Source organism: Flavobacterium hungaricum (genome assembly GCF_015182285.1).
GTDB lineage: Bacteria > Bacteroidota > Bacteroidia > Flavobacteriales > Flavobacteriaceae > Flavobacterium > Flavobacterium hungaricum.
The window spans coordinates 57,672-173,014 of the sequence record NZ_PRDM01000006.1 but is presented as its reverse complement, the minus strand read 5'-3'; the positions used below and the strand labels follow the sequence as shown (position 1 = coordinate 173,014).

Here is a 115,343-nt window from a genome sequence, read left to right as displayed (position 1 = left end):
GGGCACACTGCCATTCGAGTTTCTGATTCTGCAAATAATATTGACTTGGTTTACAATTACGGAGCTTTTGATTTTAGAACGCCCAATTTTGTTGCCAAATTTGCTAAAGGTGATTTGCAATATTTTATTATCACTCATCCTTTCCCAGATTTCATTGCAGAATATAACGAGGAAAAAAGAAGTGTTTATGAGCAGGAATTACAGATCTCTTTAGCTTCTAAACAAAAAATATTTGACAACTTAAACAAAGCGTTGTTTTCTGAAGAACGCTATTATACTTATAAATTTATTGACAGAAACTGTACTTCTATGGTTGTTGAGGTAATCAATAAATCATTGGGAGGAAATGTAATTACAAAAAAAGGCGACACTACTATTTCTTACCGATCGATTTTGTTTCCTTACTTCGATGGCCATTTTTACGATCAGTTAGGGACCAGCATTATTTTTGGAACAAAAGTAGATCAGCCGGGAAACACCATTTTTCTGCCGTTCGAGTTAAAGAACAGCTTAGAAAAAACGAAATTTCAAAATCAATCATTGGTTTCTTCAAGTAAAACCTTAATTGAATTTGCAAAAGAAACTCCGAAATCTTGGTGGAATAACATCTACAGTTATATCATCCTTTTACTTCTTGTGGTTTTTGCAAAAAATAAAACTCTTGACAAAATCTATTTCGTGATTTTAGGTTTAATGGGAATCTTTTTTGTTGTGATGGGATTTTATTCGTATCACCTAGAATTAGAGATGAATTATAATGTTCTATTATTCAGTCCGTTTTTGTTGTTCTTAGTTTTATTTTCAATCCTAAAAAACAAAAAATGGACTTATCGATTCTCGCTGATACATTTTGTTTTTTTAATCGCCTACTTTTTATTTTTGATTAACAAAGCGCATTTCTTTATTATGCTTCCGTTGATCATAACAAGCGGTGTCGTTCTGGTTCGTACCGCAATTCGCAACAAAAAACCAATTCCGATTATTATTTAAAAATCTATTGACCGCGGTAGAATAAAACTGTGGTTATGGTTTTAAAAGTGATACTTAAATCCAGAAAAACGCTTCGGTGTTTTATGTAATACAGATCGTATTGCAGTTTAATCAAGCTTTCGTCTATTGATTCTCCGTAAGAATAATTTACCTGCGCCCATCCAGTAAGCCCTGGTTTGATAACATGACGCGTTTCGTAAAAAGGCATAACACGTGCAATTTCTTCAACAAAAAACGGGCGTTCTGGTCTTGGGCCAATTACGGCCATATCGCCCTTTAAAACATTAATAAACTGCGGAAGCTCGTCTACTCTTGATTTGCGTAGAAATTTTCCAAATGGCGTTATTCGTTTGTCATTTGCAGAAGCAAAAACAGCACCGTTTGTCTCAGAATTCTCTGTCATGGTCCTGAATTTGTAAATCTTAAAAACAACTCCATTTTTGCCTACTCTTTCTTGAGTATAAAACAGGCTGCCTTTGTTGGCAAATAAATTTAAAAAGGAAATAATTGGAATAAAAATCAAGCAAAGAAAAAGACCTGCAAAGGAAAGTAAAAACTCCATAAGACGAATCTGAAGCAGATACAAGCGATTATTATTACTTCTGCTGAAAGGGAAAAATCTGTAAAAATCTCTTTCAATGTAATGTACTGGAATTCGCTGTGTTTTGCTTTCGTAAACTTGTGTGTATTCTCTAATAATATAACCTGACTCCAGCAGATGGAGTAACTGCTGGTATAAATCTGCTGTAATTCCGTCTGTTTTTTGAGAAGCAATTACAATTTCCGAAACGTTATTTTTAACTGCAAAATTTACTAAATCGCTTTTCTTAATTTCTTTTACATAAGAAAATTCCAATTTCTCATTCGATAGTGAATCCGAGTTAACGAATCCGACAAATTTATAATGCGGATCTACGTTTTCAAGACCCAAAACCAATTCTTCAACTTGGCTTTGGTCGCATATTAAAATTACATTTTGCGAAAAACGAATTGAGGCTAAGAAAAAAACATAAAAAAAACGCCATACTAATAAGGCGCTCAAAACTGCAAAATAAAAAATAACAATTACCAAACGCTGTTTAGGCAATTCTGGAGACAAAACAGGAGTAAACAAATAAACGGTAACGCTTACTATTGCAGTAAGAATGGTGCTTCGCATAATCTGCAGCTGGTTACTTGCTGTCTGGAGATTATACATTTCGAATATGGTTCCGAAAGAATAGATATAAACAATTAAAAGCAGTGGTTTAAAATAACGTAATCCATCTAAATCGAAATATTGATAGTCGAATAAAATGCTCAAAACAAATAGTGCCGATAAAACAAAAACGGCGTCAAAAACAGAAAGCAATACTTTCCTTTCTGAGATTTCAAAATGCATTTTTTTATTAGAAAACATCTTTAAATTTATTTTTTACTACTAAGATTCGGGGCAAATGTATTGTAAAAAAAATGAAATTATTCCATTATTTTCTACCCCTTTTCAGGTATTTTTACCTGTACAGATAAGAGCGTCAAAGCATAAATAAAAGCTGGTGCAGCAGTACGCATTGCAGCGTGATTTATAGTTAAAAGCCAAAAAATAAAAAAAGACAGAAAATACAAATGCTGTATATTGTCTGTGTAGAGAAGTATTGGGGTCAAAAACAAGAGTAAAAAGGCGAAAATTCCCAAAATACCATGTTCTGAAAGTAATCTTGTAATCTCATTATGTGACGCGACTTCTTCTTTCATAATTTCTAATCTTTTAGACTTACTCATTCCTGCTCCTACTCCAAATATCGGATTATCTAAAAAGAGCTTTATCTCAGCATCCATAATTTCTTCTCTTCCTCCTATTTTATCTTTCTTATCTCTTCCTTTGGCATCTTTGTTTGCATATCTTTTTTCAATAAGACCTCCAGTTTGTATAGAACTATATGTCCAAATTCCGATCCCCATTAAGGCTGTCAAAACAAATACTATGGTGAATTTACTTTTGCCTCTTGAATTAGAAAAATAATACAATAACGCTAAAAGACAAATAATCATCACTATAGCAGTAATAACACCTCCTCTAGAAAAAGTAACAATACCGCGATAGCTGACAAAAATTAATAATCCACCATTAAGCAAAAGCTCTATTTTTGATTTGGAAAAGAGAATTAATTGGGAGAAAAAAATAAAGATACCCAACCCAAGAACAGTTGATACTTGATTGGGGCCAAAACCTCCCGAAGTTTCAAAATTGGATTGCGTTCCTGTAACGACATCTCTTACACTTGGAGTATATAAAAATAAATATACGGTGATCGTAATTATAGGAAGGCCTGCCGAAAGTAAAATCTTCTGTACGGTTTCAAAAGAGATTTTTCTTCCATAGGTATACATCGCGCAAATCGCTAAACATACAGGCCCTGAAAGATTGAAAAAAAGAACTTTTTTTACATCTATTGAAAAATCTGAAGTGGTTGTAGTTATAAATACGGCAGGAAGTAAAAGGAATAAAAAAATCAAATAAATTAATCCGTTTTTTGAAAAATTACTATAAACCATACCTTGCAGCATGAAGAATATTACCAAAAACTTTACATATTCATTATTAAAATTTCCTCCTGTCATCCTGAGAAAAACCTCCGCTCCTATTAAATAAGATGCAACATAAAGTACTTCATTATTTTTATTCTGTTTCTTGTAAATAACATAAAAACCAATAACTGGAATTAAAATCCCAAAAAGCTTTGATAAAAATGGCAGTACAAAAACTATCAAAGCAATTAATGCATGAATAGCAATTAATCCTATGTATGTAAGTTTTTGGTTTTTCATTTGATTATCTTACTGTACTCCAACAATATTGTTTCAATAATTTTATCTTCATTATAAATATTTTCTACAACTTGTTTCAAGTGGTTTGCAAATTTGTTTCTAAGCTCGTTATTATTTATAATTTTCTGCATCTGAAGAATTATTTCCTGTTCATTAAGCGGGTCAAATAATAGCCCGGTTTCTTCATTTTTTATAATTTCAGAGCAATATCCCGCATTTGTAGAAAGTACTGGAAGCCCTGCACAGCCATATTCGATCAAAGTTACAGGAAAACCTTCAAATATTGAAGCTAAAACTCCAATTGAGGCTTGCTGCAGAATAAAATTAATATCACTTTTACTTCCATACAAAAAAACATGACTTTCTAAATTATGCAATTTTATAAATTCTTTTAAACTTGACGAATATAAATCCAAATAATCTTTACCTATCAAATGAAGACTCCAGTCATTTTCGTATAATTTAAGAGCTGTAAAAGCTTTTAAAATACTGATATGATTTTTAGGTTCTTTTAAATTAGCGAGAAAAACTATTCTTCTCCCTTCGGTTCCTTTTAAATAGGTATTTTGGTTTTGGTTTTGGTCTTTTTTTAAAATAAAATTTGGAATAAAAACTACATTTTTACATCTCAAATTTTCTAAACTCCACGCAGCCAGCTGCCGATTAACAGAAAAAATAGATGCAAAAAAAATGGAGAAATAAACTAATACTCTATTTTGCTTTTTTGATTGTTTGATTCTGGAACCGTAGTGATCGTGCCAAACAATTTTGATCTTAAATAATGTAAGTTTTACCAGTACAGCAATAAAAAAAGACGAACTATGAGCATGAATGACTTCAACTTTATTTTTTTTTATAAATTTTCTCAGTCGAAAGACCGCATTTATGTCAAAACTTTTGGTTCTGTTTAAAAACAAATAAGAGACCTCCTGCCTGATTTGCTCCAAGAGCACGCCTTCTCGGCGCGTTGAGATCAAGCCAGAAAATTCGATTTTTTCCGAAAGAGCATTAGCATAATTTACTGCCATACGTTCTGCTCCGCCAATTTCTAAAGAATCTATAATTTGAACTATTCTCATTTATTTCTTTTTCAACAAAATATTGATGCTTCCTGCCATTAACTCCTGATCATTGTATTTTTTAAAATCGGAATGAATATTTAACTCTTTGAATTTTTTATAACTTTTAGATTCTGTATTGATTTTATCGTGCTCAAAGTGAACAATTTCAAACTGGTCTCTAAACAAATCCAAATATTGCGGAAGTCTCAATCGATTATGATAATCAAATTTAGTTTGAATTTTATCCCATTCTTCCTGACTATATTTTAAAAAATCTTGAAGCGAAAGAGAAGAATCACTATACGCTCTATGATCGCTCGGAGATATAAGATGTAATATATAGCTTCCTGATTTTAAACTAGAAAATAAAAAATTATGTATTTCACGTATATCGTTAGGAGGAACATGCTCTAATACAAATCTGGACAATACTAAATCTATATCTTGAAGATTTCCGTTACAAATATTCGTTTTTGGATAGTACGAAACTCCTTTTAACAAAGGATACTTACTTTCAGATTGAAGTTCAAAAGCATCACGCTGCTTATAATACTCATTAAGTTCTTTAATCTGTTTTAAATTATAATGTTCATTGATATCATAGGTATCTACATGTTTTACTCCACCTTCAAGAATTAATTGATATGGAAAAACAGGCACCCAGCCTGAACCTAATTCACCAATTCGTATACCATCAAGACTTTTACCATTTTCTTTTAATATTCTAACAACTGTTTTATAAGTGCCATAAGCCGCATTTATTTTTTTATCAATTGTTAACTTACTGGTGCTATTTTGCAAAAAATGATATAAATTATATCCTATTGTATTGGGTAAGATGGAAAGAACCTTAAATATTCTTGTTTTTGTTGAATGCTTCATATTTAACTATATCATTTCTTTTATTTCTTTTTGAAAAACGTCTAAAGTATATTCTCTAGACCAGTCTGCTGCTTTTTTATTTTTATCTTTATAAACAGCTGTTTCTTCTAAGATGTATTCTATTTTTTGGCAATCTTTTTCTAAATCCATTTCTAAAAGTATGCCTCTATTCTCATTATCCAACATGTAAGGAATACATGAAACCTTTGTTGCTATAGGCACACAACCCCAGAACATTCCTTCGGCTATTGCTTTTGGCCAGCCTTCACTAACAGACGGCAATATAACAAAATGACTTTTTTGATAAGCTTCTTTTATTGTTCTCCTATCATGATTCCCTTTTAAACTAATTTTCATTCCGAGATTATTAGCATTAACATAGTTTAAAAGCAAATCACGGTTTATTCCTTCTCCGTATAAATCTAAAGAAACATTATAACCCTTTTTAATAAGTGCTTCAATCAACTTTACAGCATAAAGCGGATTTTTACCATCGGTTAAGCTTCCTACAAAAATGAATTTTATGCCTAAATTAAAATCGTCTTTTTCGATTACTTCTTTTTCAGATTCTAAATAACTTGCAGTAAAAAAAGGTTTTATATTTTTTGATTGTTTGTCCCAATTTCCATAAACTAAAACCTTCATATTCTTAGTTAAGAAAGTGTTGGACAAAACTTTTTTTTGTAATTTATAAGTCCATGGCTGTTTGCTTTCCGGATCCCAATTACCAGCATACTTAGCCGTTTTTGTTTTTGAAGGAAAAAAAACCTGAACAAAGCAGCCAATTAATCCCATGTTTCCCGGACATCTCAAATGAATATGATCTGCACGATTCATTTCTATAAATATCTTGTAAAAGATAATCGGTAATTTGACCAGTGAGGTTATTCTGTTTTTTAATGTTGTAAAACTAAAATCTGGAACTTTTTTAAAAGTAAGATTATTACAATCATATGCAGAATCAATCGGAGTAATGTCTCTAGAGGCCAAGGGCGCAACAATTGTCACTTGATCTGCAAATTTGATCCAGATATTCATTTCATTAATATAAGGGGAATAACCATAATATTGGTTGTTTTCCTTTGTATGAATAACATTGGTAATGATAAGAAAATTACTCATTGTCTTTTTTAATTAAATTTTTAAAGAAAGACACATCTCTTTCAACCGCTTGTTTCACTTCGTAATTATTTTTAAAATGATCAAAACCGCTTAAGGCTAATTTATTTCTCAATTCAGGCTGCAAGATTGCTGTTTTAATTTTAGCACTCAAATCATCAGCATTGTTGGTCTGAAAAAGTAGACCGGTTTTATCATTTTCTATAATTTCTTTGATTCCAGTATTATTAGATCCAATTACTAAGGTTTTCATACTCATTGCTTCTATTACCGTGTAACCAAAAGCTTCTGCTAGGCTCGGAACAACAGACAAATATGATTGTTTAAACATTTGTAATACTTGGGTCTTAGGGAGATTGCCTTTAAATATAACAGACTGCTCTATTTTCAAATCGACAATCATTTTTTTTAGATTCTTTTCTTCTTCACCACCTCCAATAATCATTAATTCAAATTCAGGAAACTGCGAATGAATCTTTGCAAAAGCTTCTACGAGGACCTCAACACCTTTAGATTTATGCAGTCGACCGACATAAACAATTAATTTTGAATCTTCAGAATTAGTTATTTCTATTTCCGAATACAGATCTTTAACCGAATTTGGCAAGACTTTTATCTTTTTACTGGATACACGATAATTCTGTTCTGCATCTTTTTGGGTTGCTCGAGAATTTGCAACAATATTGGTTGCTAATTTAAAAATCAATGATTTTCTTAATAACAATAATTTTTGCTGCTTAAATTGTGTGGTTAATGTACTTATCCAAGCAATTCTAATTTTAACACCGTATAAGAATCCAACAATCAAAAATATATTAACAGATCCAAAAACTGAGATAGTTGCAACTGGTTTGTACTCTCTCATATTTTTATACAAAAAAATACCATCTTTTAGTTTTGTTGGTCTTTTGGACGGCCAATATTTCACAATAATATTCTCGGATAAAGAAATCAAATCATTTCTTTTTGTATCTGAAAATACAATTACTTGAAACTCATCCTTAAACTTTTCAGCCAGCGTGGAATAATAATCTGAAATAGAACTACTTCCTAAAGAAAAAGAAATAAAAACTGTTTTCTTCATATTTGTCTCGGCTTATTAAACAGCAAACTTATATATCCAGCAATTCTACCCATTGTTTCTGTAAAAGCTTTTTTACTTTCCACAGCACCACTTAATACGTTTGTAAATCTAATTATTGCTAATAAAATCGTAATCATATTCCATTTAAATCGATCGTTAAGACTTGGGTTTGGATTTTTGATTCGCCAGACGTACCATCCATTTCGAACCACCATTTTACCATATTGATATTGATTTGGACGTCCTGAAGGTGCATGATAATGATTTAGTTGCGCTTTTGTATTGATCACATTTTTACCATATTGTAAAGCTCTAAGGCTAAAATCTGCATCTTCATACAATCCATAACCTTCAAAAAATTTAGAAAAATGAATCTTCTCAAAAACAGTTCTTTTAAAGGACATCGACATGCCAATCAATAAATCAACTTCATAACTTTTTCCTGTTAACGGAAATCCGCAAGTTCTCCCATGAGAAAAAGCAGGCATTTTTCCAGGACCAAGATTTGAGGCCAGTCCTAAATAATTTCGAGCTCTATTTCTTAGTCCTTCTTTATAAATATAATTTTCAAAAAAATAGTATTTATTTTTATTAAACATTATTTTGGAATCGTGGGGTTTCCATTTATTTTCGTTCAACGCTACACCGCCTACTCCTACAACTTCAGAATCTAACTCAAAAGTCTTAATAATTTCTTCAAAGTACCCTTTTTCTAAAACGGTATCATCATCTAAAAAACAGACTATCTCAGTTTCTACAGCCAATTTTGAAACACCAAAATTTCTCTGTTTTGTTAAACCACGATCTTGATCCGAAACCAAAAAATATTGAACCCTTTTAAATTGATTTTCTTCAACAACTTTTTTTGATTCTTCGTTACTAGAACCATCAATTATTAAAATGTCATTGGGGTATAAATTTTGTTCTTCAACCGATTTCAATAGTTGTAAAAGCGAATCAGGACGCATGTATGTACAAATAACCAAAGAAAAATTCATCATGCTTTTTTTAGTTTTAATTTATCTGACCAATAAATGCTTTGTTTCCATTGTTTTTCAAAGTTCTTAAGATAGATTATCGGATTTTTAATCTTTTGAACTTTATAAAATTTGAAAAACAGTATCGTTTTGTAGCATTTTATTTGTTGCTGCGATAAATGTAATTGCATGTTCAACATAATTGTAGGTGATGGTTTTGGCTGTATTTCATCATTATCCCAAGCTAAAATTGGTTTAACTCTAAAACCGCCTATTGGTGCTTTTAAGTGCAATATTTCTAAATTAGGAAAATAGATAACATCTACTCCCGAATTACGAATCTGCATGCCAAAATCAGAATCTTCTCCGTAGCCAAATTCAAATCTCATATCAAATTTAACGGTATCTAATAAAGATGCGTGTATGAAACTATTTCCTGAGCCAAAAATCTGTGCTTGACTAATAATCTTATTTTCCTTAATTTCTTTTGGCTGCAAATAGGAGGTTGATAACGACTTTATTCCATAAGACTTTAAATTAGCCAATACATCCTTTAATAAATTCTCATCAAATCTATTATCATCATCGTTCAAAAATACCCATTCACTTTCAATTAAAGACAGTGCGGTATTTCTAGCGTTACAAACACCTGTCTGATTTGTAAATATGTGTTTAATTTTAAATGGCCAATTTTCATTTTTAATATAATCAAGCTCTGAAACACTATTTTTATCAGGATTTTGCTCGACTATAATTACATTTTCTGGTAAATGAACCTGTCTGGACAAATCCTTTAAAACGTCGTATAAGTATTTTTTTCTTCCGATTGTTGGAATTATTACATCAATCGTGTTTTTTTCTACAACCTTATTTATTGATTCAACCTTAATATTTTCTAGTGAATTACTTCTTAGATTTCTTTTTCGATAGACAAAACTTTTTAAAAGAGGAAAAAAAAGTGTTTTTCTTTCATAAACCAATAAATTCAGAAATAATAAAAAGACCCATCGAGTTCTGTAATGCTGCTTAACAAACTTAAATAAGACATCCCAATTATCTTTGAGTTTGTTTTCTTTCTCCAGAAAATCTTTTATCAACAATGGTTCAGAATAACACAAAAGTCCTTGGTCCATACCGAGTTTCGCCATAGAACACAGAAAATAATCAAAATCATTATCTAATGTAATTTGATTTTTTAAAGCTGACAAAACCGAGGCATGAACACCTCCCGTTTTGCTGCTCATAATCCATGTAGGATAACGAACTTTTTTATTGATTTTTATGTACGGAGATTGTTCTACGTAGCCTATAGCATCAGGTAAAAAATTACTTGAAATTAAGTTGAAGGAAGCCAGTATTTTTTTGTGATGAAAAATAACAGGCAGAGCTTCATAATTTAAATTGTCTTTTAAAGATAATTCACACCACAAAATAAGTTCATCAGGATATTTCTCTGCCAGAGTAAACAGTGCTTCTGTTATTGTGACATTTTTAAAAGCAATAGAGTCTTGATTATTTTTAACCTCTACAACTAAATTATTTTTATGATAAATAACTACCATCTTTAATTTTTTGAGGTTATTATTCTTTTATAAAATTGAATATTTTGCAGTACGACCTTATTAATATCAAACTTTTCTTCAACTCTTTTTTTAGCCATTTTACCAAGTTCTAAAACAAATTTATCATCTCTTAAAATCTGGCAGATCCTTTCAGCATACAAATCATGATCTGAAGGATATACCAAAAATCCACTTTCTTGATCTACAATTAATTCTTGGGCCCAGCCAATATTACTGTTTACAACTGCTTTTTGCATTGCCATAGATTCTATAGTAACCATTCCTAACGTTTCTGCAAAAGTTGGAAAAACACAAACATTTGCCTTCTTAATATAGTTTTGTATTTCTTGATAAGGAATTTTTCCTGCGTATTGAACCGATGGCAAATCTTCAATTTCAAATTTTTCTTGCATTAAAGCCCATGTAGAATCACTGCCGGTCTCGATATCGGCCGAATCACTTCCAATCAAAATTAATTTTGCCTCTGGAAAATTCTGGCGTACTTTATTGAAAATCTGTGGCAGTTCTAAAACTCCTTTTTTTCGAATTAAAGTACCGATGTATAGCATTATTCCTTTTTCGAAAACTTCTGGAGACTCATTCGAAAATTTTTCCAATTCCAAACCATGATGAATCGTCTGAATTTCTTTGTTTCTAATTTTAAATAATTCTTTAGAAACGTTACCCGCAAAAGTTGTTGGTGCAATAAAAGCCTGTGCCCTTTTTACCGAAGTTTTTTCAAACCAAAAATTTTTCTTCTTTTGCGGTCTTTTTTCCAAATGACAGAAATAAGTATCACTTCCGTGAAAACGAATTATTAATGGAATCTTAAACTTCATAAAAGCGGTAATCCCTGTCCAATCAGGTGCTTCAATAAGATCTATTTTTTCTTCCTTAATTACTTTATTACAGTAATTTTGAATGTATTGACGATGAAAATACCACCCAAATAATTTAAATTTTCTGCCTTTTATTAAATGAAGAGTTACATCATTTTCGACAATTATTTCTTCTGTTTGCTGCCCATAAACAAAAACAGTAACTTTTACTTTTTCTTTACTTAAAGCAACCGTAAGGTTTTTTATACTCGTTCCAATTCCAGCGGCATGTATTACTTTTGAGTGTGGAAATTCGGGGGTCAAAAAAGCTATATGCATCTATTTCTTAAAAAAGTCGTTTAAAATTCTAGCTGTAAACTTTTTAGCGCCGTCACTTGTCATATGGCCGCAGGAAGAAAAATATTTATTCTCGACCACTGCATTTTCATAATTATGAATTTCAGGATAAGCTTTCTGTACCTTATCAAAATAATTCATTCCAATAACATTTTCGCACATTGGAGTCATAACTGCAATAAAATTGATGTTGTTCTCTTTACAGATTGTTTTTATTTCTTCGTAATACTTATTGTGAGGAAGCGGGTTTAAATTGACAATGTTATTTTTCATATTGCCATTTTTATGCTTTTCTAATGGATAAAAGCCTAAGTTATCTAATGCGTTTGTTTTTTTACCAATTGCAGTAAAAAAGGTCTCTCTCACTCCAATTTTTGTCTCATACTTTATAAATCTATAAAAAGGAATATAATATAATTCTTTAAAGTTTTTTTGAGATTCAAAATGATCTTTGATTACTTGCGAGTTATGAATATAAGGTAAAAATAAGGACGCAATTCCTTCCGCTTCACGATCATTTGAAAGATTCAAATCTGCTTCTAGAATTACATTTTTTATTTTGTAATTTCGTTCTATCATTAACTTTAGCATCAACGAAGCTTCAAACAAATGACCGCCGCTCATCCCATAATTGAAAGTTTTTAATCCCTTATCTTCGAACATTTGAGATACAAAATGATTGTTCGCTCTAGAGGAACCTAAAATAATTACATCAAAATTTTGAGCTTTCGAATTTATAACATTTTCAACTTTGCCTCTATTTTGAGATTTCATATATACATAAGTATAAAGCCCATCCAGAAGTACAGCGCATAGAACTATTATTACAAAAACTTTAGCGATATATAATAAAAACTTCTTCATTAGAATTGAAAATAAATAAATTCTTTATAATCTGAATACGTTCCAAAAGCAATGACTGCAGTTATAGCCAGAGCCATTTTTAGTAAACTTCTTTTTCCTGACAAAGGCTCCACTTTAGTACGATTGTACCATTCTACCAAAACAAATACTGCAATCATAAGAATGATTTCATAATTATATCGTTCGTTATCCAGATATTGAAGACCAAAATCTCTATTGGTAATTATTCTTTTTAAATATAAAAAGGCATCAGAAATTGTTCTGGCCCTAAAAAATACCCAGGCAATACAAGTCAATAAAAAAGTCGTCAGAATACTGAATAATACTTTTACAGAATCTAAGTTCCATTTCAGAACAATAGCGTCAATATTATTTCTATTGCTATCAGACAATAATAAAGGAAGAAAATAAACCGCATTTATAAATCCCCAAACAATATAGGTCCAATTGGCACCATGCCAAAAGCCACTGACAATAAAGATGATAAAAGTATTTCTGATTTTCATCCAAAGTCCGCCTTTACTGCCTCCTAACGGAATGTATAAATAATCTCGAAACCAAGATGAAAGCGAAATGTGCCAGCGTCTCCAAAATTCTGCTATATCTCGTGAAAAATAAGGATAATTGAAATTTCTCAGTAAGTCTAAACCAAATAATTTGGATACTCCAAGAGCAATATCTGAATATCCTGAAAAGTCTCCATAAATTTGAAAAGCAAAATAAACTGCTCCTAAAACTAGTGATAAAGAATTAACCGAAGAGTAATTATCAAAAATAGCATTTGCATATACAGCGCAAGTGTCTGCAATGACCACTTTTTTTACCAAACCCCAAACAATTTGATAAACGCCTTCTTTGGCTGTCTCAGCATTAAATTCCCTTTTTATTTTAACTTGTGGTAATAGATGTGTAGCACGTTCTATTGGTCCTGCAACTAAAAGCGGAAAATAACTTACGAAAAGCGAATAATCTACAAAATTGTGTTCGGCTTTGATTCTTTTATAATAAATATCAATTACATAAGACAATCCGTGGAAAGTATAGAATGAAATTCCGACAGGCAGAATTACTTCTATTAAAATTGGACTTGCTTTAAATCCTAAAGAAGTAAACATTTCGGCAAAAGAAGCCGCGAAGAAATTATAGTATTTAAATATTCCTAAAAATCCCAGATTGACAATAATGCTTAACCAAAACCAGAATTTTCGTTTTTTATCTGAATCGGAATTTTCTATCTGAATTCCGGTATAATAATCCAGAAAAGTAGAAAAGACCAATAAAAACAGAAACCTCCAATCCCAACAGGAATAGAAATAATAGCTGGCAATAATTAGTAAAGCATTTTGCGTACTTTTTGTTTTATTGAAAACAAACCAATAGAGAAAGAAAACTATTGGAAGGAAAATGGCAAATGCCAACGAATTAAAAAACATAAATAATTACTTTTTTAGAATACTGCTTAAGCTTTCCCAAAGTTTTGCAGAAGCTTGAGTTGGGTTTGGGCCAACGATAATTTCAAACCATTTTTTACTTTCGAGAACACTTGACGCTTTTCCATCAAGAATATCTTTTACAATCAGTGTTAAATCTTTTTTATCTCGTACCCATAGAGCTGCTTCCTCAGAAGGTTTTGATCTAAAATGAATGTATTTGTAATTTTGTCCAATATCTCTAATTCCTTTTTTTAATTGCGGCTGTTCGTAATCAAAAAAGAGGCACGACTTATCATGAGCAGAAAAGTCAAACACCATTGAAGAAGCAATGTTTCCAACAAATTCTGTATACTCACAAATGTTTGACTGCAAGGCAAAATCTTCTTTTGTCGGCATAATTTCATTCCAGTTTTGTCCAACTGGTGTCCAAAGCGGATCAATACTTATAATTACATCTTTATACAATTCTAAAATTGCATCGTAACGATCTGTAAAGTCTACAGGGCATTTACGATAAATAATTCCTAAAGAGTATCCTTGGTTATTTAATTCTCTAACTGTCAATGCTAGGTCTTCAAGATAATATTGGTCAAGCGGAGAAGTCACGATATCATCTCCTGAAAAGCAGATGTATTTTTTGTCAAGATCCAGATTATGTGTTTTGTAAAACTCTTCTCTTGTCTGCAAAAGACTTGTATCAAAATGGCTTTCGAATTGAGGGGTCCCTGTAACAAATACTTGACTTTCGTTCACATACGGACAATACATTAAAAGCTCTTTCTTCATATAGTCACTCCATACAAAATAGTAATCTGTTTCTATTAAAGTTGTGGCTTTAGGAAGATTGTCCCACGAAAAAATAAACGTTCCAGTTGGAATCCCTAAATCCTGCGCAGCTAAAATTGATGCTATTGCTTGTGTCGGACGCGGGTTTGTACAGAAAACAAAATCGGGTTTGTGTTCTTCCAGCTGTTTTTTACTTTCTTTATATTTATTTGTGTTACGCTCTCCTTTTTTTATTTGCTGCCTAACCCATTTAATTCCTTTTTCATTAGAACCAAAAAATGTTAGGGCATCAACCATTAAGCTTTTAAACAGATTAGAAGCGCCTTTATAGGAATGAGGAAAATTATAAGTATTGTAAACTACTTCTTTAAACTTTTTATCAAAAAAATTCAACTCCATTCGCTTTCGAGCACGAGTATAAACCGTGGTCAATGGATGCAATGATTTTTCCTGAATTTTTAATTCTTTGAACCCTAGCTTCTCCTTAATAGAAAATGGGGTATTATTCCAATACGTGATATCAAAACCCTCTTTCTCTCCAATTTCTTTAAAAGAAGTTAAGGCAAAATTGCGAAGTCCTACTCCGTCTGGTAAAAAAATAAAAATGTTCTTTTTCATTTACAATAAAAATCATTCAGAAAACTGTTTCTCAAAACAGCATTATTTAAAAGGACAAACTTTCATAAGCCCATCACACAATTCCTCAATTTTTTGTTTTTGAGGAAGATTTGGAAATGCATTAAAAAGTGCTTCCATTTGTTCAGAAGAATAAGCGGTTGTTTTAATTTCCGGTTTATAAAAAGGAATCTCAACAGATTCCATATAATCCTGATATTTTATATCATCTCCAAAAACCTTATCCGAAAATTTCTGCCACACGGCAGGAATTCCGTAAGCGTGTGCCATAATAATTCCGTGAAGAGAAGATGAAATAATTTTTTCACACTGTAGAAATTCAACTGTTTTTTCTTCAACATCATTAGTCATCATATCGATAAGCAGTACTTCTGGGTTATCCTTGAACCATTCCTGTACTTGCTTATAATCATTGTAATGAGGTACAAAGCCAAATTTGTATTTCTTTTCAATTTTTGGATTAAAATATCGAGGTAGCAATAACGCTGGATCTCCATAAATCTCCGGCACATCGCAGCCAAGTTCTACTAGATATTTTCTTGTTTGAGGGCCTCGAACAGCTAGAAAAACGGCTTTTTTTATTTTTATTTTTCTATCTATGATACCACTTCCCCACACAATACATTTATGATTTACATTTCCTAAAATGCTTCCAATAGTTACATAAATAGGAAATGCAAAGTCCAGTATTGAAAACTTTTTAGGCCAAGCAAAAACAACTATCTTTTTGGAGATTTTTTCTACTAGATATTTTCCAAGAACATCTCCATAATTTTCTTTGGATTTGCCTTGTATTACCTTTTCGTTCCACCAAAAAAGTCTGATTTTGTTTGAAAAAAGCATAGCTCTAAACCTTTTTATTTTTCAGTTTATCTCTCTGAACTTGTTCAATCGGTAAAATATCAGTCGTTTTATAAGTCAATGCTTTGTATACAGCATCAAGATCACGAGTTAATTTTCTTAATCCCATTGGTTCAAGAGAAGCCGCATGGTCTGTTCCCTTCCACGTTCTATCAATTGTGTAATGTCTTTCGATAATATTGGCTCCCAAAGTATAAGCCGCAATATCTACAGCGATGCCTAAGTGATGTCCAGAAAAACCAATATGTTTTACTTTGTCTTCGTATTTTTCTCTCAGTAAATTAATGTCCAATAAACAAACATCCTCAAACGGAACAGGATAACCAGAAGTACAATTGTATAAAACTAAATCTTTATTTCTTCCATTTTCTGTAAAAAAGTCTACTAAGATATCTGCTTCGCTCTTTGTAGTCATTCCCGTAGAGATGTGAATTTCTCCTTTGTAATTGTCACAAAGCCACTTTAACATTTCATAATTATTATTGCAAGCCGAAGGAATCTTAATAAACTCTGGATTCAAAGAAGCAATTTCTTTTGCAGAAGTAGTATCCCATACCGAAGTTGAATACGTGATGCCAATTTCCTCGCAATATGCTTTTAATTCACCATGCTGTGTCACATCAAACTCTAAAAATTCTCTATGCGCTCCATAAGTATCTCCATAAGAATTTGAAGCATTAGGGTGTGGTGCATCGTACTGCTCTTCGGTAAGAAGTTCTCTATTGTTACGTTTTTGGAATTTTACGGCGTCTGCGTTTCCGAAAATTTTAGCGATTTTAATCAATTCTTTGGCTATTGCCATTTCTCCTTTATGATTACATCCAATTTCGGCAATCACGTAAGGTTTTTTAAATTCCTTCATAACGTTTATTATACTTTAATAAAATTTCACAAATTTCTCTTATTGCACCCGCTCCAGATGCATGGGTCAGCACATAATCTGCATTAGCTTTGACAACATCTGTTGCATCAGAAGGCGTAAAAGACCAGCCTACACTGCAAATATTGGCCAAATCATTTACATCATCGCCTGCGTACGCAACGGCGCCAAAACTACTATTTCTCTCGGAAAGAAAATGTGTTAAAAAGGAAAATTTATCCTTAACACCCAAAAAAGTTTGTTTGATCTGCAATTTCTTCATTCGCTGCGCGACTAACTCTGAGTTTTCAGAGGTCATTACAACTACTTCAACCTGATTTTGACGAAGAATTTCTAAGCCCATTCCATCACGCATATCAAATTTTTTGGCTAGTTCGCCCTCTTTATCATAATAAACGCAGCCGTCTGTAAAAACTCCGTCAACATCTAACACCAAATAGTTGATACGTTGATGCACTTTTCTTTTTTTCTGACGGTCTGCTAATAATTTCTCCACGATTTCCCAATCCGACAAACTATCAATTTCAACCAAAGACTCTTCCGGCATTTTTACTAAACCAATAGAATCGCTTACTCTGTTCTTCGATTTTAAAAATGCTTCTTTTGTGGTAGCATAAACAGCTCCGTTTTCTATTAATAGTCCTTCGAAATCTTGACGTCTTGGTCTATTAAAAACATCATAATTACTTGGAGTACCGTCTGAATTCCAGATAAAACGATGTGTATTAACAACAGTCAATGCCGATTCCTTTTTATTAATAAGAATTTCGCCTAACACTGCGTTAATATCTGCAGCACTTGTCATTGGTGAAGTTGCCTGCAATAAACATAAAATATCGAAATCATTTTGTATCTGTTCTGCAAATTCCAGCATGGCACTTTCAGTTGATGCAGTGTCAGATGCATTTTCATCATTTCGTAAAAGTGTTTTTACTTTTGGCGACCATGAATATTCTCTTTTAATATATTCTATGATTTCGTGATCATCTGTAAAAACATATACTTCATCTAGTTCTGAAAAAATAGCTTCTCCTAAAACCCAAGAGAAAAGAGGTCGTCCAAGCATCTTTTTTTTATTCTTTCCAGGAATCCCTTTGGAGTTTTTACGAAGTGGTATTATCGCGGTTTTTTTCATAATATTCTTTATTTCAAAATCAAATATAATTTAAAAGTGGTTATTTATTTGTCATTAAAAAACTTTAAGCTTTATATAAAGTCTTTTAAGTGATGACTAACTTAATCAGCCTGAGACATAACTTCCAAACTTAGTTAAGTTTAATATTTTAACAATACACAGCGCTATCAGTAAACATAAAAATACAGTCAAAGGGATTCCGACAAAAGGTGAAAACAATAATCCATTAATTCCAATATTTTCCAATGTCCATAACACTAAAACATGTGTTAAATAAATACCGTAGCTATATTGGTTAATTTGACTACAAATCCAGTTCTGTTTTCTATTGAATAAATCTGAAGATCTAAAAAAAAGAAAAAGACCTATCGAACTTATCAAAACATTCAAACTAAAAAAATCATATAATGAGGTATTGAGTTTCTTCTGAAAAATAGTTAAAAAACAAGTTCCAATAAAAGTCATTAAAATTCCGAAAATGAATAATACTAATGAAGTAAGTTGGAATTTTCGAATATTTTTTATTTCAATAGTAGAGAGATAATATCCTAATACTAGATAACCTGTATATTCAGAAAAAAAAGATAATTCTATATTTGGCATAAAAGCCCCAATCTTGAAATTTTTCACTAATAAAGTTACAAACCAAATAATCAGAAAATAATGAATTTCTTTTTTCTTAGCTCTAATTACCCAAAAGTTAAGAATCGGCACAATCAATAACAATCCTAAAAGCATATAGATATACCATAAATGATAAGCACTGCCAAAATAAACTGATCTCACTATTTTCTTGATAATTTCTAAAAAAGATGCTGTTTTATAAAAGTCTGTTTTAATAAAAATGACGTACAATGCATAACATATACTCCAGAATATAAAAGGCAGAAGAATTCTGATTACCCTTTTCTTGAAAAACTGTCCTATCTCTAGATTTTTATTAAATAATAAAGCTCCTGAAATCATCACAAAAACCGGTACACAAAATCTGGAAACAGCATCAAAAAAATTAGCCGTATTCCAAGCAGAAAACGTTAATGTTTTGTAACTGCTTACTAAGGGTGAAGATGCATGCAGAAATATTACAGCAACTGTGCTAAAAACCCGCAGATAAGAAATCCACAATAAATTCGGTTTTGTTTCCAATATTCTATATTTTTCTAGTTATGACAAAGGATTAAATACTTGCAGTTGAGGAGATTTTTTTTCTTTATTTTCAATAGCCACAATTAAATTTTGGCATTCAGAAACAAAATCAGGTTTTTCAAAATCTATAAAAAAAACCAAATCTTCGTCTAAATATTGCTTATAAATTTCAAGCCCCAATTTGTTTATAATTAGAGTTGGTATATTCATCATTCTGGCTTCAATTAAACTGCCCGAATAATTTGTGATATGTAATATTGACTCACTCAGCATTTCTGGAAGCGGTTTCTCTACCGAATTCTGAATTGTTACTTTTTCTTTGATTTCATTAGCCAAAAGAAATTGTTCCATATTTTCTTTTGATACTGAATTTCGCGGGTGTAGTCTTAAAACCCATTCATAACCTGTCTTTTTGATTAATGAAATTATTTCCTGAGTCACCATTTCTTCTAAACTAGAAAGATGCAGTGTGTAAAGTATTTTTTTCTGAGATTTTTCAGCATCTTCTTTTTTATTCAACCAATATGATACATATGGCTGGCCAATTACTTTTGATTTTATGTTAGTTGTATTTACTGCCCATAAATCTATATTTTTTTTTGATTCTTCATCCCAAGTCCAAAACTCTTTTACAACAGTATTAAAACCATCTTTAGGGATTTTTGTCCAATTACTAAATGCCATGTTATTTATTTGAGAACCATGTTGCAAATCGACAGAATGAAGACCTCTTTTATTTGCAGACACAATTGCTGCCGTCAAATCGTCTAAACCGTAATATCCTAAAAAAATAATTTTTTCAGGCTGAATTTTTTTAAATAGAATGTCAAAAAATCCTCTGGCAGCGTTAACTTTATTACTCCACTTTATTAGATTAACTTTTTCTATGCTGATTGCTTTCAAGTTTAAAGAATCATAAAAATCTTCAAATCCCTCTAAAGCATAATTCTTTTTTTTATTGTCAAATTTAGAAGTAAGGTTTTTAATTTTTTTATAAGAACCTAGATATTTTTCTAAATTGATGATTGCATTATTATTAAAGTTTTCTTTGTTTATTTTTCTGTATTCAATTGTATAAACATCATTTTCTAAATTATGTGTTTTAATCATTGAATCATAAAATCGATTAAAATACTTTCCTTTGTAAAGGATACGGTGATAATGTGCTCCAAAAAAAATGATTTTCTTTTTCTTTAACTTCAGAAAAAAGAAAACTAAAATAAAATAAGAACTTAGTAATTTAATAAAATGTTTCAGATGTTTTAAGAAAATAATTTTCTCAGCATGTTGCTTATTTTGACTATTAACTGCCGAAGTCGAAAATAATCTGCTTAGAAAATAGGTATAAATTTTAATGCGTATATACGGCCAAACATGAATCTCATTAATAATCCATTTGTCTACCGGCCATTTTTGTTCTATTTCAAGTATCAATTGCTTGATTTCTTCTTGAGACGAAATATTAGTCTGCAATTTATTTTCTTTTTTAATTTTTTATTTATGTTATTTATTGGCTAAAATCTTTCTTTCAATTTAACAACAATTGATTGTATCGTTCTACGACTTTGTCTTTTAAATAAGAGTATTCTAACGCTATATAATTTTTATCATTCGATTTGTATTTTGAAGCCAGCATAACTCCTTTTAAGATCAAATTTTTAATCTCATCAATATCATCGCAATCTTCAATTAACAGCCCGTTTTCTTCAGGGGAAATAATTTCCGCAGTAGCGCCTCCGGGATTAGATTGAATGGGAAAAACATCCATGCAGACAGCTTCAAGCATTGTATTCGGAATTCCATCAGAATTGCTGTTTCCAATATACAAAAGCGATTTCCCCATAAGTTTAAGAACTTCTGTATGTGTAATTTTTCCTTGAATCTCAAAATTAGATTGTTCCTTCAAGGTTGAGTGGTCAACATATTGGAAGGTTTCGATATCTGCTCCAAATACTATAATTTGATAAGCCGAAAGAGATTCTTTTATCAATGCAACAGCTTTTAGAACTGGAATTGCGCGTCCAGATCTTCCTTGAAAACCTTTTATTAAAATGATTTTACGTTCTTCTAACGGCATCTTATAAGGTTTCATCTCTTCCAAATCAAATCCGCCTCCTCCAGGGAATACCCCTAAAAAATCTCCATCAAAACCATATTTTTTTGCTATTTCGAAATCTCTTTTACAATCTGTAAACAGATAATTAATACGAGGTAGGACTCTTTTTATATCATTTAAATATTTTGATTCATTTTGAAAATAAAAAAGATCGCTTCCCCAAGACGAATAAATCCATTTCAAATTTTTGTATTTCTCCATTACTGAAATAATTGGAGTACATGATAAATAGAGTGCGAAACTATGCACTAAGTCGGGTTTTATTTCCTCTATATATTTCTCAAAAACCTCAGCCGTATGATTTTCATTAATCTTTTGAACGTTTTTATAGAGTAATGGAAATTTGTTTTTAAAAAAGGTCCTGCCTGGATAATTCCATTTTAGTTTCCAATTCAATTTTTGAGAAACCCAGCTGATTCTTTCGATTCTACCGCTCATTCCGGAAACATCGAACCAAAATACTTCATGTCCCGAATCTTCTAGCTGGCTTACCCACCTAAAAAAATGGAGCGAGGGAATGGATACCATTACGATTTTCATTCTGTAAGATAAATTTTGAGTTCAATAATTCTATTTTTTTTATCAAACGAATATTCGTAAGGAACATTTCTGTAGTGAAAAATAATTTCTTGTAAAATGAGATCGTTTACAAAATCCATCTTCAAAAAATTAATATATTTTTTCCCTAAATATTTCTTTACAACCTCTTTAGACTTAGTCTTTTCATCTACATCTTTTATTGTGACAGAGAGAGTTTTATTGTGAAAATTAGCCAATTGAGCTATAAAAGCCGTTAACTGATTAATTTCTGGTAAAATGTCAAAAGAAAAATCAAAGTCTCTTTTTAATTTTTGATATAAATCATTCTTTGGAAAAAGCCCCCATTGTTGCTTTTTATTGGCAATAGTTTGATTTGTCTGCTGTCCAATTTTTAAATAAGAATGATTAATTTTCTCTAAACCTGAATGATATGCATCAGTGCTATTAATACTTCTATATTGTTTAGGATGCCATTGATGAAGTACTAATACTTCTGAATCATAATAATTAATGTTAATTCCTAAATTTTGCAATCTTACATGTGTATCGGTATCCTCTGCTCCCCATCCATGGTAAAATTCATCAAATCCGTTTATTTGTTTTAACAGATCTGTTGGATACAAAGTCATTCCTGTTGCTTCTTTATTTGAATTAAAACTAATTTGATAATCTTCAAAATTGCAATTTCTTTGACTTTCCTTTTCATCTAAAAAACCTACTTGAAAATATACGGCTTCTCTTTCTTGTTTAATATCATACAATTTTTGAATGAAACCGTTATTAAAAATCATATCAATATCGGCTACAAAGAAAAATGGTGTCTGACACTGTTTCAAAGCTATATTTATTGCTCGCGATTTATTCCAAAGCTGATGCTGAACAGGACATGAAATGAATTTTATTTTTGGAAATTCTAATAATAGCTCGTTAAGTTTTTCCAAATAGTTTAATTCACTTCCGTAATCCACTAAAAAGCAACAAAAGTCATCATAGTTTTGCTGTATTAGTGATTGAAGACAGTTTTTTACTATATGTAAATCACGGTTTCGATTGGTTAGAACTACAGTTAGCATAAAAATAATTAGATTATATTTAAATTTTGTTTAGAGAGTTATAATCTGAGAACATAAAATTTTCCCATTTTAATTTGTTTGTTTTATAAACTTGGTCAGAAATGAGGCTGATTATCAAAGAAAATAATTACAGATACTAAATTAAAATTCACGAAAAGTATTTTTATGTTTTAATAATCTGTTTATTTAAAATCTGATAATTGTTTCTCATTTAGTCCTTTACTTTTGAGTATAAACCTTTTAATACGTTTTTGCTTTATTATTTTTTTGAATACTTTTTCAATCATTAAATTAAAAAACGGTATTGATTTTAAAACCTGTAATTGAAATTCTTGTGTTTGTTTTTTATCTTCCTCTTTTAACTTATTATATTTTTCAAGCATCCATTTTTCAGCTACATTTCCTAAGTGGTAAGCAAAGTTTCCGTATGTTGACAGCCGATATCCTCCAGAATTTATAACTGGTAAATCGGTATACAAATATTCGCTGTCTCCGCCTAGTTTATACAAACTATTTTTTTTTGGTGTTTTTGCAAATATCTCTCTCTTATAGGTGCAGACAAAATGTGAACTTCCTAAAACTGCGATAACACCATTTTTATTTTTTAAAGTTGCTATAACATCTTTATACTTTTCATCAAGCCACGGCCAGCCAATACTATTAGCAAATAAAGTCATTCCTTCTGGGTCTTTAACTGGTCGAAATTTAAGTTTTGATGAAAAAAAATAATCAAACCAAATATTACTGGTTAATTTAAAATGATTTCTAAATACAGGAACTGGGCTTACTGCTCCAGCTTTTGGGAAGGCTTTAAAAACTTTTAAAACCTCTTCTTCCCAATTATTATCAAATAAGACATCAGCATCTGTAATTGTAATTAAACGTTCTTGAGCCGTACGCAATGCTTTTAAAATGCTGTTTATCTTACCAATATTTTCTTTTACTACAATAAGTTCATCTATAAGGTTTTGTTTCTGTAAGTCTATTAATTTTGTGTTTACAGAGTCGGAAGATCCATTACTTACAACACTAATTTTTATATTGGAAAATGAAGTTTTCTGAACCGAAGTTAAACAATAACTAAAAATTGTAAATGCATCTTTATAATAACCTTCTTCTTCAGGAATAAATAAAGGGATTATTACTCGATGATTTGAATTTATTTCGGGTAGTAAAACGTCTTTAGAAAGATTTGTTCCTTTTCTCATCTTTACGATTTTATACTTCTTATAGTAAACAATATTATCTGTTTAATAAAGAGGAAATACTCTCTAAAAAGCTTCTTTACAATATAAAATTTTGAAATTTTTAAAAAGAAACCATACCGCTTTTTATTGTTCAAATAACATTTATTAATCTTACAGTATAACTCATCCAATTCTGATTGTGAAAAAGAAGCAAATTTGTTATTTAATAAATAAAAATAAAAATAAAATGTTGCAGTGTCTTTTTGTTTATCATATAAAGAGCTCCCTGAAATACTTAACGATGAAACTCTCACTTGCACAATTGATTGGTTAATAGAATATACATATTCAAAATTAGAAAATTCTAAAACTGCCAAAATATCCGAATACCATCCTAATGGGAAATCTTTAAATCCAATAGTATGTATTTGATTCTTTTTAAAAACATATTCACTCAAAGAACTTCTCGATCTACGAAATAGAAAATCTGTTGATTTTTCGATTTCTGGATGATTATATATATTAGAAATTATCTTTCCCTCTGTATTTATTTTCTGAGTTGCAAAACGAATTACGTTTATTCCCTCATTTTCTACAGCATTTATTTTTTCGTAGAAAGATTCAATTACATTTTTAGACAAAATGTCATCATCTCCTAAAATTAGGACCCAATCCTCATCATTACTTAATGCAATGCATCTTTCCCATTGCTGTGTTAAAGAGATGCTTCCTAAATTTTTTTCAAATTTATGGTACACAAAATCTAAACTCTCTTTATATCTCTCTAGTAATTCTTTTGGATTTTCTGGACTACTATCGTCACCAATATATATTTTAAATCTTTTATCAGTTTGACTTGTTAATGATTTTAAAACATCATCAAAAAAACTGATTTTATAGTATGGTATAACTATAGCAATTTTATTCTTATTCGTTGAGTTCATCTAAAAAATTTTCTTCTTCTTATCAAAACTTAATAGTTTATTTAAAGAATTAGTCATTCTTTCTGAATCACTTCTAAATTTATTTCTACCAGCTTTGCCTTCAATATATAAATTAGGTATGTGATGAATTAAGTTATTTTCGAACTCTGAAATACAGATCATCTTTTTCATTCCTCCATAGAGATAAACATCTGTATTGACTTTGCATTTTACGCTATATTTGTTCTGTCTATCTACTTTTAAACCTAATTTTTTTCTCAACTTTCTTTTGATCCTAAAAATCAAAGATTTTTCATCTACTAATTCTAAAAAATTAATTTTTTTTCCAATTCGCAGTAATTGATCTTTTGTTAAAATAAATGTAGCTTGATGTACATTAGAAAAATGAGCGAATTTTTTTGTTCCATATACTTCTACTGATTCAAAATCCCAATTAAAATCATCATGATACCCAGGATAATATTTTCCCGATGCATCTTCCTCAAATTGAATTAAACCTGAAATTCTATTTTTGGGTAAAATTTGAGAATATTCTATATGTTTATCAATATGCTGCTCTAAAAACAAATGATCATTTTCTCCATAAATAAACAAATCAAAATTATTTCTATTCTCCCAAATTATTTTTCTGCAAGTCAGAGGCAATAATTGGTAATCATCTAATTTAATGACATTTACCTTATCTACGTTATTGATATTTAGAGGAATATTAGAATTTACAATAATAGTTACTTCGTAATTCTCAAAGTTTTTAAGAGCTTTGGTAACTTGTTCTAAATAAGAAATTTGTTCGGATCCATAATTGACAAGAACTGCTAATATACTTTTCATATTTTTGGACTTTAAAAAATTAGAGATAGTAATAAATTATAAACTTGAAGCATATCTATACTTTTCAGTTACTATTACTAAAACAGTCTTGATTCCTATGTATGTTTCTGTATAAATTTTAATATTTTTTTCTTTTAAAATCTGTAATAATTCTTTTGCAGTATCTTGTTCTCCTAATCTATTGAAATCGTCTAAAAGAATAATAAACTCATCATTTAATTTAAAATTTTCGGCTAATTTAACAATATCATACCTTGAGAATCTTTCAGATCCAAAGGGACCATCAACAATATATAAATCAAATTTTTCTTGAATTTCAGAATCTAAATTTTTATATGAATTCGTTTTATAACCTTTAACTTCTATTTTTTCTAATGGACAAACTTTTATTAAAGTATTGTTTGAAACTTTATTATTTAGCTTAAAAGCATCTTTCCATTTTTCGTTTTGTTCAATAATAATATGTTTAGTTTCAAACAATGTATTATCAATAAAACTCATCACAAATTTAGAAGATTCCCCTAAGCCGAATTCTAAAATTGATTTTGGCTTATAATCATTTAAGACACGATTTAAAACATAAAAAAAAGAATAATTCCCTGCCCATCTTCCAATATTAAGAGGTAACTCTTCTAACCATTTTTTACCTCTAATACTATCATGATAAATATGTGCCCATTCTAACTCTTTGTTCTGCAGGATAATTTCCTTTTGAAGATTTTGCTTCCCTCTAAATATGTTTTTAATTTTTTGAATCATTTGTAACAAACATTAAAATCCATTAATATTTTACTTTGAACATTTGGCACTTTGTTGCCTGTATTATAATAATCACCTTCAATTACCTCAAAGCTGTAAGCGTTTTGAATATAGTCCGACAGTTCTTTGTCAACTTCCATGTATAAAGTTATGTAGTACTTACCTTTATTCAAATTAAGTTTATCTATTGTAAACTCTATAAAATTAAAATCGTCAACTTGCTCTTTTGTTTTCAAAAAATCACTAATCCATGCTATTCTCTGCCCAAAATTATCATCCAATCTTAAGTCAAATCTTATATTAGTATTTTTAATTTTTGCAGGGTTATCCAGTTTGATTTTAATTGTAAAAGGCATTCCAACTTGAGGAAGAGTAAATTCACTATTACCAAAAACACTAAGTGTTTTAATTTTAACAATTCCATTCCCCTTTCTATCCGTCCAATTTTCAAAATCCTCAGAATCGGCACCGTCATTTAAGTAATGAAGTATAGAATCTTCAATATTGCCATTAAAATCAATTTTTCCATTTTTTATGACAATTCCACGTGTACATAGATTTTGAACCGCTGCCATATTATGACTCACAAACAAAACCGTTCGTCCTTCTCCCTTAGAAATATCCTGCATTTTACCGATAGCTTTTTTCTGAAATTCAGCATCACCAACTGCTAAAACCTCATCTATTACCAAAATTTCTGGTTCTAAAAATGCTGCAACAGCGAAAGCCAAACGAACTGTCATTCCAGAACTATATCTTTTAACTGGTGTATCAATATAACGTTCGCAACCCGAAAATTCAATTATTTCATCGAGTTTAGAAGCAATTTCTTTTTTGGTCATTCCAAGAATAGCACCATTTAAAAAGATATTTTCTCTTCCAGTCATCTCACCATTAAATCCAGTCCCAACTTCAAGTAATGAAGCTATTCGTCCTCTCGATTTTATACTTCCCGTTGTTGGCCCTGTCACTTTTGATAAAATTTTCAGTAGAGTAGATTTGCCAGCACCATTTTTCCCAATAATGCCAAGAACTTCTCCTCGCTGTACTTCAAAATTTATATCCTGCAAAGCCCAAACATAATCTGAAGAACCTTTAACAGCTCTATCATTTGCTTCTCCAACTTTCAAATAAGGGTTTTCTTTTCCTCGGACTTTATGCCACCAGCGATTTAAATCATGACTTAATGTTCCTGTACCTACTTGGCCTAAACGGTATTGTTTAGAAATATTTTCGGCTTTTAATATTATATCTTTTTCCAATTTTGAATTATATAGTAATGAAGTAATTTTTAAACAGATATCATCTCCACAATTAAACTGTATCGATAAAGCCTTTTTCTGTTTTATTGAACATCAAAAGACCAAAAAAGAAAATAATAACAGTTACAAATAGTGTATAAAGTAGTCCTAAAACAGAAATTTCGCCAACATTTAAAAGCATATATCTGGTGCTTTCAACAACATATGCTAAGGGATTATATTCTACGATCCACCCAAACTTTGGTAATTTCTCTTTTAGTAATTCCATTGGATACATTACTGCAGAAAGATACATTAGTAATTGTATTCCGAAGCCTAATAAGTGACTAAGATCTCTATATTTCGTGACCATTGAAGAAATGATCATTCCTAAACCCAGTCCTAATAATCCCATAATTATAATAAGAAATGGGAAGAAAACTAACGAAACACTAATTTGAAGATTTGCTCCCTTAAAGAGAAATAGAATATAGAATACAATAAAAATTAAAAATTGTATTCCAAATTTTATCAAATTTGAAATAACTATGGAAAGCGGTGTTATAATTCGAGGAAAATAAACTTTCCCAAATATTGAAGCATTAGTTTTGAAGGTATCTGAAGTCCCTGTTAAACACGCCGTAAAATAATTCCAGATTGTAATTCCTGCTAAATTAAACAAAAATGGCGGTACAGTCCCAGTGTCGATACCTGCCACATTATTGAAAATAATTGTAAATGTAACAGAAGTGAATAAAGGTTGAATTAGATACCACAACGGACCTAAAACAGTTTGTTTATAAACTGTAATTACATCGCGTTTTACAAAAAGAAATAATAAATCTCTATATTGCCAGACTTCTTTTAGATTAAGGGTAAAGAATTTGTTTTTGGGCGTTATTTCAAACAGCCAGTCATTAGGATTTGGGGTGTGGTTCATTTGTTTGATTACTACATGGTTTTGTAATAGTGTCGATCTAGTTATTTAAGTATCAAAACTTAAATTAACAAGATTTTTACACTTTATACTTTTTTCTAAAAATAGAAAAAGGCGTTTTAAAAAAAACACCTTTTTATTAGTAGAAATTTTTGCCAAATGTAAATTATTTATCGAGAACTTCAAATGTAGAATTCATACTTTTAAACTCAGGAACAATTTTTTTCATTTTCGTAACAATATCGTCGTTATCATAGAAATCTGCAATTCCGATTAATTCATCAACATCTGTATGCAGGTTCTCATATTCATCTTGTATTTCCTGCGCAATCATAATCTTGTTGTGATAAGTAGGAAGGGTTTTAGAAGTATCATTTAATAATTCTTCATACAATTTCTCTCCTGGTCTTAATCCTACAATTTTAATTTTTATCTCTTTATCTGGAATAAAACCAGCCAATTTGATCATTTTTTTAGCAAGATCTATAATTTTTACTGGTTTACCCATATCGAATATATAGATTTCGCCTCCATTACCCATTGCTCCAGCTTCAAGAACCAGCTGACAAGCTTCCGGAATAGTCATAAAATAACGGATAATATCTTGATGGGTAATCGTTACAGGCCCGCCTTCTGCGATTTGTTTGGTAAATAATGGAACTACAGAACCATTTGAACCAAGAACATTTCCGAAACGAGTAGTAATGAATTTTGTACCGCCTTCAATATTTTCTTTTTGATTTTTTAGAAATAGAGATTGTACATATTTTTCTGCAATACGTTTACTAGCTCCCATTACATTACTCGGATTGACTGCTTTATCCGTAGAAACCATTACAAATTTCTTTACATGATATTTACAAGCCAGATCGGCAAGATTTTTAGTCCCTTTAATATTGGTCTGGATGGCTTGAGACGGATTTTCTTCCATTAAAGGCACATGCTTATAAGCCGCAGCATGAAAAACTACATGAGGATTATATGTTTTAAAAACTTTTTCCAAAGCTTTTTTACTTCTAACATCTGCTATGACAGCCACAATTTTTGTGCTAAAATTCATGCTTTGGGTTTCTAAACATAAATTATGAAGCGGTGTCTCAGCATGATCCAAAATAATTACATTTTTTGGATTAAAACTCAAAACCTGTCTCACAATTTCGCTGCCTATTGAACCAGCAGCGCCAGTAATTAAAATTGTTTTTTCTTTTAACTGTTTCGAAATAGACTTACTGTCTAGAACTATAGGCTTTCTCTCAAGAAGGTCTTCAATCTGAATATTTTTTACCTTTTGGGAAATCTCTTTTTGATTTTCCCAATCCGATATTAGCGGAACAGTATATACTCTATAATTAAATTCTAAACATTGATCTACAATAATTAATTGTTCATCCTTCGTTAAACTTTTATCTGCTATAATTACCCCTTCAGCAGCAACAGATCGCATTAAAGCCGGAAGCTTTTTTCTCAAAATCAAAATAGGAAGATCCAGCATTCGCTTTGATGCGTTTTGATTGTTTTTATCTACAAAACCAACAATCTTAAATCTAGAAGGTGTTTCAAATTTTAATGCATTGGCTACAGAAATTGCATTCGCATCTGTACCGTAGATTACTGTTCGAATCAGCTTATTTGATGTTTTCTCTGAAAAATACATCTCAAAAGTCTGTTTAACTATTACGCGATACAAAAATAATCCGCAGAAAGACAATACCAGATTAATAAAAAGAGCAGTATTTAAAAAAGCTTTATGCCCTGTATATAGTTCGAAAACCAAATTAGCAAACAAGAAAAAAACTAAAACTGACATTTGAGAAAACAGCAGTTTTATAGCGTCAATATAAGATGAATGCCTTATAATACCTGAATAGGTTCTAAAAAGCCAAAAGAAAAAAACATTTACAAAAATTAACCCTCCAACAAAATAGAAATCGTGCGAAGTAATTATATACCCAATGGCAGTACCGTCAAAAAGCATATAAGTAAATGAAAAAGAAAAAAGCAAGACCATTACGTCTATAGCAATAATAATCCATCTAGGCAGATAGCTTAGGTTATTAATATTGGCACGCAGATTTCTAGGCGAAAATGCGCTATACAATAAGGAAGTTATATTATTTGGTCTGTCTGAATTCAATTCTTTTTTTTTTAAAATCTGTAAACTATACTATACAAAAATACAAAGTAAATATTTTAAATGACTGTTTGGTGTTTCAAATTTAAATTTTAACACCCTTTTTCTTTTGTTTTAAAAAATCCAACAAATAAGTTCCATATCCAGATTTTAACAACAATTGTGCTAATTTTTCAAGTTGTTCATCATCAATAAATCCTTGTCTCCATGCTATTTCTTCTATACATCCAACTTTTAAACCTTGCCTTTCTTCAAGAACCTGAACAAACTGCCCAGCTTGCATTAAGCTATTAAAAGTTCCAGTATCGAGCCAAGCAGTTCCTCGACTTAAAATACCAACTTTTAATTTTCCTTTTTCAAGATATACTTTGTTAACATCTGTAATTTCATATTCTCCTCGTGCAGATGGTTTAATATTTTCAGCAATTTCTACTACAGAATTATCATAAAAGTACAACCCTGGAACAGCATAATTTGATTTAGGTTCCAGAGGTTTTTCTTCTATAGAAATTGCATTTTTATTTTCATCGAATTCTACAACACCATATCTTTCTGGATCTGCGACATGATAAGCAAAAACGACTCCTCCTTCTGGATCTGAGTTGTCTTTTAATAATTGCTGCATATTTGTTCCAAAAAAAATATTATCGCCTAATACTAATGCTACTTTATCAGAACCAATAAATTCTTTTCCAATTACAAAAGCTTGAGCCAATCCATTTGGATCCGGCTGTTCAGCATAACTGAATTTACAGCCAATTGAATTTCCATCCCCTAAAAGTTTTTTAAAATGGGGCAAATCATGAGGTGTTGAGATTATTAAAATTTCATTTATTCCAGCCATCATCAAAGTTGACAATGGGTAATAAATCATTGGTTTATCATAAACTGGCATTAACTGTTTACTAACCGCCAATGTTAATGGGTGTAATCTTGTTCCAGAACCTCCGGCTAATATAATTCCTTTCATAAATCTTAATTTTAGATCTTAGATATAAATTTCTTAAACGAATATGTTGGAAATTTAAATCGGAAGATTTTATATAAACATATTTTTTAAACTTTTCTTATAATCTGGTATATCTAAATTATAAGATATTTTTATTTTTTTCTTATCTAATAATGAAAATTCAGGACGTTTTGCCGGAGTTGGATATGAAGCTGACGGTATACCGCCAACTTTGCAATTATATCTTCCTAATTCTTTTATAGAAACTGCAAATTCATACCAGCTAATTTCCCCTTCATTTGAATAATTATAAATACCTGGAAACCATTTAGAAAATTTCAAAATATCAATCATTGCCTGAGCCAAATCTGCGGCATATGTTGGCGAACCAATCTGATCATTTACCACATTAATTTCATCTCGTTCCTGCATCAATCGCTGCATTGTTTTGACAAAATTGTTTCCAAATTTGCTATAAACCCAAGAGGTTCTAATAATAATTGAATTTGGATTTTCTTTCAAACAAGCTAATTCACCTGCCAATTTACTTTCTCCATACACATTTATCGGATTTGTTTCAGCATCTTCATTTAAAGCAACAGAAGAAGATCCATCAAACACATAATCTGTAGAGACATGAATTAGTTTTATATTATTTTCAAATGAATAATTAGCGATTATTGCTACAGCGAGATGATTGATTGTAAACGCCAGGTCTTTTTCAGTTTCAGCTTTATCGACTGCTGTATAAGCTCCACAATTAAATATAATATCAGGTTTAATTTCTTCTAACTGAACTTTCAATAAATCTAGATTATCCAAAGTTATTTTTGTTCTGTCTGCAAAAATCCATTCAAATTCCGGATACGATTTTGACAAAACTGCAAGCTCAGAACCGAGCTGCCCATTTGCTCCTGTAACAAGTATTTTTCCCATTAGAACAAACTATTACAATTCTCAATAAATGGAAGAACCTGATCTTTTTCTGAAACGATTGCATCATTTAAATCCAAACCCCAATCAATATTTAAAGAAGGATCATCATATTTAATTCCGCCCTCTGAAGCTTTATTATAAAACTGATCGCATTTGTACATAACAGATGCCGTTTCGCTGATAACCGAAAATCCATGAGCGAATCCTTGTGGAACTAATAATTGCTTTTTATTCTCAGCAGATAATAAAACACTAAATGATTTTCCATAAGTAGGAGAATCTTTTCTCAAATCAACTGCAACATCAATAATTTCCCCTTCTAAAACACGCACTAATTTCGTTTGTGCAAATGGCGGATTTTGATAATGTAAACCTCTTAAAGTTCCTTTTTTGGAAAATGACTGGTTATCCTGAACGAACTCAATATTAATCCCTAAATCTTCAAACTTAGTTTTACTATATGACTCAAAAAAATAGCCTCTTTCATCACCAAAAACTGTTGGTTCAACAATAACTAAATCTTTTATAAATGTTTCTTTAATCTTCATGTTTAATTTTTCTTCTAATTTTATTATACAAAGAAGTTTTCCACTACTTCTTTTATTCTTTTTTTATCCTCTAAAGATAGATTTCCCGATGGAAGACATAAACCTTTTTCAAATAAACCCTCAGCAATATTTTTACCATAATAGGGATATTCTTCAAAAATAGGCTGTAAGTGCATTGGCTTCCAAAGCGGGCGACATTCGATATTTTCGTTTTCAAATGCCATTCTTAATTTTTCCCTATTTATATCTTTTTCATTATGATAATCAACTAAAATTGTTGTCAGCCAACAATTCGAAAAAAAATCCTGATTCGAATTTTCAAAAACAGTAAGTTCTTTAATGTTTGTGAAAAGTTCTTTGTAAAAAGAATTTATTTCTCTTCTTTCTTGGATATTCTTTTCTAAAATCTCCATCTGACCAAGACCGATTCCTGCGCAGACGTTACTCATTCTATAATTATAACCAATCTCACTATGCTGATAATGAACTGCTTTGTCTTTGGCCTGAGTTGCAAAAAACAATGCTTTTTCTTTAACAATTGCAGAATTTGATATTAATGCTCCCCCACTTGAAGTTGTTATTATTTTATTTCCATTAAAAGACAAAATTCCTATTGTACCAAATGCACCACAATTTTTACCTTTATAACAACTTCCTAATGCTTCTGCACTATCTTCTATTATTGGAATGTCATATTTAGCTGCAACAGCATGCACTTCCTCAATTTTATATGGATTTCCGTAAAGATGTACTGCAATTATTGCTTTCGGCTTTTTACCATTTTTAATCCTATCTTCTATTGCTATTTCTAAAAATTCTGGGCAAATATTCCAAGTTTCTTTTTCGCTATCTACAAAAACTGGTAAAGCTCCTTGGTATAAAATTGGATTTGCTGAAGCTGAAAAAGTCATACTCTGACAAATAACCTCATCTCCAGCTTTAATTCCCAATACAACTAAAGCCAAATGAATGGCAGATGTTCCTGAATTTAACGCTGTAATAAATGATTTTTCTCCAAAATACTTCTCTAAAGTATTCTCAAACTCCTTTACATTCGGTCCTCCTGAAGTAATCCAGTTGGTTTCAAAGGCACGTTGAATGTAATTCTGTTCAGAACCGCTTTGTCTGGGTAATGAAAGATAAATTCTCTTATTATCCATTTAATTTCCAATAATTACTTTCATATCGCACATCATCTTCACTAACCTTTGTAAGTGGTAATGTTGAAAACGAAATTAACTTTGAATTTGATTCTAAAGATTCTATAGCATTAGCATATCCTGCTGGAATATGAACAATTTTACTATCTGATTCTGAAACCAAAATTGTTTCAATTGGCAGATCTTTAGATGGATTTAGCCAATCATCTATTTTTACAAAATAAATTTTGAAAGAACCTGTCAAACAGTAAAAATTTTTCGCATCTAATTTATGCCCCTGCCAAGCGCGAATCGGGTTTTCATCAGAGTTACTTATAATATAGAATCTTTCAATATTTTCAAACGTAAAATCATTTACATACGAAATACTGCCTCTATGATCTGAAAAACTTCCTCCCTGAATTACTTTTGGATTCATGCTTTTGCTTTTACATTATATTTATTCAACAAGTAAAATTTGGATGAGTAAATCATTATCAATGGAACAATAACAATAACAAACAAAACTATATCGTTCACTTTTTGATAAAGGGTTATAACTAAAAAAGAAATTCCTGTCTGAACCAAAGCATAGTACAACGAAACAAGTCTGTGTTGTATTTTATACTCATTACTTAAAATCTGGTAAAGGTGTAAACGGTGCGCTTCGAAAATATTTTGTTTTAGATATAAACGATGAAAAATAGTACAAACAGCATCAGCTCCGTAAACTGCTAAAAATAAAAGCCAGATTAGAGAATTTGTATTCACAATAAGTTTTAAAACCAAATAAATAATCCAAAACGCAATGGCAATACTTCCTACATCACCAGCAAAACATTTGGCTTTTTTTCTGTAATTGAAAAACAAAAATACTAAGCTTGCAATCATGGAATACATTATAAAACTTCCATCAACAAAAAGCTGGACTTTTGTATTAACATATAATAATGCTCCCATTACAGATAAAGTATACAAACCGGTTATACCGTTTATACCATCCATAAAATTATAGGCATTGATTAAACCTATAGCAAGAATATAAGCCGTAAAAATCTGCCAGATTGGTAAAGTATTAAAGATTCCCAGATCCAAAAAGATCAATGAAATGGCCAGAAAATGAATTGAAATCCTAATTTTATTTGACAGACTCTGAATATCGTCCCAAAAACTTACCAAACTTACCAATGTAATTCCGGCGAAAAAAAAATAATTGTTTTCAAGATGCTGCGCAAAATAAATCAAAGAGGCAAACCAAAAAATGATGCCTCCTCCTCTTAAGGTGATTTCTGTATGTGAACTTCTTAGATTTGGTTTATCAATGATATTAAAACGATCAGCCACTCTAAAATAAAGCAACATTAAAATCATTAAAATAAGACCTAGTAATACGTATTCCATATTTTAAATGAGATTACTCCCAGTTTGTATCTTTTATTTCGTCATAAACTTTTTGTATACCTTCTTCTAAAGAAGTTTTTGCTTTCCAGCCAAAACCGTTAAGTTTAGAAACATCCATAAGCTTACGAGGTGTACCGTCTGGCTTAGAAACATCAGTTAGAATTTCACCTTCAAATCCAACAATTTTTTTAACTAGAACTGCCAGATCTAAAATTGAAATATCTTCTCCTACTCCAATATTTACAAGTCCTTGCTCATTATAATTTTTCATTAAGTACAAACAAGCTTCTGCTAAATCATCAGCGTGCAAAAATTCTCTTTTAGGACTTCCAGTTCCCCAAATTGTTACAGACGCATCACCATTCCTTTTAGCTGTAATAAATTTTCTGAGCATTGCTGGCAATACATGAGAATTCTTTAAATCGTAATTGTCATTTGGTCCATACAAATTTGTAGGCATTACTGAAATAAAATTACAGCCAAACTGATCTCTATAAGCATCACACATTTTGATTCCGGCAATCTTTGCAATTGCATACGGTTCATTTGTTGGCTCCAATTCTCCTGTAAGCATGTATTCTTCTTTTAGCGGCTGAGGAGCCATTTTAGGATAAATACAAGACGAACCTAAAAACATCAGTTTTTTAACATTGTTTAAATATGCCTGATGAATTACGTTATTTTGAATCATCAGATTTTCATAAATAAAATCACCTTTATAAGTATTGTTGGCAATAATCCCTCCGACCTTAGCTGCAGCCAAAAAAACATAATCTGGTTTTTCTGTTTCAAAAAAATTAGCGACAGCTTGTTGATTCCTTAAATCTAATTCTGAAGAAGTTTTCAAAACAAAATTTGTAAATCCTTCAGATTTTAATTTTCTTAAAATAGCAGATCCAACCATTCCACGGTGACCAGCTATATATATTTTATCTGTTTTGTTCATAATGTATTTCTAACTAGAAAAGAATATCTATTATTTAATTAATATCTAACAGCCGATCTTACCTCTTTTATCATTTTTTCTTTTTGAACATACTGAAGATCTGATGCTATCATTTCTTTCACTAATCCTGCCAAATCATATTTAGGAACCCATCCTAATTTAGTTTTAGATTTTGTTGGATCACCAATAAGTAAATCTACCTCTGTTGGGCGGAAATATTCTGGATCTACAGCGATAATCTGTTTTCCAACTTCAATTTGATAAGCAGGATTACTACAAGAAGCAACATAACCTTTTTCATCTACCCCTTCTCCTCTAAATTCCACTTCTATTCCTAGTTCAGCAAACGACATTTTAACAAAATCACGTACGTAAGTAGTTTCTCCCATTGCAATCACATAATCTTCAGCAACGTCCTGCTGTAAAATACGCCACATTGCTTCTACATAATCTTTAGCATGTCCCCAATCACGTTGTGCATCTAAGTTACCTAAATATAAACATTCTTGTTCTTTAAGAGCAATTGATGCAGCAGCCATTGTAATTTTACGAGTCACAAAAGTTTCTCCACGACGTGGAGATTCATGATTGAATAAAATACCATTACAAGCATACATATTGTAAGCTTCGCGATAGTTCTTAGTAATCCAGAAACCGTATATTTTTGCTACTCCATAAGGTGAACGTGGATAAAAAGGTGAATTTTCATCATATAATCCTTTTTCATTTTTATTTTCAGCTAAACCACCATATAATTCAGACGTCGATGCTTGATAAATACGTGTCTTTTTTTCTAGGCCTAAAATACGTACAGCTTCTAAAATTCTTAAAGTTCCGATTCCATCAACATTAGCAACATATTCTGGAGAATCAAAAGACACTTTTACGTGGCTCATCGCACCTAAATTGTAAATCTCATCGGGCTGTACTTCTTGAATAATTCTAATAACATTTGTAGAATCTGTCAAATCTCCATAATGTAATTTGAAATTTACATGTGCTTCGTGCTGATCTTGGTAGATATGATCAATACGTTGGGTATTAAAAGAAGAAGCTCTTCTTTTAACACCATGAACCATATAACCTTTTTCCAATAATAATTCTGCCAAGTAGGAACCGTCTTGTCCTGTAATACCTGTTATAAGTGCTGTTTTCATTTTTATATTTTTTATAGATCTTAAATCTAATTATATTATCATTTTTTATACTTACAAGCTATTATGTTGTAAATGTTCTAAGACTTTTTTTGGATTCCATCCTACTGCTTTTCTAGCTTTTGTATCATCAAAAGTTAAATCTGAAGTAATTTTTTTTAGTTTCGAAGAATTTATTGGAGATTTTTCTCCTAACAAATCACCAATAATCCCAGCCAGTTTCGCAATAAATATGGGCATATTCAAAGGAGTCTTTTTATTTTTTTTCATCGAAATAACTGTACTTAATTCATAAAAATCAGGATGATAACCATCTGTAAGATTGTAAATACCTCCTGTATTAGCAATCTTAAGAATAAATGCTGCTACATCTTGTGCCAAAACCATACTTTTTTTAGCTTTTCCGTTTCCAATATTAAAATAATACCCCTTATCAATTGCATTAATCATTGCGCCCAAATTACCTGGAGGTTTTTCACCAACTAACAGAGGCAAACGTAAAATCGTACAAATGATATTGTTTTCTTTACACCAATTAATGACAAGCTTTTCCGATTCAACTTTACTCAAGCCATATGGATCCACTGCCTGTAAAGGATGGTTCTCATCAATATTTTTACCAGAATTTTGTCCATATACTGATACAGAACTTATAAAGACAAATTGTTTTGGAATACCTGTTTTTTGTAATCCTTTTAACAAATTAGACGTTCCTTCAACATTCACATCAAAAAATTGCTTTTTTTCGACCGAAGTTTTTGGAACACTATGCGCTTTTCCTGCAGCATGTATAATTAAATCAAAAATTTCCTTAAAATCCGGCACTTCATTCTCAAGTGAAATTTTATAATCTGAATTTGTCCGAGATAATGTAATTAAATTGTCTTCTAATAGTTCATTTTTTATAATTGAGCCTAAAAAACCAGTTGATCCAGTAAGAAGTATTTTCATTAGAGTTCTTTAATATTTTTAAACATAATCTTTGTTTATTTTCAACCAGTCAAATGATTTATCATCAAAAAACAATTCATTTAGCCATCCTGAAATAGACATCCTATCATATAGTTTTTGATCAATATCTTCAAAAGGCAGATTAAAAAAATTATATTCCAAAACAATATTTCCTCTATCTATGATATAAATATTATTTTCGTTATAAAAAGGATATCTTTTAATATCAAAATTTGTTGTTATAAGCTTTTTACCACTACCTAATGCCTCAAAAACTCGCATTGTAAGACCCCTCTGATTAGGATGGTTTATATCCAAAACGACTTTTGACTGCTTATATAATTCGATTATTTCTTGATGTTTTAAGCTAGTGAAAGAAATTTTATTGTATTTAAATTTCTTAAAAGATGAATCAAATAATTTAAAAAATAAAAACACTAATCGGCTAGGAGAATAATAAAATGCAAAACTTTTAAGCTTATTTTCATCGCACCATTTAGCTGTTTGCTCACTAATCACATATCGGTCAGAATGCGCAGTACCAATAAAAAGCAAATCATACTTTTGATCCTCCTCATTCTTTAGTTTATAATAGTCATCTGAAAAAAACAATGGTCTGAAACTAAGATTATAACTTTCTGCATCTTTAGAGTCAAATGTATATTTTCTATTGAAATTTTGTATAATATTAATTCCATTTGGATTGTTTTCAAAAGAATCAAAAGTATAGTATAACAAAACAATTTCAGGGTTTAGTACTTTTAATTTATCTATAAAATACTGTGGAACCACTTCTCCTTTTATTAAAAAGAAATAGTCATACTTTTCATTTTTAATTCTTTGTAAAATGCTATTGTAATAATTCGAAATTTTAACATTATATAAATCTCTTTTTAACCTAATTATTCCTTTACTAAATATTGAATTACTGGGTCTTTCATCATAATAATCTACAACAGCACCTAATGATCTTAACTTATCAGCAATAATATTTTCATAATTAAAAAGCTTAACAGAAAAAAAAAGTATCTTTTTATTTTTAAAATTTTTATTGTCCATTATTTAAACAAGCCTTTCTTTTTCATTTCATCTAGAGATACACTTAACTTATCTTCTTGAATTTCTTGTTGGAGTACCCAAGCTGAAAATTTTTGAATACCTTCCTTAAAAAACACTTTCGGTTCAAATCCTAAAAGCTTTTTAATTTTGCTTAAATCAGCAAAATTATGACGAATATCTCCTAATCTAAATCTACTTGTAATGGTAACTGGAACACTAATTCCATATGCCGTTATTAAAGAATTTGCCACTTCAAGAACGTTAATTGCTACGCCTGTTCCAACATTAAAAATTTCACCATTTGCTTCGTCTTTTTCAAGTCCCAAGATTGTTGCTTTCACTACATCATCTATAAAAACAAAGTCTCTACTTTCTTTACCATCCTCAAATATCTGAATTCCATTATTGTTTCTAATCTGGGTAGAAAAAATAGATAGAATACCCGTGTAAGGATTTGATAATGATTGCCCAGGACCGTATACATTCTGATATCTAAAAGCGACAGGTGCAATTCCAATTGTAGGGCAAACAGTCATAATTATTTGTTCTTGGTTCTGTTTGGTAATTCCATATACTGATGATGGATGAATTTTTGATGTTTCATCTGTTGGTAACAATTCAAGTATTTGATTGTCTCCATAAGTCAATTCAAAATTACCTTCCAGCATATCTTTTTCCTTTCTATGATCTGGATATACTATCCCTAATTCAGGATGTTTATATTTTCCCTCACCATAAATAGAACGAGATGAAGCCACAACAATTTTTTCAATCGAATTTTTAGTATTAGCTAAAATATCCAACATTATTGCTGTACCCTGTATATTTACCTCAGTATACTTTTCAATACAGTACATAGATTGACCAGTACCTGTTTCAGCTGCTAAATGAATAATTGCATGTTGGTTTTCGAGTGCTTTGACCCAGTCTTTTCTAGAGGTTACTGTACCATGAATAAAGGAAACTTTATCTTTTATACTTTTAAATAATGGAGATGTATTTTCAGGATCATCGCCATGTATTTGTTTTGAAAGGTTATCTAAAACTGTAATTCTATAACCTTTATCTATTAATTTAAGTGCTAAATTACTTCCTATAAAACCTGCGCCTCCTGTTATTAAAATATTTTTCATTTATTTGTTGTTTCTTAAAAATATACTTTTCTAATTTAAACTATTAAACCTATCATAAAACTAATCTTTTTAAGATTGAACTAAAGCTATTAATTCTTTTGCAGATTTGTCCCATGAAAATTCTTTTACTGTTTTTTTTCCATTTTCAATATATTTTTCACGTTTGTCGTTATTATCAATAAGCTCAATTAGTCCATCCTTTAATTCTTTTATATTTCCAGGTTCAAATAACGAAGCATTAAAAGTATTAAAAGCATATTCTCTTACGCCTCCAGAATCACTTGAGAGTATAACCATTCCACAATGTAATGCCTCAAGGGGTGGTAAACTAAAACCTTCCCAAAGTGAAGTTGAAATAAAAATATCTGATTTTTTAAATGTATTTGCTATTTCATAATCATCTTGCGGTCTTATTATAGTAAACTCATTTAGATCAAATCTTTCTAATTTATCTGTTGATATTAAAAATACATCTGATATTCTACTTTTAGTTTTATCAGGCAGATTCGACCACATTTCTAAAAAATCATCTAATTTTTTTAAAGGATGATCCCTAGCTATTAAACTTATTGAAAGTTTATCATCTATTTCTTTTTTCTCTCTTTGCAGATTATTAAAAATTTTTTTATCAACAGCAGGATGGATAATTACTTTTCGAACATCTCTTTGCTTACTAACTTCTACGAATTTTTTATATGTAAAACTTGAATTAAAAGCATACTTCAACTTCAACTTATAGTTCAATAATGTCAAAAGTTTGAATATTGAAAGAAAAAGTCTGTTTTTTAAAACAAATAAATCATCATAAATCCTATAATCATCCGCCTGAATGAATCTAACAATATTATTTTGATATTTTCTTGGAATTGTCCACAAAAAAACAGACAAAATTGGATCAGATATAATTATAGTTACGTCGCTACTTTTTAAAACATTAATAATATATTTAAATAGGAGATAACAATTAAAAAGCTTTTTATACATATTTGCTGCAAGCTTTCCAATGACTTTGATTTCTATATCTGCTTCAATTTTATAATGATTAATTTCTGCTGAATTATTTGGGTAAACAATTTCTAGTTTATGTGTCCCAAAACGAGAAATTGAATTTGATAATTCAACAAAAACTCTATTTCCGCCCCCATTTTTAAACTGAGGCGTTACAAATATTATTTTTTTCATAATTAAAAACGCCTATATTAAATAAAAAAACCGATAACGAAACTATTAACATACCGAAAGGAAATTGATGAATGGGAGCAAACATAGCCATCTGAATAAAAATAAAGAAAACTATAAAGCTATATTTAATATATAAAGATTTGTACAAGCCATAATAATATAGACTCTTCATCAAGTAAAAGCTAATTAAAATAAAAAACAATAGGCCGCCAAATGGACCAAAAATGCTTCCCATCATTAAAAAAACATTAAATGATTTTGATCCTAATGCCGAACCACTTTCGGTTGAATGTGATTTATCCCAATAATAGCCATTTCCAAAAACACCGCCTTTCAAAATGTTATTTACTGAAATATGATATGCCTCTATTCTCCCTTGGGCTGAATCATCCTGACCAGAAAATTTAAGCACAAAAAATGATGCAATGTCAGTTAATATAGGAATTAACATAATAAAAATTAAAACCAACAAAAAAATAAATGTTAATATAAATCTTGAAGAAACTATTCTTAAAAATATTTTTCTTTCTATAAAAAAAGTAAAAGTAAAAGTAAAAAATAAGTATATGATAAAAGCTAAATAGGTATTTCTTGTTACTGAAAACAAAAACCCTAATAAATAGAAAGGAACTAAATATAATAGCTTTAACATATTAGGAACCGTCAAGATTTTCAAAAATATTAATACCATTCCAAAAAAAATAAACTCACTATACCAAGTCGTTTCAGAGAAGAAAGCACTTGGTCTAATATTGAAATAATCCAATTGAAAATTTGAAATAAAAAGCAAATTTGTAAAAAATTGGAATATGCCCCAGAACATAATAAAAACTGTAATTGATATAATATAATCTAATATAAAATTATATTTTTTAATATTCTTTCTAAAAAAATGGTTCAATATTAAAATTAATCCAATGTAAAATACCCAATATTTTATATTGTTAATTTTTGATACAAAATCTTCTATTAATAGAAAATAAATTGACCATAAAAAGAGAACAAATCCAATAATATACTCAACAATGAATTTTCGTTTAAAAACAATTCGAAAATTAAGTAAAAACTCAAAAAAAGAAATTAGGTATATTATTATTAAATAGAAATACCATATTCTGATATTGTAATCTGAAAAATAAAATATTTCACTATCAAATGCCAATAAATAAATTGTTGCAAAAATTAATCCTCCTTTAATACCAAATTCTTTATAAGAAGAAGCGATTATTAGTAAAGAAAAAAAAACAGAAATAGGAAAGGCTAAAGAAAACCCTCCAAACAGCAATATAATGAGGTAAGAGAAAAAATTTAATAGAACAAACTTAACCGGATTATTCAACATTTTTTTTTCTGTTATGTATAAAATATATTTTACAATATCTTAAAAAATAAATGAAGCTGTCAAAAGGCAATTTGTGATAGTCTTTATTATTTTTTCTAAAATCAATTCGAACTCTCATTTCATCTTTAATTGAGGCGTAATAATTCGATGATAAATTATTTCCATCTAATCTGAAATCAGCAATATATTCATTTATTACAATAGGATCTCCATATTTTTTCCATAACCTCAAGAAAAAATCATAATCCATTGCATATTTATATTTTTGATTAAATTGAATATCCATGAAATTTTTCAAACGAACCATAGTCGATTGATGCCTAATTACATTTCTTATTATCATACCATTCCAAGAAATATTATGGTATGAATCTTTTCGAAAGATTTCGTCAGAACTATTCTGAAATCGTAGATATCCTGTAACCCAAGAGGTTGCAGAGTTCAATATTGATGCTTTTATAAGCTTTTCCACTGATTGATTATCCGTAAATGTATCATCAGCATGAAGATATAAAATCCAATCTCCAGTAGCCAATCTTGCTCCTTTATTCATAGCGTCAGAGAGTCCTTTATCGGGTTCTGAAATTGCAATATCGATTTTAGATTTGTACTTCTCAATTATATCTAATGTACCATCTGTTGAACCTCCATCAACTATTATATATTCAATATTTGAATATGTTTGATTGATAACACTCAAAATAGTCTTTTCTAAATAACGCATCCCGTTATAAACTACTGTAACTATCGAAATTTTCTCCATAAAAATTATTTATTCAAAACTTTGTTTATTATTGCACCAAAAAAATCATTTTTAAACACTAAATATCCTAAGACTAGACAATGAATAATAAGCAATAAGATTCCTGCATAAAGATCAAATTTTAACCAGACTAACATAATGCTTAATACTATAGAAAGTGATGAAAATAACTTTAAAATAAAATCTGACTTATTTATAGCGCTATTTTTTAAATTAAATTCTTTTTTGAATTTATATATAAGGAATTCTGAAGATATAATTATTGCAAAACTTATTGGTAAAACAACAAACTCATTAACCAGAAATTTACCAACCAAATAAAATAATGCTATATTAATGAAACTAGATAAAATATGTGAAATAATAATATTTTTAAGTTTCCCTAAACCCATTAATATTGAATATGCCCCACTTGCAATAATATTGCAGTGATAAGATAGACAGAGAAGAACTAAAATTGATAGGTATTGACTACCATTAGTTTTATCTAAGTAATTGACCAAAACAGAACTAAAACATATAAGACTGCTAAAAAGCAGAAAACTCAGCAGAGAAGCTCCTCTATTTATTTTTGCAAACATTCCCCCCACATCTAAGTTATTTTCTTCACTGCTTTTAGAGACTGAAGGAGTAATAACCTGAACCGCACTAACAATTAAAACTCTAATTTGTGTTACTGCTCTAGAAACTAGATCATAAATACCAACAGTAGAAAGATTAAAATATTTGTTTAAAAAATATTTTGTTATAGGATCAAAAATTAAAATTGATAAAGATATCGCTTGAAAACCCTGTCCATATGTCAAAAATAATTTTATGAATGATTTGTTATAATTCATAAAATCAAAATCAAAGAGATCAATTTTTTTGATAATTACAAATGCACATAAAAACAATAAAACTGATTGAATAAATTGGGCGAGTAAAATACCTTTTAATCCCAAAATGCGAACTAAAAAAACAGCAGCAAAACAAAAAACAATTGAACAAAAGATAATAATCTTATTTCTCACAAAAATTAATTGCAACCCATCAATCGCAGACAATAAAACCGATGTAATAAAATTTACAAAAAAAGTAAGTAATGAAATACGAAATAGAGTAACATATCGTAAATCAATTGTATTAACATTAAATAATAATTGCAAAATTTTATAAGAAAAAATATATCCGCAAATAACTAAAAATCCTCCGAAAAGTATATTAAAAATTAAACCATTAAATATAATTCCACTAAAGGATTCCTTATCGTTTTTTACACTGTAAATAGGCGTATATCTCAATACACAACCTGAAACTCCAGACCCAAAAACAGATATAGCTATTGGTAAGGATGTAATAATTGACCAAACACCGAGCTCAGTTTTGCCTAAGTTGTGAAGTATCTGATAGTATATTACAACATAGCATAAAGTAGATAAAATAATTTGAAATATCGAAAAAATACTGTTTTTAACAATTATACTTTTTATTTTAAACATTAAATAAATAAATTTTTAAAAGTTAAAATTTTCTTACCAATGACAATGATGACAAAAGTTTTTTTAAAAAGTTAATCATCTTTCTTTTTTTTGAATAATTAACTCCTGTAGATCCACTAATTCCAGTAATATATGGCAATATTGAAATTACATTTAATTTATTATGGTTTTGAAGTGCTAAAGCATAAGCGTGTTCTAAAAAAAAACCATCATAATCTTTAACCTTTAAATATTCATTTTTTAAAATTGATTTAAAAGAATTAAGATTGGCGAAATAAAAATTTGTAAAAACACAGCTAATTTTATTACTTTTCCAAAAAAAAGAGTAGGAGTGATCAAATGCAAAATCAATATTTTTTAAAGCGATAAATTTTTCAATATTTTCCACAAATAGCTTACCAGTTATTTTAAAAAAGTATTCGTGTTTTTTAATATATATGCTGTTATTTAATATATAATTCATGATCTCTCCTTCACCATATCCTTTTCCTAGTTCTTCTACTTTTTTTGTATCTCCTTTAAATGACAAAACTTCAACAACTTTACCCAATTCAAAAGCTAATGAAACTATTTGTTCAGAATAAACATAGCCAGAATTATCACAGATGATAATCGTTTCGAAATTAGATTCTATAATCCATCTTTTTAATGCTGCGACATGCAATTTTTCACGCTCTTTCACATCATCTAGTTTTACAAAAGAAGAAGACGGATTAATACAAGATGTAATAATTAAACAGGGGTTCATAATTTATTAATAAGGTTAATTAAAAATCTGTTTTATTATTAAAAATAAAATTGTCAAAAAACCAAACAATAATGCCCCTGTAATAATTCCTTTTATTTTTCCAAAATGTTCGACAGGTAATGGCAAAATTGGTCTATCAACAATTTGAATTAAAGGTGTTTCCTTGCGCAAGGTGACTTTAGCAATCTCCGATTGTTTAACTAACTCTGTCAAAATCGCTGTATTAGCTTGTACATCAACTTGTCGTCTAGCAGAAGGAGTACGACGAATATTAAGTGCTGGATTCAAACCAAAAGTATTATCATTGGCAATAGCAACACCTGTAATTGCTCCATTTAGTTCTCTTCTAATTGAATCTAACTGGAATTCTAGAATATCCATATTCATTCTAGCTTTCTTACTTTTCGTCTCAACATAAAATTCTGAAACTTGGCCTACTAATGCTTCACAAAAAGATTTTGAGAACTGTTCATCATTTGAAGCCACATCTATAGTTATTATAGCAATTTTTTTATCTTTCTGCGCTACAGATAAGTTCCCTTTTGAGATGTTCTGGTAAATCACTCCCAAAATACTATCCTGAACTCTAGTAAACACTAGCTTTTTATTATTTGGAATAAAATTTACTTGCTTAAGTTTAGAATCTCTATCCCAATTTTCACGCCAACCAGCATTTTGAATATACATTTCTGCTAATGAAATAACTTTACCATCTTTACTTACTGGTTTTAATAAAGTTTGTACCACCATTGTTCTTGATTTAAACAATTCTGTAAGGTTTGATCCTGTAAAAATACTTCCTCCGCTTCCTCCTAAATCTATTCCCAATGAGCTGGCTAACCCTAACGCACTACCTAATCCACCACCGCCTGCTTTTTCATCTTCCAGAGCAAATGATAATGTTGCTGTATAAACGGGCTTATTTGAAATAGAATATATTAACCCTAATAAAGCACCTAAAAAAATAGAAATAGCAATGACAATACTTTTTGAATATAAGTACTTAAGCCATTCTTTTGTTTTTTGTTTTAATTCCTTTAACGATATTTCATCGTTTTCTATAGATGTTTTCATTATTTTTTATTTAAAAGCAGTAACTATTAATAATGCTAGACTAGAAATTACGCTTCCAATACCAACCCATTCACCAGCAGTCATTTTCTTTCTTTCAGGTTTTTCGGGTACAACAATTTGTGAATCAGGCTCTACTTTTGGGTATGATCTAAAAAATAAAAATGAGGTTGTTACGTCTGCTTTTCCATTGGGATAAATTATATAAGCTTTACGTTTCCATCCTTTATTATCAACCCCCCCAACAGCATTTAGATAATATTTAAATCCTTTACCACTTCTGTAAGGAATTTCAGAAGTCAATAAAACATTCCCAGTAACTTTTACCCCTTCATTATAAATCGATACTTCGATTTCATCACCTGGAAACAAAGTAACATTTGAATAATGATTTTTATCTTTTACAATTTTTTCCCAGTTTACAGGAATTGTTGCATATTTTAACTCTTCCTTTAATTTCTTTGTTAATTTATCTTTTATAGTATCACTTTTTGCTAAATTTAAATCAATACTTTCTAACTTTTCTATTTCTTCTGCTTTAATCGGCCTCTTAATTTTCATTCCGTCAAGGTTAGCAATAGAAGTTAATCCTCCTGCTCTCATTACGACATTGTACACCGTTTCTTTTTTATTAGCTAAAACGTATTTCCCTGGATAACTCACTGCACCACTTATTGTTACCATTTGTGGCTTCTCATAAACTGCCATCCTTCTAATATTAATGACATCAAAAGGCTTTAACACAAAATTTTTAACCTGCTCATTATTATCCGCAGTAATTTCAAGTTCTACTAATTCAACTCTTTTTGGATCTGCATCATCAATTTCATCTGATTTAACCATTCTGGCAATCTCAACTCTTTTTGATGCTGAACCAGTCAAGCCTCCAACTTGTACAACCAAATCATTTAAAGTTAGATTTTCATAGTATTCATATTCTCCAGGATTTTTTACCTCTCCATCAATTGTAACTTTATATTCTTCTCTAAAATCTAAAATCGAATAAACCGTAACAATATCTTCTCTCTTCAATTCTATATCTGCGCTTAAATCTCCTGACAAGGCAGCCTCTAGATTAACATTAACAATTTCCGTAGTTAAATCTGTTTTCAGACGAATAATTCGCGCACGTTTACTGTAGGCATCTTCTTTTAATCCTTCTGCTCTTGTTATAAGATCAGAAACTCGCATCCCATCTGTATAAGAATAGTAATCTGGTCTAAAAACAGCTCCTTCTATTTTTATTCTATTTTCAAAACGATTTAAAATTTTTGTAATTCTAAAAACATCGCCTGATTGCAGTTGATAAGATTTATATTCGCTTTCATTAATATCATGAACTTTGAATTCCTTTCCTGTTTTTTGAATCACATTTACTGATGCTGTATATGCAAACTCATTAAATCCAGAAGCAAAATTTAATAAATCAGAAAATGATTCCCCTTTTTTCATTTCGAAGATTCCTGGGCGTTTTACTTCTCCTTCAACTGTAACTCTATGACTGTAGGCTGGAATTCTGACGACATCATTTTCTTTTAAAGCGACATTATCAGATTGATCTCCTTTTACTAGAAATCTATAAATGTCAATATTTTTATAAACTTTATTGTTTCTAATCAATTCTATATTTCTATAGCTGCCATTTTTCCCTGGACCGCCTGCTAGATGTAAAGCATTATATACTGTCGCAAGTGAAGAAATCGAATAATTCCCTGGCTGTTTTCCTCCTACAATGGTAACTTTAATCGTTCTAATTTTACTTAAACTTACACTTACCTGCGACTGACCGGCTCTAACTGTACTGTAAACTCTTGCAATAGCACTCTTAATTTTTTGAGTTGCCGCTTCAATTGACATTCCCGAAACTGTTATTTGCCCAACATAGTCAATAGTAACTTTCCCTTCAACACTTACTGGTAGATTTCCATTATACTCTTGCACTCCATAAACAGAAACCTGAAGTTCATCTCCAGGACCTAAAACGTAGTTGATTGGAGTAGCCATCTTTAAATCCGATTCAAAATTAAGAGTAGGATTATCAAATAGTTCTGATCCAAAAATAAGTGCGTTTGCAGAATCTTTTACTTTAACATTCTTAATGCTTTCTTGTTTTCTTCCAAATTCGGATTCTTTTTTTTCAGTTGTCTTCGCAGTAGTTTTAGTACCTACGCCATTTTTCTTTTCGTATTCTGTTAATTTTAATTTTAATTTATTAAAATTAGCCTGAGTCATTCCCTTTGACAATGCCATCGGTTCAACCTGATCTATGGTTGCATTATTACTTTTCAACTGTGCACTGATTTTAGCTAAATCATCATCTGATAAATAATCAACATTCACAGTACTTAAGTCTTTTGACTTCATTAAATCTTGTGCATTCACACTTAAAGACATACTAAGCGTAAAAAACAAGAAAAAAACATATGTGATTTTTTTCATAAATCTAAGAATATTGTTTTTGATAGTATTCTTTATAAGCTCCCGAAGTAACATTTTGCAGCCACTCTTCATTATTTAAATACCAATTAATTGTTTTTTCTAATCCTTCTTCGAAAGTAACAGAAGGTTTCCATCCTAATTCTTTATTGATTTTAGATGCATCAATTGCATAACGTAAATCATGACCAGGTCTGTCTTTTACATAAGTAATTAATTTCTCAGAATCACCCGCATGACGTCCTAATTTTTGATCCATAATCTGACACAGCAGTTTTACCAAATCAATATTTTTCCACTCGTTAAAACCTCCAATATTATAAGTCTCGTGATTTTTTCCTTTATGGAAAACCAAATCTATCGCAATAGCATGATCTTCAACAAAAAGCCAATCACGAGTATAATTCCCATCTCCATAAACCGGAAGAGGCCTATTGTTGATAATATTATTTATAAATAGAGGGATTAATTTTTCAGGAAAATGAAATGAACCATAATTGTTTGAGCAATTTGTTAAAACATAAGGCAGTCCATAAGTTTCTCCGTAAGCTCTTACAAAATGGTCTGAACTTGCTTTTGAAGCGGAATATGGTGAATTTGGATCGTATGGAGTTGTTTCGGTAAAAAGTCCTTCAGCTCCCAATGAGCCATAAACTTCATCAGTACTAATGTGATAGAATCTTTTCCCTTTAAAATTATTTTTCCACTGATTCTTTGCTGCATTCAAAAGATTCACTGTTCCGATAATATTTGTTTTTACAAATGCTAAAGGATCTTCAATAGAACGATCAACATGAGATTCAGCTGCTAAGTGTAAAACTCCATCAAAGTCATGAAGATTAAATAATTCGCTGATGAAAGCTTCATCTACAATATCACCTTTTACAAAAGTATAATTTGATTTATTTTCAATATCTTTTATATTCTCCAGATTTCCTGCATATGTTAAAGCGTCCAGATTAAAGATATGATATTCAGGATATTTATTTACAAAACGTCTTACAACATGTGAACCTATAAAACCAGCTCCCCCAGTTATTAGAATTTTTTTCATTTAAGTTTAATTTTAATTTAGTAATTCTGAGTTTATTTTCTCTAATTCGCTGTAAATATCCTTTACATCCTGCGAATTTTCTTTTTGTAAAATTAAATTAGCTGAATCAGTATAAACAAAAATAGTGTTTTTTACACCTAAAAAGGTGGTGTGCTTATCGCAGCCAATCACCATATTGCCATTGGCATCTACTGGATGTCCTTTTGCAGCCAAATAATCGTAAACTGATTCAAAAGATCCCAGATCTGACCATGAAAATGATGCTGGAACCACTTTTATCTTTTTACTGCGTTCCATTACGGCGTAATCAATACTTATTGATGGAATTTCCATTGATAAATCGAAGTCTAAAAAACCATCTTTACTTGCTTCCCAAACTCTTTTTGATTTTTCATAAACATCTGGTTGAAATTGCTTCAATTCTTCTAAAAGAACACTAGCTTTAAAGCAAAACATACCACTGTTCCATAAAAAATTACCTTTTGCAATAAATTCTTTTGCTGTGGTTTCATTAGGTTTTTCACGGAATGAAATTACTTTATCACCTTTTGCTTCAATGTACCCATAACCAGTTTCTGGTTTTGTTGGAATAACTCCAAAAGTTACAATAAAACCATCATTAGCTTTTGAAACTGCCTCGCTTATTGCTTGGTTATAATTTTCCATTAAATCAATAATATGATCCGAAGGTGTAATAATCAATATATCATCTGGTTCTGACGCAAATGCTGCAAAAGCAATAGCCGCTGCTGTGTTTCTAGGTGTTGCTTCCACAATATTGATGTAGGAAGTATTGGTTTTATCCATTACATCACCACTTAACTGATGATTGTCAATATTTCCAACCACCATTACCTTATCAGCCAAATGACTATTTCTTTCAACTGTCATCTCAAATAAAGATTTTCCGTCAAATATCTCAAGATATTGTTTTGGTCTGCTTTTACGCGAAAGCGGCCAAAGACGACTCCCAACTCCTCCAGTAAGAATAACGTGTGTTACTGATTTATCTAAACTCATATATTTACTAAATAGAAAAAAGAAATTTTGAACCTAAAGCCTGTTATCCGCTATAGATCCTAAAACTCCTTTTATATCATAAATTAAACTTTTTTCTTTTTGCAAAATTGGAAAATCTAATTCTAAAAATTTTGAATGGGAAACTCCTAGCACTATCGCATCAAATTTATTTTCAGGAACAGTGTTTAATGTTATTAAATTATATTCTTTTTTTACATCTTTCGCATTTGCTAGCGGATCAAAAATTGTTACAGCTATTCCGTAATCCTTTAATGCTTTTACGACATCAACTATTTTTGTATTTCTTACATCTGGACAGTTTTCTTTAAAGGTAATTCCAAGCATTAAAAGATGTGCGCCATTAACTGAAATTCCTTTTTTGATCATCAACTTGACAATTTGTGAAGCAACGTATTCTCCCATACTGTCATTTAAACGTCTTCCTGCCAGAATTATTTCTGGGTGATAACCAAACTCTTGTGCTCTCTGTGCCAAATAATAAGGATCTACACCAATACAATGCCCACCAACAAGTCCAGGTTTAAAAGGCAAAAAATTCCATTTTGTTGCAGCTGCGTTTAATACTTCTTGTGTATCAATATTCATTAAATTGAATATTTTTGCCAATTCATTTACAAAAGCAATATTGATATCTCTTTGTGAATTTTCAATAACTTTTGCTGCTTCAGCTACTTTTATAGTTGGTGCGAGATAAGTTCCCGCTGTAATAACTGATTTATATAATGAATCTACTTTTAAACCTATTTCAGGCGTTGATCCTGAAGTAACTTTTAAAATTTTTTCTACTGTATGTTCTTTATCTCCCGGATTTATCCTCTCCGGTGAATATCCTGCAAAAAAATCTTCATTAAATGTAAGTCCTGAAACTCTTTCTAAAACTGGTACGCATTGCTCTTCAGTTACTCCAGGATATACAGTCGACTCGTAAATAACAATATCTCCTTTTTTCAAGACTTTACCCACTGTTTCACTAGACTTGTACAAAGGTGTCAGATCTGGACGATTATTTTTGTCAACAGGTGTAGGAACAGTAACAATATAATAATTACAATCTTCAATATCTTTAATAGAGTAAGTACAAAACAAACCTGTTTTTGTAGTAGAATCACTTACTAAAACTTCATTTAAAATAGCTGTTTCAACTTCTAAAGTACTATCAATTCCAGACTTTAAAGAAGCAACTCTTGATTCATTTATATCAAATCCAACAACTGAATATTTTGTAGCAAATAATCGAGCCAAAGGCAGTCCAACATAACCTAGCCCAATCACTGCAATTTTTATATCTTTTTTCAAATTCAATTCTCTTTTTAATTTACTCAATTACGTCAATTCACGGCTTCGCCCTTCCGAGTCACACAACAGTAACACAGATACCTAAAATTAATCATTTCGGCAAATATAGCACAATAAGTCTAGTAATTCAATACGCTTTCCCGTAATGGTCAAAAAACAACTGATCTTTAAAACATCAATCATTACAACTTACTATCAATCAGCCTGTAAAAATTTACTTTATAAAAAAACAGAAGAAAATTTTCCAAAAAAGGCTATTTTCTTCTGTTTTTTACTTTTATATTTTATTTATTTATATTTTATTTTCAAGACACAGCCTAATGTTTCTAATACAAGAATATAATAATTGCTAGAGACTTCTTGAACGATTGCTCTCTGATTGGCAAATGCTCCAGATTCTAATGTAATTTTATCACCTACTTGAATTGGTGAAACAGAAACCTCACTTATATTAGGAGCTTTTAAACTTGTTTTTATAATTTCAATTTCTTGATCTTTTACAACCGCAGGTTTTCCTAACCAAAATAAATATCTAACTACACCAGCAACTTGAAAAACACTGTTTCTTTCAGCTTCATTTAAATGAACAAATACATAAGAATTAAAAAGCGGCACTTCGACTTTCTTCTTACGGTCTGACCATTGCTTTAACTGTATAATTAAAGGACAGTAACAATCAATTCCCAACTGAATCAGTTTTTCCGCAACCTTCTTTTCCCATTTAGGTTTTGTGTATACAACATACCAATTCATATCCTTCAATTTAAATTGAATAAAAAACTTTAATCTTATTCTATTCTTTCATCTTTTATGAAATTCATGGTATTAATTAAGAACCAATTCTATTGTAAACAAAACCAATAGCTTCTAATTCTTTAGGGTTTAATATATTTCTTCCATCAAAAACAAATGCTGGTTTATGCATTGAATCATAAATCTTTTTCCAGTCATAAGTGGTAAATTCATCCCATTCTGTCAAAATTGCAACAGCGTGAGCTCCTTTACAAGCTTCATAAGCATTATCAAACGCATTTAAATAATCTTTATTATCTGCACTTGGTCTTGTTTCTAAATAATCTAAATCATTCAGCATTTTATTTTTGGAAACTTTCGGGTCATAAACAGCAATTTTTGCCTGCTCATTAATCAAATCGTCTGCGACATATATAGCTGCCGATTCACGGGTATCATTTGTATCTTTTTTGAAAGCCCAGCCTAAAAAAGCAATTTTTTTATCGGCTACTGTATTGTATAATGTTTGGACAATTTTATTAGAAAATCTTCTTTTCTGATGATCGTTCATAATAATAACCTGCTCCCAATAATCAGCCACTTCATTTAAACCGTAAGTTTTTGCAATGTAAACTAAGTTCAAAATATCTTTCTGAAAACAAGAACCTCCAAATCCAACAGAAGCTTTAAGAAACTTTGGACCTATTCGGCTATCCATTCCAATAGCTCTTGCTACCTCACTAACATCAGCACCCGTTTTTTCACACAATTCAGACATCGCATTTATTGAGGAAATTCGCTGTGCTAAAAAAGCATTTGCTGTTAATTTTGATAATTCTGAAGACCAAACATTTGTTGTTAAAATTCTATCTTTAGTTACCCAATTTGCATAAACATCAACCAAAGCATTAATAGCCGTTTCTCCTTCTGGAGTTGTATCACCGCCAATTAAAATACGATCAGGATTAAGTAAATCTGTAACGGCAGTTCCCTCTGCTAAAAACTCTGGATTAGATAATATTTGAAATTGAACGCCATTTCCCGTATTATCTAATATGCTTTTAATTGCTTCGGCCGTACGTACAGGCAAGGTCGATTTCTCAACTACAATCTTATTTTGTTTTGCTACTCTGGCAATTTGTCTTGCACATAATTCTATATATTTCAAATCAGCAGCCATACCTTTACCTTTTCCGTAAGTTTTGGTTGGCGTATTAACCGATATAAAAATCATTTCTGCTTCATCTATCGCTTTATCAACTTCTGTAGAAAAAAATAAATTTCGACCTCTAGCCTCAGCAACTATTTCTGACAATCCTGGTTCATAAATCGGAATATTATCTGTATTTGGATCATTCCAATCTTTGATTCGCTGCTCATTCAAATCGACAACCGTAACCTTAATATCTGGACATTTCTGAGCTATTACTGCCATAGTTGGACCTCCCACATAACCAGCACCAATACAGCAAATCTTTGTAATTTTCATTTATATAACTATTATCTTGATCGTTTAATTTTAACTATTTTAAATTCTTCCAATACCAGCTTATCGCTTCTTTTAGCCCTTCTTGCAAAGAATATTTTGGTTCGTATCCTAAATTTGTTTTTGCTTTTTCTATTGAAGCTAATGAATGCGGAATATCTCCAGCACGATTTTCTCCATGTATCACAGGTACGTCTGCAATTTTTGAGTCAAACTCAGACAAGTATTCTTTGAGATAGCCAACCAGATCATTCAGAGTATTTCGATCTCCAAAAGCGGTATTGTAAACTGTGTTAACAGCTTCCTTGTTCTGGCAGTTCATTGCAAGTTCATTCATTTGAATTACATTATCAATATAAGTAAAATCACGAGAATGATTTCCATCACCATTTATTACAGGACTTTCATATTTTATTAATTGCGAAACAAACTTAGGAATTACAGCAGCGTAAGCTCCATTAGGATCTTGCTTTCTTCCAAAAACATTAAAATATCGCAATCCAATGGTCTCAATTCCATATGTATTACTAAAAATCTCCGCATAGAGTTCGTTCACATACTTTGTAATAGCATACGGAGACAACGGCTTGCCAATGACTTCTTCTACTTTTGGCAGACCTTGAGAATCTCCATATGTAGAAGAACTAGCCGCATATATAAAACGTTTTACTTTTGCGTCTCTTGCTGCAACCAGCATATTCAAAAAACCAGAAACATTTACATCGTTTGTTGTAATTGGATCATTTATAGATCTTGGAACTGATCCAAGCGCTGCCTGATGCAGCACAAAATCTACTCCCTCCACAGCAGTATTGCAATCCGAAATATTTCTTATGTCTCCTTCAATCAATTTAAAATTAGGATGACTAATAAAGTCTTTTAAATTATGACGATGTCCAGTTGAAAAGTTATCCAGACAAATTACTTTATCACCTTTCTGCAAAAAGTACTCAGATAAATTTGAACCGATAAAACCTGCTCCACCAGTAATTAAAATTGTATTTTTTGCTTTATCCATAATTATTTAATCTTTTTTAATTTTACTAAAAAGGGTTTTCCAAAAGCCTTTTTTTACTTCTTCTTCATGATAGCCGTTTGAATAAGCTCCATAACCGTATCCGTAAGCAGCACCATATTTTGCTTTATTCTGATAACCATTTAGAACAATACTTGCATTATTCAATTCCCCTCGCTTAACTCTGTTATTCAACAACGTTATCATATCTTTTTTAGTGTAATTCTGTCTCACAATATATAATGTCACATCTGCAAACTGAACTAATTCTAATGCATCTGCAACCAAACCTACTGGAGGAGTATCTAATATAATATAGTCGTACTTATGTTTAAGCTCATTAATCAACTCTGACATTGCATCGCTTAAAATCAATTCTGAAGGATTTGGAGGAATTGGACCCGAAAGAATTACGTCGAGATTTGCTATTGGAGTCTTATTGGTAATTTCTTCTAAACTATTTTGTCTAATCAAATAATTTACAACTCCTAGAGGAGTAGTTAATTTAAACTCATCTGCTAATCTAGGTTTTCTTAAATCTAAACCAACAATAACTGTTTTCTTTTCGCTTAATGCAAATACTGTCGCAATATTTATAGAGCAAAATGTTTTTCCTTCTCCACTAATAGAAGAAGTTATCATTAAAGTTTTAGAACCACTCAACTGCTGTTTTTTGTACAAAAACTGAAGAGAAGAACGTATTCCTCTAAACGCTTCTGAAAGAGCTGACTTAGGCTTATCAAATACCGCAAGGCTAACTACGTCTTTATTTACACCCACAACCCCAATAATTGGGATTTGAGTTAATTTGGCAATATCATCTGTGTTTTGAATCGAGTTATTAATAAAAAATATTCCAAATACAAACAATAGCGGAATTAATATACCTAAAAACAACGCCATAACATAATTAACTGATGTTTTTGGCCCGATTAAGCCTCCTCCTACATCTTTTGCTGGATCGATAAAGTGTATATCTGATAAGTTAGAAGCTTTTACAATTTCTGCTTCGTTTCTTTTTTGCAAAAATTCACTGTAAATATTATCATTTAAATCATACTTTCTTTTGATCTTCAATAACTCTTGTTGTTCTTGAGGTAATTTTCTAACTGCACTTTCAGCTTGTCCAATTTTCGAATTCACTAATGACAAATCATATAACAACGAAGCTTTTGCCGAATTAATATTTTCTAAAAGAACATTCTTTAGGGCAACCATTTGATTATCAAAATCCCTAAATATTTTTTCACTTTTTACAGCATAAGCCATTTCCGATCTTTGAGTAGACAGCGCTATTAGCTTACTTACGCTCGATACAATATTAGGATCTTCTATTCCAGCTACTGAAGGAGCTGGTAATCTTGAATAATCATTACTATTATTTAAATAGGATTTTAACGAATTGTAATAAGCTATCTTTCTAGTAACCTGATCTTTTTCTACATCAAACCCCATTATTTTATTTGAAACTCCCGCTCCGCCTTGTTCTATCTCATAAATATTTTTATCCTTCTGAAACGACTTTAATTCGTTACCTGTTTGTTTTATTTGAGATTCCATTGCCACTAATGTGCTATCAATAAAACGAATAGTATTCGTAGCAAATTGATTTTTACCATCAAGCTGTATTTTAATAAGCATCTTTACGGTCGAATTCAGATAATCGACCATTCTATATTTATTAGTTCCCTGCATTGACAAAGTTAATATAGAACCACTGCCTTTATCTCCATCAATATTTAAGCCTTTATACCTTGAAACTGTTCCGTCAAAATCATTAAATTTTACGAAATATTCTTTTCCGATATAACTACCAGGATTATCAGTTATCTGTAATTTCCAATTTAAAAAAGGCATTACTACACGTTCGCCTACTTTAAATCTTCTAATTAGATTTGCAGGTTGTACTGAAACTGGTGCGTAGGTGTTGGTGCTGTAGGTAATTGTTGAAACCGAATTGTTTTCAAATAAGATTTGAATCTGATACTCATTTGCACTTAAAAACTTAATTCCTATTAATGCATTTGCAATCTGCGGTTTCGTTTTATCAATTTCAACATAAAAAGGAACCTGACCGTATGAATCAATTAGGTTGTATTTACCCTGTTGCAGGTAATCGATATAAAATTGTAGTTTATCTACTACCCTTTCGTTATGAGACCTTGATTGTAAAATAGTAGATATTCCATTTACTTGGTCCGAAATCCCTCCCCAATTAAAAACTAAACTAGTATTGGAAGTAAAAAAAGGGTTACTTTCTTCTTTTATAGAAATCATAGTCTGCATTGCGTAAATTTTTTCTTTACGAATGTTTACTTGATAGGCAATTGTAAATGTTATAATTAAACTAATTAAAAACCATTTCCAATAACTAAGAATTTTCATCAGAAAACCTTTAAAATCAAAATTGGAATGATTTTCAAAAATCGAGAAATCTTTTATATCTAACATCTTTTAAAGGTTCTTTTAGTTTTTGATAATTAGATATACTGTAGTTGCCAAAGATAACAGTGTAATGATTGTTCCAATTGACTGAATTCCTGTTTGTCCTGTACCCCAAGTTTTTTGTCTTAAAGGTTTTACATAAATGTAATCGTTAGGCTGTAAATTGTAAAAAGGCGATTTCATTACGTTCACATCTGTCAAATCTAATTCCTGCATCTGTACTCCAGTCGGATTCTGGCGAATTACTGTCACTGCACGTCTATTTCCAACAGTGGTGATATCTCCCGAATTGGCAATGGCTTCCATGATATTTACATTTTCTTTAAACAACATTTTTGTACCTGTGCTTCCTACTTCGCCATTAATCGTATATCTGAAACCTCCTAATTTTACGTTCACAAAAAGATTTGCTTCGCTCTTAAAATATTCTTCTAATAATTTCTTTTCTATTTTAATACGAACTTCTTCTAATGTAAAACCAATTACATTTATTTCACCTAAAAGCGGCATTCTAATGTTTCCGTGGTCATCTACAGTAAAACCATCAAAATAAAGTGTAGATTCAGATTTAGCTGTACTTCCAGATCCATTTTCTGAAGTATTAAAAATCGAAACTAATTTTGGATCACTAGCTTTTATATTGATACTTATAATATCGTTTACCTGTAACCTATAAGGTTTTAAATCTACTTCTTTAACATTATTTTGTTCGCTTGAAGTGTCTTTATCCTGCAGATAAACTAATTCTTTAAGAGGAATACAAGAAGTAAATAGCGAACTAATTAATAGTAAGATATAAATGCTTTTTTTTGTCATCAGTTTAAATTTGTCGCAAATATAGCTTTTCCTTTAAATTTCAGGAAATCTAAGTTTAATTTGGGTTTAGTTAATTATTTTTAAATGTTTTTTCAAACGGAACTCTATGCAAAATGCTTCTTCCCAGAGTAATTTCGTCAGCATACTCAAGCTCATCACCAACAGAAATTCCTCTCGCAATTGTTGAAATGATGATATTCGTATCTACAATTTGTTTATAGATATAGAAATTGGTAGTATCTCCTTCCATTGTAGAACTTAAAGCAAAAATAATTTCATCAACTTTTCCTTGCTTCACTTTTTCAACCAAACTGTAAATGGTAAGCTGGCTTGGCCCGACTCCTTCAATTGGAGAAATTTTACCTCCCAAAACATGATAAATTCCTTTATATTGGCCTGTATTCTCAATTGCCATTACATCTCGAATATCTTCAACAACACAAATGGTTCGATGATTTCTGTTACTGTTTGCACAAATTTCACAGACTTTTGTATCCGAAATATTATGGCAGCTTTCACAAAATTTAATATCTTCTCTCATCGCCAAAAGTGCTTGAGATAAAAAAGCAGTTTGTTCTTTAGGTTGTTTCAACAGATGAAGCACTAAGCGCAACGCCGTGCGCTTACCAATACCTGGAAGTTGCGACATTTCGCCTACTGCTTTTTCTATTAATTTTGATGAAAATTCCATAGCGACAAAAGTAATACTTTAAAGTTGCTTTTTAACTTTAATTACTTCACTATTATTTAGTTTCAAATCAAGATTTGTTATACATTCAAAAAGAGGTTTTTCTTTCAAATCAATATTGATTTGTAGCCAGTAAAACCAAAGTACAGGCAACTTCAACTTCAATATTATTCAACTCAAGTAATTGATACAGTTCTGGATTCTCTGTTCCTGGATTAAATACTACTCTTTTTGGATGAGCTTCTACAATATAATTATAGTAATCTCTCTGACGAGAAGGATTTAAATAAAGCGTAATAGTATCTATATTTTTAACTGGAATCGCTTTAGTTTGAATTTTTACTCCAGCAACTTCTCCTGCCTTTTGGCCAATTGCCAAAACAGAGTGCCCTTTTCCAACCAACATATTTACTGCTCTATATGAATAACGTTCTGGATTTGTGGATGCTCCAAGAACTAGTGTTTTTTTATTTTTCATTTTTTCGATTTAGAAATGCAAAAGTAATCAAAAAGATTGAGCCTTATTTTATTTACCTATTTTAGATAACTTAATATTTAAAACCTGCATCCTAACATCGATCAGTATTTAAGTATTAAAAAAAGAGTACTTTTACTTTATTAACCCAATTTTTATGGAATTATTTATTTACTTATTTGCCGCATTATTTTCAGTTCTTAATCCAATCGGAACCGTACCCATCTTTGTCGGATTAACACAGCATGATTCTAAAAAAGAAAGATCTAGAATTTCTCTATGGACTGCTATTAATGTATTTATTATTTTATTGGTATCTTATTTTATCGGCCAATATGTATTATCCTTTTTCGGAATTAGTATTGACGCCTTAAGAATTGCAGGAGGAATTGTGATCGTAAATTCTGGCTTTTCTTTACTTTCAGGAAAATTCAACAAAAAACGAGGAATTAATAAAAAGATCGAAAATGAAGCGCACCAGCGAAATGATATCGCACTTACACCACTGGCTATTCCTATGCTTGCAGGACCAGGTTCTATGTCACTTTTAATTGCTTTCTATCAAGAACATCACGAACTTAACGAAATTATAATTTCAACTTTAGCAATTCTAGCCATAGCAATTGCCATTTTTGCTATTTTAAAAAGTGCCCATTATTTAGCTAGAATCTTGGGTGCGTCAGGAATTGTTGCCATTTCTAGAATTGTTGGTTTTATTGTAATTTCTATCGGAATTCAATACATTGTAAGTTCGATTGTAAATATCATAAAAGGAAATTTGATGTAATTAATTTCTTTGTCAAACATAAAAAAAGGGATAAAACTTGACGTTTTATCCCCTCTTTTTATCAAAATTCTGAATTAATTTTTAGGTAAAAAAACTTCAGCCATCATACATCTGGCACTTCCTCCTCCACAAGCCTCGATAGTATCTAAACTTGAACTTAAAATCTCAGCATGATTTTCTAACTGAGCAATTTGTTTAGGAGTCAAACTTTGATGAGCAGATGCACTCATGACAATATATCGTTTGTCATTAGAACCGCGAAGTTCCAACATATTCCCCGCAAAATTATTCACTTGTGCTTCTGTTATTAAGATAATTTCTTTGTTATCGGCTTTCAAATTATCCAAAACCATTTTGCGTTCTTTTTTATCATCAATACAATCTGCGCAGATAACGGCAAAAGTTTCTCCTAAACACATCATTACATTGGTATGATAAATCAGTTTACGTTCTCCTTCAACAGTTTGAAAAGCTTCAAAAATGACCGGTGCATAATCAAAATCTTCACAGAATTCTATAAATAATTCTTCATCTGCTCGAGGTGATAACGCACAGTATGCTTTCCCATTAGCTCTGTCTAATAATAAACTTCCTGTTCCTTCTAAAAAAATACCATCTTCTTCTGCAGAAGTATAATCCATAATATTGGTGATTTCGAATCCTTTTTCTTCCAAAGTATCCAAAATATCTTCACGACGTTCCTGACGACGATTTTCTGCAAACATAGGATATAATGCTACATCCCCATTTTCATGAAACGAAACCCAATTGTTTGGAAAAACACTATCTGGAGTATCTGTTTCTAATGTATCTTCAATCACAGTTACATCAACACCAACTTCTCTAAGTTTTTCAACAAAAGCATCAAATTCTTGTTGTGCTTTAGCATTTACAGTACTTGGCAAAAGTCCGTCTAATACTTTTTGGTAGTAATTATTAACAGCCGTTTGTTCATTCATTCTGAATGCAGCTGGGCGAATCATAACGATTGAATTTGTTGTTTGTTTCATTTTTCTTTTTGTTTCAGATTACAAATTTCAGCTTTTTCTAACTTGAAACTTGAAACTGTTGTTTCTTACTCTCTAATTAATGGTAAAGTTGAACATCTCAACAGACCTTCTTGTTTTGCAATTTCTGCATATGGAATTTCTTCTACTGTAAAACCATTTGCTCGGAGCCAGTTATTCAATCGGGTAAAATTCTTTTCAGAAACCACAATGTTTTCATCAATGGAAAACACATTAGAAAACATATTATACATTTCGTTTCTTTCGATATGAAATAAATTTTCTTTTCCAAAAAGATTTACCAAGTATAAATAATCTGCTTCTTCGCGGAAACCTCTTTTATAAATAATACCTTTATCTTTTCCAACAGGCTGAAAACAACAGTCTAAATGCAAAGCATTATCTCTAGCTTCAAGTTTAGATTTTACTAAATCAAACTCTTTTACAATTTTATTTGGAAACAATTCTTTAATAAAGTTTACACCATGCATGTTGGTTCTAGCTGTAATGTAATCTTTATAATCACTCCCTTTATATGTTCCAATAAAGATATGATCATTCCAAAGCATAACATCTCCTCCTTCAATATGAACTTCTTCTGGCGGACGAACTACTTTTAAAGGGTTTATTTGATCTATTACATATTGAATCGCGTCCAATTCACGCTCTCTATCTGGAAGAATATTTGATTTCACAAAAATGTCATCAATTACAAACCCAATATCTCTGGCAAATATCTGGTTGTAGTTCTCAATCATTTCCGGACGATAGACAGTTACATCATATTTTTGAAAAACGGCATTAAAAGCATCCATTTCAACAACCATATCTTTTTCTACAGGATAAGTTCCTGCCTTAATATGTTCCAATGATTTAGGATCATAAGCTTCCTCAATTGTTGGAGTAGGCCCATTATGAACAGCAGAACCCAAAACAACAGCACGTAGTCTCGATGTTTCGTTCTTTACATTTAATTGCAACATAACCTTATTATATTTTGAGCAAATATAAAAAAAGCTTCACAGTTAAGTGAAGCTTTCTTTTTTTATTTATTAGACTTGAACTCTCTTAAAGGGTGTCCAGTATAAATTTGTCTTGGTCTTCCGATTGGCTCTTTATTTTCACGCATTTCTTTCCATTGCGCGATCCAACCTGGTAATCTTCCGATAGCAAACATTACTGTAAACATATCTGTTGGTATACCTAAAGCTCTGTAAATAATTCCAGAATAAAAATCTACGTTTGGATATAGATTTCTAGACTTGAAGTAATCATCTTCTAAAGCTGCTGTTTCTAATTTTCTTGCAATATCCAAAATTGGATCTTCAACACCTAAAGTTTCTAATACTTCAGTAGCTGCTTTTTTGATGATTTTTGCTCTTGGATCAAAGTTTTTATAAACTCTGTGTCCGAATCCCATTAAACGGAAAGGATCGTTTTTATCTTTCGCTTTCGCTAAAAACTTATCAGTATCACCACCGTCTTTATTAATCTCCTCAAGCATTTCTAACACAGCTTGGTTTGCACCTCCATGAAGAGGTCCCCAAAGAGCAGAAACTCCAGCCGAAACAGAAGCAAATAAACCTGCGTGAGAAGAACCTACCATTCTAACTGTAGATGTAGAACAGTTTTGCTCATGGTCTGCGTGAAGAATAAATAATTTATCTAATGCATTTACAATTACTGGATTTGCTGAATAAGGTCCTGTAGGCAATTTAAACATTAATTGCATAAAGCTTTCTACATATCCTTTTGTGTTGTCATAGTAATTTAAAGGATATCCCATAGACTTTCTGTAAGTCCATGTAGCAATTACAAGAAATTTAGCCATTGTTTTGCAAATAGCTTCATACATTTCTTTTTCATTATCAACATTTACAGCTTTCGGGTTAAATGCTGTTAAAGCACTTGTCAAAGCAGACAATACTCCCATTGGGTGAGCTGTTTTTGGAAAGCCATCAATGATATTTTTCATCTCTTCGTTTACCAAAGAATGTTTTTTAATACCACTTTCAAATTGCTCCAATTCAGCAGCTGTTGGAAGTTCACCAAAAATTAAAAGATAGGAAACTTCTAAAAAGCTTGCTTTTTCAGCTAAGTCTTCAATTGAATACCCTCTGTAACGCAGGATCCCTAACTCTCCATCTAGGAAAGTGATTTCACTTTTACATGAACCAGAGTTCTTGTAACCTGGATCAATTGTAATAACACCTGTTAAATCACGTAATTTGTTGATATCAATAGCCGATTCATTTTCACTTCCTGTAATTACTGGAAGTTCAATTTTTTGACCGTCTATTTCTAATGTAGCTATTTTTGACATAATATATGAGAAATAATTCTTTAAATAATATTTTACCAAATCTAATAAATTTAAGACTAATTAAAAAAAGAATACTGCTATGAATTTGTTAAAACTCCAAAAAAAAACCATCTGCTCACACAGATGGTTTCTTTTCAACATATAATCGTTACAATTATTTAATTTTAAATGCATTTAAACCTGGGAAATAAGCTGTACTTCCTAGTTCTTCTTCAATTCTTAATAATTGGTTGTATTTTGCCATACGGTCTGAACGAGATGCAGAACCAGTTTTAATTTGACCACAATTTAAAGCAACAGCTAAATCTGCAATTGTATTATCTTCTGTTTCTCCAGAACGGTGAGACATTACAGATGTATAACCAGCATTTTTAGCCATATTTACAGCCGCAATCGTTTCAGTCAAAGTTCCGATTTGGTTTACTTTTACTAAAATAGAATTCGCAATTCCTTTTTGAATTCCAGTAGACAAACGCTCAACGTTAGTAACGAATAAATCATCCCCTACTAATTGCACTTTATCACCAATTTTTTCAGTCAAATATTTCCATCCATCCCAGTCATTTTCGTACATACCATCTTCGATAGAAATAATTGGGTATTTAGCTGCAAGTTCTGCTAAATAATCAGCTTGCTCTTCAGAAGTTCTGATTTTTCCAGTTTCTCCTTCAAATTTAGTATAATCGTATTTTCCGTTTACATAAAATTCAGAAGCAGCACAGTCAAGAGCAATCATAATTTCATCACCAAAAGAATAACCTGCTTTTTCAACAGCTAATTTAATTGTATCTAAAGCATCTTCCGTTCCACCAGCTAAGTTTGGAGCAAAACCACCTTCGTCACCTACAGCAGTACTCAAACCTCTATCGTGTAAAACTTTTTTCAAGCTATGAAAAATCTCAGTTCCCATTTGCATAGAATGTGTAAAAGAAGTTGCTTTTACAGGGAAAATCATAAACTCTTGAAATGCGATAGGTGCATCAGAATGCGAACCACCATTTATGATGTTCATCATTGGAACTGGCAATGTGTTTGCAGAAACACCACCCACGTATCTGTATAATGGCAATCCAAGTTCGTTAGCAGCAGCTTTTGCAGCAGCCAAAGAAACTCCTAAAATTGCGTTAGCGCCTAATTTTGATTTATTCGGAGTTCCGTCTAAATCAATCATTAATTGATCAATTGTGTTTTGTTCGAAAACAGAAGTTCCAACTAACTCCTCAGCAATAACAGTATTTACATTATTCACTGCATTCAAAACACCTTTACCTAGGTAAGCTTTACCTCCATCACGTAATTCAACAGCCTCGTGCTCTCCAGTTGATGCTCCAGATGGAACAGCAGCTCTACCTAAAACTCCGTTTTCAGTTACTACATCAACTTCAATAGTAGGATTACCTCTAGAATCAAGAATTTGTCTTGCGTGAACTTTAATTATAATACTCATTATTTTTGTTTTTTATTAATAAATTATACTTTTTTTTTCGAAATTATAAAATTATTTAATACTATAAACGCATCTTAGTCATTAAACAGTTTTATTTATTAACTACATCGTTTTAGACTTTTGCAAGTTTTATATTCTCCACAAATTGATCAAATAAATAAGAAGAATCATGTGGTCCAGGACTTGCTTCCGGATGGTATTGCACTGAAAAACAATTCTTGTTCTTCATTCTCATTCCAGCCACAGTTTCATCATTCAAATGTATATGCGTAAGTTCTAATTCCGGATGACCTTCTAAAGCTTCTCTTTTTACAGCAAAACCATGATTTTGAGAAGTAATCTCACCTTTACCTGTTAAAAGATTTTTTACAGGATGATTTATTCCTCTATGTCCTCCAAACATTTTATAGGTCTTAACACCATTTGCAAGAGCAATTACTTGATGCCCTAAACAAATCCCAAACAAAGGCTTATCTTCAGCTATAATTCTTTTAGCAACTTCAATTGCTCCGTATAACGGATCCGGATCTCCAGGACCATTTGACAAGAAATAACCATCTGGATTAAAAGCTGTCAAATCTTCATATGTTGAATCGTATGGAAAAACTTTAATGTAGCAATCTCTCTTAGCAAGGTTTCTTAAAATATTCTTTTTTATACCCAAGTCTAAAGCAGAAATTTTATATGTAGCATTTTCATCACCAATAAAATAAGGTTCTTTTGTAGAAACTTTAGATGCTAACTCTAGCCCCTCCATATCAGGCACATTTGCCAATTCTTTCTTTAAATCTTCAATAGAAGTTCCATCAGTACAAATGACAGCGTTCATAGCACCATTATCTCTAATGTAACTAACTAAAGCTCTCGTATCAACATCAGAAATGCATATCAAATTTTGTTTTGCAAAATAATCTTCTAAACTTCCAGAAGCACCTTCTCTTGAATAATTGAAGCTGAAATTTTTACAAACCAACCCAGAAATTTTTACGCTTTCAGATTCGACTTCTAAATCATTTATACCATAATTACCAATATGCGGATTTGTGGTAACCATAATTTGTCCAAAATACGAAGGATCAGTAAAAATCTCTTGATATCCCGTCATCCCAGTATTAAAACAAACTTCACCAAAAGTTTTACCACTGATACCAATAGATTTTCCGTGAAAGATGGTTCCATCACTAAGTAATAAAATGGCGCTTTGTCGTGTTGTGTATTTCATTATTTAATTTGTATTGTTTTTTTTATCATCGTAAATCCTAAACAGATTTTAGGTGCAATTAGATATTTTGCAAATTTAACTCTTTAAAGGAGTGTGTCCAAGATTTTTTAGAACTTTCACTCATAAAAATAAAACCGCTTACTCTAAATAAGTTAGATTTTTAGTTCAAAAATTTCAAAAAAAAAGGATAAACTAAAAATTAGTTTATCCTTGATTTTTATAGAATGATTACTCTCATAATTATTCAGAAGCTTCTGTAGTCGTTTCAGTCTCAGCAGCAGGAGCTTCTGCAGCAGGAGCATCCTTTTTAGCTTTACCACCACGACGGCTTTTCGCTTTTTTAACTTCTTTTTTACCTCCATTGTAAAGTTCATTGAAATCTACAAGTTCGATCATTGCCATATCAGCATTATCTCCTAAACGATTTCCAACTTTAATGATACGAGTGTATCCACCTGGACGGTCTCCAACTTTAGCAGCTACATCTCTGAACAAATCAGTTACTGCATATTTGCTGCGTAAGTAAGCAAAAACAATACGACGGTTGTGAGTCGTATCCTCTTTTGATTTTGTAATTAAAGGCTCAACAAATTGTTTAAGCGCTTTAGCTTTAGCAACAGTAGTATTAATACGTTTGTGCTCAATAAGAGAACAAGCCATATTAGCTAACATAGCTTTTCTATGTCCAGTCTGTCTGCTTAAGTGATTGAATTTTTTTCCGTGTCTCATTGCTATTTTAAATTTAATCCGCCGCAGCGGATTGAATTATTCTTTATCTAATTTGTATTTAGCTAAATCCATTCCGAAAGTTAAATTCTTCACTGCAACAAGTTCATCAAGTTCAGTTAAAGATTTTTTACCGAAATTACGGAATTTCATTAGGTCATTTTTATTGAACGATACTAAATCACCAAGTGTATCAACTTCAGCCGCTTTCAAGCAATTTAATGCTCTCACAGATAAATCCATATCAACAAGCTTAGTTTTAAGCAATTGTCTCATATGCAATGACTCTTCATCATACGATTCTGTTTGTGCAATTTCGTCAGCCTCAAGTGTAATTCTTTCATCAGAGAACAACATGAAATGGTGAATTAAAACTTTAGCAGCTTCAGTAAGAGCATCTTTTGGATTAATAGATCCATCAGTTTTAATTTCAAAAACTAATTTTTCGTAATCTGTTTTTTGCTCTACACGGAAATTTTCGATTGCATATTTTACATTTTTTACCGGAGTAAAAATAGAATCTGTAAAAATTGTTCCAATTGCAGCATTCTGTTTTTTGTTCTCTTCAGCAGGAACGTATCCTCTACCTTTTTCGATTGTTAAATCGAAGTTCAATTTGATTTTCGAATCTAAATTACAGATAACAAGGTCTGGATTCAAAACTTGAAAACCTGAGATAAATTTTTGAAAATCACCTGCTGTCAATTGATCTTTACCAGAAACAGAAATAGTAACTGATTCATTATCTATATCTTCAATTTGACGTTTGAAACGTACTTGTTTTAGATTAAGGATAATTTCGGTAACGTCCTCAACAACACCTGAAATAGTAGAAAACTCATGATCTACACCCTCGATACGAACCGATGTAATTGCATAACCTTCTAACGCTGAAAGCAAAACTCTTCTAAGTGCATTACCAACTGTCAATCCGTAACCAGGTTCCAAAGGTCTAAATTCGAATTTACCTTCAAAATCGGTTGAATCGATCATGATAACTTTATCGGGCTTTTGAAAATTAAATATTGCCATAAATTTCGACTAAGTCAATTATTATTTGTTGTACAACTCTACGATTAATTGTTCTTTAATGTTTTCTGGAATTTGAAGTCTCGCAGGTACAGAAACAAAAGTTCCTTCTTTAAGATCATTGTTCCAAGTAATCCATTCATAAACATGACTTGAATTTGATAAAGAACGTTCGATAGCTTCTAAAGATTTAGATTTTTCACGAACTGCAACTTTATCACCAGGCTTAAGGTGGTAAGAAGGAATATTTACAACTTCTCCATTTACAGTAACGTGTCTGTGAGATACAATTTGACGTGCACCTCTTCTAGAAGGAGCAATACCCATTCTAAAAACTACGTTATCCAATCTTGCTTCGCATAATTGTAATAAAACTTCACCAGTAACTCCTTTAGTAGCTGATGCTTTTTCGAATAAATTTCTGAATTGTTTTTCTAAAATTCCATAAGAATATTTAGCTTTTTGCTTTTCCATTAACTGAACAGCGTACTCAGATTTTTTTCCTCTTTTTTTAGCCATCCCGTGTTGTCCAGGTGGGTAATTTCTTTTTTCGAATGATTTATCATCTCCAAAGATTGCTTCGCCAAATTTACGGGCGATTCTTGTGCTAGGACCAGTATATCTTGCCATTTTAAATTGTTTAAGATAGAGATTATGAATTCAGGTCTTATCCTTCGATAATCTATGTTCTATCTACGTTATACTATAATTAAATTTGAGTATTAAACTCTACGTCTTTTTGGAGGACGACATCCGTTGTGAGGCATTGGAGTAACATCGATAATCTCAGTTACTTCAATTCCACCGTTATGAATAGAACGGATAGCAGACTCACGTCCGTTTCCTGGTCCTTTTACATAAACTTTTACTTTTTTAAGTCCTGCTTCAAGAGCTACTTTACTACAATCTTCTGCTGCCATTTGAGCCGCGTACGGAGTATTCTTTTTAGAACCTCTGAAACCCATTTTACCAGCTGAAGACCAAGAAATAACTTCACCTTTCTTATTAGTCAAAGAAATGATAATATTATTGAAAGTCGCAGAAATATGAGCTTCACCCGTTGATTCAACGATAACTTTACGTTTTTTTGCAGTTGCTTTAGCCATATTACTTATTATTTAGTTGCTTTTTTCTTGTTAGCAACAGTTTTTCTTTTACCTTTTCTAGTTCTAGAGTTGTTTTTAGTTCTTTGCCCTCTTAAAGGAAGACCAGATCTGTGACGAATACCTCTGTAACAACCAATATCCATTAAACGTTTAATGTTTAAAGAAATTTCAGAACGTAATTCTCCTTCAATTTTGTAAAATGAAACAGCTTCACGAATTGCTCCGATTTCGTCATCATTCCAATCTTGAACTTTCTTATCTTGGCTTACTTGAGCTTTTTCTAAAATCTCAATAGCTCTACTTTTTCCTAATCCAAAGATGTAGGTAAGTGCAATAACACCTCTTTTGTTTTTTGGGATATCTACCCCTGCTATTCTTGCCATAATTATCCTTGTCTTTGTTTAAATCTAGGATTCTTTTTGTTTATTACGTACAATCTCCCTTTTCTACGCACGATAATACACTCGGCGCTTCTCTTTTTTACTGATGCTCTAACTTTCATATTGAATATCCTTTAATATCGATAAGTAATTCTTGCTTTTGACAAATCATAAGGACTCATTTCTAGTTTCACTTTATCACCAGGTAATAATTTGATGTAATGCATTCGCATTTTACCAGAAATATGAGCAATTACAATATGTCCATTTTCTAACTCTACACGGAACATCGCATTAGATAATGCTTCGATGATTGATCCGTCTTGTTCTATTGCTGATTGTTTTGCCATAAATATATTAAGCTACTGCTTTTCTATTTTTACCAGTCTTCATTAAACCATCATAATGCTTGTTTAACAAGTATGAATTGATTTGTTGAATAGTATCTATTGCAACTCCAACCATAATTATTAATGAGGTACCTCCAAAAAACATTGCCCAAGATTGTTGTACATCCATAATACTTACAACAATAGCTGGGAACACAGCAATCAAAGCAAGGAATAAAGATCCTGGGAAAGTTATTAAAGACATCACCTTATCTAAGAATTCAGAAGTTTCAGCCCCTGGTCTTACCCCTGGAATAAAACCACCGCTTCTCTTTAAATCATCGGCCATCTTGTTAGTAGGTACAGTGATTGCAGTATAAAAGAATGTAAATACAATAATTAAAGTTGCAAAAACAAAATTATACCAGAAACCAAACATATTACTAAATGTCCCAACAATTGATTGTGATGTTTCTGATTTAGACAATCCAGCTACAGCAGCCGGTATAAACATAATTGCCTGAGCAAAAATGATTGGCATAACCCCAGAAGCATTAAGCTTAAGTGGAATCCATTGTCTGTTACCACCAGCCAAATCCTGCTCATAGTCTCCAGTTGTTGTACGACGAGCGTATTGAACTGGTATTCTACGCACCGCCATTGTAAGCAATACACAAGAAATGATTACCAATAACCACACAATAATTTCAATAACTAATAACATTGGACCTCCATTGTTATTGGTAACTCTCGTTGTAAACTCTTGAATAAAAGCTTGTGGTAAACGAGCAAGAATACCAACCATAATTAATAATGAAATTCCGTTACCTATACCTTTATCTGTAATTTTTTCTCCAAGCCACATAGCAAAAATTGTACCTGTAACAAGAATAATAACAGAAGAAAACAAAAATTCTGGTGAATTAAAGCCCAGTAAAAATGCATTACTAGGCAATGTTTTATATAAATTATAGATATAAGTTGGACCTTGAACCAGTGTAATAGCTATAGTCAACCAACGAGTGATTTGATTAATCTTTTTTCTACCACTTTCTCCATCATTTTGAAGTTTTTGCAAATATGGAATCGCAATCCCCATTAACTGAACAACAATAGACGCAGAAATATAAGGCATAATACCTAAAGCAAAAACAGAAGCTTTAGAGAAAGCACCCCCAGTGAACATGTCTAGAATAGATCCTAGACCATTTTTAGTTTGTCCCGCTAAACCAGTCAATTGCGTTGCATCAATTCCAGGAAGCGTAACGTGTGCTCCAAAACGATATACTAAAAGTAATCCTAATGTAATTAAGATTCTATTTTTCAGTTCTTCGATTTTCCAAACATTACTTATTGATTCAATAAATTTCTTCATCTTAATAGATAAGTTATATTGTTACAGCTTCTCCACCAGCAGCTTCAATCGCCGCTTTTGCAGTAGCAGTAAATTTGTGGGCAGTTACTTTTAATTTTGCTTTCAATTCTCCTCTACCTAAAATCTTAACGATTTCATTTTTAGTAGCTAGACGATTTGCTACGAAATCTGTCATAGAAACAGAATCAGTAATTGAACCATTGTCTACCAATAATTGAAGCGTATCTAAATTAACACCTTCGTATTCTTTACGATTGATGTTTTTGAAACCAAACTTAGGCACACGTCTTTGAAGAGGCATCTGCCCACCCTCAAAACCAATCTTTTTAGAATAACCAGAACGAGATTTAGCCCCTTTGTGTCCTCTTGCAGCGGTACCACCTTTTCCAGAGCCTTCTCCTCTACCTAATCTTTTATTTTGATTGTGTGTAGATCCTTCAGCAGGTTGTAAGTTACTTAAATTCATAACAGTATTTTGTTATTTAGCTTCTTCTACAGAAACTAAGTGTTTAACTTTGTTTATCATCCCAAGGATAGCAGGATTTGACTCATGCTCCACAACTTGTCCAATTTTACGTAGACCTAAAGCTTCTAATCCTCTTTTTTGAGAAAGCGGACAGTTGATTTTGCTTCTTACTTGTTTTACTAATAATTTAGCCATAATTTCCTAATTAACCTTTAAAAACTTTCTCTAAAGAAACACCTCTTTGTTTTGCAACAGTATGAGCGCTTCTCATTTGCAATAAAGCATCAAAAGTTGCTTTTACTACGTTATGTGGATTTGATGATCCTTGAGATTTAGACAATACATCGTGAATACCTACTGACTCAAGAACTGAACGAACAGCTCCACCAGCGATAACTCCTGTACCATGAGACGCAGGAATTAAGAATACACGAGCACCACCAAATTTACCTTTTTGTTCGTGAGGAACAGATTGTCCATTCAAAGGAATTCTAACTAAGTTTTTCTTTGCATCTTCTACTGCTTTCGCAATTGCTTCAGAAACGTCTTTAGATTTTCCTAATCCATGACCAACTACTCCATTTTCATCACCTACAACTACAATAGCAGAAAAACCGAAAGCTCTACCACCTTTTGTAACTTTAGTAACACGATTAACACTAACTAGACGATCTTTAAGTTCAAGACCACTAGGTTTTACTAATTCTACATTTTTGTATTTAGACATAATATATTAGAATTTAAGTCCAGCGGCTCTTGCGCCTTCTGCTAATGATTTAATACGACCGTGATACAAATATCCACCTCTATCAAAAGTGATGGTATCAATCCCAGCTTTTAACGCTTTCTCTGCAACAAGTTTTCCAACAGCAGCAGCGATTTCAACGTTAGTACCTTTTCCTATTTCTTTTTCTCTTGAAGATGCAGCTAATATAGTAACTCCATTTACATCATCAATGATTTGAGCGTAAATTTCTTTATTACTTCTAAAAACAGAAAGTCTTGGTCTAGCAGCAGAACCACTAATCGCTTTTCTAATTCTGTATTTAATTCTCTGTCTTCTATCAGATTTTGTTAATGACATAATCTTATTTTTTAAGCTGATTTACCTGCTTTTCTTCTTAATACTTCACCCACAAACTTAACACCTTTTCCTTTATACGGCTCAGGCTTACGGAAACCTCTGATTTTCGCAGCAACTTGACCTAAAAGTTGTTTATCAAATGATGTTAATTTTACGATAGGGTTTTTTCCTTTTTCAGATATTGTTTCTAAACTTACTTCAGGAGCAATTTCTAAAACAATATTGTGAGAATATCCAAGAGCTAAATCTAACTTTTGACCTTGGTTTGAAGCTCTGTAACCAACTCCAACTAATTCTAGTTCTTTAGTAAAACCTTCAGATACACCAACAATCATATTACTAATTAATGATCTGTATAATCCGTGTTTTGCTCTTTGGTCTTTATGATCAGATGATCTTTCAACTAAGACTTGATCACCTTCAACTTTTACAGTTACGTCCGAAAACTCCTGAGTTAGTTGACCTTTTTTTCCTTTTACTGTAATAATACCGTCTTTAACTTCTACAGTTACACCAGCAGTGATTACAATTGGGCTTTTACCTATTCTTGACATCTTATCTAGTGTTTAAAATTAGTATACGTAACAAATTACTTCACCACCTACATTTAATTGCTTAGCTTGTTTTCCTGTCATCAAACCTTTTGATGTAGAAACAATAGCAATTCCTAATCCGTTAAGGATTCTAGGTAATTTGGCAGCACCTGCGTACTTACGTAAACCAGGTTTACTAATTCTTTGAATATCTTTAATTACAGGCTCTTTAGTATCTTTATCATACTTCAAAGCAATTTTGATCGAACCTTGAACAGTGTTCGTTTCAAATTTGTAACTCAAGATGTAACCTTGATCAAATAAGATCTTAGTTATCTCTTTTTTTAGATTAGATGCTGGAATTTCAACAACTTTGTGGTTTGCAGCCACAGCGTTACGAACTCTAGTCAAATAATCTGCAATAGGATCTGTATACATATGTATTTGATTGCGATTATGGTTTTCGGGAAACACTCGTTTCCCGAACCTTTAATCAATTAAAATTATTTTTTGGTTTGCAAAAGTAATAACTTATTGCGAGATTACCAAGACGCCTTTTTAACTCCAGGAATTAATCCATTATTAGCCATCTCACGGAAAGTTACACGTGAAATACCAAATTGACGAATATAACCTCTTGGTCTTCCTGTTAATTTACAACGATTGTGCAAACGAACTGGTGAAGCATTTTTTGGTAATCTTTGTAAGCCTTCATAATCTCCAGCTTCTAACAAAGCTTTTCTTTTTTCAGCGTACTTAGCTACCGTTTTCTCTCTTTTCACCTCACGGGCTTTCATTGATTCTTTAGCCATGTCTTAATTCTTTTTAAAAGGTAAACCTAATTCAGCCAATAATGACTTTGCTTCTTTATCAGTTTTTGCAGTAGTAACAAAAGTAATATCCATTCCTGAAATTTTGTTTACTTTGTCAATATCAATTTCTGGGAAAATGATTTGCTCTAAAACTCCAAGATTGTAATTTCCTCTTCCGTCGAAACCTGTAGCTTTGATACCACTAAAATCTCTAACGCGCGGTAAAGCAGAAGTAATAAGTCTATCCAAAAACTCATACATTCTCTCACCACGTAAAGTAACTTTTGCTCCAATAGGCATCCCTTTTCTCAATTTGAAAGACGCAACGTCTTTCTTTGAAATTGTAGATACTGCTTTTTGTCCAGTGATCTTTGTTAACTCATCAACAGCATAGTCAATAAGTTTTTTATCAGATACAGCTGCACCAACTCCACGGCTCAAAACGATTTTTTCCAATTTAGGAACTTGCATTACGTTTGTATATCCGAATTCCTCTTTAAGAGCAGAGATAACTCTACTCTTATATTCTTCTTTTAGTCTAGGTGTATATGCCATTACTATAGTACTTGATTAGATTTTTTTGAAAATCTTACTTTCTTATCTCCTTCTACTCTAATACCAACTCTAGTTGTTTCCTTAGTTTTAGGATCAATTAGTGAAATGTTAGATATTTGTATAGAAGCTTCTTTCTTAACGATACCACCTTGAGGGTTTTTAGCACTTGGTTTTGTATGTTTCGAAACCATGTTTACACCTTCAACTATCGCTTTATTTTTCTCACGGTAAACACGTAAAACTTTACCTTCAGCACCTTTATGGTCTCCAGCAATTACTCTTACGATATCTCCTGATTTTATTTTTAGCTTTATCATCTTAAAACGAATTAAAGCACTTCTGGTGCTAATGATACAATTTTCATGAATTGTTTTTCACGAAGTTCTCTTGCTACCGGACCAAAAACACGAGTTCCTCTCATTTCACCTGCAGCGTTCAAAAGAACACATGCATTGTCATCGAAACGGATATAAGAACCATCAGCTCTTCTCACTTCTTTTTTGGTACGTACAACAACTGCAGTTGAAACAGCTCCTTTTTTCACGTTTCCGTTTGGAGTTGCATCTTTGATAGAAACTACAATCTTGTCACCAACAGAGGCATACCTTCTTTTGGTACCTCCTAAAACACGGATAGTTAAAACTTCTTTTGCTCCCGTGTTATCTGCTACTTTTAGTCTTGATTCTTGTTGTACCATAATTATTTAGCTCTTTCTAAGATTTCAACTAATCTCCAACATTTTGTTTTACTTAAAGGACGCGTTTCGCTAATTCTTACAGTATCTCCAATGTTACAGTCGTTTTTTTCGTCGTGTGCAACGTATTTTTTAGTTTTCAACACGAACTTACCGTATAATGGGTGTTTTACTTTTCTTACTTCAGCAATAACAATAGACTTATCCATTTTATTTGAAGTAACTACACCTATTCTTTCTTTTCTTAAATTTCTTTTTTCTTCCATCTTTCAGCAGAATACAATTATTGTAACTCTCTTTTAGTTAACTCAGTAGCTAATCTAGCAACTGTTCTTCTTACACTTCTAATTTGAAGTGGGTTTGCAATTGGAGAAATAGCGTGAGCCATTTTTAGGTCAGCATATACTTTCTTAGTTTGACTAAGCTTTTCTTGCAACTCCGCTGCAGAAAGATCTTTTATTTCTGATTGTTTCATAATAAATATAAATTATGCTTCGAAATCTCTAGCAACGACGAACTTAGTTTTTACTGGAAGTTTTTGAGCTGCAAGACGTAAAGCCTCTTTTGCAACTGATAATGGAACTCCTCCAACTTCAAACATAATTCTTCCTGGTTTAACAACAGCAGCCCAATACTCAACTGCTCCTTTACCTTTACCCATACGTACTTCAAGAGGTTTCTTAGTAATAGGTTTGTCTGGAAATATTTTAATCCATAATTGTCCCTCTCTCTTCATGTAACGAGTTGCAGCAATACGCGCAGCTTCGATTTGACGAGAAGTTAAGAACATTCCATCTTCATGTACAGATTTAATACCAAACATTCCATTTGAAAGTTCATGCCCTCTTTGAGAGTTACCTTTCATTTTACCTTTTTGTACCTTACGGTATTTTGTTCTTTTAGGCTGTAACATTTTTCTTTAGTTTAAAAATTTACTTTCTTTTACGAGCATCTGGTTTTCCGCCTTTGTTAAAGTTAGATTTGCCTCTAGGAGCATCTCCACCTTTACCACCACCTGTACCAGATTGTTTTTTGTCCATTCCAGCAAGTGGAGAAAGTTCTCTCTTACCGTAAACTTCACCTTTCATGATCCATACTTTGATCCCCATTCTACCGTAAGTAGTATGAGCTTCAGCCAAAGCATAGTCAATGTCAGCTCTGAAAGTTGATAGAGGAATTCTACCTTCTTTGAAACCTTCTGAACGTGCCATCTCAGCTCCATTCAAACGACCAGAAATCAAAACTTTGATACCTTCAGCGTTCATACGCATAGAAGCAGCAATAGCCATTTTGATTGCACGTCTGTAAGAGATACGGCTTTCGATTTGACGAGCGATGCTTGTCGCCACAAGATAAGCATCTAATTCAGGTCTTTTAATTTCAAAGATGTTAATTTGAACCTCTTTGTCAGTAACTTTCTTAAGTTCCTCTTTTAACTTGTCTACCTCTTGTCCGCCTTTACCGATAATGATACCAGGTCTAGCAGTAGTGATAGTAACGGTTACAAGCTTTAAAGTTCTCTCGATGATTACTTTAGATACACTAGCTTTTGATAAACGAGCGTGGATATACTTTCTGATTTTGTGATCTTCGGCAAGTTTATCACCGTAATCATTTCCACCATACCAGTTTGAGTCCCACCCTCTGATGATACCAAGTCTATTTCCAATTGGATTTGTCTTTTGTCCCATGCTGCTTAAGAATTGCTTTGTGTGTTATTGATAGCTCCAAGCACGATTGTAACGTGGTTAGAACGTTTTCTTATTCTGTGTGCACGACCTTGTGGAGCTGGACGAAGTCTTTTTAACATCATTCCACCATCTACTCTGATCTCTTTAACAAATAATCCAGCTTCTTCTAAATTACCTTCACTATTTTTTTGCTCCCAGTTATTGATTGCAGATAATAATAGTTTTTCTAATTTTCTTGAAGCTTCTTTAGAACTGAATCTTAAGATGTTAAGTGCTCTTTCTACCTTCTGACCTCTTACCAAGTCCGCTACTAAGCGCATTTTTCTAGGTGAAGTAGGGCAGTTATTCAATTTTGCGAAAGCAATAGACTTATTAGCCTCTTTTCTCGCATCTGCTGTTTCTCTTTTACGAACTCCCATTGCTTCTTATTTTTTACCTTTATTTTTTGCTCCAGCATGACCTCTAAAAGATCTAGTTGGTGAAAACTCTCCTAATTTGTGACCTACCATGTTTTCTGTTACGTAAACTGGTACAAATTGACGACCGTTATGAACTGCGATAGTTTGTCCAACAAAATCCGGAGTAATCATAGAGGCTCTAGACCAAGTCTTAACTACTCCATTTTTTCCGCTTTCAATGTTTTCCTGAACTTTCTTGTCTAATTTATAATGAACGAAAGGTCCTTTTTTTAATGAACGTGCCATATCTTATTATTTCTTTCTACGTTCTACGATATACTTGTTACTCGGGTTTTTCTTAGAACGAGTTCTGTAACCTTTAGCTGGCAATCCGTTTCTTGAACGTGGGTGCCCTCCAGAAGAACGTCCTTCACCACCTCCCATAGGGTGATCAACAGGGTTCATCGCTACCGGTCTAGTTCTAGGTCTTCTTCCTAACCATCTTGTTCTACCTGCTTTTCCAGATACAACTAATTGGTGGTCAGAGTTAGAAACAGCTCCAATTGTAGCCGAACAAGTTAACAAGATCAATCTTGTTTCACCAGATGGCATTTTAATTGTTGCATATTTCCCGTCTCTTGCCATTAACTGAGCAAAAGTTCCAGCTGAACGAGCAATAACTGCTCCTTGACCTGGACGTAACTCAATACAAGATATAACAGTTCCAAGAGGAATTCTGCTTAAAGGTAATGTATTACCAATCTCTGGTTGAGATTCTGGACCAGAAACTAATTTCTGACCAACTTTCAATCCGTTTTGAGCGATAATATAAGTTTTCTCTCCATCAGCGTAAGCTAATAAAGCAATAAACGCAGTACGATTTGGATCGTATTCGATTGATTTCACTGTAGCTGGAATTCCATCTTTAGTTCTTTTGAAATCAATAATACGATATCTCTGCTTGTGACCACCACCCGTATAACGCATGGTCATCTTTCCTTGACTATTTCTACCTCCAGAGTTTTTTATCGGCGCTATCAAAGAGCGTTCCGGCTTATCAGTTGTAATAGCGTCATAACCATTCACAACTCTAAATCGCTGACCTGGGGTAATAGGTTTTAATTTTCTTACTGACATTTTTCTATCTTAGATATTGTTGTAAAAATCAATTGTTTCTCCTTCTTGTACTTGAACAATTGCTTTTTTAATTGCATTTGTCTTTCCACTGATTAAACCACTTTTAGTGTATTTTGTACTTCTATCCGGTCTAACGTTCATCGTGTTTACAGAAACAATAGTTACTCCATAAGCAGCCTCAACAGCTTTCTTAATTTCAACTTTGTTTGCTTTTTTGTTAACAACGAATCCGAAGCGGTTTAAAACTTCACTTTCTTTGGTTACTTTTTCCGTTACTATAGGTCTAATAATGATACTCATAATCCTATTATTTGCTTAAATTTTCTTCAATTAACTCCAAAGAACCTTCTAAAAGCACCAAATTATTAGTGTTTAATATAGCGTAAGTGCTTAATTCTGAGCTAGTTACGACATTAGAAGCCTTTAAATTGCGTGACGACAAATATACATTTTTATTTGACTCGCCCAACACAAATAGAGATTTTTTACTTTCTAACCCTAAAGCTTTCAAAACGTTAACGAAATTTTTAGTGTTTGGTACATCAAAATTAAAGTCTTCAAGAACGATAATATTTGACTCTTTTGCTTTGATAGAGAAAGCAGATTTTCTAGCCAATCTTTTCAAGTTTTTATTCAATTTAAATGAATAACTTCTTGGTCTTGGTCCGAAAACTGTTCCACCACCTTTAAACAATGGGTTTTTAATACTTCCCGCACGAGCAGTACCTGTTCCCTTTTGTTTTTTAATCTTACGCGTACTACCAGTTACTTCAGCTCTTTCTTTAGCTTTGTGAGTACCTTGTCTTTGATTAGCAAGATATTGCTTAACATCAAGATATACAGCGTGATTGTTTGGTTCAATTGCGAATACTGAATCAGAAAGTTGAACTTTTCTACCAGTATCTTTTCCGTTGAAATCTAATACTTTTACTTCCATTACTTCTGAATGATTACGTAAGAGTTTTTGTGCCCAGGAATACATCCTTTAACAACAAGTAGGTTCTTATCAGCAACTACTTTTAAAACTCTAAGGTTTTGAACTTTTACATTATCTCCTCCCATTCTTCCAGCCATACGCATTCCTTTGAATACTCTAGATGGATAAGAAGAAGCTCCTACAGAACCTGGCGCTCTTAAACGGTTGTGCTGACCATGAGTAGCTTGTCCAACACCACCAAAACCGTGACGTTTTACAACACCTTGGAAACCTTTACCTTTAGACACACCTTGTACATCTACAAATTCTCCTTCTTCAAAAATAGAAACATCAATAAGATCTCCTAATTTTTGCTCAGTTGCGAAATCTTGGAATTCAACGACTTTTTTCTTAGCAACAGTTCCAGCTTTTTTAAAGTGACCTAAAGCCGCTTTAGTAGAATGTTTCTCGTTTTTGTCATCGAAACCAAGTTGCAACGCTTCGTACCCGTCAACACCTTTGGTTCTGACTTGGGTAACAACACACGGCCCAGCTTCGATTACTGTACAAGGAATGTTTTTCCCGTTTTCGTCGAAAATACTAGTCATGCCGATTTTTTTACCAATTAACCCAGACATAAATATTAATTATTAATTACTAAAATTCCCTTCAATTTGAAAATAACAGAAATTTCCAAACAGGGAGTGCAAAAGTAGATATTAAAATTGAATATACCAAACAGTTACGAAAATTAAATCGCTCATAATCAAAATCCAAGCCCAGAACCACAAACAAAACCAAACCCAATTACTTAAAAACAAAAAATAAAAACCTGTATTTATACCCGCACAGACTTAACAATTAATTAATCGAATCGCAACAAAAAAAATACCGCAACCCCTTTAATACATAAGCATTTAAAAAAATACCCCTAAAAACAAATTAAAAAAAACACTCAAAAAGAGCATAAAAAAACCCATACCCAGAAACAAAAAAAAGCGAGACAAAATGCCTCGCTTTTATATATAAAATATAATAAAAAAAATTATACTTTGATCTCTACTTCTACTCCACTTGGCAATTCAAGTTTCATTAAAGCATCAATAGTTTTAGATGAAGATGAATAAATATCAATCAATCTCTTGTATGACATTACTTCAAATTGCTCTCTCGCTTTTTTATTAACGTGCGGAGAACGCAATACAGTGAAAAGTTTTTTGTGAGTTGGCAACGGAATTGGACCTGTTACAACCGCTCCAGTAGTTTTTACTGTTTTTACGATCTTTTCAGCAGATTTATCCACCAACATGTGATCGTAAGATTTTAGTTTTATTCTGATTTTTTGACTCATTTTCTTAAGAATTAAGCGTTACCTTTTGCTTTTTTAATTACCGCTTCTGAAATATTAGAAGGCGTCTCTGCATAGTGAGAAAACTCCATTGTTGAAGTAGCTCTACCTGAAGACAATGTTCTTAATGTAGTAACATAACCAAACATTTCAGATAAAGGCACATCAGCTTTAATAGTTTTAGCTCCGTTTCTATCACCCATATCATTAACCTGACCTCTACGACGGTTCAAGTCACCTACGATATCACCCATGTTTTCTTCTGGAGTAATAACTTCGATTTTCATGATTGGCTCAAGAATAACAGCTCCAGCAGCACGTCCAGATTCTTTATAACCCATTCTTGCAGCTAACTCAAAAGATAATGCATCAGAATCCACAGGGTGGAAAGATCCATCAGTTAAAGTTACTTTCAAACTATCCACAGCATATCCTGCTAATGGACCAGTTTTCATCGCTTCTCTAAATCCTTTTTCAACAGCAGGGATATATTCTTTAGGAACGTTACCACCTTTTACAGCATTGATAAATTGCAATCCAACCGGAACTTTACCATCAACTTCATCAGCAGGCTCAATTGTAAATACGATATCACCGAATTTACCACGACCTCCAGATTGTTTTTTGTAAGTTTCTCTATGCGTAGCAGCTCTTGTAAATGCTTCTTTGTACTCAACCTGAGGCTCACCTTGGTTCACCTCCACTTTGAATTCACGCTTCATTCTATCAACCAAGATATCTAAGTGAAGCTCACCCATACCAGAGATAATAGTTTGACCTGAAGCCTCATCTGTTCTAACTGTAAACGTTGGATCCTCTTCAGCTAATTTTGCTAAAGCCATACCCATTTTATCAACGTCAGCTTTAGTTTTAGGCTCAATAGCAATACCAATTACTGGATCAGGGAATTTCATAGATTCCAAAATAATTGGATTCTTTTCATCACATAAAGTATCTCCAGTTTTAATATCTTTAAATCCTACAGCAGCTCCAATATCTCCAGCCTCAATAAATTCGATTGGATTTTGCTTGTTAGCATGCATTTGGTAAATACGAGAAATTCTCTCTTTATTACCAGAACGAGTATTTAAAACATAAGAACCAGCATCTAAACGTCCAGAATAAGCACGGAAGAAAGCTAAACGACCTACGAATGGGTCAGTAGCAATTTTAAATGCCAAAGCAGCAAAAGGCTCTTTTACATCTGGCTTACGCAAGATTTTAGTTTGATCTTCTTCTAATAAATCAGCATCGTCAGGGTGAATACCCTCAATACCTTCTTTATCCAAAGGAGATGGTAAATATTTACAAACTGCATCTAACATAAATTGAACTCCTTTGTTTTTAAAAGAAGAACCAGCAAGCATAGGAATGATTGCCATGTCGATTGTCGCAGCTCTTAATGCATTGTTGATCTCTTCTTCAGTAATAGAGTTTTCATCCTCCATGTACTTATCCAAAAGATTTTCGTCGTAAGTAGCAATTTCTTCAATAAGAATTGAACGATATTGTCTAACTTCATCAACCATGTCAGCAGGAATGTCAACGATATCAAAAGTAGCCCCTTGAGTTTCATCATGCCATACAATAGCTTGATTTTTCACTAAGTCAACAATACCTTTAAAATCAGCTTCATCTCCGATAGGCAAAGTAATCGCAACAGCGTTTGACTTCAACATATCTTTAACCTGTCCGCATACTCCTAAGAAGTTAGCACCTTGACGGTCCATTTTATTTACGAATCCCATACGAGGAACTCTATATTGATCAGCAAGTCTCCAGTTAGTTTCTGATTGCGGCTCAACACCATCAACAGCACTAAATAAGAAGACTAAACCATCAAGTACACGTAAAGAACGGTTTACCTCTACAGTAAAGTCAACGTGTCCAGGAGTATCAATAATATTAAAGTGGTATGGCAATGATTCTGGTAAAACTTTACCTTGCTCTGTTGGAAAGTTCCAAGTACAAGTTGTAGCAGCAGAAGTAATTGTAATACCTCTTTCCTGCTCTTGCGCCATCCAGTCCATTGTAGCAGCACCATCGTGCACCTCACCAATTTTGTGTGACTTACCAGTATAAAAAAGAATACGCTCAGTTGTTGTTGTTTTTCCAGCATCAATGTGAGCAGCAATTCCGATATTTCTTGTATATTTTAAATCTCTAGCCATTTCTTTACGAATTAAAATCTAAAGTGAGAGAAAGCTTTATTAGCTTCTGCCATTTTGTGAGTATCCATTCTTTTCTTAACTGCCGCACCTTCTTCTTTAGCCGCAGCTAAACATTCTGACGCTAAACGTTGTGCCATAGATTTTTCATTTCTTCTTCTTGAATAAAGTATCAACCACTTCATTGCCATAGAAATTTTTCTATCTGGACGAATCTGCATTGGAATTTGGAATGTAGCTCCACCTACTCTACGACTACGTACTTCTACGTGAGGCATAACATTAGTTAAAGCATCTTTCCAGATCTCTAATGAAGTTTTTTCGTCATTTTGCTTCTTAGTTTCGATGATATCAATAGCATCGTAAAAAACTTTAAAAGCTGTAGACTTCTTACCGTCCCACATTAAGTTGTTTACAAAACGTGTTACCAATTGATCATTAAACCTTGGATCTGGTAAAAGTGGTCTTTTCTTTGCCGCTCTTTTTCTCATGTCTTTTTCTTAAAAGTTTTTAAATTACTTTTTTGCTTCTTTTGGGCGTTTAGCACCGTACTTAGATCTTCTTTGCGTTCTTCCTGCAACACCTGACGTATCAAGCGCTCCACGAACGATGTGATATCTAACACCTGGTAAATCTTTTACCCTTCCACCTCGCACTAATACTATCGAGTGCTCTTGTAGATTATGTCCTTCTCCAGGGATGTAAGCATTCACCTCATTACCATTTGTCAAACGTACACGCGCAACTTTACGCATTGCAGAGTTTGGTTTTTTTGGTGTAGTAGTGTAAACACGCGTACAAACCCCTCTTCTTTGAGGACAAGAATCTAAAGCAACCGATTTACTCTTCTTAGTGATCTGAGTTCTTCCTGTTCTTACTAATTGTTGAATTGTTGGCATAATTAATACTAAAAATTATTATGTTTATTAAATTCCCGCTTTTTACGGGGTTGCAAATGTATAAAATATTTCTCAGTATACAAACGTTAAATCATTAATTTTCAATAACATTATTTAAGCTTATCATTTTCTAAACAAACATGAGATATTTGCCTTATTTTTAAAAAATAAAATCATTACAATTGAAATCACTTTTCTTCATTATATTATTCTGTCTCAGTCTTTCTGTTTCTTCTCAAAAAATACATTTGAAAATTTTGGGAAGCAATGAAACAGAAACTAAAATTATCGATTCTTTAAATTACAACAACCTACACACTAATCTTAAATCAGTATTTTTTGAAATCAGTACAACAAGCGAAAAACTTTCAAAAAATGGATATATAGAGAATCAAATATTAGAAACCGTTAAAAAAGATGACAGCACTTACCAATGTAGTATTAATCTAAAAAAACAAATTAAGTACATTCATATATATATAGGTGGACAAACTGATTTTCGAGAATCAGATAAAAAAACATCAGACACCATAACAATACCCTATTCTCAACTTGAAACCTATCTAAATCAAAAAATCGCAGAGGCAGAAAAAGCCGGATACGCATTAAGCAAAATAAAACTTCAAAACATTAAAAAAACAGAAAACTCAATTTTTGCAAATCTTAATTTCAGCTTAGAAGAAAAAAGAAATATTAATTCGATTGTAATAAATTATACTAATCCAAATTCAAAAGACTTTTTCCCCAAAGGGCATTTAAAACAACTTAATAAAAAATACCTAAACAGAACTTTCAATCAAGAAGTCAGCAAAGAACTTTATAATGATGTAAACAGCTTCGAATTTATTTCACAATCTAAATACCCCGAAATACTTTTTACAAAAGATTCTACTAAAATATATACGTATATAGAAAAAAGAAAAGCAAATAATTTTGACGGTTATATTGGCTTTTCTAACGACGAAAACAAAAAACTTAATTTAAATGGATATATAGATGTGTCTCTTTTAAACACTCTAAAAGCCGGAGAACAATTTTCACTTTACTGGAAAAGTGACGGCAATCAACAAAAAACATTCAACACTAAGTTAGAAATCCCATATATATTTCAAACACCATTAGGAATAAAAGCGCAATTAAATATTTTCAAACAAGACAGCACTTTTCAAAACACAAAAACAGCTATTGACCTAGGTTATTATCTAAATTATAACTCAAAAATTTACTTGGGCTATCAATCTACAGAATCAAGTGACATACAAAACATCAGCAATTCAAGTATAAGTGATTTTGACAATTCTTATATTACCAGCTCTTTTGAATATAAAAAACGGGATTACTCTAACATTTTATTACCACAAAAATCTATTCTGAACTTTTCTGCAGGTTTTGGGAAAAGGGATTCTTACACCACTACTGGTTCTACAGAATCGATACAACAATTTTACAGCCAGCTAAACGCTGGATATAATTTTGAACTAAATAGAAAAAACTATATTTACCTTGCTTCGCAAAACTATATTTTATCAAGCAAAACCTATCTCATTAATGAGTTATTTCGTTTTGGAGGCATAAATTCAATTCGGGGTTTTTTAGAAAACAGTCTTCAAGCCAATTTTGCATCATTAATCCTTACCGAATACCGATATCTTTTATCCAGCAATTTATATATCAATTCTATTTTGGATTATGGATTGTATCAAGATCTTACATCCTCAACAAACCCTAAAAAAATCAAAAATTTAACAGGTCTTGGAATCGGCATAACGTTAAACACAATTAACGGCATTCTAAAGATCAATCTTACAAATGGCGCGGAAAAAACCAAAGATTTACAATTATATAACAGTATTATAAACATATGTTACAATGTTAAATTTTAGTGTTTAACGAAATTTTTAATTTTTTCCCTTGGATAGTTAACAAATTATTAAGAGTTTTGCGATACTAATTCAAAATATTTAAAAATGAAACTAAAGTTCAATGGATTCTTAGTACTTTTACTAGTACTAGCTGCGCATTTATCATTTGCGCAAGAAAGAGCTGTTTCTGGAACAGTTTCTGACGATGCAGGTATGCCTTTGCCAGGTGTAAGTGTATTAGTTAAAGGAACTAAATCGGGAACGCAAACAGATTTTGATGGTAAATATTCCATCAAAGCAACCACAAGCCAAGTATTGGTTTTTAGCTACATTGGGATGAAAACCCAAGAAATAACTGCAAGTTCATCAGTTGTAAACGTAAAACTAGGTGGGGACGCACAAGAACTTGAAGGTGTTATTGTAACAACTGCCTTGGGTGTAAAAAGAGAAAAAAAATCTTTGGGTTATTCTTCTCAATTAGTATCTGCTGAGCAAGTAAACAGCAGCCCTACAAATAACTTCTTAAACAATTTATCAGGAAAAGTTGCCGGTTTAGAGATTAAAGCTAACTCTAACTTTGGTGGTTCTACAAACATCGTTTTGAGAGGTATGAAAAGTATCACTGGAAACAACCAAGCTTTAATTGTTATTGATGGTGTTGCTGTAAGTAATGCGAATTTAAATGATCAAGATTCACAAAACGGAAGACAAGGATTTGACTTTGGTAATGCTGCTTCTGATATTGACCCTAACAACATTGAGTCTATCAACGTTCTTAAAGGTGCAGCTGCAACGGCTCTTTATGGTAGCCAGGCATCCAACGGAGCGATTATGATTACCACTAAAAAAGGTAAAAAGAACTCTGCTTTAGGTGTATCTATCAGCTCTACAGTATCTATCGGTGCAATTGACAAAAAAACTATGCCGACTTACCAAAATAAATATGGTGAAGGATACGCTGGTGAAGACAGCAGCTACACTGCTGACATTTTTGGAAATCCAAACGGTTTGGTAGCTTCTACAGGAGATGATGCTTCTTACGGAAATGCTTTTGATCCAAACATTATGGTTTATAACTGGAATGCATTTGTACTAGGAAATCCAAACTACGGAAAAGCTACTCCATGGGTCGCTGCAAAAAACACTCCGGTTGATTTCTTTCAAAAATCTACTACTTATACAAACAACATCAATTTAACTGGTGGTGATGAAAAAGGTGGTTATAACTTAGGTTTCACAAACAGCAACAACTCTGGTGTTTTACCAAACAGTTTACTAAACAAAAACAGTTTGAATGGTAATTTCACAAGAGATCTATCTGACAAATTAACTTCAACTGCTTTCTTTACTTTCACAAATCAAAATACTACTGGTAGAAATAACACTGGTTATGGTGATAACTTTATTGGAGGTTTCAGACAATGGTGGGCAACAAATGTTGACATCAAAGAATTGGAAAGAGAGTACCACAGAACACAGCAAAACATTACTTGGAACATGACCGATCCAACAAATGGCAATTTAGCTCCTGCTTTCTGGAACAACCCTTACTTTGACAGATATCAAAATTTTGAGCAAGACGAAAGAACAAGATTCTTAGCTGGGACAAGTTTATCTTACGAGATCATCAAAGGCTTAACAGCTATGGGTCGTGCAACAATTGATTACTCAAACGATCAACAAGAATTAAGAAAAGCTGTTGGCAGCCACGCTGAAACTTTTGGTATTAGTGGTGCTAATGATGGTTCTGGATACTCTTTATACAAAAGAGATTTCATGCAGCAAACTTATGACTTCATTGTTACTTATGACTTTAACTTATCAGAAAATATCGGAGCTAAAGCTTTAGCAGGTTATACTTTCTTAAGATCAGATGCTTATTCTATCCAAGCTTCTACAACTGGTGGATTAGCAAAAGCTGGTTTATACAGCTTAGACAACTCAAATGTTTTCTTACCAGCAAAAGAATCTCAAATTACTTATGAGAAATCTGGTTTATACGGACAATTGTCATTAGACTACAAAAAATATATTTTCCTTGAGGGATCTTACAGACTTGATAAAAGTACTGCTCTTCCACAAGAGAACAATAACTACAGCTACTACTCTATCGGATCAAGTTTAATCTTCTCTGAATTGGTACAAGCTGATTGGTTGTCTTTAGGAAAAGTTAGACTTAACTACGCTCAAGTTGGTAATGACCCAGCTGCTGGAAGATTAGGTGCAAAAGTTAACAATTATGGTTTAGAAGGAAATCCATTATTTGGAAACAGTACTACTTATTTAGACTTCGCAAATCTTAAACCAGAAACTCAAAAAGCTTGGGAAGCAGGTTTAGAGATGTCAATGTTTAAAAACAGATTAAACTTTGATGTGTCTTTATACAAAACAAATACAGAAGACCAAATTTTCAACGTTCCTCAATCTACAGCGACTGGTGTAAACTATTCTACAGTTAATGCTGGAGAAATTGAGAACAAAGGTATCGAGATTGCATTATCTGGAAAACCAATCAAAACTGAAAACTTTACTTGGGATATCGGTGTAAACTGGTCTAAAAACCAAAACACAGTAGTTTCTCTTAACCAAGGAAGAGATAACTTATTACTTGCAAATTTCCAAGGTGGAGCTTCTTTGAATGCTACTGTTGGACAGCCTTACGGAACTCTTAGAGGTAGAGATTATACTTATGACACTAACGGAAACAAAGTTGTTGACGAAGACGGATACTATATCTTAGCTGAAAATAAAGTTATTGGTAATACTCAAGCAAAATGGATTGGTGGTGTTTCTAACAGACTTACTTACAAAAACATTTCTTTCAACTTCTTAATCGATGTTAAAAAAGGTGGAGATATCTTCTCACTTGACCAAGCATACGGAAGAGAAACTGGAATTTATGATCTAGGTGTAAATGATTTAGGAAACTCTGTAAGAGATCCTTTGACATCTGGTGCTGACAGTGGAGGATATATATTACCAGGAGTTCACGAAGATGGAACACCAAATACAACAAGAATCGACGCATCTACATCTGGAGGAACTGCCTTTAGTTCTGACACAAACCCAACTAAGGCTTATGTTTATGATGGTTCATTCGTTAAATTGAGAGAAGTAGGATTATCATACACTTTACCATCTAAATTTTTAGACAAAATGTACATTAAAGGTATGACATTTAGTGTAATCGGAAACAACCTATGGATCATTGACAAAAACCTTCCATTTGCTGATCCTGAAGCAGGTTCATCAGCAGGAAATATTCAAGGATACCAATCAGGAGTTATGCCAGCAACTAAAGTGTACTCATTTAATGTAAAACTTAACTTCTAAGAAAAACAAAATGAAAAAAATATTTTTATCAATAGTAACACTAACCTTCTTATCTCTTTCGAGCTGTGTTAGTGACAATGAAGCTTTTAATGATGATGCAAAGAAATCGTATGATGTTCCTGCAGAATCATTATTATCAAATGCACAAAAAGAATTATCTGATCAATTAACAACTCCAAGTGTTAATAACAACCCTTTACGTTACTACGTTCAATATTGGGCAGCAACTTTATATACTGCTGAATCAAGATATAACTTAACAACAAGAACTATTGCCGATACACATTGGACAAAATTATACCAAGATGTTTTAGGTAATTTAAAAACTTCTGAAGAAGTTTTAAAAGCTCAGACAAAACCAGACGCAACTTCTCCAAGTGACTGGCAAAAACAGCAGCAAAACAAAGTTGCGATTCTTGAAATCTTAAGAGTGTATACTTACCAAATTATAGTAGATACTTTTGGAGATGTTCCTTATACTGAATCTCTACAAAACCCAACTATCGTTTTACCTAAATACGATAATGACGAAGAGATCTATCCAAAATTAATTGCTCGTATTGATGCTGCAATTAATCAATTAGATGCAACTGGAGGAAGTTTTGATACTGGTGATTTAATTTATAAAGGAGACGTAGCAAAATGGAAAATTTTTGCTAACTCTGTAAAACTTAAATTAGGAATTAATATCGCAGATAAAAATCCTGCTTTAGCAAAAACTACAGTTGAATCTGCTTACAATGGCGGTGTTTTACTAACAAATGCTAATAATGCATTATTAACTTATGCTTCTTTTGCACCAAACTACAACCCGATTTTTGACAATCTTGTAGCAAGTCAAAGAAACGACAACGTTCCTGCTAACACATTGGTTGACAGAATGAATTCTATGTCTGATCCTAGAAGACCTATTTTCTTTACTCCAATGGCTGACGGAACTTATTTTGGTGGTATTCCAGGAGGTCGTAATTCACTTCCATACGAAAGCACATATTCTCACGTAGGTGATGTGATCAAAAATCCATCTGCACCTGGAGTTTTAATTGAGGCTTTCGAAGTTAACTTTTACTTAGCTGAAGCTGCTGCAAGAGGTTTTGTAGTAGGAAACACGGTTGAGTACTATTACAACCAAGCAATTACATTATCTTGTAATTTCTGGGGAGTATCTCCTGAAGAAACTACAGCTTATTTAACAAATCCACAAGTTGCTTATGCAACTGCTGCCACTACTCCTATTGCTGGATTCCCTGGAACTGGAAGCGGTACTTGGCAAGAAAAAATTGGATACCAAGAATGGATTGCTTTATACAACAGAAGTTTCCAAGCTTGGACTGCTTATAGAAGATTAGATTTCCCAATCTTAATTTCTCACCCAAGTTCTGTTCCTGCATCAGACAAAAAAGTGCCAGTAAGATATACATATCCAATCGTTGAACAAACTGTTAACGGTGACAACTGGAGCGCAGCTTCAGATGCTATTGGAGGAAATTTACTGACAACAAAAATTTTCTGGGACGTAAAATAATTTTATTTCCAAATCAATACATTAAACCGCTCTCTTCAGAGCGGTTTTTTTTTATAAACATTATAGCTATATTTGCTCCATGGAAAAAGAACACCAAATATTCGGCATTAGAGCCATTATAGAAGCGATTCAGGCTGGAAAAGAAGTAGACAAAGTATTCATCCAAAAAGAGATTTCTGGAGAATTGATGAAAGATTTGATGAAGGTGATGAAACGAGCCAACATTAACTTCTCATACGTGCCGGTAGAAAAGCTTAACCGCCTTACACCAAACAACCACCAAGGTGCAGTTGCCACAATATCACCAATTGGATTTATCGATTTAGAACATTTAGTTGAATCTACTATTGAATCTGGAGTAAAACCTTTATTTTTAATATTAGACCAAATTTCGGACGCTCGAAATTTTGGTGCCATTATAAGAACTGCCGAATGTACAGGCGTAAACGGAATCATCGTACAAAAAGCGGGATCTGCTCCTGTTAACGGTGATACTGTAAAAACATCTGCTGGAGCTGTTTTTAATGTTCCGATCTGTAAAGTAGAACATATTAAAGATGCTATTTTTTACCTGCAGGGTTCTGGAATTAAAACAGTAGCTGCTACAGAAAAAACAGATCAAAACATATACGACGTATCATTAACAGAACCTGTTGCTATTATAATGGGGTCTGAAGATAGAGGAATTAATCCTTCTGTTCTTAAAATTGTAGACGAAAAAGCAAAACTGCCAATGTTTGGTTCTATCGGATCATTAAATGTTTCTGTTGCCTGCGGCGCCTTTTTATACGAAACTGTCCGCCAAAGAAGTTAAAGCAAAACTTCATTGAGATTGAAGATGAGAATGAATAATTAAAAACACTTAATTAATGCTTTCAAAATCTAATTCAATATCGCTGGTTAAATTACTATGTTGTTTGTCTGTTGCTTTTTCTCCTTATAAAAGCTTCGGACAACACACAACATACAATCAATTCTGGAATGAACTCCAATTCAACAGAACTATCAGCGAAAAATGGTCTGCAGAACTTAATATTGCTACAGCTCACAGCAGTACCGAATCTTCTTCAAATTTATTTGAAAATACTATTCAAAGATCTATTCGCGGCTGGGGACATTATTATCTAAATCCCAGATGGAAAATATCATCTTTTCTTGCCTATTACAGTAACAAAGATGTTCCTGAAATCGGCCAATTTGAATCTCCTGAGTGGCGTTTTGCTCTTCAGGGAATTTACTATTTTCACAAGACAGGTTATACTTTGAGTACCAGAATGAGAACCGAGTTTCGACACATGAGAAATCAGGATGAAGATTACGAAAATGTTTTGAGGTACCGTCAGCAGCTAAAATATCTAAAACCGATAAATAGTAAAGTACTTCGCGCCGGCGTAGTATATGCGGTTGCTTCTGACGAAATCTATTTAAAATCGGGCACAAAAGTAACGGAAGAAAGTTTCTTTGATAGAAATCGGCTAAACATTGGAGCTGGTTATTTGTTTACAGATGATTTTCAGGTAGAAATAAGTTATTGCAATGAATATCTCCCAAGAAATAAAGGCAATCAAATTACAAACGCAGCATCTCTTACTGTCACGTTTAATAATCTTCTAAAAAACATTCAGAAAAGAAGAAACGAACAAGAACATTCCAATCCTTCAGATACAGAATAGTTAATCTTCTTTCTTAAGAAAACATTGCAGCTGTTTCATGATGGCTCCTTTATGAAGTTTAAAATTATAAGCCCGAATAAATTCTGTACCCTGCATATTAATTTCGGCAGTTACAGCTTCGTAGTTTGAAAAATCAGCAACATCATTAGCATCCATCAAATACAAAACCTGCATGATCGAATCATTATCCCTATATTGAGTATCGTAATGTGTTAATTTGTAGGTTTTATTGTTAGCCAAATGCATTATCAAATCATCTTTTATCTTCTTGCCTTCTTTTTTTTCTGGGAATGGTGTGGGCAGAAGAGCTATAAAATAATGTTCTTTGTCTGTAACAATATTAATTTTTAAGGATTTTGATGCAGTCGTGTAAAAAACCTTTGGCTCAAAAAAATAAGCCATACTTCCGTCAGCTTGAACTTTGTTTTTAATTTCACATTGCGCTGCTAAGTCAAAGCTCAAAAAAACAAAACCAAATAAAACTAAAAATCTGATTTTCTTCATTGTACGTAAATTTAAAAGTAGTTCTTAACAAAATTACTTAATTTACTTTAAAAAACCTTTCATTAATTTTCTTCCTCTTTTTCTGTTTTGCTAACGATGTAATTAACTGGAAAATTAGATATAAAATAATGCTGTTCTAAACTCAATTCTTCAGGAGCTGGTTTTGGCACAAAGTTACCTTTTTCATCAAAATGTTTCATGAAAGGATCATTTTCCGGATCAAAATCAGGGCGCTGCCAATCGTAAATTATTGGTTTAGTATATTCTGGGGTTTTATATCCTAATGTTAATCCAAAACCAGCGATAAGGCCTGCTAGATGACCTTCCCAAGAAATAGATTGATCAACATCTGGAAAAACATACCAAATCATCCCTCCGTACAAAAGAATCACAGAAAGTGATAATGCTACCAAACGGTAATACTTTGTCTGTAGTCCTTTAAAAAAAATAAAACTAACCAAAACATAGATCAATCCGCTTGCTCCTATATGAAAATTCGAACGACCGATAATCCACGTAATTAAACCCGAAAACAATATGCCGTAAATTACAACACCCAATGTTTGTTTGGGATAAAAATATTGAAGCGCTGCAAGTAAAATTAAAAGCGGAATTGAATTATTATAAAGATGATCCAGATTTTCGTGAATAAAAGGGCTAAATACAACACCTTGTAAGCCTTCCAGGTTTCTGGGATATATTCCGTGTTGATAAAAATCGAAGTCAAATCTTATTTGAAGCCAGTAAATAATCCAAAGAAATAAAACAAAAAGGCCCGGAAGTCCAATAACGGCATTCGAAAACTTAAACTGGCTGTCATTCATGGTATTTTATTTACATTTAAAAAACTTTAAATCAAAAAACTATCCAAAACTAATTTACTGATATTTTGTCATAGCAGTGTCTTTTTTAGCCCAGATAGAAGCGGTATCCTTTTTCTTATCTCGTTTTTTTAACGAGATAAGAAAAAGATACAAGCGGATAGCTGGATTAAGCTCCTAAAAAAACTGAAAATTAAAATTGAAGTAGTAATTTTACAAAATGGAAGCACCTTTAGCCGAGCGAATTCGCCCACAAAAACTAGAAGATTATGTCAGCCAGCATCATTTGGTCGGACCAAATGGCTCTTTAACGCAGCAAATTTCAAAAGGAATTATTCCTTCACTTATATTCTGGGGACCTCCAGGGACTGGAAAAACTACTCTTGCACAGATTATCGCTCAAGAATCCAAACGGCCATTTTATGTTTTAAGCGCCATAAATTCTGGAGTCAAAGACATACGCGATGTAATTGATAAAGCAAAACAAAGCGGTGGTCTATTTACGGCCAAAAATCCGATTTTATTTATTGATGAGATTCATCGATTTAGTAAATCGCAGCAAGACTCGCTTTTAGCTGCTGTAGAAAAAGGGTGGATTACTCTGGTAGGTGCTACAACAGAAAATCCGAGTTTTGAGGTTATTCCCGCACTTTTGTCACGCTGCCAGGTTTATGTTTTAAATGCATTTACTAAAGACGATTTAGAATCGCTCTTGCATCGTGCGATGAAAGTAGATGCTTACATGGCTTCTAAAGACATTGTTTTGAAAGAAACTGAAGCTCTTTTGAGACTTTCTGGCGGTGATGGACGCAAACTGCTTAATATATTTGAACTTGTTGTAAATGCTTCTGCGGGAGACAAAATTGTTATTACAAACAGTAGAGTTCTAGAACTTGTACAACAGAATACGGTTTTGTATGACAAAACAGGGGAACAGCATTATGACATTGTTTCTGCTTTTATTAAATCTATTCGAGGGAGCGATCCTAATGGTGCTGTATATTGGCTTGCCAGAATGATCGAAGGCGGTGAAGATGTAAAGTTTATCGCCCGAAGAATGCTCATTTTAGCCAGCGAAGATATTGGTAATGCCAATCCAACGGCTTTAATTATGGCCAATAATACTTTTCAGGCGGTAACAACAATTGGTTATCCCGAAAGCCGTATTATTTTAAGCCAATGCGCTATTTACCTCGCAACATCGCCAAAAAGCAATGCTTCTTACCTTGCGATCGGAAACGCACAGCAATTGGTAAAACAAACTGGTGATCTTCCTGTTCCGATTCATTTAAGAAATGCTCCAACCAAGCTGATGAAGGAATTGGGTTATGGCGAAGAATACAAATACTCTCACGATTATGCCAATAATTTTGCAGAGCAGGAATTTCTTCCTGATGCTGTAAAAGAAACGGTTCTTTACAATCCGGGGAACAATTCTAGAGAGAACAGCACCCGCGAATTTTTAAAGAACCGCTGGAAAGATAAATATGGATATTAAGTCTTTCTATTTATTGTTTGATGTTTTAGAAAGAGAGTTTTAAACATCTTAATCTAAAATCTAAAATCTAAAATCTAAAATCTAAAACTTAACCGAAACTTTCTCTGAAACTAATTTATCATTTTGATAATATTCAAAATACCATTGATTGTCTTTTGCATTTAATGAACCTTGAATACCGTCTTTAATTGCTATAAAAGAATCTGGACGCGAAGTCTTTAATAGTTTTATAACCACTTTTGGTGTTTTATCAATTAATTGATATCCGTTTTCTGTTGGCTGTGCATAAAGCAGATTTGGATCCGACATATTTGCAACTGGAGCTGGTGCAACTGAAGTTTGAACGCTTGTTGACGCTGCAGCAGGAAGTGTCGCTGCTGTTACTGCTTGAGCAGGCGTTACAGGTGCATTACCGCTGTATTTGTATTTTAAAGCAATAACAGATGTAAAAGCATTTTCTAATGCTTCTCTGTAAGCTACTTCATAATCTTTCTCACGGCTTTTACCAACTTCTGATGTATAAACTACTCTGCCAAAACAGTCTTTAAGCTGTACAAATAATTTTGTAACCAAAAATGCATTATCTTTTTTTACATCAATGTACAAAAGACCGCATCTGTCGTTATAACCAGCAGGAAGCTCTTCTGTTGTGTAAAAAGCTGTAAAACCAGCTTTTGTTAAATTTGATTTCGTAAGTGTTGCCAGACGATACTCGTTTTCTTTTTTTATAAAGTCGTATTTTAATGGAATAATAACTGCTTTATAATCATTAACAGACTGTGCAAATCCGATAACTGAACAAAGAAGTGCAGTCAGTAAAAATTTAATTTTCATAGTTATAAGTATTTTTTGAGTTCTAATAAATGGTTTATTTGTTTGAAATTTTCGGTTATTTCGATCTTTTTATCATTAAAAAAAATGGCATCCAGACCTGCATTCAAAGCTCCATTAATATCTGCATCAAGATCATCACCAATCATGATACTATTTTCTTTTGAAGTTTTCGCCAAATTGACAGCATAATCAAAGATAATACTATTTGGCTTTTTGACACCAGCTAATTCAGAATTTGTAATGGTGGTAAAATAGCTTCCCAACGCTGCATTTGTAATTTTCTTATCCTGCACTGTTGCAAAACCATTGGTTATAATATGAAGTTTATACTTTGGTTTTAAATATTCCAAAACTTCAATTGCTCCATCAAAAAGAAAATTATTATCCGTCAAAAAATCAATATAATCATTTGCAATTTGGAAAATATTTTCTTCTGAAATTACATAGTTTAAAGCATCAAAAGAAAACTTTAAACGATTGTATCGCAATTCTTGATGTGTAATTTTATCGTTCTGATACAGTCTCCAGCATTCCTGATTGATGGGAATGTACTGTTTAATAAAATCCTGAGTGTGGATTTCTGTATACTTCTCTCTAAAAATTCGATCAAAAGCCATTTCTGAGTTTTTATCAAAATCCCACAGAGTATGGTCGAGATCAAAAAAGATGTCGGTTATATTGGTATTCATACATTAAAATATTCCTTCATCTACAAAACTATAATATTTTGATTCAGTTATAATCAAATGGTCCAAAACTTTAACATCTAAATGGTCACCCGCCTCCCGGATTTTTTTTGTGATTTGTTTATCGGCCTCGCTTGGAGTTGTATTTCCAGAAGGGTGATTATGACACAATATCAAACCTGTAGCAAAATTTTCTAATGCTAGTTTAAAAACAAGCCTCACATCAACTACCGTTCCTCCAATACCACCTTTACTCAATTGTGACTTCAAAATCACACTATTCGAATTATTAAGAAAAAGCACCCAAAATTCTTCGTGAGGCAATTCCCCAATAATGGGCTGCATCATTTCGAAGGCAATTTTGCTTGAAGTAATTTTTTTGAGTTCTAAAGAATCTTCGGCTCTGCGTCTTCGTCCCAATTCTAAAGCAGCAATAATAGTAATTGCTTTAGCCTCACCTATTCCTTTAAAATTAATTAACTGCGAAATAGTCATCTTCCCTAGAGCATTTAAATTAGCCACACTATTGAGGATTCTCTTGCTCAAATCTACTGCAGATTCATTTCGGCTTCCCGAACCAATTAAAATAGCAATCAATTCGGCGTCACTTAATGCGTTTTTCCCTTTGAGCATTAATTTTTCGCGGGGTTTATCATCATCAGACCAATTTTTTATAGCGAAATGATCTCCTTTCATAATCATAATATTTAAATAGCGAATATAAATTAAAAAGAAGAAAAATCTTTCATAAAATACAGTCCTTTTTTAAATTTAGTTATCTTTATAAACCAAGCTGTTTAAAAATGAAATGGTTACCAATCTCTCCCCTGCTTTTGCTTTTTATTTCCTGTTCGCAAAAGGGATTGTCTTTTTGAATACACGATCGTAGGGCATTTTAAATATGGAAGTAAATTATTCAATTAGGCAATTAGAGAATGTGTCAATTAGAGAATGTGCCAATTAGATAATTAATTTTACTAAAAAAAGTGCCAACTGCATAAAACACAATTGACACTTTCTAACTTTCTAATTATCTAATTGCCTAATTAACTAGACCTTTTACTTCATCAAAATTTAAACCGCCGTAATTTCCTGAGCTCATTAAGAGTAAAGCAGAATTCTCCAGATTTAAATTAAAAAGATATTCTTTGAATTCGGCTGGATTGGTATAGATCACCAAATCTTTACGATTAAAAGCAGCAGCAATCTGATCGTAAGTAACCTCGTCAAGCTGTTTGATTTTTACAGCATCTGGAGAATAAAATACTACTGCAACATCTGCATGGTCTAAAGCGCCTTCGTATTCTTTTAAAAACGCTGCGTTCAAACTGCTGTAAGTATGCAATTCTAAACAAGCCACCAAAGTCCTGTTCGGATATTGTTCTTTTACTGCTTTTGTTGTTGCTGCTACTTTGCTCGGAGAATGCGCAAAATCTTTGTAAGCAACTTTTCCTTTTCCTTCTGCAATTTTTTCTAATCTTTTTGAAGCTCCTTTAAAACTCGCAATTGCTTCGTAGAATTCGGCTTCATCAACTCCCATATTCTGGCAGATCCATTTTGCTCCGGCAAGATTATTTAAGTTGTGAGCTCCAAAAACTTCTATCGGCATGTCGCCTTCTGGAGTTTCCAAAAGTGTTACACCATCACTAACAGTGTAATTTGGCGTGCTGTAAGGTAATTTTCTAATCGGATTTGTTGCTGCTTCAGAAACGCGTTTTACTTCTGGATCATTTTCATTATAAACCAAAATACCACCATTAGTAATCATTTGAATAAAAATTTCAAACTGCTCTACGTAATTTTCGTAAGTCGGAAAAACATTAATATGATCCCAAGCAATTCCAGAAATCAAAGCAATATTGGGCTGGTATAAATGAAATTTTGGTCGTCTGTCTATCGGAGATGACAAGTACTCATCGCCTTCCAGAACCATAAAATCATTTTCTTCTGTCAGGTGCACCATAGTATCAAAACCTTCTAATTGCGCACCAACCATATAATCAACTGCAACATTATGATAATTCATAACATGAAGAATCATTGAGGTAATCGTAGTTTTACCGTGCGAACCGCCGATAACAACACGCGTTTTATTTTTAGACTGTTCGTATAAAAATTCTGGATACGAATAGATTTTTAAACCCAATTCTTGCGCTTTCAACAATTCTGGATTATCTGCTTTAGCATGCATACCGAGAATTACGGCGTCTATATCTGCTGTAATTTTCTCGGGAAACCAGCCCATTTCTGCAGGAAGAATTCCTTTTTTCTCCAAACGAGATTTAGATGGTTCAAAAATCGCGTCGTCACTTCCTGTAACTTGATACCCTTTATTATGTAAAGCTAATGCAAGATTGTGCATCGCGCTTCCGCCAATGGCAATGAAATGTGTTTTCATTTTATAAATTCCAATTTTTTAAATTTCAAATTCCAAAAATTACTAGAATTTGTCTTTTGAGATTTTATTTAAGCTTCAAATTTTCGTTTCAATTCCTGCGCCTTTTTAGGCTCCTTTAATTTGTTCAAATATAAATTATATAATTTTTGAAATGTCACTTTTGAATTGCCAATTTCATGTGCTTTCATATAATTTTTTTCGGCAAGATTATATCTTTTAAAATATTCTTCGATTCTACCTTTAGACAAATAACCGTCAACTGGAGAAAACTGTGCCAATTCGTTAGAATATGAAACGGCTTTAGATTCGCTTCCACCCAAAATTCCTGGTAATTGCAGATAAATTTCTATCAATGCCCATCTTGCCTGCACATGTTTTGAATTGAGTTCAATTGCTTTTTCAAATGCAGCTTTCATATCGCCAACCATTCCGAAAGCTTTTAACTTATTTACTTCTTGCGAATGCATGGCCAGACATCCTCCATATTTAAAAAAATAATCGGCATTGTTAGGTTTTAATTCTGTGAGTTTTTTGAAATAAGAAGCACCTTCTACCCAAGATTTTTTATGACCCGCAATTTCTCCCAAATAATCTAAGGTCTTGACATCTGAAGGTTTTGTTTTCAATATAGATTCAAAAATAACTTGGGCTTCAGTATACTTTTTGGAATGGAATAATTTTTCTGCTTTTTCAAAATTAGATTGTGCCCAGCAGAATGCCGGCACAAGTACAAAAAGAAATAACAGTTTTTTCATGTTTCAAAAATAAGGAAATATAAAATGCTGCTTTGCTTTTTGATATAAATTACTAATTTGTACGAAAATTATTTTAGCATTATTTCCAACCTTTTCAAAAAATTATACATCTATAGATCAAAACTTATTTATGAAAAATATATTATTTGTATTCTTTGTGTTTTCTTCCGCTCTTTTTGCACAACAATCCGAAAAAAAATGGGATGATGTTATTGCTTTTGAAAAAGCGGGTAAAATAAAATCTGCAAATGATCTTGTTATTAAAATTCATAAAAAAGCTACCGCCCAAAAAGATGAAGTACAAATGATAAAATGTTTTTTTTATCAGTCAAAATACATGTTGGTTTTGGAAGAAAATGCGCAGACTAAAATTTTAAACAATTTAAAGTCAAATATCAAACAGGCTGCCATTCCATCTAAAGCAATTTTAAATATTGTTTATGCCAAATGCCTTGATGATTATTTTAAAAAAAACAATTATAACATCCGACAGCGAACTAATCTTAATGTTTTATCAGATAATTTTTTAACATGGACTGAAAAAGATTTTAATGATCAAATAAAAAGTGCGCTAAAACAGTCTTTTGAAAACGAACTTGAATTAAAAAAAACACCGCTTTCACGTTACGAAGCGATTTTTGATTATCCGTCATTAGAAAAATTCAACACTGAAAATCTGCTTAATTATGTTTTAGATGAAAATATACTTTTTTATACTAACAAACTACATACTTGGGAAATCTTAAAATATTCTTTTACACCTTATAAAAAGGCTTTTTTGGGCAGTACTTCCGATTTTATAAATGTGAATCTGGATTTTGTAACGAATGAAAATCTTCGCTGCGTTATTTCATTATACCAAAAAAAAGAAAGTAATTATCCGACTTTAAACAATCAATTTGAACGTTTATTGTTCTGTAACACCTTTTTATTTGAAACAGACAGTGACTATCTAAATGTTCTGAACAAACTTCAAAGAAATGCAAAAGAGGAATTTTTGATTCAAAAAATTCAATTAGAAAAAGCGCAATATCTGATGCAAAATGCATCAAAAAAGACAAATCCTGATTACAATATTCAGGCCATTACAATTTTGGACAGTATTATAAAAATCAGCAATAGATCGAATGCATATAAAACGGCTGTTAGTCAAAAACAAAAACTACTCGCAAAATCAGTAAGTGTACAGCTTCAAAAATACCTATATGACAATGAAAATGCACGCGTTTTTATTAAATACCGAAACGTAGAACAGCTTAAAATTTCTTTTTTTAGAATGGATCAAAAAAACGTGATCTATTTTAATCGATATGAAAGCCGCAAAGATGCTGAAGCTGCGAATATTGCAAAAAAACAAAAACCAGAAGCTGCAATTACATATCCACTTAAAAATCAAAAAGATTATTTCCAATATTCTACAGAAGTATTATTGCCGAATCTAAAAACAGGTTCATACTTGGTTTATTTTGAAAGTGAAAGCAACGCAAAAAACCAAGAAGCTTTTACTTATGAAACCATTACGATTTCGAATCTTTCGGTATTAGCATCAGAAATTAATTCAACAGAAACCTATCAAGTTGTAGACCGTAAAACAGGAAGTCCTTTAAAAAATGTTACAATCAGATCTCCAAGATTCACTGCTATAACAGATCAAAACGGTATTGCTTTTTATAAAAAAGCTAATAGTAATCGAAATTATGAAACTACTGAATTTTCTTTAGGAAATGACACAATTTCACTCACCAATAACTATTTACACCACAACTCTAGTTATCAATCGGACAAAACAAATAATCTAAAAGCAAAAGTAGAATTTTATCTGGACCGTGCGATTTACAGACCTGGCCAGACCGTTTATTTTAAAGGAATTGCAATTCAAAAAAACAACGAGAAAACGAATGTCCTTCCGAATGCTGCTTTCAAAATTCTTATTGAAGATGCTGATAATAACGATTATAAAAAAATTGACGTTACCACAAATGAATTTGGCTCTTTCTCGGGAGAATTTATTTTACCTAAAAAAGGGTTAACAGGCACGTTTAAAATCAGTGTTGATGAAACTGATAATTATAAAAAAAATAAAGGAAAAGCCATTTTACCTTTTTGGGAAAACGTAAATTTTGAAAATTCTCAAATAGATTTTAGAGTTGAAGAATACAAGCGTCCGAAATTTGAGGTTAATTTTGATCCTAAAAAAGAAACTTTTCAAGTTAATCAATCAATAAAGGTAAGAGGTTCTGCCAAAGCTTTTGCCGGAAGCTCTATTTCGGATGCTATTGTAGAATATACAGTTACACGTTATACAAGCTATACACAAAATTATTTTGGAAGAGAAGATGAAGAAGAAATAGCCAACGGCGAAACAAAAACAGATGTAGCTGGCAAATTTGTTATTGATTTTACAGCATCGCCTTCAGAAGACGATGTAAAAGAAAAATTACCAATCTATACTTATGAAATTAAAGTCACTATAACCGACATAAATGGAGAGACGCATGATTCTCAAACAGAAGTAAAAGTAGGCTATCACGATTTAATTCTACATGTTGGACTTCCGTCCAAAATCCAGACTAAAGATAGAAACGAAATTATTTTAACAAGTGCTAACCTCAACGGTGAATTCAAAGCAGCGAAAGGTGAGGTGAAAATATATTTTCTGTATCCATTTTTGAATAAATTTAAAACTCGGAATGGAGAAAAACCAGAAATCGAAAACATCTCAGATCAGGATTTCGAAAAATTATTTCCGTTTGAAGTCACTGGAAAAGAATTACAAAAAAAACCTTTAAAAACATTGGTTTATTCTAGAAAAGTCGACACCGAAAAAGAGAAAACCATTCCGTTGGATTTTATTTCTGATTATAAATCTGGAAATTACAAAATTGTTTTCAGTGCCGATGACAGTTTTAAAAACCCGATTGAAACCACTACAGATTTTCAGCTTTCGCAAAACAAAGACAAGTTTAACCTCAGCAGGTTATTGACCGTACAACAGCTTAACGAAGATCCTAAGAAAGATGGTTTTGTCCGCATAAAACTAACTTCTCCTATTCAAGATCTTTATATTATGATTACGGGAAATTATAAAAATGACTTGTTTTATGACCAAGCACATCATTTACACAACAATGAACTTGTAATTAAAATACCATTCAAAAATGAGTTCGAAAAGTTGTTAAAAATAAAATTTGAAAGCATTTTTGAAAATCAGTATTTCAATGAAGAATTTCCTGTTGTTCTAAAAAGCGAAATGACAAAATTAGAATGGAAAGTTACAAGTTTTAGAAATAAAATTGAGCCGGGAAGCACTGAAAATTGGTCTTTTCAGCTCAAAACCACTAAAACTAAAAATGAAGCTGAAGTTTTAGCGTCTATGTATGACAGCTCCTTAGATAAATTCACCTTAAAACAGTGGATCGCACCCAATATTTATGAATACAATTACAATGGTGCCAGCAAAAAATCTATTTTAGGTTTTGGTCAAATCTATAAAACAATAGAAAATCTAAACCCATACAAACCAAAAATACAGTTTAACAACGAGTCAACAAATTTGATCTGGTTTGGTTTTGATTTCAATAATTCAGATTCTTTTTATCAGCAAAGCCAATATTTAAAACAGCTAAGCAAAAAAATAAAAAAACCTGCAAATGCAAAAATGATCTCAGGAATATTAACTGATGAAAGTGGATTAGAACTTCCAGGCGTCTCGATAACTGTAAAAGGAACGAAAAGAACTGCTACTTCCGATTTTGATGGCTATTATCAAATTGAAGCTGTTGCTGGTGAAGAATTAGTTTTCTCGTTTCTCGGCTTAAAAAATATTTCGGTTGTTGTAACAGATACTAAAACTTTAAATAAAACCATGGAAGATGACTCCAGTCATCTCGAAGAAGTCGTTGTTACTGCCTATGGCGCTCAGAAAAAACAATCGCTTACTTATGCTGCACAAACTATTGCTGGTGCAAAATTGATAGCAGCAGAAAATGCAAAAAAAGATGCAGCAGCAATGTTATCTGGATTTGTCCCAGGAGTTCAAATAGTATCGGATAGTATTCAATATTACTATAGAACTTCTAAAATAAAATTTATTCCAGGCAAAAAAATTGTAAGTGGTTTAACTTCAATGACAGTTATTCCTTCAACTTTATATGTAATTGACGAAGAGATCTCATCAAAAGAAAATTTCGAAAAACTAAACCCTGACGATTTTCTGGACATAGATTTCTTAACTGTCGAAAAAGCCATCTCCATTTACGGAAATAAAGCTTCAGGCGGAGTAATCATTATTACAACCAAAAAATCTCTTGAAGCCATAACTCAGGTCAAAGCCAGAAAAAACCTCTCAGAAACTGCTTTCTTTTATCCAAACCTAAAAACAGACGATAAAGGAAAAGTAAGTTTTGAGTTTACATCACCAGAAGCTTTAACTTCTTGGAAACTTCGCTTGCTTGCGCATAATAAAGAAGCTGTTTCTGGTTATTTAGAAAAAAGTATTGTTACTCAAAAAGAGTTAATGGTAATGCCAAATTTCCCAAGATTTTTAAGAGAAAAAGATACGATTACAATCAGCGCTAAAATCTCGAACCTTACAGCTGAAGCTAAAACTGGAATCGCAATACTTCAGTTTTTTGATGCCATGACGATGCAGCCAATTGATGCAAAAATGCTGAATACAAAAAATGTCAAAAACTTCACGATTAGTTCATTTGGAAATACAACAGCAACTTGGAAAATTGCAATTCCAGAAGGACTTCAAGGCGCTCAGTATAAGATCTTAGCGAAAGCTGGAAATTATTCTGATGGAGAAGAAAACATCCTTCCAGTCTTGACAAATAATATGCTGGTTACAGAAAGTATTCCGATTTGGGTTCGTGATAATTCTAAAAAAGAATACACGTTTGAGAATCTTAAAAATAATAATTCAACGACTTTACGAAATCATCAGTTAACTTTAGAGTATACTTCAAATCCGACCTGGCTGGCGATTCAGTCGCTGCCTTATTTGATGGATTATGAACACGAATGTGCAGAACAGACTTTTGCTAGGTTTTATGCTAATGCTTTGGCTTCTGAAATTATTTCGAGTAATCCGAAAATTGCAACTGTTTTTGAAAACTGGAGAAAAGACGGAAAACTAAATTCTAAACTAGAAGAAAACGAAGAATTAAAATCGATAATTTTAGCCGAAACACCTTGGCTAAAAGATGCCCAAAGTGAAGAAGAAAAGAAAAAAAATCTAGCGCTTTTATTTGATTTGGAAAAGATGAAAGCATCACAAGAAACCACTTTTGATAAATTAAAACAAAAACAAAAAGCCTCAGGCGGCTTTGTTTGGTTTGGCGGAGATTATGAGAGCGAATATATTACGAGACATATTTTGGCCGGTCTGGGACATTTGCAAAAACTCAGTAAAACTGATGCATCAAAAATCGATGAGATCACCAAAACCGCAATTCCGTTCTTAGACACTAAATTTTTAGAATATTATAAAACGACTGTCAAAGATTTAAAAACGACAAATAAACTCATCTGGGTCAATCCATATTCTGATTTGCACTATTTATATACCAGAAGTTTTTATTTAGAGAAATATCCATTATCAGATACTTTAAAAAAAGCTTCAAAGTTATATTTAGAAACAGCGAAAAAAGAATGGCTGCAGTATTCTATTTATGAAAAAGGACTAGCAGCTTTAACGCTCAATCGTTTTGGCGAAAAAGCAGCTGCCAAAACCATTTTGGAAAGTTTAAAAGAAACATCATCCAACAATGAAGATTGGGGAATGTACTGGATTGCTAATAAACCGGGCTGGTTTTGGTATCAGGCACCGATAGAAACTCAAGCATTATTGATTGAGGCTTTCGCCGAAATTACCAACGACACCAAATCTGTAGACGCAATGAAAGTCTGGCTCTTGAAAAACAAACAGACCAAAAACTGGCCGACTACAAAATCGACAACCGAAGCTGTTTATGCATTATTAATGCAGGGAACCGACTGGCTTTCGGTAAAAGATAATACGGTTATTAAATTGGGGGATGAAAAAATCCTCACCAAAAAACTAGCCGAAAACGAAAAAGAAGCCGAAACAGGCTACATCAAACTAAACTGGAAAGCCGATGAAATAAAGAAAGAAATGGCTTCCATCAGCATTCAGAACAAATCGAAAGTTCCTGGTTTTGGCGGAGTGTATTGGCAATATTTTGAAGATTTAGATAAAATCAAAAATAACTCAGGCGATGTGATATCGGTTTCTAAAGAGTTGTATATAAAGAAAAATACTTTGAACGGAAACGAATTAGAAAAAATAACTTCAAGAAACACTTTGAAGATTGGAGATCTAGTAACTGTAAGATTGGTTATTTCTACTAAAGAAAATGTTGAATACATTCATTTAAAAGATATGCGTGCTTCTTGTTTTGAGCCTGTAAATGTACTCTCAGAATACCAATACAAAAATGGATTAGGATATTATATGAGTACAAAAGATGCTGCAACACATTTGTTTTTCGACAGAATAAACAAAGGAACTTACGTCTTAGAATATGATATTAGAGTTAACAACAGCGGTGAATTTTCAAATGGAATTACAACTATCGAAAGTATGTATGCGCCCGAATTTACAAGTCATACTAAGGGAATTCGAGTTAAAGTAAATTAAAAAAATCCGCCACGAATTCACGAATTTTATTTAATTAATTCGTGAATTCGTGGCGGAAAAAATTGTAAGAATTGAGATTATTTTGAAATCGTCAATTCGTCGATGATGTTTTTAGCACCAGCGTATTTATCGATAATCCAAAGTACATAACGAATATCAACATTGATCGTTCTTTGCAATTTAGAATCAAAAATTACATCTCCTGCCATTGCCTCGATGTTTCCGTCAAAAGCAATACCAATTAATTCTCCTTTACCGTTAAGAACAGGCGAACCAGAGTTTCCTCCTGTAATATCATTATCCGTTAAAAAGTTTACCGGCATATAACCTGCTTTATCAGCATATTGTCCGTAATCTTTTGCTTTGTTCAATTCTAATAAACGGGCTGGTAAATCAAACTCAGCATCTCCGGCTTTGTATTTTTTCACCATACTTTCCATTGTAGTATAGTTATTGATTTTTGCATCTTCATTACGACTATCAGCAGGTAAAGCACGAACTTTTCCGTATGTTAATCTCAAAGTAGAGTTTGCATCTGGATATTTAATCGCATTCAATTTTGATTCTCTCAAACCTTCAACCAATTTACGGTAAGCCGTTGCAAAACCATCGTCCGCTTTTGCCTGATCGTCTGTTTTAGCACGGTATTTTGTCAATAAATCATTCGATATAATATACAAAGGATCGTGTACAATTGCCAATGGTTTTGGATCTGCTAAAAATGCCAATACTTTTTCTTTATTAGTAAAGTAACTAATTTCGGTTGCTTTTGCTACATCTGCAGTAAAATCTCCATTGTTCGCTTTTTGCATTTTTGCAATTTCTGGAGCAAGTCCGTATTCAGCAGCTTTAGAAGCGTATAAATTTAATTGTGCTGTTAAAACATCTTTTTCTAATGGAGCATAAAATTCCCCATAGATACTTTCAACCAATGCATTGATTTTAGGAATCATTTCAGCTTTCTTCGCATCATTTTCTTTGTAATAAGCAATTAAAGCGTTTCCAAGATTCGCTGGTCCAGTTGCATAAGCAGAAGTACGTAAAAGCTGTATTAGATAATTATCATGACGCGCTTTTAAGTTTGTTTCTCTGTAATAATCATTAATTGTCGGAATTACATTTTCGTACTTTTCTTTGTTTGCAGGCTTGCTTGCCCATTCATAGAATTTATCTTCTTGCGCTGCTTTTGCGTCAACTGTTCCTGCTTTTGTAAGAGCATCGATCATACCTTGACGGTTTTTCCAATAATTTGCAGTCGAAGCATATTTAGAAGCATACTGTAAACGAACAGTTGCATCTTTATCCATATACTTTTTCATTTGGTCCATTCCGGTTTTTGCACCCTCTACCCACGCAGGATAAGAGTAGTTTATATTTTGCTCAATTCCGCCAGCCGGCATCCAACGATTTGTTCTACCCGGATAACCAAGAATCATTGCAAAATCATTTTCTTTAACACCTTTAATACTTACAGGTAAATAATGTTTTGGCTGTAAAGGCACATTGTCTTTAGAATACGCAGCAGGATTTCCGTTTTTATCTGCATAAACTCTGAACATAGAGAAATCTCCTGTTTGACGAGGCCACTCCCAGTTGTCTGTATCACCGCCAAATTTACCAACGCTTTCAGGAGGAGTTCCTACTAAACGAACGTCTGTATAATCTTGGTAAACAAAATAGTAATATTCATTTCCTTGAAAGAAAGGACGAACAGAAACAGTGTATTTTCCATTTTCGCTGTTCTCTTTTTCGATTAAGCTGATTTCCTGTTGAATGATTGCGTTTCTTTCTGTTTCTGTCATCGTATCATTGACTTTTGACAAAATTCTTTTAGAAACATCATCCATACGAACGAAGAAACGAACATATAGCGATTTTGGTTTCATCTCGGCACTTTTATCTTTTGCCCAGAAACCATCTTTTAAATAGTTTTTTTCTGCAGTAGAAAGTTCTGCTATCGCATTGTAGCCACAATGGTGATTTGTTAAAACTAATCCGTTTTTTGAAACAATTTCAGCAGTACAGCCTCCATTAAACTGTACAATCGCATCTTTCAAACTGTGATTATTGATACTGTAAATTTCTTCGGCTGTCAACTGCAAGCCCATTTTTTCCATATCTCTATGGTTCAATCTTTCGATAAACATCAAAAACCACATTCCTTCATCGGCTTTCACAGGAAGAGCCATAAGGCACATGGTCAAGAATAAAATTACTTTTTTCATGTTATTTTGTTTAAGTTCTGCGAATATAGCTCATTTATAAAGAAAAAATAAGCATTACAGCAAAAAACAAAACCAATTAAACAGGTAAATTGCTGATTTTTCGAAATTTTCGATTTTACAAAGACATCCATTTATTGCCAAATCTGTGAATTAAATCTCTTAAAATACCAATTAAATTTATTGCAAAATGAAGTGATAAATTAAAAACCTGAATTATTTGTAAAAATAAAGCTTCAATAATAAATTTTAAAACTAAAGTATTTCTTACAATAATATTTATTCTAAATTTGCCTTTTTAATAAATACGATTAAACATGAAAAAATTATTAGCCGGAATTGCGTTATTAGTAACGACTATTGTAAGTGCACAGAAAAATTCTATTTTGTTAGGTGGAAACGTTGGGTTCTCTTCAGAGAAAATTGGAGAATCAAAACTTGAAAATTTTGAATTCTCTCCAAAAGTAGGTTACCAATTTGCTGACAAATGGACTATTGGAGTAGAAGGTTCTATTATGAACACAAAAATTACAGGATTGGACAAAACTGAAAAGTATAAAATAGGTGGTTTTGTACGTTACTCTGTACCGCTTTTCAATATGTTTTCTTTTTATGCAGATTTGGGCGCTGGATACCAAAATACCTCTTTAAACAATGCAAAAGGAATGTATGCTAGTTTTGATCCAGGATTATTTATTAACATGAAAAATGGTTTTGGCCTAAACTTTTCCATTGGAGGTATTAACTATGATAATCTCGACGGAAAAAATGATCCAAGACAAGAGCGTTTAGGTTTTGATTTTGGAAAAACTTTAAATATTGGTATCTCTAAAAACTTTGCATTATAATTTCATAGGATTCAGTTAAAAAGTAAAAATCCTAAATACTTTTTGTTTTTTTTCGTGCAGAAAGTAAAAACCCGACAAGTTTAAATTGTCGGGTTTTATTTTATCTAATCAGAAAGACTATTCATTAAGCATTTTCCAAAGTTTATCTTTTAAATCTGTTAAACCTTGCTGTGCAACAGACGAAATAAACATATAAGGAACATCTTTAAAAGAAACATCCAATTCTGCTTTTAGTTCTGCTTTTAATTCATCATCCAGCATATCGCATTTTGAGATTACCAAAAGACGTTCTTTATCCAGCATTTCTGGATTGTATTTTGTTAATTCGTTAACCAAAATATCATATTCTGCTTTAATATCTGGTGTATCAACCGGAACCAAGAATAATAAAGTTGAGTTACGTTCAATATGTCTTAAGAAATAATGCCCTAAACCTTTTCCTTCTGCAGCACCTTCTATAATTCCAGGAATATCTGCGATTACAAAAGATTGAAAATCTCTGTAAGCCACAATACCTAAATTTGGCTTTAAAGTTGTAAACGGATAATCTGCAATTTTTGGTTTAGCCGATGTTAAAACAGAAAGTAAAGTTGATTTTCCTGCATTCGGAAAACCTACCAAACCAACGTCTGCCAAAACTTTTAGTTCCAGGATTACGTCCATTTCTATTCCTAACAAACCTGGCTGTGCATAGCGCGGTGTCTGATTTGTAGAACTTCTAAAATGCCAGTTTCCTAAACCGCCTTTCCCGCCTTTGCAAAGAATTCTTTTTTCTCCGTCTTCGGTTATTTCAAATAACGTTTCTCCAGTTTCTTTATCTTTTACAACTGTTCCTAGAGGCACTTCAATGTACTTATCTTCTCCGTCAGCACCCGTACTGCGGTCTCCTCCTCCATCACCACCGTGACCTGCTTTAATGTGTCTCGCAAATTTTAAGTGAAACAATGTCCAAAGACCTTTGTTCCCAACTAAATATACGTGTCCGCCGCGACCGCCATCTCCACCATCTGGTCCGCCCTTTTCAATAAATTTCTCTCTATGTAAATGTGTAGATCCCTTTCCTCCTTTTCCGGACGAAACATATATCTTAACGTAATCTACAAAATTTCCCTCTGTCATTGTTTTGAATTTCAGATTTTAGATTTTAGATTTTAGATTAAACTAAAACCAATCTCTATCCTCTATTTATTGTTATGTGCAGTTTCAAAGTTTCAGGTTTCATGTTTCAAGTTAAGTGCGTAAGCTAACCTGAAACTTGAAACTTTAAACTTGAAACAAATTCTCTACTCTTTAAGTGCTTTTACCAGCACTTTATCAATTTTTACGCCGTCCATGTCTACGACTTCTAAGACAAATTTCTGCCAGACTAATTTTTCGCCTTCTTTTGGAATATGCGAAAGCTCAGTCATAATCATACCGCTTACAGTATTTACTTCGTAATCGTTTGTCAATTCGTCTAATTCGAAATAAGTTAAGAAATCGTGCAGCGAATAATGCCCGTCAACCAGCCAAGAACCGTCTTCTCTTTCTACCAATTGAAATTCATCTTTGTAAAACTCTGATGCATCTCCAACTAAAGCTTCTAAAATGTCATTCAATGTAATCATTCCCTGAAAAACACCGTATTCATCAGAAACCAGTGCATAATGCACTCCTGTTTTCTTGAAATTCTCCAAAGCTTTGTAGGCCGTGGTTTGTTCCATTAAGTAAGGTACTTCACTCATTATTTTTGACAAATCGAAATTATCGTTTTCGATGCTTGCAAAAATATTTTTAAGTGTTACGACTCCGACAATATCATCGTAATTATCATTGTAAACTGGATAAACTCCGTGTAAATCCTGAACTACTAATTCTTTTATTTTAAATCTGTCAGCCTTTAATGGCAGCATGTCAACAGACTTTCTGTGTGTCATTAACGAGCTTACTTTTCGGTCTCCGATATGAAAAACACGTTCCACAATATCTTGTTCAATTTCCTGAACTTCTCCTACTTCTGTTCCTTCTTTAATGATGGCTTTAATTTCTTCTTCGGTTACTTTTCCATCTGCAGTTGGTTTGATCTGGAAGACATTCAGCAAAAAATCTGTTGATGAAGTTAATAACCAAATAAACGGTGCCGTTATAATCGAAATCACTTTCATTGGCATCGCAACCATTTTTGCAATCGATTCTGGATAATTCAATCCAATACGTTTTGGAAGCAATTCTCCCAAAACCAAAGAAAAGAATGTTAATACAACAACTACAATTCCTACGGCAACTGAATGTGCATAAGGCTTTAACGCAGCAAAACCAGCTACAAAAAGCTCAACATCTGCTGTTATTTTGTCTCCACTATAAATACCGGTTAGAATTCCGATTAAGGTAATTCCGATTTGTACTGTAGATAAAAATTTATTTGGGGAATTGGCTAAATCAAGCGCTGTTTTAGCGCTTTTATTTCCCTTTTTGGCAGCTGTTTCCAGCCTGTTTTTTCGTGCTGAAATCAGTGCAATTTCAGACATGGAGAAAACTCCGTTTAATAGTATTAGAAAAAATATTATTAGTATTTCCAATTTGTGGCTTGTTCGTTATAAAATAGTTTTTGTTATGTAATAATTCGCAATCTTGATTTTTAGCCCAGATGGAAGTGAAAAGCCCGGAGCTAAAAAAACTAATTTTTCTTGCCAGAAAACAGCGACCAGAGGAAGCTCGTTTTATGGTATAGAAAAATAGTTTTTTTAGCGAGGACTTGAAACGTACAGCTGGAATAAGCTTCTACAAATTATCTATAACTGACGTTAATCTTTGTGTAATTTGTTCTACAGTTCCGATACCGTCTACGGCATGAAACTTATTTTGTTCTTTATAATATCCAATCAATGGAGCTGTTTTCTCGTTGTATTCCTGATATCTTACACGAATTTTTGATTCGTCTTGATCGTCTGCTCTTCCGCTTGTTTTTCCTCTTTCTAATAGACGTTTTACCAAAATTTCGTCATCTGCTTCTAAAGCAATAGTTGCTGTAACGCTTGACCCAATTGTTGGTAAAAATGCATCTAAAGCTTCTGCTTGGTTTAATGTTCTTGGATATCCGTCGAACAAGAATCCTGCAGTATCAGGGTGTTTTTTTACCTCATCAATTAACATTGCCGTTGTTACTTCGCATGGAACTAGTTCGCCGTTGTCCATAAAAACTCTTGCTTTTTTTCCTAGTTCAGTATCGTTTTTTAAATTGAAACGAAAAATATCTCCGGTTGAAAGGTGTGTTAAATTGTATTTCTCTTTTAAAAATTCTGCCTGAGTTCCTTTTCCTGCTCCAGGCTTTCCAAATAAAACGATGTTAATCATAATAGGTTTGAGTTGTGACTTCTTTTTTTTCGAAGAAGTTTAAAATGAATATATAGTTGTGTTTTGTTTAATTTTTATTCTGCTAGTTTATAGATTTCGGTCAGGTTTCTTCCAAGTCCGTCATAATCCAATCCGTAACCTACAATAAATTTGTTCGGAATCCTGATTCCGACATAGTCTATTTTAATGTCTTTTTTATAAGCTTCTGGCTTAAAGAACAATGTTGCAATTTTAAAATGCTTAACATTTTGTGCTTTAAACAAATGTTTTAGTTCTTCGATTGTGTTTCCGGTATCGATAATATCTTCTATAATAATAACGGTTTTATCAGTCAAATCTTGATTGATTCCGATTAATTGTTTTACAGATTCTGTCGATTCTGTTCCTTCGTAAGAGGCCATTTTGATGAACGACACTTCGCAGGGTTTTTTATATTTTTTTAGAAAATCGGACACGACCATAAAAGCACCATTTAAAACTCCAATAAAAATTGGCGTATCATCGCCAAAA

The 115,343-nt window shown here is 32.1% G+C and carries 113 protein-coding genes (2 of these 113 cut by a window edge); 10 read left to right on the top strand and 103 right to left on the bottom strand.

Annotation, left to right across the window (positions count from 1 at the left end; genetic code table 11):
* Positions 1-990 carry the 3' portion of a lipoprotein N-acyltransferase Lnb domain-containing protein gene (locus C4F50_RS22740; RefSeq protein ID WP_194140929.1) on the top strand. 147 nt of this gene lie to the left of the window's left edge, so the window shows 990 of its 1,137 coding nt (coding positions 148-1,137); the start codon falls outside the window, past its left edge; its stop codon occupies positions 988-990.
* A gap of 4 nt (positions 991-994) precedes the next feature.
* Here C4F50_RS22740 and C4F50_RS22735 read toward each other — a convergent pair whose 3' ends face one another.
* The 54 genes from C4F50_RS22735 to C4F50_RS22470 all read right to left on the bottom strand — a co-directional run bounded on the left by C4F50_RS22735 (position 995) and on the right by C4F50_RS22470 (position 61,448).
* On the bottom strand, positions 995-2,389 hold the full coding sequence (locus tag C4F50_RS22735) for a sugar transferase (protein ID WP_194140928.1): 1,395 nt from the start codon (positions 2,387-2,389) through the stop codon (positions 995-997).
* A gap of 74 nt (positions 2,390-2,463) precedes the next feature.
* On the bottom strand, positions 2,464-3,798 hold the full coding sequence (locus C4F50_RS22730; RefSeq protein ID WP_194140927.1) for an O-antigen ligase family protein: 1,335 nt from the start codon (positions 3,796-3,798) through the stop codon (positions 2,464-2,466).
* Complete coding sequence (locus C4F50_RS22725) at positions 3,795-4,877, bottom strand: glycosyltransferase (RefSeq protein WP_194140926.1); 1,083 nt, start codon at positions 4,875-4,877, stop codon at positions 3,795-3,797. Before C4F50_RS22725 ends, C4F50_RS22730 begins: the two co-directional genes overlap by 4 nt.
* Positions 4,878-5,741: a hypothetical protein gene (locus C4F50_RS22720; RefSeq protein WP_194140925.1), complete on the bottom strand. Its 864-nt coding sequence runs from the start codon at positions 5,739-5,741 to the stop codon at positions 4,878-4,880. It abuts the gene before it with no gap.
* Between the two features lie 6 nt (positions 5,742-5,747).
* Positions 5,748-6,863, bottom strand: coding sequence for a glycosyltransferase family 4 protein (locus tag C4F50_RS22715; RefSeq protein WP_194140924.1), 1,116 nt, complete (start codon positions 6,861-6,863; stop codon positions 5,748-5,750).
* A complete protein-coding gene (locus C4F50_RS22710) occupies positions 6,856-7,944 on the bottom strand; it encodes a glycosyltransferase family 4 protein (protein ID WP_194140923.1) in 1,089 nt (362 codons plus the stop codon). Before C4F50_RS22710 ends, C4F50_RS22715 begins: the two co-directional genes overlap by 8 nt.
* The gene (locus C4F50_RS22705; protein ID WP_348537028.1) at positions 7,941-8,945 is read right to left on the bottom strand and encodes a glycosyltransferase family 2 protein; all 1,005 of its coding nucleotides are present in this window, start codon (positions 8,943-8,945) and stop codon (positions 7,941-7,943) included. Before C4F50_RS22705 ends, C4F50_RS22710 begins: the two co-directional genes overlap by 4 nt.
* Positions 8,942-10,483, bottom strand: a complete 1,542-nt coding sequence (locus tag C4F50_RS22700; protein ID WP_194140922.1) for a glycosyltransferase family 2 protein — start codon at positions 10,481-10,483, stop codon at positions 8,942-8,944. Before C4F50_RS22700 ends, C4F50_RS22705 begins: the two co-directional genes overlap by 4 nt.
* 2 nt (positions 10,484-10,485) lie before the next feature.
* A complete protein-coding gene (locus tag C4F50_RS22695) occupies positions 10,486-11,640 on the bottom strand; it encodes a glycosyltransferase family 4 protein (RefSeq protein WP_194140921.1) in 1,155 nt (384 codons plus the stop codon).
* Entirely contained in the window at positions 11,641-12,522 is an 882-nt protein-coding gene (locus C4F50_RS22690) for a hypothetical protein (protein WP_194140920.1), read from the bottom strand.
* Positions 12,522-13,955 (bottom strand): MBOAT family O-acyltransferase, encoded by a 1,434-nt coding sequence (locus C4F50_RS22685; RefSeq protein WP_194140919.1) that lies wholly within the window; start codon positions 13,953-13,955, stop codon positions 12,522-12,524. The genes C4F50_RS22690 and C4F50_RS22685 overlap by 1 nt, the downstream gene beginning before the upstream one ends.
* A 6-nt stretch (positions 13,956-13,961) precedes the next feature.
* Entirely contained in the window at positions 13,962-15,359 is a 1,398-nt protein-coding gene (locus C4F50_RS22680; protein WP_194140918.1) for a glycosyltransferase family protein, read from the bottom strand.
* A gap of 42 nt (positions 15,360-15,401) precedes the next feature.
* Positions 15,402-16,220 carry a polysaccharide pyruvyl transferase family protein gene (locus C4F50_RS22675; protein WP_194140917.1) on the bottom strand — a complete coding sequence of 273 codons (819 nt, stop codon included), beginning with the start codon at positions 16,218-16,220 and terminating at the stop codon, positions 15,402-15,404.
* A gap of 4 nt (positions 16,221-16,224) precedes the next feature.
* Positions 16,225-17,100, bottom strand: coding sequence for an N-acetylneuraminate synthase family protein (locus C4F50_RS22670; protein WP_194140916.1), 876 nt, complete (start codon positions 17,098-17,100; stop codon positions 16,225-16,227).
* Positions 17,087-18,253 carry an acylneuraminate cytidylyltransferase gene (locus tag C4F50_RS22665; protein WP_194140915.1) on the bottom strand — a complete coding sequence of 389 codons (1,167 nt, stop codon included), beginning with the start codon at positions 18,251-18,253 and terminating at the stop codon, positions 17,087-17,089. The genes C4F50_RS22670 and C4F50_RS22665 overlap by 14 nt, the downstream gene beginning before the upstream one ends.
* Positions 18,254-18,358: 105 nt before the next feature.
* Positions 18,359-19,399 carry an acyltransferase gene (locus C4F50_RS22660; RefSeq protein ID WP_194140914.1) on the bottom strand — a complete coding sequence of 347 codons (1,041 nt, stop codon included), beginning with the start codon at positions 19,397-19,399 and terminating at the stop codon, positions 18,359-18,361.
* Between the two features lie 18 nt (positions 19,400-19,417).
* Entirely contained in the window at positions 19,418-20,872 is a 1,455-nt protein-coding gene (locus C4F50_RS22655) for a hypothetical protein (RefSeq protein ID WP_194140913.1), read from the bottom strand.
* Positions 20,873-20,927: 55 nt separating this feature from the next.
* On the bottom strand, positions 20,928-22,055 hold the full coding sequence (locus C4F50_RS22650) for a glycosyltransferase (protein WP_228012118.1): 1,128 nt from the start codon (positions 22,053-22,055) through the stop codon (positions 20,928-20,930).
* Positions 22,052-23,128, bottom strand: a complete 1,077-nt coding sequence (locus tag C4F50_RS22645; RefSeq protein WP_194140912.1) for a glycosyltransferase family 2 protein — start codon at positions 23,126-23,128, stop codon at positions 22,052-22,054. Before C4F50_RS22645 ends, C4F50_RS22650 begins: the two co-directional genes overlap by 4 nt.
* A 182-nt stretch (positions 23,129-23,310) precedes the next feature.
* Positions 23,311-24,336, bottom strand: a complete 1,026-nt coding sequence (locus tag C4F50_RS22640; protein WP_194140911.1) for a glycosyltransferase family A protein — start codon at positions 24,334-24,336, stop codon at positions 23,311-23,313.
* A gap of 2 nt (positions 24,337-24,338) precedes the next feature.
* The gene (locus C4F50_RS22635; RefSeq protein ID WP_194140910.1) at positions 24,339-25,259 is read right to left on the bottom strand and encodes a glycosyltransferase family 2 protein; all 921 of its coding nucleotides are present in this window, start codon (positions 25,257-25,259) and stop codon (positions 24,339-24,341) included.
* Complete coding sequence (locus tag C4F50_RS22630) at positions 25,260-26,090, bottom strand: hypothetical protein (protein ID WP_194140909.1); 831 nt, start codon at positions 26,088-26,090, stop codon at positions 25,260-25,262.
* Between the two features lie 36 nt (positions 26,091-26,126).
* A complete protein-coding gene (locus C4F50_RS22625) occupies positions 26,127-26,849 on the bottom strand; it encodes a hypothetical protein (protein ID WP_194140908.1) in 723 nt (240 codons plus the stop codon).
* On the bottom strand, positions 26,846-28,111 hold the full coding sequence (locus C4F50_RS22620; RefSeq protein ID WP_194140907.1) for an ABC transporter ATP-binding protein: 1,266 nt from the start codon (positions 28,109-28,111) through the stop codon (positions 26,846-26,848). The genes C4F50_RS22625 and C4F50_RS22620 overlap by 4 nt, the downstream gene beginning before the upstream one ends.
* 52 nt (positions 28,112-28,163) lie before the next feature.
* Entirely contained in the window at positions 28,164-29,030 is an 867-nt protein-coding gene (locus C4F50_RS22615; RefSeq protein WP_194140906.1) for an ABC transporter permease, read from the bottom strand.
* 163 nt (positions 29,031-29,193) lie between these two features.
* Positions 29,194-31,161: a polysaccharide biosynthesis protein gene (locus C4F50_RS22610; protein WP_194140905.1), complete on the bottom strand. Its 1,968-nt coding sequence runs from the start codon at positions 31,159-31,161 to the stop codon at positions 29,194-29,196.
* A gap of 82 nt (positions 31,162-31,243) precedes the next feature.
* The gene (rfbA, locus tag C4F50_RS22605; protein ID WP_194140904.1) at positions 31,244-32,128 is read right to left on the bottom strand and encodes a glucose-1-phosphate thymidylyltransferase RfbA; all 885 of its coding nucleotides are present in this window, start codon (positions 32,126-32,128) and stop codon (positions 31,244-31,246) included.
* Positions 32,129-32,197: 69 nt separating this feature from the next.
* Positions 32,198-33,043: a dTDP-4-dehydrorhamnose reductase gene (gene rfbD, locus C4F50_RS22600; RefSeq protein WP_194140903.1), complete on the bottom strand. Its 846-nt coding sequence runs from the start codon at positions 33,041-33,043 to the stop codon at positions 32,198-32,200.
* Positions 33,043-33,591 (bottom strand): dTDP-4-dehydrorhamnose 3,5-epimerase, encoded by a 549-nt coding sequence (rfbC, locus tag C4F50_RS22595; RefSeq protein ID WP_194140902.1) that lies wholly within the window; start codon positions 33,589-33,591, stop codon positions 33,043-33,045. The genes rfbD and rfbC overlap by 1 nt, the downstream gene beginning before the upstream one ends.
* A 23-nt stretch (positions 33,592-33,614) precedes the next feature.
* Complete coding sequence (locus C4F50_RS22590) at positions 33,615-34,751, bottom strand: DegT/DnrJ/EryC1/StrS family aminotransferase (protein ID WP_194140901.1); 1,137 nt, start codon at positions 34,749-34,751, stop codon at positions 33,615-33,617.
* Positions 34,744-35,169, bottom strand: a complete 426-nt coding sequence (locus C4F50_RS22585; protein WP_194140900.1) for a cupin domain-containing protein — start codon at positions 35,167-35,169, stop codon at positions 34,744-34,746. Before C4F50_RS22585 ends, C4F50_RS22590 begins: the two co-directional genes overlap by 8 nt.
* Complete coding sequence (locus C4F50_RS22580; protein ID WP_194140899.1) at positions 35,166-36,131, bottom strand: MraY family glycosyltransferase; 966 nt, start codon at positions 36,129-36,131, stop codon at positions 35,166-35,168. Before C4F50_RS22580 ends, C4F50_RS22585 begins: the two co-directional genes overlap by 4 nt.
* A gap of 13 nt (positions 36,132-36,144) precedes the next feature.
* Positions 36,145-37,077: a GDP-L-fucose synthase family protein gene (locus C4F50_RS22575; RefSeq protein ID WP_194140898.1), complete on the bottom strand. Its 933-nt coding sequence runs from the start codon at positions 37,075-37,077 to the stop codon at positions 36,145-36,147.
* 38 nt (positions 37,078-37,115) lie between these two features.
* On the bottom strand, positions 37,116-38,234 hold the full coding sequence (gmd, locus tag C4F50_RS22570) for a GDP-mannose 4,6-dehydratase (protein ID WP_194140897.1): 1,119 nt from the start codon (positions 38,232-38,234) through the stop codon (positions 37,116-37,118).
* A gap of 51 nt (positions 38,235-38,285) precedes the next feature.
* The gene (locus C4F50_RS22565; protein ID WP_194140896.1) at positions 38,286-39,182 is read right to left on the bottom strand and encodes an NAD-dependent epimerase/dehydratase family protein; all 897 of its coding nucleotides are present in this window, start codon (positions 39,180-39,182) and stop codon (positions 38,286-38,288) included.
* 18 nt (positions 39,183-39,200) lie between these two features.
* Positions 39,201-40,241 carry a WaaS/CpsH family glycosyltransferase gene (locus tag C4F50_RS22560; RefSeq protein ID WP_194140895.1) on the bottom strand — a complete coding sequence of 347 codons (1,041 nt, stop codon included), beginning with the start codon at positions 40,239-40,241 and terminating at the stop codon, positions 39,201-39,203.
* Entirely contained in the window at positions 40,241-41,374 is a 1,134-nt protein-coding gene (locus tag C4F50_RS22555) for an NAD-dependent epimerase/dehydratase family protein (protein ID WP_194140894.1), read from the bottom strand. The genes C4F50_RS22560 and C4F50_RS22555 overlap by 1 nt, the downstream gene beginning before the upstream one ends.
* 69 nt (positions 41,375-41,443) lie before the next feature.
* A complete protein-coding gene (locus C4F50_RS22550) occupies positions 41,444-42,556 on the bottom strand; it encodes a glycosyltransferase family 4 protein (RefSeq protein WP_194140893.1) in 1,113 nt (370 codons plus the stop codon).
* Complete coding sequence (locus C4F50_RS22545; RefSeq protein WP_194140892.1) at positions 42,522-43,898, bottom strand: O-antigen polymerase; 1,377 nt, start codon at positions 43,896-43,898, stop codon at positions 42,522-42,524. The genes C4F50_RS22550 and C4F50_RS22545 overlap by 35 nt, the downstream gene beginning before the upstream one ends.
* Positions 43,888-44,661, bottom strand: coding sequence for a glycosyltransferase family 2 protein (locus tag C4F50_RS22540; protein ID WP_194140891.1), 774 nt, complete (start codon positions 44,659-44,661; stop codon positions 43,888-43,890). Before C4F50_RS22540 ends, C4F50_RS22545 begins: the two co-directional genes overlap by 11 nt.
* A gap of 5 nt (positions 44,662-44,666) precedes the next feature.
* Positions 44,667-46,142, bottom strand: a complete 1,476-nt coding sequence (locus C4F50_RS22535; RefSeq protein ID WP_194140890.1) for an MATE family efflux transporter — start codon at positions 46,140-46,142, stop codon at positions 44,667-44,669.
* A gap of 22 nt (positions 46,143-46,164) precedes the next feature.
* Positions 46,165-46,824: a hypothetical protein gene (locus C4F50_RS22530; RefSeq protein WP_194140889.1), complete on the bottom strand. Its 660-nt coding sequence runs from the start codon at positions 46,822-46,824 to the stop codon at positions 46,165-46,167.
* Positions 46,825-46,905: 81 nt separating this feature from the next.
* Positions 46,906-47,964: a GumC domain-containing protein gene (locus C4F50_RS22525; RefSeq protein WP_194140888.1), complete on the bottom strand. Its 1,059-nt coding sequence runs from the start codon at positions 47,962-47,964 to the stop codon at positions 46,906-46,908.
* 6 nt (positions 47,965-47,970) lie between these two features.
* Entirely contained in the window at positions 47,971-50,400 is a 2,430-nt protein-coding gene (locus C4F50_RS22520) for an SLBB domain-containing protein (protein WP_194140887.1), read from the bottom strand.
* A 4-nt stretch (positions 50,401-50,404) separates the two neighbouring features.
* Positions 50,405-51,451 (bottom strand): dTDP-glucose 4,6-dehydratase, encoded by a 1,047-nt coding sequence (gene rfbB, locus C4F50_RS22515; RefSeq protein ID WP_194140886.1) that lies wholly within the window; start codon positions 51,449-51,451, stop codon positions 50,405-50,407.
* Between the two features lie 12 nt (positions 51,452-51,463).
* A complete protein-coding gene (locus tag C4F50_RS22510; protein ID WP_194140885.1) occupies positions 51,464-52,471 on the bottom strand; it encodes a mannose-1-phosphate guanylyltransferase in 1,008 nt (335 codons plus the stop codon).
* A 33-nt stretch (positions 52,472-52,504) separates the two neighbouring features.
* Positions 52,505-53,788 (bottom strand): nucleotide sugar dehydrogenase, encoded by a 1,284-nt coding sequence (locus tag C4F50_RS22505; protein ID WP_194140884.1) that lies wholly within the window; start codon positions 53,786-53,788, stop codon positions 52,505-52,507.
* Between the two features lie 288 nt (positions 53,789-54,076).
* The gene (locus C4F50_RS22500) at positions 54,077-54,541 is read right to left on the bottom strand and encodes a UpxY family transcription antiterminator (RefSeq protein WP_194140883.1); all 465 of its coding nucleotides are present in this window, start codon (positions 54,539-54,541) and stop codon (positions 54,077-54,079) included.
* A gap of 76 nt (positions 54,542-54,617) precedes the next feature.
* A complete protein-coding gene (locus C4F50_RS22495; protein WP_194140882.1) occupies positions 54,618-56,009 on the bottom strand; it encodes a UDP-glucose 6-dehydrogenase in 1,392 nt (463 codons plus the stop codon).
* A gap of 34 nt (positions 56,010-56,043) precedes the next feature.
* A complete protein-coding gene (locus tag C4F50_RS22490; RefSeq protein ID WP_194140881.1) occupies positions 56,044-57,024 on the bottom strand; it encodes an SDR family oxidoreductase in 981 nt (326 codons plus the stop codon).
* Between the two features lie 6 nt (positions 57,025-57,030).
* Positions 57,031-59,472, bottom strand: a complete 2,442-nt coding sequence (locus C4F50_RS22485) for a polysaccharide biosynthesis tyrosine autokinase (RefSeq protein ID WP_194140880.1) — start codon at positions 59,470-59,472, stop codon at positions 57,031-57,033.
* A gap of 15 nt (positions 59,473-59,487) precedes the next feature.
* Complete coding sequence (locus C4F50_RS22480; protein WP_194140879.1) at positions 59,488-60,282, bottom strand: polysaccharide biosynthesis/export family protein; 795 nt, start codon at positions 60,280-60,282, stop codon at positions 59,488-59,490.
* Between the two features lie 70 nt (positions 60,283-60,352).
* Complete coding sequence (gene recR, locus C4F50_RS22475; RefSeq protein WP_194140878.1) at positions 60,353-60,973, bottom strand: recombination mediator RecR; 621 nt, start codon at positions 60,971-60,973, stop codon at positions 60,353-60,355.
* Between the two features lie 109 nt (positions 60,974-61,082).
* Positions 61,083-61,448, bottom strand: a complete 366-nt coding sequence (locus tag C4F50_RS22470; RefSeq protein ID WP_194140877.1) for a CoA-binding protein — start codon at positions 61,446-61,448, stop codon at positions 61,083-61,085.
* Between the two features lie 154 nt (positions 61,449-61,602).
* Here C4F50_RS22470 and C4F50_RS22465 point away from each other — a divergent pair, with 154 nt between their 5' ends.
* Positions 61,603-62,232 carry a MarC family NAAT transporter gene (locus C4F50_RS22465; RefSeq protein ID WP_194140876.1) on the top strand — a complete coding sequence of 210 codons (630 nt, stop codon included), beginning with the start codon at positions 61,603-61,605 and terminating at the stop codon, positions 62,230-62,232.
* A 74-nt stretch (positions 62,233-62,306) separates the two neighbouring features.
* On the opposite strand, the gene ctlX is transcribed toward C4F50_RS22465, so the two are convergent.
* The 37 genes from ctlX to rpsL form a co-directional block, all read right to left on the bottom strand.
* Positions 62,307-63,242: a citrulline utilization hydrolase CtlX gene (gene ctlX, locus C4F50_RS22460; protein ID WP_194140875.1), complete on the bottom strand. Its 936-nt coding sequence runs from the start codon at positions 63,240-63,242 to the stop codon at positions 62,307-62,309.
* A gap of 65 nt (positions 63,243-63,307) precedes the next feature.
* Complete coding sequence (locus C4F50_RS22455) at positions 63,308-64,222, bottom strand: dimethylarginine dimethylaminohydrolase family protein (RefSeq protein WP_194140874.1); 915 nt, start codon at positions 64,220-64,222, stop codon at positions 63,308-63,310.
* Between the two features lie 62 nt (positions 64,223-64,284).
* Positions 64,285-65,562: a citrate synthase gene (locus C4F50_RS22450; RefSeq protein WP_194140873.1), complete on the bottom strand. Its 1,278-nt coding sequence runs from the start codon at positions 65,560-65,562 to the stop codon at positions 64,285-64,287.
* Positions 65,563-65,716: 154 nt separating this feature from the next.
* A complete protein-coding gene (eno, locus tag C4F50_RS22445) occupies positions 65,717-67,009 on the bottom strand; it encodes a phosphopyruvate hydratase (RefSeq protein WP_194140872.1) in 1,293 nt (430 codons plus the stop codon).
* Between the two features lie 112 nt (positions 67,010-67,121).
* Entirely contained in the window at positions 67,122-68,231 is a 1,110-nt protein-coding gene (gene carA, locus C4F50_RS22440) for a glutamine-hydrolyzing carbamoyl-phosphate synthase small subunit (RefSeq protein WP_194140871.1), read from the bottom strand.
* A 240-nt stretch (positions 68,232-68,471) separates the two neighbouring features.
* Positions 68,472-68,960 (bottom strand): 50S ribosomal protein L17, encoded by a 489-nt coding sequence (rplQ, locus tag C4F50_RS22435; protein WP_194140870.1) that lies wholly within the window; start codon positions 68,958-68,960, stop codon positions 68,472-68,474.
* A 36-nt stretch (positions 68,961-68,996) separates the two neighbouring features.
* The gene (locus C4F50_RS22430) at positions 68,997-69,989 is read right to left on the bottom strand and encodes a DNA-directed RNA polymerase subunit alpha (protein ID WP_008464329.1); all 993 of its coding nucleotides are present in this window, start codon (positions 69,987-69,989) and stop codon (positions 68,997-68,999) included.
* Positions 69,990-70,010: 21 nt separating this feature from the next.
* The gene (rpsD, locus tag C4F50_RS22425) at positions 70,011-70,616 is read right to left on the bottom strand and encodes a 30S ribosomal protein S4 (RefSeq protein ID WP_035619621.1); all 606 of its coding nucleotides are present in this window, start codon (positions 70,614-70,616) and stop codon (positions 70,011-70,013) included.
* Positions 70,617-70,708: 92 nt separating this feature from the next.
* Positions 70,709-71,092: a 30S ribosomal protein S11 gene (gene rpsK / locus C4F50_RS22420; RefSeq protein ID WP_007803677.1), complete on the bottom strand. Its 384-nt coding sequence runs from the start codon at positions 71,090-71,092 to the stop codon at positions 70,709-70,711.
* 8 nt (positions 71,093-71,100) lie between these two features.
* Positions 71,101-71,475, bottom strand: a complete 375-nt coding sequence (gene rpsM / locus C4F50_RS22415; RefSeq protein WP_008464322.1) for a 30S ribosomal protein S13 — start codon at positions 71,473-71,475, stop codon at positions 71,101-71,103.
* A 2-nt stretch (positions 71,476-71,477) separates the two neighbouring features.
* Positions 71,478-71,594 carry a type B 50S ribosomal protein L36 gene (gene ykgO, locus C4F50_RS22410; RefSeq protein ID WP_002987490.1) on the bottom strand — a complete coding sequence of 39 codons (117 nt, stop codon included), beginning with the start codon at positions 71,592-71,594 and terminating at the stop codon, positions 71,478-71,480.
* 12 nt (positions 71,595-71,606) lie between these two features.
* Positions 71,607-71,822 (bottom strand): translation initiation factor IF-1, encoded by a 216-nt coding sequence (gene infA, locus C4F50_RS22405; protein ID WP_007136545.1) that lies wholly within the window; start codon positions 71,820-71,822, stop codon positions 71,607-71,609.
* 7 nt (positions 71,823-71,829) lie between these two features.
* Positions 71,830-73,176, bottom strand: a complete 1,347-nt coding sequence (gene secY / locus C4F50_RS22400) for a preprotein translocase subunit SecY (RefSeq protein ID WP_194140869.1) — start codon at positions 73,174-73,176, stop codon at positions 71,830-71,832.
* Positions 73,177-73,189: 13 nt separating this feature from the next.
* Positions 73,190-73,642, bottom strand: a complete 453-nt coding sequence (gene rplO / locus C4F50_RS22395; RefSeq protein WP_194140868.1) for a 50S ribosomal protein L15 — start codon at positions 73,640-73,642, stop codon at positions 73,190-73,192.
* Positions 73,643-73,654: 12 nt separating this feature from the next.
* Complete coding sequence (rpmD, locus tag C4F50_RS22390; protein WP_008464315.1) at positions 73,655-73,837, bottom strand: 50S ribosomal protein L30; 183 nt, start codon at positions 73,835-73,837, stop codon at positions 73,655-73,657.
* A 10-nt stretch (positions 73,838-73,847) separates the two neighbouring features.
* Positions 73,848-74,372 (bottom strand): 30S ribosomal protein S5, encoded by a 525-nt coding sequence (gene rpsE, locus C4F50_RS22385; RefSeq protein WP_085949269.1) that lies wholly within the window; start codon positions 74,370-74,372, stop codon positions 73,848-73,850.
* 3 nt (positions 74,373-74,375) lie between these two features.
* The gene (gene rplR / locus C4F50_RS22380) at positions 74,376-74,726 is read right to left on the bottom strand and encodes a 50S ribosomal protein L18 (RefSeq protein WP_194140867.1); all 351 of its coding nucleotides are present in this window, start codon (positions 74,724-74,726) and stop codon (positions 74,376-74,378) included.
* Between the two features lie 11 nt (positions 74,727-74,737).
* Positions 74,738-75,280, bottom strand: coding sequence for a 50S ribosomal protein L6 (gene rplF / locus C4F50_RS22375; protein ID WP_194140866.1), 543 nt, complete (start codon positions 75,278-75,280; stop codon positions 74,738-74,740).
* A gap of 18 nt (positions 75,281-75,298) precedes the next feature.
* Complete coding sequence (rpsH, locus tag C4F50_RS22370) at positions 75,299-75,697, bottom strand: 30S ribosomal protein S8 (protein WP_029272051.1); 399 nt, start codon at positions 75,695-75,697, stop codon at positions 75,299-75,301.
* A gap of 104 nt (positions 75,698-75,801) precedes the next feature.
* A complete protein-coding gene (rpsN, locus tag C4F50_RS22365) occupies positions 75,802-76,071 on the bottom strand; it encodes a 30S ribosomal protein S14 (RefSeq protein ID WP_008464305.1) in 270 nt (89 codons plus the stop codon).
* A 3-nt stretch (positions 76,072-76,074) separates the two neighbouring features.
* A complete protein-coding gene (gene rplE / locus C4F50_RS22360; RefSeq protein ID WP_017495015.1) occupies positions 76,075-76,626 on the bottom strand; it encodes a 50S ribosomal protein L5 in 552 nt (183 codons plus the stop codon).
* A gap of 2 nt (positions 76,627-76,628) precedes the next feature.
* On the bottom strand, positions 76,629-76,943 hold the full coding sequence (gene rplX, locus C4F50_RS22355) for a 50S ribosomal protein L24 (RefSeq protein WP_007803650.1): 315 nt from the start codon (positions 76,941-76,943) through the stop codon (positions 76,629-76,631).
* 11 nt (positions 76,944-76,954) lie between these two features.
* On the bottom strand, positions 76,955-77,323 hold the full coding sequence (rplN, locus tag C4F50_RS22350; protein WP_007803649.1) for a 50S ribosomal protein L14: 369 nt from the start codon (positions 77,321-77,323) through the stop codon (positions 76,955-76,957).
* Positions 77,324-77,325: 2 nt separating this feature from the next.
* Entirely contained in the window at positions 77,326-77,586 is a 261-nt protein-coding gene (rpsQ, locus tag C4F50_RS22345) for a 30S ribosomal protein S17 (protein ID WP_194140865.1), read from the bottom strand.
* A gap of 17 nt (positions 77,587-77,603) precedes the next feature.
* A complete protein-coding gene (gene rpmC, locus C4F50_RS22340; RefSeq protein WP_008464297.1) occupies positions 77,604-77,795 on the bottom strand; it encodes a 50S ribosomal protein L29 in 192 nt (63 codons plus the stop codon).
* Between the two features lie 12 nt (positions 77,796-77,807).
* On the bottom strand, positions 77,808-78,233 hold the full coding sequence (gene rplP / locus C4F50_RS22335) for a 50S ribosomal protein L16 (protein WP_017495016.1): 426 nt from the start codon (positions 78,231-78,233) through the stop codon (positions 77,808-77,810).
* A 19-nt stretch (positions 78,234-78,252) separates the two neighbouring features.
* On the bottom strand, positions 78,253-79,011 hold the full coding sequence (gene rpsC, locus C4F50_RS22330) for a 30S ribosomal protein S3 (protein WP_008464292.1): 759 nt from the start codon (positions 79,009-79,011) through the stop codon (positions 78,253-78,255).
* A gap of 5 nt (positions 79,012-79,016) precedes the next feature.
* Entirely contained in the window at positions 79,017-79,430 is a 414-nt protein-coding gene (gene rplV / locus C4F50_RS22325; RefSeq protein WP_007803631.1) for a 50S ribosomal protein L22, read from the bottom strand.
* 6 nt (positions 79,431-79,436) lie between these two features.
* On the bottom strand, positions 79,437-79,715 hold the full coding sequence (gene rpsS / locus C4F50_RS22320; RefSeq protein WP_031456039.1) for a 30S ribosomal protein S19: 279 nt from the start codon (positions 79,713-79,715) through the stop codon (positions 79,437-79,439).
* A gap of 6 nt (positions 79,716-79,721) precedes the next feature.
* Complete coding sequence (gene rplB / locus C4F50_RS22315) at positions 79,722-80,546, bottom strand: 50S ribosomal protein L2 (protein ID WP_008464287.1); 825 nt, start codon at positions 80,544-80,546, stop codon at positions 79,722-79,724.
* Between the two features lie 9 nt (positions 80,547-80,555).
* Positions 80,556-80,846, bottom strand: a complete 291-nt coding sequence (rplW, locus tag C4F50_RS22310) for a 50S ribosomal protein L23 (RefSeq protein ID WP_194140864.1) — start codon at positions 80,844-80,846, stop codon at positions 80,556-80,558.
* A 7-nt stretch (positions 80,847-80,853) separates the two neighbouring features.
* Positions 80,854-81,483 (bottom strand): 50S ribosomal protein L4, encoded by a 630-nt coding sequence (rplD, locus tag C4F50_RS22305; protein ID WP_194140863.1) that lies wholly within the window; start codon positions 81,481-81,483, stop codon positions 80,854-80,856.
* A complete protein-coding gene (gene rplC / locus C4F50_RS22300) occupies positions 81,483-82,100 on the bottom strand; it encodes a 50S ribosomal protein L3 (protein WP_194140862.1) in 618 nt (205 codons plus the stop codon). The genes rplD and rplC overlap by 1 nt, the downstream gene beginning before the upstream one ends.
* Before the next feature lie 407 nt (positions 82,101-82,507).
* Positions 82,508-82,813, bottom strand: coding sequence for a 30S ribosomal protein S10 (gene rpsJ, locus C4F50_RS22295; RefSeq protein ID WP_007803605.1), 306 nt, complete (start codon positions 82,811-82,813; stop codon positions 82,508-82,510).
* Positions 82,814-82,824: 11 nt separating this feature from the next.
* Positions 82,825-84,981, bottom strand: coding sequence for an elongation factor G (fusA, locus tag C4F50_RS22290; protein ID WP_194140861.1), 2,157 nt, complete (start codon positions 84,979-84,981; stop codon positions 82,825-82,827).
* An 11-nt stretch (positions 84,982-84,992) separates the two neighbouring features.
* The gene (gene rpsG / locus C4F50_RS22285; RefSeq protein ID WP_026727879.1) at positions 84,993-85,469 is read right to left on the bottom strand and encodes a 30S ribosomal protein S7; all 477 of its coding nucleotides are present in this window, start codon (positions 85,467-85,469) and stop codon (positions 84,993-84,995) included.
* 24 nt (positions 85,470-85,493) lie between these two features.
* Positions 85,494-85,877, bottom strand: a complete 384-nt coding sequence (rpsL, locus tag C4F50_RS22280; RefSeq protein ID WP_007136570.1) for a 30S ribosomal protein S12 — start codon at positions 85,875-85,877, stop codon at positions 85,494-85,496.
* A 182-nt stretch (positions 85,878-86,059) separates the two neighbouring features.
* Between rpsL and C4F50_RS22275 the strand changes: the two genes are divergently transcribed.
* The 5 genes from C4F50_RS22275 (at position 86,060) to C4F50_RS22255 (ending at position 94,270) form a co-directional block, all read left to right on the top strand.
* Positions 86,060-87,760 carry a BamA/TamA family outer membrane protein gene (locus C4F50_RS22275; RefSeq protein ID WP_228012117.1) on the top strand — a complete coding sequence of 567 codons (1,701 nt, stop codon included), beginning with the start codon at positions 86,060-86,062 and terminating at the stop codon, positions 87,758-87,760.
* A gap of 84 nt (positions 87,761-87,844) precedes the next feature.
* Entirely contained in the window at positions 87,845-91,072 is a 3,228-nt protein-coding gene (locus C4F50_RS22270) for a SusC/RagA family TonB-linked outer membrane protein (RefSeq protein WP_194140860.1), read from the top strand.
* 10 nt (positions 91,073-91,082) lie between these two features.
* A complete protein-coding gene (locus tag C4F50_RS22265; RefSeq protein WP_194140859.1) occupies positions 91,083-92,597 on the top strand; it encodes a SusD/RagB family nutrient-binding outer membrane lipoprotein in 1,515 nt (504 codons plus the stop codon).
* A gap of 79 nt (positions 92,598-92,676) precedes the next feature.
* A complete protein-coding gene (rlmB, locus tag C4F50_RS22260; RefSeq protein ID WP_194140858.1) occupies positions 92,677-93,411 on the top strand; it encodes a 23S rRNA (guanosine(2251)-2'-O)-methyltransferase RlmB in 735 nt (244 codons plus the stop codon).
* A gap of 55 nt (positions 93,412-93,466) precedes the next feature.
* Positions 93,467-94,270, top strand: a complete 804-nt coding sequence (locus tag C4F50_RS22255) for a DUF2490 domain-containing protein (protein ID WP_194140857.1) — start codon at positions 93,467-93,469, stop codon at positions 94,268-94,270.
* On the opposite strand, the gene C4F50_RS22250 is transcribed toward C4F50_RS22255, so the two are convergent.
* Positions 94,271-94,774 (bottom strand): hypothetical protein, encoded by a 504-nt coding sequence (locus tag C4F50_RS22250; RefSeq protein ID WP_228012116.1) that lies wholly within the window; start codon positions 94,772-94,774, stop codon positions 94,271-94,273.
* Between the two features lie 62 nt (positions 94,775-94,836).
* On the bottom strand, positions 94,837-95,598 hold the full coding sequence (locus C4F50_RS22245; RefSeq protein ID WP_194140856.1) for a rhomboid family intramembrane serine protease: 762 nt from the start codon (positions 95,596-95,598) through the stop codon (positions 94,837-94,839).
* Positions 95,599-95,815: 217 nt separating this feature from the next.
* Between C4F50_RS22245 and C4F50_RS22240 the strand changes: the two genes are divergently transcribed.
* Positions 95,816-97,093, top strand: coding sequence for a replication-associated recombination protein A (locus C4F50_RS22240; RefSeq protein ID WP_194140855.1), 1,278 nt, complete (start codon positions 95,816-95,818; stop codon positions 97,091-97,093).
* Between the two features lie 81 nt (positions 97,094-97,174).
* Here the strand turns inward: C4F50_RS22240 and C4F50_RS22235 are convergent, their stop codons facing one another.
* From C4F50_RS22235 to C4F50_RS22215, 5 genes are all read right to left on the bottom strand, one after another.
* A complete protein-coding gene (locus C4F50_RS22235; RefSeq protein ID WP_194140854.1) occupies positions 97,175-97,927 on the bottom strand; it encodes a hypothetical protein in 753 nt (250 codons plus the stop codon).
* Positions 97,928-97,929: 2 nt separating this feature from the next.
* Positions 97,930-98,616: a YjjG family noncanonical pyrimidine nucleotidase gene (locus C4F50_RS22230; RefSeq protein WP_194140853.1), complete on the bottom strand. Its 687-nt coding sequence runs from the start codon at positions 98,614-98,616 to the stop codon at positions 97,930-97,932.
* Between the two features lie 3 nt (positions 98,617-98,619).
* On the bottom strand, positions 98,620-99,309 hold the full coding sequence (gene radC, locus C4F50_RS22225) for a RadC family protein (RefSeq protein WP_194140852.1): 690 nt from the start codon (positions 99,307-99,309) through the stop codon (positions 98,620-98,622).
* 346 nt (positions 99,310-99,655) lie between these two features.
* A complete protein-coding gene (locus C4F50_RS22220) occupies positions 99,656-101,011 on the bottom strand; it encodes a UDP-N-acetylmuramate--L-alanine ligase (protein ID WP_194140851.1) in 1,356 nt (451 codons plus the stop codon).
* 68 nt (positions 101,012-101,079) lie between these two features.
* Positions 101,080-101,766: a tetratricopeptide repeat protein gene (locus C4F50_RS22215; protein WP_194140850.1), complete on the bottom strand. Its 687-nt coding sequence runs from the start codon at positions 101,764-101,766 to the stop codon at positions 101,080-101,082.
* Between the two features lie 130 nt (positions 101,767-101,896).
* Between C4F50_RS22215 and C4F50_RS22210 the strand changes: the two genes are divergently transcribed.
* Positions 101,897-108,430, top strand: a complete 6,534-nt coding sequence (locus C4F50_RS22210) for an alpha-2-macroglobulin family protein (RefSeq protein WP_194140849.1) — start codon at positions 101,897-101,899, stop codon at positions 108,428-108,430.
* A 77-nt stretch (positions 108,431-108,507) separates the two neighbouring features.
* On the opposite strand, the gene C4F50_RS22205 is transcribed toward C4F50_RS22210, so the two are convergent.
* Positions 108,508-110,655: a S46 family peptidase gene (locus C4F50_RS22205; protein WP_194140848.1), complete on the bottom strand. Its 2,148-nt coding sequence runs from the start codon at positions 110,653-110,655 to the stop codon at positions 108,508-108,510.
* A gap of 314 nt (positions 110,656-110,969) precedes the next feature.
* Between C4F50_RS22205 and C4F50_RS22200 the strand changes: the two genes are divergently transcribed.
* Entirely contained in the window at positions 110,970-111,500 is a 531-nt protein-coding gene (locus C4F50_RS22200; RefSeq protein WP_194140847.1) for an outer membrane beta-barrel protein, read from the top strand.
* Between the two features lie 117 nt (positions 111,501-111,617).
* Here the strand turns inward: C4F50_RS22200 and obgE are convergent, their stop codons facing one another.
* The 4 genes from obgE to hpt all read right to left on the bottom strand — a co-directional run.
* A complete protein-coding gene (obgE, locus tag C4F50_RS22195; RefSeq protein ID WP_194140846.1) occupies positions 111,618-112,619 on the bottom strand; it encodes a GTPase ObgE in 1,002 nt (333 codons plus the stop codon).
* A 164-nt stretch (positions 112,620-112,783) separates the two neighbouring features.
* Positions 112,784-114,058: a hemolysin family protein gene (locus C4F50_RS22190; RefSeq protein WP_194140845.1), complete on the bottom strand. Its 1,275-nt coding sequence runs from the start codon at positions 114,056-114,058 to the stop codon at positions 112,784-112,786.
* Between the two features lie 202 nt (positions 114,059-114,260).
* Entirely contained in the window at positions 114,261-114,833 is a 573-nt protein-coding gene (locus tag C4F50_RS22185; RefSeq protein ID WP_194140844.1) for an adenylate kinase, read from the bottom strand.
* 74 nt (positions 114,834-114,907) lie between these two features.
* On the bottom strand, positions 114,908-115,343 hold the 3' portion of the coding sequence (gene hpt, locus C4F50_RS22180; RefSeq protein ID WP_194140843.1) for a hypoxanthine phosphoribosyltransferase. 95 nt of this gene lie beyond the right edge of the window; only the last 436 of its 531 coding nucleotides appear in the window; its start codon lies off the right edge, out of view — the gene reads right to left on this strand; the stop codon is at positions 114,908-114,910.

Excerpts from the sequence above, each read along its gene's own strand:
- C4F50_RS22735 (WP_194140928.1), bottom strand. The coding sequence starts at position 2,389 with ATGTTTTCTAATAAAAAAATGCATTTTGAAATCTCAGAAAGGAAAGTA.
- C4F50_RS22730 (WP_194140927.1), bottom strand. The coding sequence starts at position 3,798 with ATGAAAAACCAAAAACTTACATACATAGGATTAATTGCTATTCATGCA.
- C4F50_RS22725 (WP_194140926.1), bottom strand. The coding sequence starts at position 4,877 with ATGAGAATAGTTCAAATTATAGATTCTTTAGAAATTGGCGGAGCAGAA.
- C4F50_RS22720 (WP_194140925.1), bottom strand. The coding sequence starts at position 5,741 with ATGAAGCATTCAACAAAAACAAGAATATTTAAGGTTCTTTCCATCTTA.
- C4F50_RS22715 (WP_194140924.1), bottom strand. The coding sequence starts at position 6,863 with ATGAGTAATTTTCTTATCATTACCAATGTTATTCATACAAAGGAAAAC.
- C4F50_RS22710 (WP_194140923.1), bottom strand. The coding sequence starts at position 7,944 with ATGAAGAAAACAGTTTTTATTTCTTTTTCTTTAGGAAGTAGTTCTATT.
- C4F50_RS22705 (WP_348537028.1), bottom strand. The coding sequence starts at position 8,945 with ATGATGAATTTTTCTTTGGTTATTTGTACATACATGCGTCCTGATTCG.
- C4F50_RS22700 (WP_194140922.1), bottom strand. The coding sequence starts at position 10,483 with ATGGTAGTTATTTATCATAAAAATAATTTAGTTGTAGAGGTTAAAAAT.
- C4F50_RS22695 (WP_194140921.1), bottom strand. The coding sequence starts at position 11,640 with ATGCATATAGCTTTTTTGACCCCCGAATTTCCACACTCAAAAGTAATA.
- C4F50_RS22690 (WP_194140920.1), bottom strand. The coding sequence starts at position 12,522 with ATGAAGAAGTTTTTATTATATATCGCTAAAGTTTTTGTAATAATAGTT.
- C4F50_RS22685 (WP_194140919.1), bottom strand. The coding sequence starts at position 13,955 with ATGTTTTTTAATTCGTTGGCATTTGCCATTTTCCTTCCAATAGTTTTC.
- C4F50_RS22680 (WP_194140918.1), bottom strand. The coding sequence starts at position 15,359 with ATGAAAAAGAACATTTTTATTTTTTTACCAGACGGAGTAGGACTTCGC.
- C4F50_RS22675 (WP_194140917.1), bottom strand. The coding sequence starts at position 16,220 with ATGCTTTTTTCAAACAAAATCAGACTTTTTTGGTGGAACGAAAAGGTA.
- C4F50_RS22670 (WP_194140916.1), bottom strand. The coding sequence starts at position 17,100 with ATGAAGGAATTTAAAAAACCTTACGTGATTGCCGAAATTGGATGTAAT.
- C4F50_RS22665 (WP_194140915.1), bottom strand. The coding sequence starts at position 18,253 with ATGAAAAAAACCGCGATAATACCACTTCGTAAAAACTCCAAAGGGATT.
- C4F50_RS22650 (WP_228012118.1), bottom strand. The coding sequence starts at position 22,055 with ATGAAAATCGTAATGGTATCCATTCCCTCGCTCCATTTTTTTAGGTGG.
- C4F50_RS22645 (WP_194140912.1), bottom strand. The coding sequence starts at position 23,128 with ATGCTAACTGTAGTTCTAACCAATCGAAACCGTGATTTACATATAGTA.
- C4F50_RS22640 (WP_194140911.1), bottom strand. The coding sequence starts at position 24,336 with ATGAGAAAAGGAACAAATCTTTCTAAAGACGTTTTACTACCCGAAATA.
- C4F50_RS22635 (WP_194140910.1), bottom strand. The coding sequence starts at position 25,259 with ATGAACTCAACGAATAAGAATAAAATTGCTATAGTTATACCATACTAT.
- C4F50_RS22630 (WP_194140909.1), bottom strand. The coding sequence starts at position 26,090 with ATGAAAAGTATATTAGCAGTTCTTGTCAATTATGGATCCGAACAAATT.
- C4F50_RS22625 (WP_194140908.1), bottom strand. The coding sequence starts at position 26,849 with ATGATTCAAAAAATTAAAAACATATTTAGAGGGAAGCAAAATCTTCAA.
- C4F50_RS22615 (WP_194140906.1), bottom strand. The coding sequence starts at position 29,030 with ATGAACCACACCCCAAATCCTAATGACTGGCTGTTTGAAATAACGCCC.
- rfbA (WP_194140904.1), bottom strand. The coding sequence starts at position 32,128 with ATGAAAGGAATTATATTAGCCGGAGGTTCTGGAACAAGATTACACCCA.
- rfbD (WP_194140903.1), bottom strand. The coding sequence starts at position 33,043 with ATGGGAAAAATACTTGTTACAGGAGCAAATGGGCAGCTCGGTTCTGAG.
- rfbC (WP_194140902.1), bottom strand. The coding sequence starts at position 33,591 with ATGAAGATTAAAGAAACATTTATAAAAGATTTAGTTATTGTTGAACCA.
- C4F50_RS22590 (WP_194140901.1), bottom strand. The coding sequence starts at position 34,751 with ATGGATAATAAGAGAATTTATCTTTCATTACCCAGACAAAGCGGTTCT.
- C4F50_RS22585 (WP_194140900.1), bottom strand. The coding sequence starts at position 35,169 with ATGAATCCAAAAGTAATTCAGGGAGGAAGTTTTTCAGATCATAGAGGC.
- C4F50_RS22580 (WP_194140899.1), bottom strand. The coding sequence starts at position 36,131 with ATGGAATACGTATTACTAGGTCTTATTTTAATGATTTTAATGTTGCTT.
- C4F50_RS22575 (WP_194140898.1), bottom strand. The coding sequence starts at position 37,077 with ATGAACAAAACAGATAAAATATATATAGCTGGTCACCGTGGAATGGTT.
- gmd (WP_194140897.1), bottom strand. The coding sequence starts at position 38,234 with ATGAAAACAGCACTTATAACAGGTATTACAGGACAAGACGGTTCCTAC.
- C4F50_RS22565 (WP_194140896.1), bottom strand. The coding sequence starts at position 39,182 with ATGAAAATACTTCTTACTGGATCAACTGGTTTTTTAGGCTCAATTATA.
- C4F50_RS22560 (WP_194140895.1), bottom strand. The coding sequence starts at position 40,241 with ATGGACAATAAAAATTTTAAAAATAAAAAGATACTTTTTTTTTCTGTT.
- C4F50_RS22555 (WP_194140894.1), bottom strand. The coding sequence starts at position 41,374 with ATGAAAAATATTTTAATAACAGGAGGCGCAGGTTTTATAGGAAGTAAT.
- C4F50_RS22550 (WP_194140893.1), bottom strand. The coding sequence starts at position 42,556 with ATGAAAAAAATAATATTTGTAACGCCTCAGTTTAAAAATGGGGGCGGA.
- C4F50_RS22545 (WP_194140892.1), bottom strand. The coding sequence starts at position 43,898 with ATGTTGAATAATCCGGTTAAGTTTGTTCTATTAAATTTTTTCTCTTAC.
- C4F50_RS22540 (WP_194140891.1), bottom strand. The coding sequence starts at position 44,661 with ATGGAGAAAATTTCGATAGTTACAGTAGTTTATAACGGGATGCGTTAT.
- C4F50_RS22535 (WP_194140890.1), bottom strand. The coding sequence starts at position 46,142 with ATGTTTAAAATAAAAAGTATAATTGTTAAAAACAGTATTTTTTCGATA.
- C4F50_RS22525 (WP_194140888.1), bottom strand. The coding sequence starts at position 47,964 with ATGAAAACATCTATAGAAAACGATGAAATATCGTTAAAGGAATTAAAA.
- C4F50_RS22520 (WP_194140887.1), bottom strand. The coding sequence starts at position 50,400 with ATGAAAAAAATCACATATGTTTTTTTCTTGTTTTTTACGCTTAGTATG.
- rfbB (WP_194140886.1), bottom strand. The coding sequence starts at position 51,451 with ATGAAAAAAATTCTAATAACTGGGGGAGCTGGTTTTATAGGTTCACAT.
- C4F50_RS22510 (WP_194140885.1), bottom strand. The coding sequence starts at position 52,471 with ATGAGTTTAGATAAATCAGTAACACACGTTATTCTTACTGGAGGAGTT.
- C4F50_RS22500 (WP_194140883.1), bottom strand. The coding sequence starts at position 54,541 with ATGAATTGGTATGTTGTATACACAAAACCTAAATGGGAAAAGAAGGTT.
- C4F50_RS22495 (WP_194140882.1), bottom strand. The coding sequence starts at position 56,009 with ATGAAAATTACAAAGATTTGCTGTATTGGTGCTGGTTATGTGGGAGGT.
- C4F50_RS22490 (WP_194140881.1), bottom strand. The coding sequence starts at position 57,024 with ATGGATAAAGCAAAAAATACAATTTTAATTACTGGTGGAGCAGGTTTT.
- C4F50_RS22485 (WP_194140880.1), bottom strand. The coding sequence starts at position 59,472 with ATGTTAGATATAAAAGATTTCTCGATTTTTGAAAATCATTCCAATTTT.
- C4F50_RS22480 (WP_194140879.1), bottom strand. The coding sequence starts at position 60,282 with ATGACAAAAAAAAGCATTTATATCTTACTATTAATTAGTTCGCTATTT.
- recR (WP_194140878.1), bottom strand. The coding sequence starts at position 60,973 with ATGGAATTTTCATCAAAATTAATAGAAAAAGCAGTAGGCGAAATGTCG.
- C4F50_RS22470 (WP_194140877.1), bottom strand. The coding sequence starts at position 61,448 with ATGAAAAATAAAAAAACACTAGTTCTTGGAGCATCCACAAATCCAGAA.
- C4F50_RS22465 (WP_194140876.1), top strand. The coding sequence starts at position 61,603 with ATGGAATTATTTATTTACTTATTTGCCGCATTATTTTCAGTTCTTAAT.
- ctlX (WP_194140875.1), bottom strand. The coding sequence starts at position 63,242 with ATGAAACAAACAACAAATTCAATCGTTATGATTCGCCCAGCTGCATTC.
- C4F50_RS22455 (WP_194140874.1), bottom strand. The coding sequence starts at position 64,222 with ATGTTGCAATTAAATGTAAAGAACGAAACATCGAGACTACGTGCTGTT.
- C4F50_RS22450 (WP_194140873.1), bottom strand. The coding sequence starts at position 65,562 with ATGTCAAAAATAGCTACATTAGAAATAGACGGTCAAAAAATTGAACTT.
- eno (WP_194140872.1), bottom strand. The coding sequence starts at position 67,009 with ATGAGTATTATAATTAAAGTTCACGCAAGACAAATTCTTGATTCTAGA.
- carA (WP_194140871.1), bottom strand. The coding sequence starts at position 68,231 with ATGAAATACACAACACGACAAAGCGCCATTTTATTACTTAGTGATGGA.
- rplQ (WP_194140870.1), bottom strand. The coding sequence starts at position 68,960 with ATGAGACACGGAAAAAAATTCAATCACTTAAGCAGACAGACTGGACAT.
- C4F50_RS22430 (WP_008464329.1), bottom strand. The coding sequence starts at position 69,989 with ATGGCAATATTTAATTTTCAAAAGCCCGATAAAGTTATCATGATCGAT.
- rpsD (WP_035619621.1), bottom strand. The coding sequence starts at position 70,616 with ATGGCAAGATATACTGGTCCTAGCACAAGAATCGCCCGTAAATTTGGC.
- rpsK (WP_007803677.1), bottom strand. The coding sequence starts at position 71,092 with ATGGCTAAAGCAACTGCAAAAAAACGTAAAGTTATCGTTGAATCAACG.
- rpsM (WP_008464322.1), bottom strand. The coding sequence starts at position 71,475 with ATGGCAAGAATAGCAGGGGTAGATATCCCAAAAAACAAAAGAGGTGTT.
- ykgO (WP_002987490.1), bottom strand. The coding sequence starts at position 71,594 with ATGAAAGTTAGAGCATCAGTAAAAAAGAGAAGCGCCGAGTGTATTATC.
- infA (WP_007136545.1), bottom strand. The coding sequence starts at position 71,822 with ATGGCAAAACAATCAGCAATAGAACAAGACGGATCAATCATCGAAGCA.
- secY (WP_194140869.1), bottom strand. The coding sequence starts at position 73,176 with ATGAAGAAATTTATTGAATCAATAAGTAATGTTTGGAAAATCGAAGAA.
- rplO (WP_194140868.1), bottom strand. The coding sequence starts at position 73,642 with ATGAATTTAAGTAACTTACAACCTGCTGAAGGATCTACACACAATCAA.
- rpmD (WP_008464315.1), bottom strand. The coding sequence starts at position 73,837 with ATGGCTAAATTATTAGTAAAACAAGTAAGAAGCAAAATCAACTGTCCG.
- rplR (WP_194140867.1), bottom strand. The coding sequence starts at position 74,726 with ATGTCATTAACAAAATCTGATAGAAGACAGAGAATTAAATACAGAATT.
- rplF (WP_194140866.1), bottom strand. The coding sequence starts at position 75,280 with ATGTCAAGAATAGGTAAAAGCCCAATTGTAATCACTGCTGGTGTAACT.
- rpsH (WP_029272051.1), bottom strand. The coding sequence starts at position 75,697 with ATGTATACAGATCCTATTGCAGATTATTTGACTAGAGTTCGTAACGCT.
- rpsN (WP_008464305.1), bottom strand. The coding sequence starts at position 76,071 with ATGGCTAAAGAATCAATGAAAGCCCGTGAGGTGAAAAGAGAGAAAACG.
- rplE (WP_017495015.1), bottom strand. The coding sequence starts at position 76,626 with ATGGCATATACACCTAGACTAAAAGAAGAATATAAGAGTAGAGTTATC.
- rplX (WP_007803650.1), bottom strand. The coding sequence starts at position 76,943 with ATGATAAAGCTAAAAATAAAATCAGGAGATATCGTAAGAGTAATTGCT.
- rplN (WP_007803649.1), bottom strand. The coding sequence starts at position 77,323 with ATGGTACAACAAGAATCAAGACTAAAAGTAGCAGATAACACGGGAGCA.
- rpsQ (WP_194140865.1), bottom strand. The coding sequence starts at position 77,586 with ATGGAAGAAAAAAGAAATTTAAGAAAAGAAAGAATAGGTGTAGTTACT.
- rpmC (WP_008464297.1), bottom strand. The coding sequence starts at position 77,795 with ATGAAACAATCAGAAATAAAAGATCTTTCTGCAGCGGAGTTGCAAGAA.
- rplP (WP_017495016.1), bottom strand. The coding sequence starts at position 78,233 with ATGTTACAGCCTAAAAGAACAAAATACCGTAAGGTACAAAAAGGTAAA.
- rpsC (WP_008464292.1), bottom strand. The coding sequence starts at position 79,011 with ATGGGACAAAAGACAAATCCAATTGGAAATAGACTTGGTATCATCAGA.
- rplV (WP_007803631.1), bottom strand. The coding sequence starts at position 79,430 with ATGGGAGTTCGTAAAAGAGAAACAGCAGATGCGAGAAAAGAGGCTAAT.
- rpsS (WP_031456039.1), bottom strand. The coding sequence starts at position 79,715 with ATGGCACGTTCATTAAAAAAAGGACCTTTCGTTCATTATAAATTAGAC.
- rplB (WP_008464287.1), bottom strand. The coding sequence starts at position 80,546 with ATGTCAGTAAGAAAATTAAAACCTATTACCCCAGGTCAGCGATTTAGA.
- rplW (WP_194140864.1), bottom strand. The coding sequence starts at position 80,846 with ATGAGTATCATTATTAGACCTATAGTAACGGAAAAAGTAACCAAAGAA.
- rplD (WP_194140863.1), bottom strand. The coding sequence starts at position 81,483 with ATGGAAGTAAAAGTATTAGATTTCAACGGAAAAGATACTGGTAGAAAA.
- rplC (WP_194140862.1), bottom strand. The coding sequence starts at position 82,100 with ATGTCTGGGTTAATTGGTAAAAAAATCGGCATGACTAGTATTTTCGAC.
- rpsJ (WP_007803605.1), bottom strand. The coding sequence starts at position 82,813 with ATGAGTCAAAAAATCAGAATAAAACTAAAATCTTACGATCACATGTTG.
- fusA (WP_194140861.1), bottom strand. The coding sequence starts at position 84,981 with ATGGCTAGAGATTTAAAATATACAAGAAATATCGGAATTGCTGCTCAC.
- rpsG (WP_026727879.1), bottom strand. The coding sequence starts at position 85,469 with ATGAGAAAAAGAGCGGCAAAGAAAAGACCACTTTTACCAGATCCAAGG.
- rpsL (WP_007136570.1), bottom strand. The coding sequence starts at position 85,877 with ATGCCAACAATTCAACAATTAGTAAGAACAGGAAGAACTCAGATCACT.
- C4F50_RS22270 (WP_194140860.1), top strand. The coding sequence starts at position 87,845 with ATGAAACTAAAGTTCAATGGATTCTTAGTACTTTTACTAGTACTAGCT.
- C4F50_RS22265 (WP_194140859.1), top strand. The coding sequence starts at position 91,083 with ATGAAAAAAATATTTTTATCAATAGTAACACTAACCTTCTTATCTCTT.
- rlmB (WP_194140858.1), top strand. The coding sequence starts at position 92,677 with ATGGAAAAAGAACACCAAATATTCGGCATTAGAGCCATTATAGAAGCG.
- C4F50_RS22255 (WP_194140857.1), top strand. The coding sequence starts at position 93,467 with ATGCTTTCAAAATCTAATTCAATATCGCTGGTTAAATTACTATGTTGT.
- C4F50_RS22250 (WP_228012116.1), bottom strand. The coding sequence starts at position 94,774 with ATGAAGAAAATCAGATTTTTAGTTTTATTTGGTTTTGTTTTTTTGAGC.
- C4F50_RS22245 (WP_194140856.1), bottom strand. The coding sequence starts at position 95,598 with ATGAATGACAGCCAGTTTAAGTTTTCGAATGCCGTTATTGGACTTCCG.
- C4F50_RS22240 (WP_194140855.1), top strand. The coding sequence starts at position 95,816 with ATGGAAGCACCTTTAGCCGAGCGAATTCGCCCACAAAAACTAGAAGAT.
- C4F50_RS22235 (WP_194140854.1), bottom strand. The coding sequence starts at position 97,927 with ATGAAAATTAAATTTTTACTGACTGCACTTCTTTGTTCAGTTATCGGA.
- C4F50_RS22230 (WP_194140853.1), bottom strand. The coding sequence starts at position 98,616 with ATGAATACCAATATAACCGACATCTTTTTTGATCTCGACCATACTCTG.
- radC (WP_194140852.1), bottom strand. The coding sequence starts at position 99,309 with ATGAAAGGAGATCATTTCGCTATAAAAAATTGGTCTGATGATGATAAA.
- C4F50_RS22220 (WP_194140851.1), bottom strand. The coding sequence starts at position 101,011 with ATGAAAACACATTTCATTGCCATTGGCGGAAGCGCGATGCACAATCTT.
- C4F50_RS22215 (WP_194140850.1), bottom strand. The coding sequence starts at position 101,766 with ATGAAAAAACTGTTATTTCTTTTTGTACTTGTGCCGGCATTCTGCTGG.
- C4F50_RS22210 (WP_194140849.1), top strand. The coding sequence starts at position 101,897 with ATGAAAAATATATTATTTGTATTCTTTGTGTTTTCTTCCGCTCTTTTT.
- C4F50_RS22205 (WP_194140848.1), bottom strand. The coding sequence starts at position 110,655 with ATGAAAAAAGTAATTTTATTCTTGACCATGTGCCTTATGGCTCTTCCT.
- C4F50_RS22200 (WP_194140847.1), top strand. The coding sequence starts at position 110,970 with ATGAAAAAATTATTAGCCGGAATTGCGTTATTAGTAACGACTATTGTA.
- obgE (WP_194140846.1), bottom strand. The coding sequence starts at position 112,619 with ATGACAGAGGGAAATTTTGTAGATTACGTTAAGATATATGTTTCGTCC.
- C4F50_RS22185 (WP_194140844.1), bottom strand. The coding sequence starts at position 114,833 with ATGATTAACATCGTTTTATTTGGAAAGCCTGGAGCAGGAAAAGGAACT.